We start from the raw sequence: 115,343 nt of genomic DNA on the forward strand, positions 1-115,343 counted from the left end.
AAGTGTTTGAAATGTACGTTTGATTCCACTGTGCAGTACCTCGTTAAGCAGTAATGCAAAAATTACGGGTACGATTATACCACCGATAATCTTAAAGACAGACATGTACAATGTATTCCAGATCGTTCTTACGAAGTTCGGCTGATTAAATATGTGGGTAAAATTATCCCATCCTACCCATGGCGAGTTGAAGCCGAGGCCCGGATTGTACTTCTGAAACGCAATAATAAGTCCGTAGAAAGGGATGTAACAAAAGATGAAGACCAAGACCAGGCTTGGAATCAACATGAGATGGTAAGGACTCTGCTGCTTCCATTTTCTCAACATACATATTCCTCCGTTCCTTGTACGCCAAATGTAATCGCTATCAAATAAAGGGGAGGGATGACCCTCATCCCCCCTTTGTGACAAACGAGATTATTTCTTCCCGTAGGCTTCATTAACTGCCTGAGTTGCGTCATCGCCCCCGGCTGCACGCCAATTCTGGACAATAACATCGAAATAATCGATACTTTCGCTACCCATAATGATCTTGGTGAAACCTTCGGTCAGGATATCATCCAAGGTTGTGCCGTAGCTTGAAAGTACTTCTGGCGTAACACCCCATAAGGCCGTCTTTGTATAATTCTCGCTTTCCAGTACTTTCTTGGCAAGACCATACGCATTCTTTGGAGCCCCTTGTTGCAAATAATCACCAACTGCTCCTGGAGTTGCATTCTCCATGAATTCCACACTGTTGTTATATTTTTGCCACATTCCCGAGGTCGTGAGTCCACTGGTATCCTTGGATTGAAGGGCAGCTGAGACAGCCTCATACTGCTCGTAATCCGAATTCGGATTAAGTACACGGAACGCACCGACAACATGGGCAATATCGTTATCCAGCAAGGCAGATAGCGTTTCTGGAGATTCTTTACCATTACCTTCATCAACAATATAAGCATAGTCGTTCAAAATTTTGATCACTTCTTCAGGGCTCTTAAATCCCTTTTTCATGACGATATAATTGTTGTTGGCGAAGAAAATGGATTGTTTGGCTTCCTTCCCATCGACGGTAGGGATGATATAAGGATAGAAGATGGCGTCCTTACCCAGATTGGATACTGTATCGACACCCGGATTATAACCCCACCATTGGTAATAAGGCTGCATGCCCACTTTACCGGCTACGATATCCGCGTTCATCGCATTAAAGTCTTTGATTGCAAATTCCGGATCAATGATGCCTCGCTTGTACCATTCTGACCACTCGGCCAGCGCATTTTTCATCTCGGGCTGGACGGAGCCGTACACGAGTTGTCCACTGTTATCCTCCATCCACATATCCGGATGTGCATTCCATGCAATCGCGAGCAAGTTCAGATAATCCAGCGATTGATCTACGGCTATACCATAACCGCCGTGCTTTTCCATGAATTTCAGTGCGATATTCTTGATGTCTTCCACAGATTTCGGATCATGGAGCCCCAATTCTTCTTTCCAGTCGTTTCGAATCCAGATGAAGTCTGGTTGTTCAATTAATCCCCAGTGCATCTGCGGTATCCCGTACAGCTTACCGTCTTTCTTACCAGATTCGTAACTATCCGCATCCGCTTCCATGTAACCTTTGAGACGATCGGAAGCGTGTTGATCAAAGACCTCGGTAAGGTCCATGACCATATCGGCTTCGACCAACTGTCTTAGTTGCGATGGATTAACCCGAAAGACGTCAGGAAGATCGTTCGATGCGATAGCCAAATTCAATTTTGTATCATACTCATCGCTGACCCAGTCTGTTTTGACATCGATATTAAACTTCTCTTTGTAGCGCTTAATCCATACATTGTTTGTGATATCATCGCCCTTTGGATACTTGGCAGAAGAGTATTCTGACGTCACGGTGTGGATCGTTGTCGTTCCAGCCTCGTTGGAATCCGGGTCCGTAGTTGAACCTTTCTCGGTACCGCTTCCATTGCTACAGGCTGCGAGTAATAAGGTTGACATGCACACAGACAAGACTAATGCTTTGGTTTTCTTGTTCATTTCTTTTCCCCCTTATCAGTCATAATTCAATAACGCTTTCTTGAAAATATTCTAAACGAGAAAGGGGGAAGGGGATATAAAGGTTATTGACGAGAACCCGTATGTTTTTTTACTTTCGAGTCGTAGTCGAGAAAAGATAAATGAGCTTTGTGCACTTTTTTTACTTTGTACTCCTTCTTTTTTTACTCATGTCTCCAAAAATTGCTTTAGATGACGATCGATAACGAGTGAATCCTCTTCGTTTGCTCCGATTCCAAAGCAGTGTCCCCACTTGGACTCTATAGGTTGATACACCGCGTTTGGCATGTGTTGAACATCATACGCACTGTCTTCTGGTGTGAAGAACAAGTCACTTGACCCTGGCATAACGAGTGCAGGGGAGGTGATTTTGCTTAACGCCTGTTCGAAGTTGCGGTCATCTACGGGATTATCGCTAATGTCTCCATATATTCCTGTACGCAGCATGGTGATTAAGTCGTTAGCGTCAAAGGATAAAAACACCTGATCCCAGTAATCTTCTACATAAGATTTCAAGGTATCGTAACCCTCAGATTGGTACAATTCCTCCAAATAGTATGCCTGCGAAAACCCCCATGGAGCATAAGCTCTTCCCATCGCTGCGAGACCGGCAACCGGAGGGAGCTCATATCTTCCGTTTTTAAAATTCGAATCTGCCTGTAACGCCGCGATCAATGCTTCGAATACCAACTGTGTATGGGGTCTGCTCCTTGCCGTTCCGCCAAAGGGGGCAATACGCTCGACCATCTCAGGATAACTGGTTCCCCATTGATAAACCTGCATGGCTCCCAGAGACCAGCCTACAACGAGTTTAATTTTGGAGATACCGAATTTTTGAGTGATGAGTTGATGTTGGGCACGCACATTGTCATACATGGAGATGAGAGGGAAGTTCTCCTTATCATATGGGGCAGGGGTATTACTTGGAGAAGACGATAATCCGTTACCCAACATATTGGGCACAACGATAAAATACCGACTGGGGTCCAGTGCCTTGTCCGTTCCAATTAACCATTCATTATCTGTGTGAATTCCAGCAAACCATGTTGGGACAACAATAACATTGTCCTTTGCGGCATTTAAGTTTCCATAGGTCTTGTAAGCGATAAAGGCTTGAGGGAGCGGTTGTCCCGATTGAAGTAATGTATCTCCAAGGTTATATGTTTCATAATCGTTCATAGATTGATTCTCCTTATAAAATAGTAATAACTTGATTTCACTCTACAATACGTCTATTATCAATTCAACGAAACGTTATCGAACATATCATTCATTTATTTTGAACTTAGGAGGTGTTTGACTCATGGAAATACGCCAACTAAAAACCTTTTGGACACTTGCATCTACCTGCAGCTTTAATCAAACGGCTGAATTATTGAGCTATGTACCGTCTACCATAACCATGCAAATCAAATCGCTGGAAGAAGAGCTGGGCGTGAAATTGCTGGATCGATTAGGAAAAAAGGTCGTGTTAACGGATGCAGGCCAACAATTTTTGCCGTATGCCACCAAAATCTTAAACGATGTAGAGGAAGCGAAGTGCGTATCTAATCAACACGGGGAATTGGCGGGAACGGTTGTAATCGGAGCAGATGAAGTGCTGTGTGCTTATCTTCTTCCAGCCTTATTCAAACGCTTCCGAGCGGACTATCCTGGTGTGCGGTTATTGTTCCGCCCGTTGTCCGGGCAAGAGCTTAAATCGAGTCTGAGAGAAGGACATGCCGATGTGGTTTTTGTATTGGATGAGCCTGTTGGTTCCAAAGACCTTCATTCAGAGTTTTTAAAGGATGAGACCTTTCAAATGGTGGTTTCTCCCGATCATATGCTAGCATCACGTTCCGCGTTGGTCATTGATGACTTCCACAAACAGCATTTTTTACTGACCGAAAAGAACTGTTCTTATCGCAGTTATTTTGACCAATCCCTACTGAAGAAAGGTGCGGATGCTTTGACAGAACTGGAGTTTCATAGTGTAGAAGCCATTAAACAATGTGCTGTGGCTGGTCTAGGGATCGCGCTGTTGCCTGAAATGGCTTTGAAGAAAGAGTTGAGCGAGGGAGAATTGGTTGCTTTGCCGTGGGATTTATCGGAAATATCCTTTTCGGCACAAATGATTTGGCATCGGGAAAAATGGATTTCTCCGTCCATGACTGCTTTTATGCAGGTCGCAAAGAGTGAGTTGAAATGATTGTTCAGAATTTGTTTAGATGTATATGTTAAAATACTCTTCATGGAGATCGTGAAGATAAATGGAATCAACTTTCAACAACTTGATACAGATATATATGGGGGATTAGTAATGGAGAGAAAGATTAGAAACTCTGCAAAAGCATTGATCATTAAAGATGGGAGAATGCTGGCAATTAAGCAGGATGATAATGATGAAGTGATCTATATCCTGCCTGGTGGGAGCCAGAATGCAGGTGAAACGCTGACCGATGCTGTGAAGCGTGAAGTTGCGGAAGAAATCGGAGTAGACGTAGAACCGTTATCATTGGAATTTGTCATTGAAGGTGTATATGGTGAAGCTCTTCATCGTGTAGATTTTGTTTTTTTATGCGAGTACATAGGTTTAATGGAGCATGACAATTCTATTCTGCCAAGTGACGACGAAGTAGAATATGAATGGCTTGAAATTAAACATATACTCCAACTACCGTTATTTCCTTCAAAATTACGAAAGCAGATTATTAGATTGGTTGATGGAGAAAAAACGGTTATGTATTTGGGGAATGAAGAAGATGAGGACCTGAATGGTTAGATGTGCACACGTCGTAAACAAGCGGCCGTCTTGTATTTATAAAGGAAAGGCTATTTCAAAGGACATGATGGTCCAGTGAAATAGCCTTTTTGCCGTTGAACAAAGTGTACAGGGCGATTCAAAAATGAACATCTATGATAAGGGGTTAAATTAGGCCAAGAGTTATATATCTTGTTGCTTCACGCCTGCTGTCATATTTTTCTGACCCCACATTACCATGGATTCAATTAAAGGAACCAATTCCTTGCCCGATTCTGTGAGCGAATACTCCACTCTCGGTGGCACCTCGTTATATTGCTCCCGATGCACGATGCCGTAATGAATCAAATCCTTCAAACAGTTCGTTAGCATCGTTCCGGTAATGCCAGGCAGTCTTCTTTTTAATTCATTGTAACGTATACAGTCATTTTCACTGAGGATTGCCAGGATCGGAAGATTCCACTTGCCACCAATGACCTGAAATGCATAAGTCGCTGGACATAACTGATCGAAATTAAACTCGTATTTCACTTGATACCCTCCAATAGTATACTTTTTGATACTAAGTCAGAAAAAGAATCGTACTTGTTCAGAAGATTGTAGACATTATAATCAAACTAACACAAGAAAATCAATTCATAAGACAATATAAAGGCGGGATAAACGTGAGTAACGAATCAATGATGTGTGATCTGGAAACAGGCGTATGTGGTGTGAATGAGGAAGAGGCGATGCAAGAAATCAATCTGAATCACGTTGAGAAAAGGATAACTCTTTATTACGCAACAGATCCGATCTGCTCTCACTGCTGGGCGCTTGAGCCTGTGCTTCATCGGTTTGTTGAGGAATACGGTCATTATTTTACGCTGCAAATCAAAATGGGTGGGCTACTGGCTAACTGGAATGGTTTCTCGGATGGCGCTAACGGGATTCAGAAGCCTTCGGACGTTGCATCGCATTGGAAGGAAGTGGGTGAGCATTCACGCATGCCCATCGACGGTTCCTTATGGCACGATAATCCAATACTTTCTTCTTATCCGCCATCTCGCGTATTTAAGGTCATTCAGAGTACGCACCCTGGTAAAGAGCATGACTTTCTAAGACGTGCGCGGGAAGCCGTGTTTGCATTTAATCGAAATATTGGAGAAGATGATGTGCTGACGGATATCGTCGATCAACTGGGTTTGAATGGAAAACAATTGGTTGAAGCGGCTGCACAGCCATCTGCACAAGAGTTATTAGAGGAAGACTTTGAGAGTGTGGCTAGTTTGGGAGTTAGAGGTTTCCCATCAATTATCATTGTGAACGAAGAGAACCAAGGGTTAAAAATTGTCGGAGCGCGTTCTCTTGAAACATATGTGCAAGCACTTCAGCAGGTGCTCGGTGGTGATCTGAAACCCAAACCGATAACCTCGTTGGAACAGAAAATCAATGAGGGGCACCTTCTTTTTTCTAAAGAAATGGAAGTCATGTACAATATTGAAAAGAGTGATATTGAATCATATGTGAAATCTGAATTGGCAGAGCACACATATCGTATGGGTCATATTTTGAATGAGATGTATATTGAGCATATCTGAGACAGGAGCCATGTAAGAATCTTCCTGCTTCGACACACGGATGTGTTATTCGCACAGGCAAGTCGTCCACCCATTGCGTAGACTGAAGTAGATCAAGTCAAGTGAGGTGAATTCCATGGCTAAGACCAATGAAATACACGTCAAGGCAAAACGGCTCAAAGATCGTCCAGTCTGCGTGACTCTTCATAATGGCGAAACGTACGTTGGCTACATCTCTGGTGTCAACCACGCAGGCGTAGTGATTACCGGGGGCGGAAAGCTTACTCAGGCCGCAATCACAGCACCCTCATCTGAAGGCAGTGCTGGCAAAACAAAACCTAAAGCAGGGGCTACGAGAAAAAAAGCATCCTCGAGAAAAGTTAAACGGGCGAACAGCACTCGTAAGTCGCAGGTTCGATCCCGGTCGATGTCTCGTTCAACGTCTCGGCAAGCTCAGGTATCATCTTTCATGCCTATGCTAGGCTCATTGTTAGGTGGCTTTGGCGGTGCAGGCTCGATTGGAGGTATGTTAGGCGGTGGTATGCGTTTGTTTGGCATGATCCAGCGGTTTACACCTGTGGTCAAAATGGGGTATGGCATGATTAAGCAGATTCAGCCATTTATGGGGGCAGTTCAAGGGCTGATGACTCCAGCAAGCCAGGCTGCGGCAGAAGCCGAAGGTGAAGAGGAAGCACAACAAGGATAATACTTGAAATGAAAATCGTGAAATAGAACACAACCTTCGTTGCATCTGGGAAGGAAGGATTGCTAGTGTGTTGGGTGATCTGATCTCTTTCTGATCTGTTCAGTTCCTAATCTTCTCAGCTAGATGCTTCACTGCAAGCTGCTCTCCGTATTTAGGCGGAGGGTGGCTTATTTGCTTATGCTGCATACGAGAAAGAAACGGTGAGAGAAACAAATACACCTAAATACACCCCGTACAAAGAAATTGTACGGGGTGTAAAAAACAATGCTGATCTTGCAGAGTAGAAGCAAACTCTATTCCGCTACTATTAAGCCTGTTTAGTTTTCAGGCGAATCACGTTCCATGACGCTTTGTTCAAGACTGCTTGCACTTTACCCTGGTCAACCGTTGTATGCCCGCCGTTGTGCGGAAGGACATTGCGCGGGTTTTCTTTCGTATTGGTGGCTTTTAAGTCGTTATTCTCCAATACGATATGCTCCACAAATGTGGTTTCTCCGAAGGAACGCAGATCCACATTCAGTTCCAACTGTTCATCCAGATGTCTGTTCACCGCAAAGATTGTGATCGTACCGTTCTCTTCATCATGCACACTGATCGCTTCGAGATAAGGTACATCTGTAAAGTCTTTGGAATCATATTTAGGTGAAGTTGTGATGGATCGCAACACCGTACCACGACCGAAGTTGGATGCGTGCATGAACGGGAAATACGTCGTCTGGAACCAGATCGCTCCGTTATTTTCCGTCATGATTGGTGCGATGGTATTAATAAGCTGTGCAAGGCAAGCCATTTTCACACGATCAGCATGCTTGAGCAGCGTAATCAGATAACAGCCCACTGCAAGTGCATCTTCATGTGTATACACATCTTCAAACTCTGGAGGGGCAATCTGCCACCGTTCTTCCATACGGCTTGTGCCAATGGATTTCCAGACATTCCATTCATCCAGAGACAGCATTAATTTCTTTTTGCTGCGTTTCTTGGCTTGTACAAAATCACAGATCGAAGCCACACTATCAATAAATTGATCCAGATCCAGCGATGTCGCCAGGAAGTCATACGTGTTGTCTTTGTTGTTGTTGTAATACTGATGCAGGGACAAGTAGTCCACATTTTCATAGGTGAGATCCAGCACGGTTGCTTCCCAATCTGCAAATGTACTCATGTCACGGCTGGAACTGCCGCAGGCCACAAGCTCAATTTCCGGGTCTACCCATTTCATCGCTTTAGCGGTCTCATTGGCAATACGGCCATATTCATATGCAGTCATTGCACCAATCTGCCAAGGACCGTCCATTTCGTTGCCGAGGCACCAGGTTTTGAATTTATGCGGGTCCTTGTAACCGTGAGAGATACGCAGATCACTCCAGTATGTGCCAGATGGGTGGTTGCAGTATTCAACCAGGTTTCTGGCCGCATCAATGCCTCGAGTACCCAGATTTACAGCCATCATCACTTCGGTTCCAACCAGTTTGGCCCAATCTGCAAATTCATTTGTTCCTACCGCATTCGTTTCAATCGTCCACCAAGCGAGTTCAAGTCTGCGTTTGCGCTCGGCTACCGGGCCCACACCGTCTTCCCAGTTGTAACCGGATACGAAATTGCCACCTGGGTAACGAACGATGGGTACATTTAGAGCCTTGATCGCTTCAATGGCGTCCTGACGGAAACCTTGAGCATCCGCCGTAGGATGACCTAGATCATAAATACCGCCATATACAGCCCGTCCCAAATGTTCTACAAATGAACCGTATACACGCGGATCAACTTCAGCAATCTGAAAGTCTTTATCAATAAGCATTTTGGATGTAAGCAATGGGAAAACCTCCATAGAATTAATTTTAAGTGTGTAAGAAACTTCATTTCACGATGAGTTCGCATAAAAGCAAAATCAACTCATTGATTTGTTATCTAATGTGTATCATAATGCTATTATATTGAGCAAGTTTATTTTATAGGATTCGCTAAATAACGAATTCTAAATCAATAATATATTGGATTCTATAGAGATAGGGAAGTGAAGTTCATGATGCTTGGCACGGATGCCTCGTCCTTGATCATCTATGAGGCGCTCGCCAGCGAGGCCCGTTTAAATATCGTTCGCTTATTATTGCAAAACAGGGAGATGCATATCAATGCGCTTGCCAAAGAGCTGTATCTGAGCAAAGCCATCGTTAGTACACATGTGAGCAAATTGCAGAAAGCGGGCATCGTAGGCAGCCGCATGAAGCGAGAGAACGGTGGAACGTATAAATACTGCTTTATTCTGCAAGAATTTATGACGATCAATCTCTCCCCTGAACCAGTTGATGCTCCTTACCATGAAGTCTCGATTCCGGTTGGTCAGTATACGGATTACGAAGCTTGGCCCACCTGTGGTATTGCAACAACAACGCAGATGATTGGGCAATATGATACCCCGGCCTGCTTCATGGACCCGGACCGGGTCAATGCGGGTATTCTCTGGTTGGCACGAGGTTTTCTGGAATATAAGATTCCCAATTATCTGAATACAGAACAGCATCTCCAGGAAATTGAAATTTCACTCGAACTCAGTTCGGAAGCACCCCAAGTCAATGAAAACTGGCCTTCCGACATCCGTTTCTCCCTTAATGGAAAACACCTAGGAACATGGACAAGCCCTGGGGACTTTGGGGATCGGAAAGGAAAACATACACCGCTATGGTGGAAATTGGACGTCAACCAGTATGGTGTACTGAAAGTACTGCGCATTAACGGAGAAGGGACGTTTATGGATGGCCAGCGCATCTCGGATGTGCGTATCCATGATCTGCAACTGGATTCTTCCACCTATTGGACGTTTGGAATGAAGCCGGAAGAGGGAGTAGCTGGCCGAGGTGGGCTTACCCTGTTTGGCAAAGGTTTTGGCAACTATGATCAGGATATCCTGATTCGATACTATTATAATGCTCAGGAAAACAAAACTTCGGATGAATAGGATATGCGATTTCATGTTAGTTTATATAGAGGCAATCTCCATATGAACGAAGTGCATAACAATTCCAGAGTAATGGTATTGACAACGATTACATGGCTGGTATAGAATACAGCTAAATAAGGAGTGTCACTGATTCGATCAGGCACCACCACAATCTGGATTTCACAAGTTTGTTTGACTTGTGTTCTGGACCATGGTGGTGCTTTTTGTATATTGGGGGTGAGAACATCATGAGGTTCAAAAAATCGTTAAACAATAACATCGCCCTGGCGGAAGACACGGAAGGTTGCGAAGTCATTGTCATCGGAACGGGTGTTGGCTTCAAAAAAGTGAAAGGGCAACCGATTGAGCAGAGCCAGATCCAGAAAATGTTCCGAATCGGCTCGAATGACAAATATCAGCGAGTCGAGCAATTTCTCAGCGATATCCCTCTGCAAGTCATCGACATTACGGATCAGATTATTGAAGAAGGCAAAACGCTGATTGGAAAAAAGCTGAATGACTCGATCCTGTTAACACTTGCGGACCATATTCATTTTGCGCTGGATCGTTTCAAAAAAGGCGTGGATGTGCAAAATCCTCTTCACTGGGACATTCGCCATCTATATCCTGCCGAATACCGTGCCGGAGAATGGGCAGTTCAAAAAATCAATGAAGTTTTTCTAGTCTCACTGCCATCTGGTGAATCAAGCTCTATTGCCCTTCATTTCGTGAACTCACAATTCGACTCGGGCAGTATGAACCAAACGATTAAAATTACACAGATGATTAATGACATTTTAGGTATCATGACGGAACACTTTAGGATGACACTGAATCAGGAATCTGCTGATTTTTCCAGGTTCATCACCCATCTGAGATACTTCATTGTTCGTCAGTTGAACAGGGAAGTGCTCTCGTTTAAAGATCAGCAATTTCTATATGATGTATTGTCGGAGCGATATCCTGTCAGCTTCCAATGCGCACTCAAAATAAAGGAGGCGATGGAGAAGCAACGCGGATTCGTGATTACTCCCGATGAGATGGTATATCTCATGATACACATCGAGAGAGTGACATCCCGTACCGATATGGATTAATCTCAATACAACCTGTTTGAAGTTATACCATCATCAATATGAATTGAATATGGAGTGTTACTGATTCGATCAGGCACCACCAAATGTTTCCGACTTCGCATCTGCGGCGGGCCGGTATTACATTTGGTTTTTTTTTCGCCAAAAAAGGAGGAAGCATCATGAATCACCGGGAGTTGTCCAAAGAAATTATTCGATTAACGGGCGGACAGGAAAATATTACGCAAGCTTGGCATTGTATCACACGACTTCGCTTCAATGTTCGAGAGCAAAACAAAGTTCAATTGGAACAGATCAAAGCACTCGATGGCGTGCTCGGTGCACAGTTTCAGAACGATCAGTTTCAAGTGGTAATTGGCAACCATGTTGCAGCTGTATATGAACAGATCGAGGATCAGATGAAGCAGAGTGGCATATCAAAGCCTGAAACAGACGCGCCGCGCTCTAAAGGGATTAATGCTGTTTTGGATACAATCTCCGGCATTTTCACTCCGATTCTGCCTGCCATCGTAGGTACCGGGATGTTAAAGGGGATTCTGGCACTGCTCGTTACACTTGGCGCAATACAGGAGAAAAGCGGTGAATATCAAGTTCTGTCTTCAATCGCAAATGCGGCCTTTTATTTCTTGCCTTTTCTTCTGGCTCTATCGTCTGCCCGCAAGTTCAAAGTGAATGAATATATCGCCCTGACGCTTGCAGGTACTTTATTGTACCCAACGATTCTGAATGCGTATCTGGCAAACCAGCTTGAACCGATTCGTTTTCTCTCGCTGCCCGTGTCGATTGTGAATTACACCCAGTCCGTTATTCCCATTATTCTGGGTGTGTGGCTTCTGAGTTATGTACATCGCTGGGTTGATCGTTTTATTCCCGGTCCTGTCAAAGTCATCTTTACCTCGATGATTGTGCTAGTCATCACGGTGCCGATTCTATTAATTGCGATTGGCCCCCTAGGGAATTACATGGGCATCTATCTGGAAATGGGTACTTCCTGGCTCTTTGCCCATTCAGGTCCGTTAACCGGCATTATTCTCGGCGGCCTCATGCCTCTGATTGTTATGACGGGTATGCATTATGCGTTCTTCCCAGGCACATTGCAGAATCTGAGTAAACTCGGATATGACGTGCTTTTACTACCGATCAACCTGATAACCAATATGAGTCAGGCTGGTGCAGTCACGGCTGTTTTCCTCAAGACCAAAGATAAAAAAATGAAATCCATTGCTTTATCCAGTGGCATATCAGCCTTGCTTGGCATTACTGAACCCGCACTGTATGGTGTCACCTTGAAGCTGAAAAAACCGTTTTACGCTTCACTCATTGGTGGGGCAGCAGGGGGTGGCTTTATTACCGCAGTGGGTCTGAAATGCTTCGGTTTTGCTGTACCAGGATTGCTTTCACTTCCGTTATATATTGGCCCGAATGGTGGCATGTCTAATTTCTGGTATGCATTAATCGGAATTGGCATCAGCTTTAGCGTTTCCTTTGTAGTGACTCTGCTGCTCAAGTGGGAAGAGCCAAATACACGCAATTCCGCCATGTCCGACTCAGCACAAACATTAACCGAACAGGAACTGAATACAACTACTGCCTTTTCTCAAGAAACGGTGACACCTGTCACAGTACATTCCATCGAGGAAAAGAAGGGGGAGGTGTTCAGCCCGCTCACTGGTGAATTGGTGCCGCTCGCAGAGCTTCCGGATCAAACGTTTGCTCAGGAAATGACCGGGAAAGGTATTGCAATTCGTCCGCAGGATGGACGTGTTACAGCTCCTTTTGACGGAACCGTCACTTTGGTTGCCAAAAGTAAACATGCGATTATGCTGACATCATCCAGTGGAATCGACATTCTCATTCATGTTGGACTAAACAGTGTGTCGCTCAAAGGGAAATTTTTTGACGTGAAGGTTGTTGCCGGACAAGAAGTGAAGAAGGGTGACTTGCTTCTGGAATTTGATATGGATGGCATTCAGGGTGCGGGTATTGACCTTGTGACACCAGTCATCGTAACCAATACGCCGGATTACCTCGATGTAGTACCTGTTCAGGTGAAGGGGGTGATTCCAATGAATGAATTGCTTCTCCTCACCGTTCGTTAACAGCTTCATAAATACCATATACAACAAAAGGAGAGAAACAACATGACAAAAACAATTAAACACTCATTTCCTGAAGGATTTTTATGGGGCGGAGCTACCGCTGCCAATCAGCTGGAAGGTGCATATGACGCAGACGGCAAAGGACTCTCTACCTCAGACATGGCTCCATTCGTTCCTCATGAGGAACGCAATGGCAAGGATTTCACCTTCGACGTGGATTCTGTTCAATTAGAAGAATATCTGAGCGGTAACACCAACGTATATTTCCCGAAACGGAACGGCGTGGATTTCTACCACCGCTACAAAGAAGACATTGCCTTGTTTGCGGAGATGGGCTTCAAAGTGTTTCGTCTTTCAATCGCCTGGACACGGATCTTCCCGACAGGAGAAGAAGCAGTTCCCAATGAAGCTGGTCTTGCCTTCTATGATAACGTGCTTGACGAACTCTTGAAATACGGCATTGAGCCGCTCGTAACGATCTCTCACTACGAGATGCCCGTAGAGTTAACCCGCAAGTACAACGGCTGGGAAAGCCGCGAGATGATCGATCTGTATCTGAAATTTGCCAATACGCTGTTTGACCGTTACAAAGACAAAGTGAAATACTGGATTACCTTCAATGAAATGAATATGATGCTTACAAGTCTGTATACTGGCGGCGGCATTTTGGAAGATAAAATTAAGGGTACAACGGAGCAAGTAGCCTATCAGGCAACTCATCATCAATTTGTAGCAAGCTCACTGGCTGTCAAAAGTGGTAAAGAGAAGATGCCAAATGCTCAGATTGGCTGCATGATCTGCCGTCTGGAAACGTATGCTGCTTCTAGTAAACCGGAAGATGTGTTGCAGACGATGAAGGAAGATCAGATGAACCTGTTCTACCCAGAGGTACAGGCACGGGGCGAATACCCATCCTATATGCAAAGATATTTTGAGGAAAACGGCATTGAACTGGTTAAAGCTCCTAACGACGATGCCATTATCCGGGATAATACCGTGGACTTTATTGCTTTCAGTTATTACATGACGTATATCGGAAAGTATGACCCGAATGACAACAGCAACTCTGGTGTGCTGGTAAGTCAGATTAAAAACCCTCATCTGAAAGCTACCGAATGGGGATGGCCTATCGATCCGATTGGTCTTCGCGTCGCGCTGAACCGATTGTATGACCGCTACCGGATGCCGCTCTTCATCGTTGAAAACGGGCTGGGTGCTATCGACACACCGGAAGAGGACGGGGCAGTGCATGACCCTTATCGCATCAATTACTTGCGCAGCCACATTGAGCAGATGAAAGAAGCTGTCGCTGACGGCGTTGAATTGATGGGTTTCACTAGCTGGGGGCCTATCGATATCATTAGCTGCTCGACTTCTGAAATGGGCAAACGTTATGGTTTCATTTATGTAGATCAAGACAATGCCGGCAATGGTTCGCTTGAAAGAACTCGCAAGGACTCCTTCCACTGGTACAAACAAGTTATTGAAACGAACGGAGAAACCCTGTAATTATAAAATTCTTACACGCCGCCCATATGGGCGGTCTTTATTTTGCACTAGTCAAATAAGGGATAATTATGTAAAATTGTTTTATTCAAACAAGAGGAGTGAATTCAATGTCTAACAAGGTGATTGTGCTTTAGGTTCACAAAAGGATATTTGCGTTACAGGGATTCCTTTTGTGGACATTGCAGTGCGGGAAATCGTCCCGACAATGTTTACTGAAGGAGATCATTATTAACTTTAACGAGGCTGTTAACATTAGCAATACGCATGTACTTGCATTGGTATCCGAGCTGTTTCATCTGGAGGGTTACAATATTCATCTTATCCCGCCTCATGAGGGTGGACGGAATGTCGTTTACACCTGTGAGCAAGAGGGGTGCGAATCGCTAATTCTCCGAGTATCTTTTTTGCCTGACAGAAAGCGGGAAGATTACATGGCCGAACTTGAGTATGTCCGGTCTTTATTTGAACATGGTGCAAGTGTCTCGAATGTAGTCAACTCGAAAAAAGGTCATCTGCTGGAAGAGATCACTTATGATGAGCATACGTTCTTTATCTGTATGTTTATGAGGGCTAAGGGGAAGTTGTTGGTAGAGAACCATTATCAGTATCGTGAAGGGGTCCCACTTACTGAATATTATTATAATAGCGGCAAAATTCTGGGCAGAATGCATCAGCTATCCAAAAGCTATGCACCCGTTCATAGCAGGCATGATTTTTTGGACAAATATAATGGGGAGTATATCGAGAAGTTGGTCCCTAAATCATTTTCTCTGCTCAGAAGCAAAATGGTGGAACTTCTCCAAGCGGTAAAAGAATTGGGGGCGAGCCAGGAGACATTTGGCATGATCCATTTCGATTATAATGACGGGAATTATTCGATCGATTTTGATACGGGACAAATCACGGTATATGACTTCGACAATTCCTGTTTTGGCTGGTACATGTTTGACCTCGCAAGTTTGTGGATAAACGGAGTCGGTTGGGTTCAATTTGAACCTGAAGCGGACAAACGTAAACAGTTCATGGATGACTATTTCCAAACCGTGCTCGCCGGATACACATCAGAAACCCAGGTTTCTGATGCCATGCTGGAGAAGCTGCCTTTATTTATTCAAGTCAGCCTTCTGGAGAATATTGTGGATCATTTTGAGGTGACGCAGCGCGAAGGGGAGGAGCCGGAAGAGGATGACGAAGAACTGTTGTATCTCATTAAATGTCTGGAAGAGGATATACCGTACAAAGGATTTTTCCATGAGATGTATTCCACTGAAGCTCCTTTTGAGTATGAGGGACGCTGAAGGGACTTGTACGTAAACTAAACCCTGAATAACCAAGGATTCATCAAGTATGGAGGCAGCCGGATTGATCGGTTGCCTCTTTGTTTGTCTGCGGTATGTTATTCAAATTTGGAAGGGGGCACGTTGTAGAATTTTTTGAATGCTTTGGAGAACGTAAAGGGATCGGGATAACCCAGAAATCCGGCAATTTGCTGAATCGTATATTTTTTCTCGTACAGATAGTCTCTGGCCCGATTCATTTTGATCTGATTGATGTACTGTCCGGGTGTAATACCCAAAATTTTCTTGAACAAAGAAATAAAATATTTCTCAGAGACGCCCGCAATGGCCGCAAGCTCGTTAACTCGGATGGCACGATGCAGATTCGCATCCACGTATGGGAATACGTTCTGCAGAACCTCCAGACTTCCTTCGGTTTTCCTCGGTTTTCGGTCTTTCAGAAACTCACCATGATACAGGCCTTGCCCGTGTAATTCAAAAATTTTGGCGATGACGAGAAGCAGGGAGGCTTTCAAGTAAAGTGGACTTCCGGAAGCGCCACTACTCTGCTTAAACCTTCGATAAGACGAGGTGAACAGTGTTGATTCCTCCCGAATCAAGTTACTAGGTACGATGCCAGGGAGTTGAAACTCGGCGAGAATTCGCTTCTGCTCAGCGATGCTGAAATCAAAGTGCATGTATACGAATCGGCACAGCTCTCCAGTCGTGGAAGCAGTGTAGGGCATTTCCGGATAAAAAAACACCACGTCACCCGGCTCTGCCATATGCTCGATTCCATCGATGGTAATCTGGACGGAGCCTGCTGTGATGAACCACAGATCATAATCGGAATGAGACTTGTGCTCCGTCCAAGTGCTGTCGTGCGTTTGTTCTAAATAAGAGCTCATGCGAAGTGTGATATACTCCGAAAGTTCGTCGATTATACTCATATTTACAGTTCCTGCATGCATCTAATCCAAACCATCCCTCTCCACTATATGACATCCTTTATTTTTCACTATCATACTAAAGGATTTATCTCTTGTTAACTATCGTACTATATGACATGTTTTGAAAACTATCACACATTCCGATTCCAGCCCACTCACCTATAATGAACTTATATCGTTACGAGGAGGGGTTATTGATGAATGTTACAAGTACACAGCATCCAAAGGTAGTCGTTATTGGGGCGGGCAGTCTATTTTTCGGTCGACAGTCCATCTGGCAGATGGTCCACTCCCCATATTTGAATCAGGGAACACTGGCTTTGGTGGATACGGACGAGGAACGGCTCTCGAAAATGGTAACACTAGCGGAAATGGTCGCCAAGGAGAACAACGTATCCCTAAAAATTGAGGGTTCAGTGGACCGAAGACAGGTGCTTCCAGGAGCCGACTTCGTTGTGCTCAGCTTTGCGGAGCAATCGGTTAAATATCGGGGCATCGACTGCCAAGTTTCTCTAAAATATGGGATTCGTATGTGTTCCGGCGATACGATTGGCCCGGGCGGAATCTTTCGCGCGATGCGGGAACTGCCGGTTATTATGGAATGCGCCAAAGACATTGAGGAGTTGTGTCCGGATGCTTGGGTGATTAACTATATTAACCCGTCTACCGTTCATGGCATCGCTTTACATCGATATGCACCGAAGCTTAAATCGTTTGCGCTGTGCGATAGTCATCATATGCCACATAAGAAAGCCTATTATGCCGTACGAGCCGGAATCATCGAAAATACAAGTCAGTTCACCGCAGAAATAGACCAGAGCTTCGATTTTCGCATTGCTGGTGTCAATCATTTCACTTGGCTGCTCAAAGCCGAATATGAAGGAAAAAATGTGATGCCCACCATCGCAGAAGCCATGCGCAAGATGGCAGGTGACGAGAACAACGGCGGTGATCGTGGTGCAAAAGCTCTTTTTAACGATGCGATTACCTACGAACTGTATGATATTTTCGGAATCATTCCGACTTGCACGGCACACACGAAGGAATACGTTCGGTATTGGCAGGGGCTTGGCAAAACTGCGGACGCCATTCCCCCATTATCGATCTGGGAGACAGAGGACAGGTACCAGCGACATGATGAGATGTGGCAGCAGGTGGATGACTTTCTTGCGGGGAATATCCCGATTGCCGATTACATGAGTAGCTTCGGACCGGATCATGCCACCGACATCATTGAGAATATGGTGGGGAACTTGGGCAAAAAGTTCTTTATCAATACGCTTAATCAAAACGCGGTAACCAATATGAATACCGATTCGTTCCTGGAACTATTGTGCGATGTAGATATGGATGGGATAAAACCACTCCATGTAGGCGAGATGCTACGTGGGATAAGAGGAATGCAAGAACTTGTACTGGATACGCATGAGCTTACGGTTGAAGCTGTTCTGGAACAGAGCTACGAGAAACTGAGAAGGGCGATGCTCACTGACCCGCTCGTGAGTTCCATCAGTGACGCGGACAAGATCATCCATGAATTGTTGGAACTGGAGCGTAAGATGATTCCGGACGTCTGGTACAAGGACAGACTGCAGTATAGCTAAGAATAGATATTGATAAAAGACCACAAAACAGACAACTTGAAAAGACCTCCCTATATTTATAGAGAAGGTCTTTAGCACACACATATATTTGGTACGCAGTGAAGGAAGCGGTATCTTCGTTACAACAAACCTGCCCATTTCAGACCATGCCAAATCCCGTCCTGCTCCGCACTTGCTGTAACATGAGACGCCAGTTGTTGTAGAGAATGAGGAGCGTTTCCCATCGCAATGCTGCAGCCTGCATAACGGAACATCTCCATGTCATTGAAGTTATCGCCAAAAGCATACACATGTTCAGGGGAAAACCCCGTTCGTTCTGCGAGTCGGGAAACACCTTCGGCTTTGGAGCCTCCGGCGGGCAGAACGTCCATGGACAACGGATGCCAGCGCACAAAGTGGAGCTCACGAAACTTTTCACGGTATACCGTTTCCTCTTCTGAGGAGCAGAATAACATCGTCTGATAGATGAGTCTTTTTGTACAAAAGCTCTTGTTATACCCAGGATGCGTGACACCAAGCGACGTTAGACAGAGGTCTACATGCGGATGATATTCCTGACTGCAGCTCATCTGCGAATGATCAAGATAAACGAGTGGATGTCCCGACAACTCAGCGAATGCAGACAATTGCTCCAAAGCTTCCGAACGGATAGGATTACTGTGAATGAGTTCTCCTTGATGCATCACATATTGTCCATTGAAACTAACATAAGACTCCAGCTCCAGTTCAAGCCGCACTTGTTCCAACATGAACGGAGATCGTCCTGAAGCTAAAGCGACCACATGTCCGGCTTCCTTTAATGCAAGAACAGCTTGCTTTGCGGAAGCGGGAATTCGATTATGGCGGTCCAGCAGTGTACCATCAATGTCAAAGAAAATCAGTTTTGGGGTTTGAATCACAACGTCACACTCCTTCACCGCCGCCGGAGGAAAGACTGAGACTTACTTGTTCATTCAGGGCGAAAGGAAGAGGGGAGATGACTTCCCAACGTTTGGTATCACTGCGAATATCATAGTGAAATTCTTTCCCTTGAAACTGAACATTGGCGATCTCGCCCATTATTCCGGCTTCTGTGGATGGATGTAAATGAAACTCATCGGGCCTAACGGGATACAACCCGTTGGATTTAAAATAGTTTGCAACATGCTTGCCAGGCCAAGCAATATTCGTAACGCCCTCAGGGATGAACATGTCTGTATCCCAATGACCCTTGACCAAATTGGATTTGGACACAAACCTCGCAACAAATTCAGTCTCCGGCCGCAAATAAATCTCCTGGGGCGTGCCAGCCTGTTCAATCCGACCATCCTTCATCACGATAATTCGGTCAGCCATGGCAAGGGCTTCGCCCTGATCATGCGTCACATAAACTACCGCTGATTGGGTATTCCGGTGTACTTGTTGAATCTCACGCCGCATGTCCATACGAAGCATGGCATCCAGACTGCTGAGGGGTTCATCCATCAGCAACAATGACGGTTGGGGGGCAATGGCGCGTGCGATAGCGACGCGTTGTTTTTGTCCTCCGGACAGCTCATGCGGCATACGTTCAGCCAGATGGGACAGTCCCGACATTTTCAGCACTTCCTGAATGCGGTTCTGCTCGTTATTTTTAATATGGGAAGGCGTTGATTTATGCGTTCGGATGGGAAAACGGACATGTTCGGATACATTCATATGCGGCCAAAGTGCGAAGGACTGGAACACCATGCCAATTCTGCGTTTCTCCGGAGGTAGCAATGTCCCTGAACCGGCAACTACCTTGCCGTCCATCAGAACATTACCGCTGCTTGGCTGCTCAAATCCGGCAAGAATGCGCAGCAATGTGGTTTTACCACAGCCTGACGGTCCAAGGATCGCCACGAATTCACCATCCTTAATCGTTAAATCAATGGAATGTAGGGCCTGATAATTACCGAAGGATTTGCTAACCTGTTGAATCTGAATACTCATGACTTCACTCCCTTACGAGTTGCCCAGCGTTGAGCGATGAGCAAAATAACTCCTCCTGCCGCAATAAGTGCAACAATCAGACTGGACAATGTAGTTGAATAGAGGGTATCTCCTGCCTGTTCAAAACTAAATATGGTCACACCAATGGTCTGCGAACCTGATGAATATAACAATGCCGATACCGTAAGCTCGGTCAGGGCAGTCAGGAAGACCAACATGCCTCCAGTCAGAATACCCGGCAGCAATAAGGGAAGCAGCACAGCAGTCCATTTACGCCAGAAACCAGCTCCGGAGATCCGTGCAGCTTCTTCCATGGATGCATCCAGCTGCATGAATGAAGTAACACTTGAACGGATCTGAAGAATAAGGAATCGGCAGATGTAGGCAATAAACAGGATGCTCATGGTGCCATATATGCCAGGGTTCCAACCGGGAACCGGCTCCATCCATACCAGTATCATGGACAATGCGAACACAATGCCGGGAAGGGTATAAGGAACGGCAGTGGCCAGCTCGGCCATTTTATTGAATTGATTAGGCTTACGTACCCGGATATAAGCAAATCCTGAACCAATAATCAGACAGGCCAGCATCGTGACTAGAGAGAGGGCCAGGCTGTTCTGGATCGCCTGCCATACACGCTCATTCTCGAAGAGAATATATCTATAATTGTCCAGAGTCATATTGGCACGAGTCAAACCGAGACCATATGCTCTTTTTAAAGACATCGAGATCATTGATGACAACGGAATAATTGTAATCAATGCGAGACCCGCCCATATGGCGAAGGTTAGCGGCTTCCGCATGCGACCCAATTCATATCTCGGGGTAAGATCAGGTTGCATCGTATCCGAAGCATGGCTTTTACGTAAAAGAATCCATTGCAAGAGACTACCTACTACCGCAGCAGCACCGAGTAGTACAGATAACGATGCACCACGAGCAAATGCCGAAGGCCCGAATCCAATAATTTCTTCATATATAAGTGTACTGAGAACGGAAATATTCACAGGTGTGCCAAGGAAGGCAGGTATTCCGAAATTGTCCAGCGAAGCCAGGAAAACCAGCAATCCGCCAGCCGTTAGACCCGGAAGGGCAAGTGGCAATGTAATACGACGGAAAACTTCGATCCTGCTTGCACCGCCAGCTCTGGCCGCCCACTCCAGATCACGCGGGATTTTGCGGAGTACATCCAAAGTGAACATATACACCAACGGAAAATGATGAATACCCATCACAAACACAATACCGCCCATACTGTACATGCTCCAAGGAGCCAGATCGGGATGAATCCATTGCAGCACATGTGCAAGCCAGCTCTGTGATCCGGTAAAAGAGGACCAGGACAACGTGAGAACATACGAGGGAAGAATAAAACAGAGCATGATCCCCATATGCAGAGCTGATTTGTGTCGTATATTCGTATAGGCGACGACCCAGGCCAGTGCAGTTCCAATCACGAGCGAGAACACCGTTGAACCAGTGACGATATATACGGTATTGCGCAATGTGGACCAGAAACGCTCCTGCTGAAGCAATTCATTATAATGTGATAACGTTAAACCTTGCTCACCCTGAAAGCTGAGAAGAACCAGCTTCAGGATGGGGTATACAAAGAATAATAGAACAGCTATAGCACCCAACAGGGCGATCAATCGATTCCAACGAAACAGGCCGGGGAGGGAAAAAACGGACTTGCGCCTGTTATCTTGTCCCCTAAGAATGATCATGTTTCTCTTCAATTTCTCCATTCAGACAGCTCCAATCCTTACTCGCCAAACACATTAATGAATTGCTGTTTATCTGTTTCACGATCCGCTGCAAGTTTGGCCGCATCGCCAGGCAAAATCTTCATTTCTGATACACCTTTCAATCCTTCAGGTGGGGCAATACCTTCACGAATAGGGGAGTAACCGATCTCGGCAGACAGCTTCTGGCCCTCTTCAGAGAGAATGAAATCTACAAAGGCTTGAGAAGCAGGCACATTGGCAGCTTCTTTCATGATCCCGATCGGTTCAGTAATGATAGGAACACCTTCTTGCGGATAGATCAGTTCAACCGGAGAACCTTTCGCTTTTTCACGCGCAACGAGGTAATCCACAACGACGCCATATGATTTTTCACCGCTGGCAACAGCCTTCATAACCGCACCGTTTCCTTTAATTACGGACATGCCGTTCATCTTCGTCTCCTGAAGGAAATCCCATCCGAATCCATCTGTACGGCTAAACACACCGATGTTGTATGCTGCTGCACCAGAATATAAGGGACTCGGCATAATACTTGCGTCCTTGCTCTCTGGCAGAGTCAGCACTTGCCAGGATGTCGGTTGGGTAGTAACCTTTTGGGTGTTGGTAGCGAGTACCGTCGCCATAACTTTCGTACCGGCGTACATACCATCCGGATCAACAAGATCCGTCGGAATCTCACTTAGTTCTGGCGACTTGTAAGCTTGGAGCAGATCATCCTTTTTCAGATTTTCAAAGGTAACTGCATCGGCCAGCAGGAGTACATCCGCCTGAGTTTTACCGGCTTGGCGCTCTGCCTGAAGTTTGGCAGTGACTTCCTCGGTTCCGGAACGGAAGATGCTGACTTGAACATCTGGATATTTTTCGTTAAATGCCTTTACCAGCTTGCCTGCATCTTCTTCAGGCTGGGAAGTATAGAAGGACAGCTTGCCCGAGACTGTGCTTGAAGCTCCACCTGAACTATCTTGATCTGTGGTGGCTTGTCCCTGTGCAGAACAACCGCTGAATACAATCATGCCTGCCAGAAGGGGCAGTAGTAACGACTTTTTGAATGGAATCACGATAATCTCTCCTTTGGTGTCTAGCTGATAGATTAGAGTAAGAAAGTATGAATAGCCTGCGCAACACCATCTTCAGTGTTACTGCCAGTAACAACATTGGCGATTTCCTTCACATGAGGCTCTGCATTTCCCATGGCGATTCCTAATCCTGCCCATTGCAGCATGTCCAGATCATTATCATAATCCCCGGCTGCAGCTACCTGCGTACGTTCGATATGATGTGCATGACACAATCGCTCCAGTGCTCCACGTTTACTGACTCCGACGGAATTAACATCAAATCGCAAACGTCCGGTCCGTGTACATTGGAACAACCCTGATTCATCAAGGATACGAAAAAGTTTCTCGCGTGAGTCATGGTCTGTACAGATCACGGCTGCTTTGAACAGCGCGCCTGGCATGTGGTTTACAAAGGTTCTGAAATCCTTTCCGACTTCAACGAAGCGAATGAGATCAGCCTCTTTAGTATCAAGTTCATCACGTTCTTCGAAAGAATCCAATTCCGGTCTGTTGACCCTATTGTTGATGGCCCAGTTCCTATTGATATCATTAATCTCTTGAACGTAGAGGACATTGTATCCATAGAAATGGATGTAGGCACCTTCTTGCTGGATGACATCCAACATGAACAGCATATCTTCTGTTTTGAGCGCAACGCCATCAAGCAGTTGTCCAGTCACGGGATCTACCGTTACGGCACCGTTTAAGGCTACCAGCGGGAAATTCATGGAGACTTCCTGCGCGTGTGACCATACGGAAGCGGGAAATCGTCCAGAGGCAATCGTGACATTCACCTCCGCTGAGATTAATTGTTGAATGGAGCTTCGTGTCATAGGTGTTATCAATTTGTCTGGATTGAGCATCGTACCGTCCAGATCAAGGGCTAACAATCTGTACATGAACATATTCCTCCCGGATGGGTTAACTTACACAACATACATACGAAGTGGTTCGGGTATATCCACAGGCCCTTGGAACGAGCGACTGGCTTCATCCCGCATATACTCCAGATCGCCATCTCCGGGAAGATGAACAAGGACAAGCTGCTTGACGTTAGCCTGACCAGCAATCATGCCAGCTTGAAGTGCATTCATATGACCTTGCCCGGTCGTGTGAACACTGCCTTCACAGATCGTAGCCTCACATAGAAAGATGTCTGCATCACGAGCAAGTTCAATCAGGGAATCACAGTAGGAGGTGTCACCGGAATACACCAGCACCTTGCCTTTATATGTGATCTTAACGGCATAACATGTAATGGTATGCTGTACGTGTACGAATTCAATCTCTGCGCCTGCCAGTCGAATCTTGACTGAAGGATCAATCGGGATGACCTCGGTATGTTCACCATATAGACCATTGAGAATCTCCACTGGATTATCCGGAGCATACAGTTTCAGTTTATTCAACATGCGACCATTGCGAATGGCACCCGCTGCAGCATATTGGAGGACTCCCAGATCCGCGATATGATCATGGTGTAAGTGAGACAAAATAACACCGGACAGATCTTCAACGCATGTCTCGGAGGGGAGCTTACTCATAACGCCGCTACCACAGTCCAACAAAATTTGGCCTTCGTCTGTGGTTACAAGGTATCCCGCAGTTGCTCCGCCAGCGGCGGGATATCCTCCCCAGTAACCTAATATCTTCACATTCATCTTGTGCACCTCTGTCTGTCTTGATCTGCGACTCTTTACAAATGTTCCGTACAGTTACAATTGTAAAAAGGGTTTATTACTCACGTGTCAACCGAGTGTCAATCTTTTGTAAAACTGCTTTTGGCAAAGTTATCCTGGCTTGACTCCGCCGCGAATCCCATTTTATAGTGGGAAATGTGTAAGAAGGGAAATTTAAACGTCAAAGGCGGACTTATATGTGAATATAGATGAACGCAAAAATATGATCAGAGTCTGTAAGATGTATTATTATGAGTCCTGGACACAGGAGAAGATTGCCGAGAAGCTTGGTGTATCCAGACCGGTCATCTCCAAGATGCTGCAGCGTGCGAAGGAAGAGGGCATTATTGAGATTGTCATTCATGATGATGATTACGAAACCTCAAAATTGGAGAAAAAACTGGAAGACTTATTTAACCTCAAACAGGTACTGGTTGTTCCAACGAAGGATTTGAATAAAGAGTTGTTGTCGAGTGCAGTAGGCAAGGCAGCCGCCCAATTTGTTCAAAAACTGATCAAAAACGGCGACCGTGTCGGTGTCTCATGGGGCAATACGCTCTATAATATGGTGCGAGAGTTCCCTTTGGAGAAAAAAGAAAATGTCAAAATCATTCCACTGGTTGGTGGAACAGGGAATTCACGAAATGAAATGCACTCTAACCAGATCGCCTATGAGTTATCCAAAAAAATGGGTGTGACCTGCGATACGTTGTATGCCCCCGCAGTCGTTGAGACAGAAGAACTAAGAGAGCAAATTATCGGCATGTCTAATATTTCGGCGGTTCTTAAAGAGGGGGAGAATATCAATCTCGCTCTGGTAGGGATCGGCAACCCGTATTCCATGTCAACGATGGAACGATCCGGATATCTGAATGAGCAAGTGTTAGCTGAATTAGAAGCATTGAATACGGTTGCGGATATTAATTCCGTATTTATCACTCGTGAAGGCACGATCACAGATCATCCCATTAATCATAAAGTGATTGGCCTTGGACTTGAGCAGTTAAAGAAGACAAAGACGGTGGTGGGTATGGCCTTTGGTCTGCATAAAATCGACTGTATTCTGGCTGCTCTGCGGGGGGGATATATTAATATGCTCATTACGGATGAAGCGACAGCTAGTCAAATTTCGAAAATTTGATGTTCGAGGGTCACATTTCTATTTACTAATGAAACAAGTTTAAGCTGAGACTAATTTTATGCTTATGAAGCCAGGAGAACGAAAGGTTCTCCTGAGCACATACAATAAGAACCAAACATTCAGCTTGGCTTTAGTGCTTCACTAGAAGACTGCTTCCCGCCTTTTTTACGAATGAAACTAATGATGAGCAGCAGCAGTGGCAACAGGCCAAATAAGAAAATGGACATATTGCCAAGAAAATCACCCAAAGCTAACGTTTCCTCCAGGTTTTTAGGCAAGTAAGCAATGACATACAAGACCGGCAACATCGCGAATTGTATATTGGTAATATTCTTGAGACGAAACAAATCTCGAATACCGATCGCCGCAAAATAGTGTTTAAAAGCATAGGTTGCAAATATTTGCATCAGCCAAAATACGATGAACAACGATTCATAGCGTTCAAAGAGAAATCCCTCAATTTCAAAACTTCGAACCATGTCAAATGTTGGCCACATCCGCGTTTGAATTCCTGGCAAAGATAAATTCCCCACCACGGTGACAATCGTGACCAAATATATAATCGTACATACAAGTATGCTATATATAGCAGCCTTATTGCTTGCCTTTACATCTGTCATGTAAGCTGTGATGATAAGTAAAACTTCATATCCGGAATAGGAAAGACACGAAGGCTTGAGTCCTTTCAACACAGGCATGAATCCATCGCCTAGGAGCGGTCTGAGATTATTGATTTCAAACATTTTAGTGCTTAAAAGGAAAACCAGTGCGAGCAACACCAGAGTAACGGGCACTACAATTGAAAAGACCCGGATGATGACTTTAAGACCACCCGTTATCATATAAATACCAATCCACAAACTGACCATAATGGTGACCCAAGTAGGCGTGCGCTCAAGAATGTACATACTTGTAATTTCGGCCATGACTCTGACTTCGAATGAACAAAGAACAACAAAATATACGATAATTAATAGTCCCAACAGATAAGAAATCCATTGACCTGTGATCTCAGGTATAAATTCGAATACCGTTTTACCGGGGAATCTGCGACACAAGGTTACAAGAAGCAGGCTGATTGCAGTTACGATCAACCCTGACAGAATGACGGAAATCCATACATCCGGTGTTCCCACTGCTTTACTGATGGTTCGAGGGAGTGTTAAAATGCCAGCTCCAAGTATTGAATTGATAACCACGATAATAACCTCGGAGGTATTGATCTGAGATGTGGATTGCTTCATTGGCCTTCACTCCAAACCGGAGAATATATTTCTAGGTAGTATCGCCCAATGAAGTTGTTTTATGTAAGTTTTGTATATGGAGTTTAGAATAACCCCCAACAGCCTCGTCAACGAGTTGTCGGCCATTTTCAGTCAGTGTAACTAGCGTGACGCGCCCATCTCTGAGCGATTTAGAGCGAGTGACCAGGCCAGATTCTTCTAAGCGCCGAACGGATTTGGCAATCGTTGAATGGTCCAAGCGCATCGTCCGTCCGAGACTCTGCTGCGATTGTCCATCTTGCTCTCCTAATTGCATTAACATAATTTCTTGACCAGTAAATAGTCCAACTTCACGCAACAAGTGCGCAGCTAAACCACGATGTGATCTCGCCATGGAAAAAACTGCAAAGTTAATGGGGAATTGCTGGATGACTTGCATTTCTTTTTCTACATGAGATGTATTAGAGTCTGGTTTGTGTTTTTCTTCAAAGTTGTTCATCACTTTTCACCTTAATTTTATTTCATCGTTGGATAATCAGTATAGCCGCGGCTATCCCCACCATGCAGAACATGAAGATAGGCTAACTTAAGTTTAGCAGTGCGACTTGCTCCAATTTCCTCAGCTACAGCTTTTGCTACCTCGATGGCAGATCTAGCGCGATTCCATCCTCGGATGGCGAGTTCCTTCACTAATGAGTAGACCCATTGAAGCGCGTTGTTCATAATACTCTGCACTATGTGTTCCAGGCGTACCATCATAAAGTGCACGCGATCTAGTCATTGGAGCAAGATCCCAGCGATGTTGCAACTTCAAATTCCCTAAGGTTACTGGTGTCCAAATTGTGTTCATATGATAGATTGCATTCAAGATTCAAGCGGACACTATGCAAGAAGGTAAATCAACTTTTTAATTGACACTCATATAGTCTAATGTTAGGATATATTTACACTAACGTTAGGATAAATAATAATAGGGTAAAGAGGAGATTGAATTTATGAGTGTTCTATCCATTGTTCTGCAAGTCATATTGGGGTTAGGGTTCCTTATGTTTGGGTTTATGAAGTTTGGGTCCAAGCAGATGGTGGAGGGATTTAAGCATTATGGATATCCCGGAGCGTTTCGAGTGTTTACAGGACTGATCGAAGTCATTGCAGCAGGTTTAGTTATTGCAGGTATTTGGAGTGAGAATTTAGCTGCTTGGGGTGGTTTAGTCATCGTTGTAACGATGATCGGTGCCATCCTTACTCACATTAAAATTAAGGATCAATTAAAACAAATGCTCATGCCGATCATTTTATTAATTCTGGGATTAGTTGTATTGTTAATCAATTACGGGTCTTTGTTTGTGTGAGTGGTGAGTTAATCTAAGGAGAGATTATAATGGGAATCCAAATTATTAAACCTAGAGATCAAGCGAGTGGTCAGTTCGATGGCGGTAAAATACAAGAACAAAAACCTATTGGTTTTTCTGGAGAAGGATCCATCATTACTCGTCTAGGTCCCTTATTTTACTGGGCTTGGGCTCACTCTCAGGAACCTGCAGAAATCGGTTTGCATCCACATAAAGGTTTCGAAATCATCACCTATGTCATCAAAGGTAAGGCATATCATCAGGATACACTGGGTACGGAAAGTGTTGTAGAAGAAGGGGGAACCCAACTGATGCAAACAGGCTCTGGTGTGTACCATGGCGAGGCTTTGAAGGAACCTGCTGAAGCCTTTCAGATTTGGTTTGAACCACATCTAAGCCAAGCGGTTAAACGTACACCTATTTATTCACAATACGATTCTAATCAGTTTTCGGTAGTAGATTTAGACGGTGTGAAAATTAAAAAAGTTTTAGGAAACGATTCTCCCATGCAAATCGTGACAGATGCCCAAATGTGGGATGTATTTATTCCACAAGGAAAGGTATACACGCATAACCTTTCCGTGAACCGTACATTGGCTAGTTTAGCTATTAGAGGGGATGGAACTCTTGCTTTAGATACAGTGGAACCCACTCATTTCTCACATAAGGACTTTATTATCACTCAATCCAAGGAAGAAGAGAGAATCATCATAAAAGCTGTAGATCAAGACCTTAGAATTGTACTCATTGAAGTTCCTACAGAAGTTGCGTATCCTTTATACAATAAACCAAGATAACCAATGATGACTTTTCTTGCAGTCATCTAATTAGGAGGTCCGCTACATGTTTCAAGGAGATGAACAAAGTCAGATTGATTTAAGACTTTTCCGTGTGTGGATAAAAGCAAGTAAAACGGTCTTTGATGATGTTACAAAAGATATAGAAAGTTACGGCATTAGTAACGAGAACTTTATGGTTTTGGAACTTCTCTATAATAAGGGACCACACACGGTTCAAAATATAAGTGAAAAATTTTCTATCCCTAGTGGGAGTATCACATATGTAGTAGATAAGCTTGAAAAGAAAGAATTAGTAAAACGGGAACCAAGTCCAACAGACCGCCGATCATCAAATGTAGTCATTACGGATAAAGGTCAAGACTTATTTAAAGAGATCTTCCCTCAACACGTTGAGGTGATTTCTAAGAATCTTTCCTATATTACCAATGAAGAAAAAATACAGTTAACTAATCTTCTCAAGAAAATCGGATTAGGCCCGAGTCATACCAAATCATGAATTGAGCTGAGTCCGATTTATGATGTCTAGGGCTCAATGGAACTCATATGGAAGGACAGACAGAGATGGAACAATATCGTATTCAACAAGAAAAAGGTATGGAGATCGGTCTCTATTCCATAGGAGATCATTTAAGTAATCCTTTGACAGGCCATCGGATCTCTGCACAGCAGCGGATTAACGAATTAATCGAAACTGCCAAGCTGGCTGAAGAAGCAGGGCTTGATATATTCGCAGTAGGGGAGAGTCATCAGCCGTTATTTGCAACCCAGGCACATACCGTGATTCTTGGAGCAATTGCCCAAGCAACCAAAACAATTAAAATTGCCAGTTCGGCAACAGTGCTGAGTACTTCCGACCCGGTCCGTGTATATGAAGATTTTGCAACGCTTGATCTGATATCCAATGGACGTGCAGAAATTGTAGCAGGGCGGGGCTCATGTCTGGGTGCATATGATTTATTAGGTTTTGATGTACGTAATTATGAAGAATTATTCGAAGAGAAATTGGATTTACTGTTGAAAATTAATGAAGAAGAGCGTATTACATGGCAAGGGGAATTTCGGGCACCACTACATCATGCCGAAATCATTCCTCAACCATTACATGGAAAAACGCCGATATGGCGTGCAGTTGGAGGACCTCCGGCAAGTGCGATTAAAGCAGGTTTAGCAGGCGTACCTATGATGCTAACAACACTTGGTGGACCAGCAAAAGCGTTTAAAACGAAGGCTGTTACCTTCGTTTTTTCTGTTTCAATGGACTCTGTCTGGTTACCTGCGCGCATATCCCCCTGATTACCACAATAAATTCAAGGCAGAACTGGTGAATGGTTTTAACATATTGAAAACCACATTTATCCATGTAAAAGAAAATCATTCTTATACATGAACGAGTGGTTTCCTCACTTCGTTATCCATTTACACTAAGCGTGCCCTCTAAGCATTTTTGTGCTGATGGATTCGTATCAACAACCTCTAAATTGATCTTAGTCATGTGTTTATTCATTGCGAGTTGCTCCACCTTACTTACGGCACAGAATATATGAAGGAATAAGAGAGAAAATACAGTCACAATGTTGATAAAAAAGTTGCGAAGCTTTGCTGCTTTGGATATGATTATCTAATGTTCCATCAACGTATTCGATTTTACATTGCTTGAGTTATGCGAAAAGATAACACTTATGTAATCAATGGATGATAAAAGATAGTGAGGTAGAAAAAATGATCGCAAGAACAGAAGAAGACTTTAATGGTTTGAAGGAAATTGGCAAAATCGTTGGCTCTATTCGAGATGAATTGGTACAAAAAACAGTTCCAGGCATAACAACTAAAGAACTGGACGATCTAGCCGGAGCGCTTTTTGAGAAAGCAGGTGCAGTTTCTGCTCCAAAAAGTGAATATAATTTTCCTGGCTTTACTTGCATTAGTGTAAACGACGAAGTAGCACATGGTATTCCGGGAGAGCGGGTTATTCAAGAAGGCGATATCGTGAATATTGATGTGTCTGGCTCCAAAAACAGTTATTTTGCAGATACCGGAATCTCGTTTGTCGTAGGAGAAGGCGAAGAAGTGTTAACGAAAATATGTGACGTTGTTAAACAAGCGTTTGAAGCAGGCCTTAAGAAAGCAAAACCGGGTTCCAAAAAAAGCGGAATCGGAAAAGCCGTATTCCAAACAGCAAGACAGCATGAATTAACGGTTATTAAAAACCTTACAGGACACGGTGTTGGACGTGCGATACACGAAGCACCTGATCACATCTATAATTATAATGATCCATCGGATGATGAATTGTTAAAAGAAGGTATGGTTATCGCATTCGAGCCGTTTATTTCAACTTCAGAAGAAGAAGTCTACCAAAAAGGAGACGGCTGGACCTTTGCTACCAAAAATAGCTATGTAGCTCAAATCGAACATACGATTATCCTTACTAAAAATGGTCCAATCATTGTTACATTATAATGAGCTTAAATTGAAAGTCGCTAAATTAGCGACTTTTTTACTATAGAAGATGTGGGAGGAAATAACTTAAAAAGCAAATGGAGGACATGATACAAACGCAAAGAGAAGTTCTTTGAGATAGATCATGATTAATTTTGTGTACTTGTATTACCTTTATTTGTTATACTCACTGAAGAATAATAAATGTCCCTAATGTTTCCTATTATAGTTTTTAATAATTTATAGATTCAACGTATCAAGTTAATACATAAACAAACTAATATTGTGCAGGCAGTGTCAAGGTATACGACATGAAAGATACAGCTTATACCCCTGACTGTTTCCACTGGGACTTGAAAGGATCGTTATTGTGCTAAAAATAATAAATTTTCTTCTTATCTTGCTGATCATTTGGGTAACACTCCTGTATCCTGTTCGTTCTGCTTGGTTTGAAGGCTTAAAACAGATTCCTGAAGATCTTCATGGTGTTTATTTACTTTTCTTGTTCTTTGGATATCTGATATGTTCATCTGGTATGGGACTTATTGTTGGCAAGATGTTTTTTAAGCGAAAGGAAAAGTAACTTTTCTATCCCTTTTCGGGACAAAGATGAGCGATGCACCAGCAGGTTCAGTGACCTCTCAAACATCCTTGGCCGGCAAATTAACGAGTAGGGAGTTCGACTGTAATCTCATTTCGTTGAAGTTTTCAGGAAATTCCATTCTGGAAATATCTCCATTGTAATTAACCTTTTGTATATATCTTCTTCATCAATAGGCATATTGTTTTCAATCCACCAACTCAATACCCCAATCATCGCTCCAGTATAGGCCTCAATATTAATTTGAATATCCATGGTGTTTTCTTCAGTCAACAGATCCTCTGTCAAATGTTTAAGTATGCCAGCCCTCATTTCTCGTCGCAACAAATTTCTTAAAGAATCTCTCTCTTCAGTCAGAAGCTGGGTGAATAATTTTTTATTCTTACTTGCAGCAGAAAAAATTTCCTTTAGGCTTTCCGCCGGTGAATGCGGAGTCGCAGAAAAGTCCAATTCTTCTTCAGCAATTTGTCCCAGCGCATGTGAAAGTAAGTCGTATTTATCATTAAAATGTGTATAAAACGTAGTTCGATGTACCATAGCCAAGTCACAGATCTGCTTCACAGTTATATTTTCAAAGGACTGGTTTCCCATTAACTCTAATAAAGCATTATAGAGAAATTTGTGGGTTCTTTGAACACGAAGATCCATTTTCGGTTTGATTTCCAAGACATTTCCCTCTTTCTGTATCGTTTCTCGACAGATTGCTCATTTTATCGGTTGATGAAGAATACTATACACCATACTATGTATTATACACAGTGATATTTAATATACATGTGTAGAAATGAGGGACCTGCATGGTAAATCTGAGTGCAATACATCAACTTACAACAACAGAACTTCAACTGCTTCAAAATGCTACGAATTTAGTTCCCTATCTGCAAAAGTTTGCGAGACAAATTGATGAAGAACGACACATCCCGGACGAGGTTATCCAGAAAGTATCGGATGCTGGCTTATTCAAGCTGGGTACCCTTAAAAAGTACGGAGGTTATGAAGTTAGTATCCGTGCAATGGTCGAAATCATTTCTGAAGTGGCAAAAGGAAATGGTTCTGTCGGATGGGTGGTCCAAATCATCAACGGAAATAACTATAATGTATCATTATCTTTACCTGATGAAGTCTTAGATTCTATCTTTAGCCAGGAGGAGGAAACACGGTTTTGCTCTGTTCTGGCTGCCAGAAAGGCCGTTGTACAAAAGGTCGAAGGTGGTTACTGGGTAGAGGAAGGTCTCTGGGGTTTTGGTTCAGGTTCTAAACACGCAACACATGCATTCATAAATTTATTAGACGCCAAGTCTATGCAACAAAACAAAAGTACAGGCATGATGCTGGCTGTGGTTCCAATGAATGAAGTTACAATTGTAGACGATTGGTATACGATGAGTTTAAAAGGCTCAGCAAGCAATAGTCTGGAAATCAAAAATGTTTTTATTCCAGAAAAGTATGTTACAACACAGGACTTGAATCAAGTGAGTGCCTTGCCAGCAGAATTAGGAGGAAGAGACAGATATAAGCCTTTTATTCAGGTTACGACTGCTATAACAACTGGAATAAGTGCGGTCCTTGGACTTGCCAGAGGGGCTATTGAATATTTTGTAGAAAAGGCACCGAATAAAGCGATTACGATGACCACGCACACTTCGCAAGCTGAAGTTGGACATATTCAGTATAAAGTAGGACTTGCAGCTATGAAGGTCGATTCCGCTCATCTTCATATTAGCCGTGCTATTGATCATTTAGAGCAACACGTCCAACATGGAGAACAATTCACGTTGAAGGAATATGCACAAATGCAAACAGACATAACTTATGCATCTATGCTTTGTTGGGAAGCAGTTGATATATTAATGGCAGAAAGTGGAGGGGGCGTCATTGCAGACTCCAATCGTTTGTCTCACATTTTCCGAGATATTAGAGGCGGGGCCAATCATGCACTTACTACAGCATCTACGGGGCTTGAGTTGTACGGAAGGGTTTTGATGGGATTACCTCCACAACATATTATGACATTAAGTGCAGCAGCGCTTTTCAAAACCAACGAGTTGAGTGAGTTTAGCTTATGAGGAAAATAACCATCATTTCAGGTAGTCCAAATCAGAAATCTCGTGTAAACGGTATTGTAAACGATACTAAGCAAAAGTTGGAACAGGGTGGTTGCGAGGTATCTATAATTGAAGTATACTCACTGCCGCCTGAGGACTTAATGCACTCAAACTTTAATAGCAAGCCAATTCAAAGCGCAAATGCCAAAGTTGAAGAAGCCGCAGGCATTATTATTGCAAGCCCGGTTTACAAAACAACGTATACAGGTGTGCTCAAGGCTTATTTAGATTTGTTGCCACAAAAAGGTTTTAAAGATAAAATTATAGCCGCCTATTTTGTCGGGGGAACAATCTCTAACTTACTATCCATTGATTATGCGTTAAAGCCATTGTTAGCATCCATGGGATGTAAAAGTTTTGCGGATAATGTTTTTGCAATAGACAGTCAGATAGAGCGTGTAGAAGATCACGAACAAAACATTTATTTTCATTTGTCTGAAGAGGTATTGCAGCGTATTGATGCTTCTATTTCTGATTTAATATCTTTTTGACTTTGTTGAGAGGCCAGCAACTTTCCTAACCTAAGGGAGCTATCTCAAAAGCTCTTAAAAAGCGTATCGGCAAAAAGAAATAACACTCCTACATTCAAAAAAGGACAAAGCAGAGGTTTATCCTGCGTTGTCCTTTTTGCGTTTTCCGCCATTGCGGCTTTTTTAAGCAGATTATGGGTAAGGCAAAGTTACCCGAACTCCAGGCTTATTTTTGGCAAGCAGTGAAGCAGGATTCTTCGGTATCCCCGGTTGTTTTTGATTTGTCCAAACACACACTCCGGCTCCATCATCCGCCGAACCGAAAGGGTGTATCCTTCCCCACTGCTGATTATGCAGAATATGAAACACAGTCGATCTCCCTTGAATTTACGAAGTATGTTGATTTTCGAATCGATATTGGAGTGGCACTGAAAAAGCTTGAGGACAGTGACCAAGAAATTATTGCATTACGTTTTTTTGTGGACTGCACGTTCTTGAATCTCCAAAATTGTGGGGATGAGAGAGAGTAAAGAAAAGAACAGATTATACATATCTATGGAAAAACTTAAAAAGAACTGAAAGAATAGGGGGGACGTTACGGAATAGAGACTCTAAACAACGTGATCCGTAATCCGCAAGATTATAATGGCATCTTTCATTCGATTTTAAAATATTGTAAATCTATATAGAGACATGATAAGATGGGTATAAGTTCGAATTGAATTGAGTTACCTAAATCAAAATACGGGAGAGTTATTAATTGAACAATAATAAGATCAAAGTTGGTGTCTCTAATAAAGAAGGGCAGTTAGGTTTTGTCTTTTCGAGAGGTGGTCTGCGGGAAGGTTCCGGGAGAAAGAGTATAGGTGTAACTAAAAAAATATCTTTAACTCTAACAGAGGACATGTGGGGAAAAATCGAAAACCATTGCACAGAGCATAAACATTCTCGTTCGGAGGCTATACGTAATATCATTGAGTCCTTCTACACAAAATAATTTTTTTATTCGAGGTAGGTGAGGTCTTTGCTGGTAGAGATAACAAAAGATTCTCTTATGAATGCCATACAATATGTGATAAAGGCAGTAGCAGCAAATAGTTCAATACCTATTCTTCAAGGAATACATATTCAAGCAGGTGCAGATGGCGTTACTTTTAGGGCAAGTAATACAAGTATGACGATACAGTCTTTGATTGCTCAAGATGGTGTTTCTGTGACTGTAAATAGAACAGGGGCTATCGTTATACCATCGCGTTATTTTCACGATATTATTCGTAAATTTAATGATGACAAAGTTATACTTGAGATTAAAGAGTCAATGATTCTTTCGATTGTATCAGGTCATTCTCAATTACGTTTATGCGGAATGGACCCTACAGAATTCCCTTCCTTTGATGATGGAAAGGCATTCCCTTCTACTAAACTGCGCATGAATACTGCCTTATTTCGTTCGACTATTAAACAGCTAGCAATCGTAGCATCAACGTCCGAAACCAGCCCCATATTAACAGGAGTTTCCTTGGAATGCCGTAATGATTGTCTAAACCTAATTGCTACAGACGGAGTGCGGCTTGCATACCGTGCATTGCATTTAGAAGATGCTGCCAATAACAGTATGAACGCTATAATTCCAGCGAAAAATCTCTATGAATTATCGAAAATATTAAACAAAACAGATGACACGACTGAAATTGAAGTGAGTAATAATCGAGTTAAATTCATGACAACTGGAATGAAAGTGGAGTCTGCTCTTATTGAAGGAACGTTTCCATCCATAAAGAATGTAATCCCTAAATCTTATTTGTGTGAAATCGCAGTTGATACAGCATGTTTGTTGAAAGCAGTTGAATGTGTAACTGTAATGGCTAGTGCACAAGTGATTAGACTAGTAGCTAATGCAGACACATTAAAACTATTGTCCAAAACAGCCGATGTTGGAGATATTCAGAATGAAATTCCATTATTAGAGAAGTGTGGGGAAGAATTCGTGATATCACTAAATGGAAAGTTTTTTATCGATATACTTCGCAACATGGATTGCGCGAGCGTCCGAATAAGATACGCCGGAAAAACCAGTCCCATCGTTGTACTTCCAGATGATTCGCTCATGTCTACTTTGTTCTTGATTACTCCAGTGATGACCCGGTGAACCGTATCACAAGTGATGGCGAAAAATTCGTTGTTGGTAAAGTGGGAGAGTGCCGGTGAGCGTGTGATTTAAAGAATTAACAGAGCCTCTATAGTGGGGAGCCTTTACCTAGATGTAGGGCCCTCTGGGAAAGGGATCTAGTTACTAGATCACGAATATTAAATATGACCCAAAATTTGCTTGAGACACTTTGAGCTAAGGAGGAGGCAATCCATGTTTGATATTGAAAGAATAAAAGAGGTAATTCCTCATAGATATCCATTTCTTTTGGTTGATAAAATCTTGGAAATTAATGAGGGCAAGAAAGCTGTCGGAATTAAAAATGTGACAATCAATGAGCCTTATTTCATTGGTCATTTTCCCGTCCATCCGGTAATGCCTGGAGTCGCGATTGTTGAAGCGCTGGCACAGGTCGGTGGTATCGTTATGTCTAAAAGAGGGAGTAATAATCATGAAATAGGTTTATTGACTGCTATTGATAATTGTCGATTCAAACGGCAAGTAAAACCTGGAGACCAACTTCTACTTACATTCGAGGTAACTCGCATCAAGGGACAGATCGTCAAAGGGAAAGGTTTCGCCACAGTAAACAATGAACTGGTTTGTGAATCTGAAATCATGTTTGCATTCAGTTCAATTTAGGATTTAAGTTCACGGGCACGCCTACATTTTTTATCTTGAGGGGGTTAGTATGAATATTAAAATACGAGAAATTATATCAGATGATTATGCTGAAGTGGTTTCTTTATGGAATGATGTACTTGGGATTCCTAATGTTAATGATGCAAACTTTCGAGTAACTATGGAAGAGATGAATAAGGACGGGAATTACAAAACATTTGTCGCATTGATAGATAATGATGTGGTCGGTTTTGTAACTATTGTACAGTCATTATCTGTAGGAGTTCCAATTGGTTATCTACATATTCAAGCTCTTGCTGTTAAAAGGGAACTGCAAAATAGAGGGATAGGTACAAAACTACTAAGACAGACTGAAAATTATGCTAAAGAACGGGGAATATCAAGTATTATTTTATGTAGCGGAATGAAGCGAACCAACGCCCATGCTTTTTATGAGCATAACGGCTATGACAGAGATTCATATTGCTTTGATAAGATGATCGATCTTACTTGAGGTTAAACGCTTATTAACTCACCTCCACAGCGTTCTAAACAAATAAAACAAAAATCGTCACGTCATTCATGAAAGTTTCTTTATATATTAATTGCACTAAAAAGACCCAACTCACTTTTTAAACTGAAGAGTGGAAGTTGGGCTTTTTCGGTACTGCATTGGACATATCATTTATGTAACATATTCAACCGAATTCATTGATGGATCATATTTCTGCGGTACTGGTAGGGTGTAACCCCGTATTCCACTTTGAACAACTGGATAAAATATTGATTTTTTCGGTAACCGACCATCTGCGCTATATCGGCTACACGAAGTGCCGAATCTTGAAGCAGTTGAGATGCTTTCTCCAACCTCTTCCTGGAAATGTAGTTTGACACATTTTCGCCCGTTTCTTGTTTAAACAGTTTGGAAAAATAAACAGGATGGAGATGTGCAACTTTCCCCAGTTCATCCAGGCTAAGGCTATGGGACAGATGGTCTTCGATATACGTTTGCACTTTGTCAACGATGGTTTGAATGGACATCTGTTTGTTGTTTCTGATCCGACTGACCCGATCCATGAGAGTTGAGGATAGTTCATCAGGATACCGTAACTGGTTGAATATCCAATCCACGGTTTCAGAGTCATCCCGATCCTTGTCCGCCAGATATACATATAGAATGGTCTCCATGAGAAAGATTATTTTTTGCTTATGAAGATGGATTTGATCATGTTTTTTAATGATATTTCCGGCGGACTCCCAATCAACGCATGATGGAGAATGGTTGAATATGCCAATGAAGTCTTCTGGGCATACGTCCTCATTATGAAAGAACCTATAGAACATCTGTCGGGTCACGTTTCGATTAGTCAACAAAAATGGAGGAGACACGACCGATTGCTCCAGTTTGATGGTCAGTTCTTCAGCAGCCTCTTCCGGAACAAGACCGAACAGTCGTGTTCCGGAAGCCCACAAGAGACGATCCAATTTGTCTCCGACAGCATGTTTTATAACAATCTCATGTTCCTGTGTAAAATCCTCCAGCATGAAGCAGCAAAAACGGCGTTCCCCTAAAAATTCAGTATAAGCATCATATTGCTTCCTTAATGTCTCGTTATGACCAAGAAGCGAAAGCAGATACCCCAAGCCATTGAAGTTCTCCCACGCGAAAGATTGAGCGGGCCGTGTCTTTGTAATATTATTGATGGCTTTGGACATGGCTTTCTCCACATCATCTTTGTCGACAGGTTTGAGCAGATAGTCCAGCGCACCTAAACGAATTCCTTGTTGCGCATATTCGAACTCGGAATAGCCGGAGAGAATGATCACTTTGGTTGGCAAGCTATGTTGGTGGATATGTTGAAGCAGATCAATACCTGAGACCTCAGGCATTCGTATGTCAGTGATTAGAATATCGATATGGTTTTGGGTCAGCATCTCTCGGGCTTCAATCGAATTGGTCATCGTCTCGATCTGATCAATGCCAAATGTGTTCCAATCGAGTAAGTGCTTCATATATTCAACGACATAATGTCCGTCATCCACAATTAATAATCGCATTAGCTATCTCCTTTCACCTCGGGAATGCTGATGAGCAGCAGGACGGACAAGCCGCCCCAATCATTAGTAGTAAAATGTAACCCGCTAAGTTCGCCGTACGTATTTTTCAGACGTCGATTAACATTCCAAAGCCCTACACCGCTTGTTCCTTCAGGCGGGATATCGCTCTCAAGCCGAGACTCCAGGCTACGGATATCGTCCATTGAAAGACCTTTTCCATCATCGGATACCTTGATCGTTATCGCAGAATCTGTTTGTTGTACATCAATTGACACCCGATGTGCACCTTGTTGTCCTTCAATTCCATGTTGAATCGCATTCTCAACCACTGGCTGGATCATCAGCGGCATGAGGGGAAGGGAGGCCAGTTCTGAAGGCAGGTCAATACTGTACTCCATTTTTTTACTGAGAGCCATAATAATCAGGAAATGTTCCGCAAATTGGAGTTCGCCTTCCAGCGTGACCTCATGCCGGTCCAATTTGGTTAAATAACGATAGTACTCAGCTAAATGTTTACTCATGCGCATAACAGAATCAGGTGAAAACTGGGCCACTGACATGATGAAAAACAAACTGTTGTACAAGAAATGAGGATTAATCTGAGCTTGGAGTTGTTGAAGTTCCGCACTTCGTCTTAGTTCCGTTTCAGTCTTCAATGACATGAACAGATCCTGGATTTCGGTAACCATATGGTTAAAACTTCTGAACAGACTGTAAAACTCTTTCCCGGTATTTTCGGTAATACGTGTGTTGTGATTGCCTTGCTCAACCTGTGAGAACTTTCTCTCGAGCAAACGGATATTACGATAATAGTTCCGGTAAAACGTAAAGATCACAACCAGACCAAGCGTGAAAACGGCTAAGATGCTGGCAAAGAAAACTTTACGATTGCGGTCAATCGGTTGCAGAAAATCATTTGTCTGTGTATATGTAATCAGGTAGGCGTCGATTGATTCAATATATCGGGAAAGAACATAATAGTCGTCCGAATTGGTATGATAATCATATTTGGAAGTTACTTCTGGTTGGGGTGAGAGTATTTTGGTAACCGCTTTCAAAAGGTAGTTATCGACTTCTTTTTCACTCCATAACTGCTGGGGGTTAAAGAGAAAAAAAGCGTTCGAGCTGTCGTTATTCACGGCCTTTTTCAACAGGCTTTTCAAATAATCCGTATTCAGCTTTACACCAACGACGTACTGAGTCGGTTCATTTTCCCCAGATTTTTGGATGTAAGGATAGAGGGCAAAGTAATACAAACTGTTACCGACGATTTGCCATCCCCGTTGATGAACATCCTTGAACGGAAGTCTCGCTTCCGGTGTATTGTTCGTGGATAGAAATGTTTCTTCAGACTTCCAGTAAATACCGATGGATTCAATGGATCGACTGGATAGGAGCGTTTGCCGCAGGCGATCAACGATATCGTTTTTCTTCATTTGGGAATCGTAATTGCTCAGCTCAATAACGTGCCTCTGATAAAACCGGACATCACTGTCTGCCGCATACTGAACCCCGTACATGTTAGCCTCGTATATAATCCCGTCCAGAATGCCTTTCACATAATCAAGCTGGTTTTTGGAAGCGCCAATCAGATTTTCTTCAAGTGTCTTGGAGCTCAATCGGTTCATCACGAAAAACAAACTTAACGTCAGCAGCAGAAAAAAAACAAAAAAATAGATGAATCGCTTCATATACATTTTTCGGATCATATGTGTTTCCTTTCATATCGCTAAACGTAGAAGTTTAAACTCCAGATCGGATTAACTTTAATATAAGCCAAACCTTCGAAAAGCGGAAGGGCAGCATCACCGATAAATGAAAGCGGTTTTAAAATGCTTCAGGGTGGGGTGATGATCTTGAAATTTTGGCATTTTGGAGTGAAAGCGCTTTTGTTAAGCTTAATTGCGAGGATTACTTTCGAAGAGCCAACATAGAGGAGGTATGCAACATTAACGAGACTGTGCCCGTCGGATCTGCAAAAAAAACACAACCAAAGATTCCCCGGCGAACTTCATTCAAAAAGGAACTCAAGAAAAGCTGGCCTTTGTATGTACTGTGTATTCCCGCATTTGTGTTTGTCTGCATCTTTTCTTATGGCCCCATGGTAGGTTTGCTCATGGCATTTCAGGACTACAAACCATGGCTAGGCATCGGAGGTTCCAGGTGGATCGGGTTAGATAATTTCGAACGAATTTTCCAGTACAAAGAAGCCACACAAGCGATCGTTAATACGCTAATTATCGCCGTGTCCAAAATTATCGTTGGTATTATCGTTCCGATCGTCATGGCTATTCTGCTGAGCGAGATTCGAAACATGGGCATTAAGAAAAGTGTACAGACACTGGTGTATCTGCCTCATTTCTTGTCCTGGGTCACGGTCGCGGGGTTAATGATCGACATTCTCGGATTAGACGGAGGAATCAACCACATCTTAACAAGGGTTTTCGGCAACGATCCCATTTACTTCTTGGGTGACCCTGATCTGTTTCGATTCACGGTTGTGATCAGCGATGTGTGGAAGAGCTTTGGCTTCGGCATGATTGTTTATCTGGCGACCATTGCGGGAATTAATCCTTCCTATTACGAAGCGGCTGAGATCGATGGTGCCACACGCCGGCAGCAAATTCGATACGTCACCTTGCCTAGCATGTTGCCCATGATTATCGTCATTTCTACGCTAAGTCTAGGCAATATTCTGGACGCGGGCTTTGATCAAGTCTTCAATCTGTACAACCCGCTTGTCTACAGTACGGGAGATATCATTGACACCTATGTCTACCGTTCATCTTTGTTAAACGGGCAATACGGGTTCGGCACCGCTGTAGGACTGTTCAAATCGGGGATCAGCTTGATCTTGATCGTTGTCTCTTACAGGCTGGCCTACAAATACGCCAATTACAAAATATTCTAACAAGGAGGGAGAGGGATCATGTACCATAAGACGACAGGCTATAGAGTATTCTCCTATTTTAATTACGCGTTCATGATACTGGCTGGTCTGGCGTGTTTTCTTCCACTGCTTCATCTGTTGGCGCAATCGTTAAGCAGTAAAGCAGCCATAAGCGGCAATATGGTGTCATTTTGGCCGGTCGGGTTCAATGTGGATGCCTATATCAAAACGTTCAACAATTCTAATTTCAACGGTGCCATGCTGACATCCATCACTCGAACCGTATTGGGTACGACCATCAGCATGTTTATCCTTACCTGCGCAGGATATGCCCTGTCCAAGGAATTCCGGGGACGCAACGTGCTCATGTGGTTTTTTATCTTTACCATGCTTTTCTCAGGGGGATTGATCCCTTCTTACATTTTGATCACAGCCCTTGGATTAAAGGACACCATATGGGCACTTGTGCTACCGGGAGCTTTTGGTGCTTATAATTTGATTCTTCTCGTTAATTTTTTCAAAACAATTCCAAAAGCTTTGGAAGAAGCAGCATTCATTGATGGAGCTTCCTTTTTCGTAATTCTCAGCAAAATATATTTACCATTATCTCTGCCTGGCATAGCGACCGTATCCTTGTTCATTATGGTGGGGCACTGGAATTCCTGGTTTGACGGAATTTTGTACATGTCGGATGCGAGTAAGTATCCGCTGGCTTCATTCCTACAGACGGTTGTCGTGCAAAGCAATATGCAAAATATGGCGATGAGCCAATCTGAAGTCGCAGCAATGTCGGAGCAAAGTATCAAGGCAGCCCAAATTTTTGTCAGTACGCTGCCGATCATTTTGGTCTATCCTTTTTTACAACGATATTTCGTGAAGGGGATTGTACTAGGAGCCGTCAAAGAATAGAAAAACAAATTGAGCTTGAGTGAAGGGGGAATGTTTCATGAAGAAAAGAACTGATTTATGGAAAATGGTAAGTATGGTTATGCTGTCGGCTATTCTTGTAGCTGGCTGCAGCAAAGGGGAGAGTGCTTCCGAGACCGCACCGGCATCGGTGCTCAAGGATGGGAAATATGATCCGCCGTTTACGATTACCATCGCCAAACAACAGGATGAAAATGCTGGAAAGTACATCAATGGTGAGACGTTGAATGACAATGTCTTGACCCGTTGGGGCGAACAAGAACTGGGTATTAAAATTCAAACCACCCTGCTGGGAGGTGATGCTTCACAATATAATACCAAGCTGCGGCTGGCACTGACGGGTTCAGAGAAACTGCCAGACGTTCTGCCCGTCTATGACACCATGCTGGTCAATGATCTGATCGATTCAGGACAGGTCAAGGAGATTACAGAAGACATCTCAACCTACATGCCTGACCGGTTAAAAGAAATATACAAACAATACCCGACCACCTTCAATCCAGTGGTTAGGGAGGGCAAGGTGTACGGGATGGCAATCGCGCCGAATCTGACGGAAGGCGAAGTCATGTTGATCCGCCAGGACTGGCTGGAACAATTGAATTTGAAAGCGCCAACAACGATTGAGGAGTTTGAGCAAGTCATCGCGGCGTTCACCAATGAGGACCCGGATGGGAACGGCAAAAAAGACACATATGGCTTTACATTTTCGGGTAAAGATTCCTACAATACGGGCTGGGTCAGCGATCCGGTCATGATTTTCAGCGCATACACGGGCAAGCACCTTCCAAGGCAATGGCATAACGACAACGGCAAACTCACCTATGGATCTGTGGCTGATGGCAACAAAGAGGCACTTGCCAAGTTACGCGATTGGTATGCAAAAGGGTTTCTGAACAAAGAATTGGCGACCCAAGGGGCTTGGGACGCACTGTCCGATTTTACGGAGGGGAAAGCTGGTATCATCATTGGTCGTCCTTGGCTTTATGACAGTGTGAAGGACGTAGAGAAAAATGTGGACGGTGCGAAAATTAGTGCTTATTCGACCATTCAAGGCGTGAACGGTGATAAGACCTATCAGTCCGCACAGTTAAACGATGGCGTGTTCATGTTTAACAAGGATTTTCAGAACATGGAAGCCTTCTTCCTGTACTACGATAAAATGTACGATGCGGCGTTCAGCACGGGAGATTTTAAATACGGCTACGCTCAAGGATACGATTACGATATCGTTAACGATGAAGTCACTTTCGATCCAACGAAATTTAATACGCCATTAGAGGCTATGCAAGGCGTTGGAAAAATGGCATTTACCAAAAATACACCGAGTGTTGACGGTCCCGGCAAATCGTACTACGATCTGGCGAACGGTGTCGAACCCGACACAGGCGTCCTCATTCAGAGCGCTTCAAAAGATCAAACGACCCAGGACGGATACCGGATTTCGTATGAAAACAGGGATGTTTTACTGCCCAATGAGTTTAACGGTCCACCAACGCCGACGATGCAAAATGTGTGGGAACAGTTGACCACCATGGAACAAGAGACTTTCACCAAAATAATATATGGCAATGAGCCACTTGAGGCATTTGATACCTTTGTTAAACAGTGGCATGAAAAAGGCGGAGACACCGTTATCGAAGAAGTTAACGAATGGTACAACCAAGCCAGCGAGACGGATGTAATGACACGGATGAATCTGAAATAAAGTCGAGTTTCACCTGGATCAGCCTTCCGGCAACAGGAAGGTTGGTCTTCTAAAAAAAGGAGATGATGAGACATGATCAAAGGTAAGTCGTGGATGGCTATCGCCATTGCATTGATGTTGTTAACCCTTCATTTAACGTCCTCAGCTCAGACCGTTCACGCTGCCGCTGGCGAAGAGACCCATATTGCTGCAACACTGTTTGTGCTGAAGAACGAATCCGAAGTATCCAATGCCAAAATCCATTGGGCACCTGTATCGGGAGCCACGGCATACGAGTTATACAGATCCGAGAACAATGCTCCTTATACGTTATCACAGACCTTAACCGGCACAACGACGGATGATTATGACCTCAACATAGGTAGCACGTACAAATACCAAGTGAAGGCATATGGCGGAACTTCCTTAATTGCCTCCGCTGTCTCACCAGAATATACTCCTTACAGCCTTCCAGAAAACCTCACAACTTTTGATAATACAACGCAATCAACGCTCATGCTCCCGAATGAACTTAAAGTGGGGGATACCTACTACAGATTCAATTTCGTACAAAAACCATCAGGCGGTTTTGGCGAAATGATTCAACAGACATCAACGGATGATATCACCTATGGTAACGACAAAGTGGTCCTTTCCTACACGGATCATCCCGATCTGGCGAATTCTAAGTTTGAGGGGATTAATATCCTGTACCATGCGCCTACAAACAAATTTGTTTTTTGGGCTCACTATGAAAACAGTACAGACTACACACTTGCCAGAGTATCTGTGGCTTCGGCCACGCCTGGAGAAGACTTTACATTTCACAATAGCTTTCGGCCGGAAGGGAATGAGTCCAGAGATATCTCCATTTTCAAAGATGATGATGACTCAGCATATCTGATCTCTACAGCGAATAATAATTCGGACACCATCTTATATAAGTTAACCTCCGATTGGCTGGATGTGGATCATCAAGTTTCTGTTATCTATGAAAATCAACACAGGGAACTGCCCAAGATGATCAAAAAAGATGGCATTTATTATTTGTTCTCTTCTCAAGCGGCAGGTTGGTATCCGAGTATACCCTTGTATTCTTCAGCAACAAGCATAGACGGAGATTGGTCTGAATTACGAACGATTGGCAACACGTCAACCTTCTCGGCGCAGTCGGGTTCTGTCATGCGGGTGAAGCCAAACACGGGTGACAACGTCGTTATGGTTGCTTATCGCTGGATGTTCGGCTGGGCAGGTACGCAAAATGGAACAACAGAGGAACGACTGCTTCCCGTTTGGTTCACAGATGGTTATGCATTTTATGATTATTTTGATCAAGTCCTGTATAACACAAGCGATGATGTCGTCATTCCCGTTCAGAATGGAAAACTGCTGTCACAAGGTAAACCTGCAACAGCGCAAACGGCTACCGGAACGAACCCGGCAAGTTATGCGAATGATGGTAACTATCAAACCGAATGGGTCGGCACAGGCAGTTCCTGGCCACATGGGTGGAAAGTAGACCTTGGCTCCGTTCAGCAATTGAATAATGTGCAAATCTCCTGGTGGATGCAAAAAGGCTCCGAAGGATTTTACAAATACAAAATTGAGACCAGTACGGATAATGTAAACTGGACCGTGGCATTGGATCGATCCAATAACACATCTTACGGTTTCACCTCAGATACTCTATCGAGCACTACTGCCAGATATGTACGAATTAATATGGTAAATGCGACACTTCATAACAACCCCAACAATTGGTACACGCCAAGATTATGGGAGGTGAAGATATTTGGAACAAGTGCAGAATAATCAATTAATCAATGGTACCATCTGGAAGGATCTCAGTGGTCAACGGATCCACGCCCATGGTGGACATATGTTATTCCATGACGACTATTATTACTGGTATGGCGAAGACCGAACAGACGATATATAATTGGGAGAGGACACACATGTGATTCATTTTGAACGATAGAGGCGGCTGATGAGAAAAGACTTTGATCCTACAGAGAATGAAGGTTCAAAGTCTTTCTGCTAGCAAAACGGAATTGCAATTCAAAACGGCAATCGAATGAATTTTATAATTTCAAATCTAACGAATAGCGATCGCGAAGTACTGATAAATGGTGGAGCTCATGTCCAGCCATAACAAATGCAATCGATCGAGCTGAAGCAGCGTTATCACTGACGATCCCTCTACAGAGCCAAGCTTCCGGCGTGAGGCGACGGAGCATAAGAATGGTTGAGCGGCGTGTGACGGCATATTCTTCATTCAAATCAGCCACGGTATACGCATTGAAGGGATGGCTCTGCATAAGCACGTCCTGATCGTAGCCGGGATGATTCGCTTGGTCACCTCTGGCGATGCGAAGCAATCGACTGCTCATGATGCGTTCGTTATCCAAAAGGTGGCCGATGACCTCTTTCACGCTCCATTTACCTTCGGCGTAACGATAATTTGCTTGCTCTTCTGTTAATGAAGAAAGCAAAGTTTGTACAAGGTTGGCTTGCAGCTCTAACCGTTCGATGATGTTCCCTTCAGGAACAAGCTGGATATACCCTTCATAAAAAGCTGCATATTCATCTGTAGTTGGTCTAGCAATCATGTAAATACCTCCTTTGGGATTCAAAGCTCTGGAATATATTGTAGCATATATCTTACTTCCAGCATTGAAATAGGCCCCTCCGCTTTATGAGCGGAAGGGCCGTTTCATGTAATTTAGGCAGTTCTAAGGTTAGATTATTCCATTCAATCCGTAAGTCGTATTCCCTTATTTTGCACAAATTTCTCTAAAACCGCAAAATCCTCCGTCACTTTTTTGAACGGCAATGTTTCCAGCACCTGTTCCCGGTAACTCTTTTTTGCAGCTGCGCTGAGACGGGAGTCAAGTATGCTGAGTATGCCAAGGTCCGTTTCACTGCGGATCAAGCGTCCCGTTCCTTGGCGTAACCGCAGAAGCATATCCGGTACAAACACCTCCATAAACGAATTCTCCGTTACAGATGCCTTATATTCATAAACAGGATCCGAAGGGACAGGGAAGGGCAGACGGAAAATAATGACCTGTGACAGGTCAGAACCCTCGATATTTACGCCTTCCCAGAATACCCCGGTACCCAGGAGTACACCTTTGCTTTTCCTGAATTCGGCGATAACACTGTCCTGGGAAGATCCCTCTTTTTGAACATGGAGCGCCCATGTATATTCATTAGCCCTTGAACTCAACTTCTTATGAATGTACCTCATATCCTCCTTTGCTGAAAAAAGGACGATTGTTCTTCCCTGAGTTAGATTACAGAGTTGAACCACTTCGTTGCAGGCTGCTTCAAGATAGTTTTCGCGCTGGTCATGGTCGTAATAGGGAACTTTGTTCGAAATGTACATCATGGCATGGTTGCTGTAGTCAAAAGGGGAGGATTGGCGCTCCAGGAAATCACCCTTATAACCGAGGGAGTGCGTCATATAAGAATATTGTTCCTCCAGCGTATCCCCGCCTTGGCACAGCGTTGCCGACGTTAGCACTACAGGTACTTTGCCATGAAATAAAGTGTATTTCAGAAATTGGCTTATATCTTTGGGACAGATGCTGATCGTCGCTACTCCCTGAGGATTGCTAGCCCATAGGAGGTAGTTGTTCTTTATTTTAGCCAAGACATGGATGAGGGTAATAAGCCCGTTTATGGCTTCAAAAGCGTCATCGATCTCCCGCTCGTGGCGTGAGGTCATAATGGAAAGGCGTAGACTGAAATCTTTCAAATCGTTCGAGATTTGGTTCAACGGCATTCCTTGGATCTCCGACACTTTGATTCGGTCGTTATCCTGCTTGGCATGGTGGAGCAGATCCACGTTTACCTGTTTGAATATATGTTGGGCACATTTTTTAATATAATTGGATTGTAAAAAAAGCCCCTTATCCCCAGACTGCTTCGTGAGAAGCTGCACAGTGGTATCCAGAATGCGGCAGATTCCCCGATAAGTGAACTCAAGTGTTCTGGCATCCCGAACTTTTGCTTCCAGATTATGCGCTTCATCAATGACGATCAGAGCAGGCTGTTCCGAGATGATGCTCTTGGTTCCTTCTTTTTTCTTCATCAAATCCCGTATGAGCAAGTCCTGGTTCACGATAATAAAATCAATCTCGTGAGCTTTTGCATTTAATTTCGCTCTCATATTGTAAAATAAACATGCATTTTTATGATGACAACGTTCAAATTTGCAATCATTCACGGAAACGTGGGACCATTCGGCATCACTAACTCCAGCTTTAATATCGGCTCTTTCATCAATTTCATAATCTAAAATGCGCTGGGCAAGGGTAGATACGGAGGAGTTGGGATCATCAGGCCTGATGAATTCCGCTGCCCTGTTTCGGCAGGCATACTGACCCATGCCTTTCCCCACGACGGAGCGAACCGTTGAGAATCCCAATCGGCTACCAATGATCCTTAAATCTTTATGTATCTGTTCCGAGAGCTGAATGGAGGATGTCGCTATAATGACTGGTTTCTGAGACATTTGATTCGTGAGCAGGCTCGGGATCAGGTACCCAAAGGACTTGCCAATTCCGACACCAGCTTCAATCATGGCGTTATGTCCATGGATATAAGCATCAGCGATATCGAGAGACATTTCTTGCTGTCCGATCCGCTCTCTAAGGCCAATTCGGGGGAACCGGTCATATATTCGGAAGATGGCGTTAACCAAAGAACGTTCGATTTCCTTGTCCGGTTCCTGCTTATTTATTTTATAGAGTTCATTTAACCAATTCATAACGATCGCCCCTCTTCCGAATGATGATCTTCTTGTACTCACTTTGGAGACGATTTACCTCACAATGCAGTTGTAACGGCATTTTTTAATCTGGATACGCCTTCTTGTAATTGAACATCTGACAAATGAGCAAAGGATAAATAGATACCATACTTCGTACCGTCTGACGTTGAACTGCTGACTTCTGAGTATACCACACCTTGTGATCTAGCCGATGCCCGAAAGGTCTCATAAGTGGACACATTACCTCGCCACCAGCCAAACACGTGCAGACCCGCTTCATTCTCCACCCAATCAAACCATGTAGAGAGTTGCTGGTTCAAAAGTTTGAGTAACAGATGAAATTTGCGACTGTATAGTCGATTCATCCTGCGCAGATGACGCTCATATTGACCGCTTGTCATAAATGCCGCCAATGCCCGTTGTTCGATCAGGTTGACGGGTCTTGGCTCGTAAAATGCCTGTGCTTTTCTAAAGGTATCTGCCAAGGTAGGGGGAAGAACCACATAACCAAGTCGTACCTCTAAAGGCAAGGTTTTCGTGAAGCTGCCCAAGTAGATTACGCGTCCTGCTTTATCAAGTGTTTTCAGCGGTTCAACATGCATTCCGCGATATCGGAATTCACTATCATAATCATCCTCGACAATCATGGCATCATGCCGTTGTGCCCAGTCCAGCAAGGTTTGTCTGCGTTCAAGGCTGAGCATTTCACCAGTAGGAAATTGTCGTGACGGCGTGACAAACAACATTCGTGCTTCCCAGTCTTGGGGCACAACTCCCTGACCATCGAGATTGGCTTCAATCAAACTTGCACCCGCAGCCAATATGGCTTTAGAAATCCCGACATAACAAGGACTTTCTGTCACGACATGATCCCCAGGATCTGCAAGTAATTGAGTGAGTAGAGCTATAGCTTGCATGGAGCCTGCAGTCACTGCAATATGATCCGGATCGACTTGAATCCCCCGCATCCTCCGAAGATAGGCAGCAATGGCTTCTCTCAATCTCGGTTCCCCGGTTGAACTCACCATAGCAGAGGTTGTTTTCAGGTGCTGCTCACGATGCCGTATCTCTGCATACAATCGATTATTCCATTCATCGTAAGGAAACTTGGAGAAATCAGGTTGATATTTGCTAAAGTCGATCACTTCGTCGCTATCCATTCTGGAATCATGTGTATGAGCATTGGTTTGTGCATTTCTTTGAATCGTCTGCTGTTCAAACTGTTGAATACGATTTCCCCAGGCTGATAAGTGATACGTACAAGCTTTCACGGTGGACGCATTATTGTTTAGATCCAACTGATACGCAACAAAGGTTCCTCTTCCATGCTCTGAATGAATGTAACCCTGAGCAGTCAACGTATCATATACCTGATTCACGGTTCCTCTGGAAATGTGATACGTCGCAGCTAACTCTCTAGTCGAGGGTAACTTCTCGCCATGTATAAGATTACCTTCATGAATAGCATCACGAATCGCATGATAGAGAGCCTTCATCTTGGTATATTTTCGGTTCAAATACGAACTATAAGCTACATGAAATTGCATATGCCCTCCAGAAGTTATGATGAAGTGGTACAACAAAAAACGAAAATATTGGATCTTTTTATATGACCATTTTCATTTTATACTAAATCATAGTTTGGAGCGATGCTTTTCTTGAAAACCACCCAAAAGTTAACTAGGAGGAATACAATCATGCAAACAGGTACAGATCGTGTAAAAAGAGGAATGGCTGAGATGCAAAAAGGTGGCGTCATCATGGACGTTATGAATGCAGAGCAAGCTAAAATCGCTGAGGCGGCAGGGGCAACAGCTGTTATGGCTCTTGAACGGGTACCCTCCGATATTCGCGCAGCTGGCGGTGTAGCTCGTATGGCAGATCCAACCATCGTTGAAGAAGTTATGAAAGTTGTGTCTATTCCAGTTATGGCCAAAGCGCGTATCGGTCATTACATAGAAGCCAAAGTGCTTGAATCCCTGGGTGTGGACTATCTCGATGAAAGTGAAGTGCTTACGCCTGCAGACGAAGTATTCCATATTGATAAACATGAGTTTACTGTACCATTTGTATGTGGAGCCAAAGATTTGGGAGAGGCTCTTCGCCGTATTGGTGAGGGTGCATCGATGATTCGTACAAAAGGCGAGCCTGGAACGGGCAACATTGTTGAGGCAGTTCGTCATATGCGTCTAATTAACAGCCAGCTCCGTAAAGTGCAAAACATGTCCAAAGACGAGCTGTACGCTGAAGCAAAAAATCTGGGTGTAGCTTATGAGCTGCTGCGCGAAGTTCATGAAAATGGAAAACTTCCTGTGGTTAACTTTGCAGCAGGCGGTGTAGCTACTCCGGCGGACGCAGCACTAATGATGCACCTGGGAGCAGACGGTGTATTTGTAGGATCAGGTATTTTCAAATCCGATAGCCCTGAGAAATTCGCTCGTGCAATCGTTGAAGCTACAACACATTACACGGATTACAAACTGATTGCCGAAGTATCCAAAAACTTGGGTGCCCCTATGAAAGGGATCGAAATTTCTAAATTAGCTCCAGAAGAGCGCATGTCCAACCGCGGTTGGTAAGATAGCAGCGCATCTAGTTGAATAGGTAGTTTGAACATTTATATAGAAGAGCCGATCAATTGAACTTAATTGATCGGCTTTTTTGTTATTACTGTTTAGCTTGTTGATATCTTCAAAATGCTGTGCCTATAATAAGCGGTATGAAGGAAGGTGCAGACAATTCGCTATCTATATGAGTTTATTCAACATCAGGACGATCTGCCTATGAAACTCTTCGTAAACTCGGTAAAACATATTGATTTCCATTGGCATAAGGAAGTGGAAGTTGTATATGTTCTTCATGGTTCAATCATCATGTATCTGGACCAGCAGCAATATACATTGCATGAAGATGATTTGATTGTGGTTAACAGCATGTCCGTCCACAAGATTGAACGAACCAATCAGGACAATGTGCTATTAACATTGCAATTCGGTTCCGAGTTGATGAAAAATAATGCTTTTATCTCCTGTAACTCTGCCATGAACGTGGAACAAGACGCTCCACACCTGCAAAGTATTAAACAATATCTTGCGCAAATGGTATGGGAGATCAACAAAAAAACGCCGGGTTATCAACATTTCACAATGGGCAGATTACAGATGTTATGCGGCTGCCTGCAGAGGTATTTTTCCAGTGGAACAAATTCCGCATTGGAAGACGGTAGCAGGGATTATGACTATAAAAGACTGAACAGGGTCCTCACATATATTGATTTACACTACAATGAGAAGATTACGCTGCAGGATATGGCGCATTCCGAACATTTAAGTTTGCATTATTTCTCCCACTTCTTCACCGACAAAATCGGGATACCTTTCCAAAAGTATTTGACGCTCATTCGCTTGGAGAAGGCTCAGGCTCAGCTGGCAGCAAACGATAAAAATATTTCAGAGATCGCGCTGGATTGCGGATTTGCCAATGTGAAGCTGTTTAACAAATACTTCAAGGAAAAGTACGGCTGCACGCCCGGTTCCTATCGGGAAGCTTCTCGTACACCGGAACTCCATCAGTTGAATGTGAACCGCAAGCCCAAAACGTATGAGGAATCTTCAAGCGGAGATTATTACGAGATGGAAACGTTGAATGCGATTGGCTCACTGTATCGATATCTGGATGTTAAGGTTGACGCCAATCAGGACATGCTCTCTGTACCGTCTGCACATCTGTCAGACCAAACTTATATTGAAATTCGTGCAGATCAGACGTCGTCTGTCTATGAGAAGCACTGGAATATGACCATGACGGCGGGGAGAGCCATTGAAGGTTTGCGTGAAGATTGGCGGAAGCAGTTCTCCGTGCTGAAGGGAAAAGTACCTTTTCAATATATTCGATTTCACGGCATCTTCAATGACGAGATGATGGTGTACAGCGAGAACGAGCAGGGCACTCCCCTCTATAATTGGTCTTATGTGGACAAGTTGTATGATTTCCTGCTGGATCAGGGCGTTCGGCCATTTGTGGAATTAAGTTTTATGCCGAGCCAGCTGGCGAGATCCAAAGAAACGCTGTTTTGGTGGAGGGGGAATATTAGCCCGCCATCCGACCCTGCCAAGTGGCAGGCGCTTGTTGGCGAATTCGTTCGCCATTGTTTAAATCGTTATGGTGCGGAAGAAGTGAGACGGTGGTATTTCGAAGTATGGAACGAGCCTGACCTGGCTGGTGTTTGTTGGGCAGGAAGCAAGGAAGAATACTTTGCTTTTTACGAATCGACCGTTCATGCCATCAAATCGATTATGCCGGAACTGAAGGTGGGGGGTCCAGCTATGGGTTACGGATCTCTCTGGAATGATACCTGGGCTGAGGAATTTTTGTCCTATTGCCGCAAGGGGGAAGTGGCTCTCGACTTTTTCTCGTTTCACATCTATTCGGAGTATCCCAAGCTAAAAGTTGAAGATGATCGTTTAACGCAGATCATGCCCCCTGCTTTTTATAAAGATAGTATTGAGCTTATGCGGCAAAAAATGAATGCGTCATCGTACGGTCATGTTGAACTTCATGTCACCGAGTGGAACTTTTCGCTGTATGACCGGAACTTGCTTCACGATACCATGTTCATGGCTCCGTTTGTCATTTACCACACCATGAACACGCTTGGTGACGTGAAAGCGATGGCTTTCTGGTCTTTTACCGATGTATTTGAAGAAAGTATCGTTCCCGCTTCTCCTTTCTACGGAGGTTTTGGCCTGATTAACCGCGATGGGCTGAAGAAACCCAGCTATTATGCGTTTGAGCTTATGCAAAAGCTTGGGGATGAGCTGCTGGTCAAGGGAGACGGTTATGTCGGAACCCGAAAAAGGGATGGAAGCATGCAATTTTTGTTCTATCACTATGTGCACGTAGACCGGCTGTTTGCAAGTGGAGATTGGTCGGAATTATCCAGCTCAACCCGCTATGACGTATTTGAGGAAAAAGGCAGCAAAGCTTATGAACTTACCCTGAGCAAGCTCGAGGGACCTTATAAATGCACCAGTTATCGACTGGATCGGGAGCATGGATCGGTATTTGATGAGTGGACCCACATGGGATCGCCCTATGCCTTGACGGAAGAAGAAATCCTCTATTTAAACGGGAGGAGCGGCCCCGTCATGGGGACAGAGATGGTAAGGGATGAATGTTGGCGCAAGGAATTGGTGCTCCCCCCTCATGGCGTGATGCTACTCATTTTGGACAGGCAATATTAAAAAAAGTACTCTTAAGACATCCTTTCAGTATTGAAGGGATGTTTTTTGTTGTTTATTTCTTGTTCAGGCTGGCAAGCTAGAACTATAGCGATGGATTGGGCAAAAAACGATCCATGATGCGGCAAGTTCCAACAAGAAAGCGTTAACAAAAATCGATATACTATGGTTGTGGCAGCAAAGAGGAAGACAGGGGGAGTTTTGGATGAAGCGTTTCATGAAATGGATGACAGATTCGTTTGCGCCAAGATTGGAGGCGTTTACGAATAATATTTGGGTTTCTTCAATTCAAGAAGCCATCATGGTCGCCATTCCGATGATTTTCATCGGTTCGATTATTACATTGATTTCGATTTTGCAGGATTTCATCCCGGGGATGCCGGACCTGACACCTATCACAACATTCAGTTTCGGTTTGCTCGGGTTGTTTATTGCTTTTCTGACGCCCTATGTGGTGATGGAGAAAAAGGAGCGGCACAAAATCAAGCTGCTTGCGGGAATGACAGGGGTATCTCTGTTCGTTATGCTGCTTAACCCGACGGTAAACGAAGACGGTACCATTCAGTTCATCCTTGAACGATTTGGACCCTCGGGGATGATTACAGCACTCCTGGTAGGTGTATTTGTCGCTCTTGTAATGATCATGTGCAACAAATTTTCGTTCTTCAAAAAGGGGTCTTCACTTCCCGAATTCATTATGGACTGGTTCGATTTTCTCGTCCCGATCGCCCTGGTATTAACAACAGGATGGTTGCTTGTATATCAGCTTCATTTTGATATTTTTGGACTGATCGTGAACGTATTTGAGCCGATCAATGCCGTAGGGCAAAGTTTAACCGGATTTTTATTGTTCAATTTCATTGGTGTTGTACTGTATTCTTTCGGCGTAAGCCCGTGGGTCATGACACCGATCTGGTATGCGATCTGGATACCTGCAATCGAAGAAAACGCAGCTCTAGTGGCAGCGGGACAAGATCCCGTCAATATCAACACGTTTGAAACCTTTTTCTCCGGATGGCTGGGTATTGGAGGAATGGGAGCGACCTTGCCGTTAGTTGTTTGGTTCCTGATGGCACGTTCGAAAAAACTGAAATCTGTCGGCAAGGCGACTATTATCCCGTCCTTGTTTAACATTAATGAACCTGTCGTGTACGGAGCACCGATTGCCTTTAATCCATTACTCATGGTGCCGATGTGGATTAACGCACTTATCACGCCGGTGATTGTGTACTTGGCTCTCGACTGGGGTTGGGTACGGATCCCGAGCCAGATCTTCCAGCTATGGTATACACCGATCGGCTTGTCCACCTACATTATGTCCGGATTCAATGGGCTTATCTTGCTGGCGGTCGTCCTGGTGATTGTATTTATTGTCTGGTTTCCGTTTTTCAAACTGTATGATGCACAGGAACTGAAGAAAGAACAGGAACAAAATTGATATTAGAAGGGTGAGTACTGTGGATAAATCAATCAATGAATTGTTGTCGGCATTGACTCTGGCCGAGAAAGCTTCACTCTGCGCAGGATTGAATATGTGGATGACGAAAGGAATCGAGCGGTTAAACATTCCGCCAGTTCATATGTACGATGGGACTAATGGCATTCGTAAAACGAACAGTGACGAAGAAATGGGTATTACAACAGAAAATGTACCCGCAACGTGTTATCCTACAGGCTCAGCCATCGGTTCTTCGTGGAATACGGAATTGTTGCATGAGGTTGGTGTGGCCCTAGGACAGGAATCGAAAACGATGGACGTCGAGCTGCTGCTTGGACCCGGTGTCAATATGAAAAGAACGCCGCTCGGCGGAAGAAACTTCGAATACTATTCGGAAGACCCATACTTGACGGGGGAACTTGGTGCGGCGTTTATAAACGGGATCCAAAGCGAAGGAGTGGGCGCTTCTGTCAAACACTTTGCAGGCAACAACCAGGAGTTCGAGAAAATGGTGACCAGTTCGGAAATCGACGAGCGGACGCTTCGCGAAATTTACCTGAGCGCCTTTGAACGGATTATTAAGAAATCCGACCCATGGACGGTCATGTGTTCCTATAATTTATTGAATGGAACATATACGAGTGAGAACGAACATTTGCTGCATGACATTTTGAGAGAAGAGTGGGGCTATGAAGGTGTAGTTCTATCCGACTGGACGGCTGTCAATGATCGGATACGCGGATTGAAGGCCGGGCTTGATCTGGAGATGCCGGGTCCCGCCCATTACAATGCCAAAGCGATCATTGAAGCGGTTCAGAATGGAAGCCTCTCCGAAGAACAGTTGGATCGAAGCGTGGGCCGCATTTTGAAGCTGGTCGAACGGGTAACGGGTAACAAAGATGCGGGTACTTCTGAAGATGCGGATTACCATGCACTTGCTCGTAAAGCGGCTGCCGAAAGTATTGTTCTTCTGAAAAATGAGAACGCGATTCTTCCCCTGCAGCAGGAATCGGTGGCGTCCATTGCCGTGATTGGACGGTTTGCCAAGAAGCCTAGAATTCAGGGTGCAGGCAGTGCGAAGGTAACGCCTACAAGAGTCGATATTCCATGGAACGAGATAAAGAATCTGGCTGGCGATGCCATGACCATGAATTATGCAGAAGGGTACCCGGAGGATGACTCCATCGATGATGAGCTAATTAAGGAAAGCGTCTCATTAGCCATGAATTCCGATGTTGCTGTACTGTTTGTTGGCCAACCAGAATATGCCGAATCGGAGATGCATGATTTGAATGGGATTGATCTTCCCGAGCATCAAGTGAAATTGATTCTCGCGGTAGCCGCGGTTCAGCCTAAGTGCATTGTCGTGACGAGCAGCGGTTCCGCACTGGCGATGCGTCCATGGGTACAGCATGTACCTGGGGTGATTCATTCTTGGTTGTCCGGTCAAGGCATGGGTAAAGTGATTGCAGATGTATTATTCGGACAGACGAATCCATCGGGCAAGCTGTCTGAGACCTTCCCCGTCAAACTGTCGGACAACCCTTCACATATGCGAATTCGCGGAGAGAACGGCAAGCTGTATTATCGCGAAGGCCTGTTCGTGGGTTATCGATATTATGACCGGAAAGAACTGGCACCTCAATTCCCGTTTGGACACGGATTGTCTTACACATCGTTTTTGTATACGGATCTGGAAGTGGCTCAGACCCATACCGGCGTTACTGTGTCCTTCCAATTGAAAAATACCGGAAAACGCAAGGGGAAAGAAGTTGTTCAATTGTATGTTCACGATGAAGAGTGCACATGGACCCGTCCAGAGAAAGAATTGAAAGCTTTTGCCAAAGTTGAACTGGAGCCGGGTGAAAAACGCAAGGTTACTTTTGAACTGGAAGAGAGAGATTTTTCATACTACAACACCAAGTATAACCGTTGGGTGGCAGAGACCGGGTTTTTCCAAATTTCACTTGGCAGCTCGTCCAAAGATCTCCGAATTACGGAACGTCTGTATTGTGACTTTGGTAAGGAAGAAATCACGTTCCACAAATTCAGTCTGCTCAGTGAGTGGATGAGTGATCCTGCAGCGAAAAAGGAATTGGAGCATTGCCTGAATGAAATGAACGAGCACGTTACGGACAAGGTATATCTTAATGAGGAGTTTGTGGGATTCTGGGCAGATTTCCCGATGATCAAAGTATTCCAAATGTTCGGTCAACAATGGATGAATGAGCGGTCACCTGATGAAATTATTAATGAACTTATCGCCAAGGTTAACCAGGCACGTAATGAATAGTTAAGTAAAAGAGAAACCAAGTTCAATCCCGTACAGAGGAGATGAACTTGGTTTTTCTAACGTTTCGGGATATATCGTTAGGGAACGTAACCTTCGAACCAGGATGCCGTAACAACTGGCATATTCACCGTAACGGATTTCAGCTAATGTTAGTCACCAGATTCCATGAGGGGGGGCTCTTTTAATTCATCGGACGAATGATATTGATTATTGTTCTCATTTACACTCTTCGACATTTACTGTATACTGACAATAGTTATTTTACATATTGGTCAAAAAGACAAGAGAGAATTCAAAAGGGAGAGATTATTTACATGTTGGTATCCGTTAAAAAAGGGATGTTTCTTTGTTTGATTACTGCAATGATTCTGGTGCTCGCAGCGTGTTCAAGCAACAATGGTGGCAGCGAAGATGCAAATGGCAGCTCACTGCAAGCTGCGGAGAGCAGCGTCACGAATGCAGCAACAACTGGGGAAGAAACCGACGCAGACGCTTCAGCACCTGCTGAAACAACTTACCCGGTAACCGTTTCAAATTATACAACAGAGAACGGCACATGGGTGAAGAAGGATCAAACGTTTGACAAGGCACCTGAACGAGTAGTTGCCAATACCCAAGGTGCAGCCGAGCTGATGATTCGCCTTGGTTTGACAGACAAGCTTGTAGGTGTAGCAGCGCTGTTCGGCAATGTACCTGACGATATTGCTGATGAGTTTAAACAAATCCCTGTGCTGGCTGAAGGTTATGTAGGTAAGGAAGTGACAATAGGTGCTTCGCCTGACCTGGTTGTGGGGCGTGGTGGATTGTTTGAGGATGCGGATTGGGGTGTGGGTACAGTAAGCAGCTTGAATGATATGGGGATTAAAACGTACGTACAAAGCACCAGTGTTCCTGATGCATCGTTAGATAGTCTGTATCAGGATATTACTGAATTAGGTGAGATATTCAACGTACAAGCTAATGCAGCGGCATATATTGAGACGCTTAAAGCACGCGAGAATGCCTTGTCGGCCCGAGCTAGCGCTGAAACAATCAACTATGCATCTTTTTCGGACAATGGTGATGGAACGATTGGAATTTACAACGGAAATGGTGATACGTTTATTGAAAGTGCAATGTCATTAATCAATATGCATAATATGCTGATTAATGAAACCGGCACACTTAGTCTGGAGAAGCTAATCGAGATTAATCCGGATGCCATGATTATTTCGAGGTATGCTGGTGGCATTGATCCTGAGCAGACGATTGAAAAGCTGCTTGCCAACAAGCAGGTACAAAACATTAACGCAGTTAAAAACAAAAAAATCTACATTATTGATTTCAACAACTTCTGGGGTTACGGGGATTCCATCTTCACAGGTGTTGAAGGACTCGCCGATGATCTCGGGTTGTAATGGCAGTATGGTTTAGTGACCATTCGTGCCTCCAGATCGTTTCATAGGCCAAGAGCATTGTACCGCTGAAAGTCGCTATTTTAGCGGCTTTTTTTGTTATCAGGAACTAAGTTCCTGTCTCATTTAGAAAATAGGCAAACATCAACTCTTGCATATTTCTTCCGATACGATCTAAGCGTCAGACAATGAACTACTTGACATGTGAATGAATTATCGGTATAGTGTGAATCGATTCACACCTCACATTAAGGAGTAGTCTATGCCAAAAAATTCGTTCTTTCGTTTAGATGAAGCAAGACGCGAGGAAATATCTAATAGCGCTATGCATCTTTTTGTTGATCATCTTTATGAGGATATAACGATGAAGATGGTTTTCGATAGTTTGTCCATGCATCCCGGAACATTTTATCGGTATTTTGAGGACAAAGATGACCTTTATTGTCTGTTAGTACGTAATGTGACCCAGAAAAGAGCTGCGTATTTTAATAACAGTAATGAAGATTCCCTTTACCGGTTTTTCCTTACTGGCTTATTTGGTAACGTTAATGGCATGGTGACCGAGCCACTGAATGAGTTGGAAATCAAACTCACTAAAACATTTTCATATATTCCTGAGGACATTTTGCTTAAAGTATATGTGAATGTGTTAAAGGGCGAGTCATTCCCCTTGATCAAGGACATGTTACGCCGAATGAGGGTTGATGGATATCTCCGACCTGATGTTGACGACGACCTGATTTCTTTTATGTTTGAGTCAATGCAGTTTAATTTAGTCATGTTTTTTAGGGAATTCGATATTAAGGACTCTAAGCTGCAACAAAAAATAAGCAAGTACTTTGCTGACTTTATGGGTCATGGGCTGCTTGAAGATCATAAATATTCTGAAATAGTTGGCGATATCAAGAAAGCCAAGGAGTAGACATAATTCACTGGAGGGAATAAGAAAATGAAAACCTATGACGCATTTCCAGAACCAATTGGCGGCTATACTGTCGGTCGAACCCAGATGGATTTTGAGTACACAGCATCAGATCACTCAAAAAGAGAACTGACCGCTTTTGTGTACTATCCGTCTGACAGTAGCGAAGGTAAGACGACATCAACGTACATGTTTCCTGAAGTCTACGAGATGTTTAAGGAGCAGCCACTTGTCAGTGCGTTGAAGGATGTTTTCTCTATAGATATCAAGACCCAGTGTTACGACGACCTTGCTCTCTCCGGGAAGGAAAAGCGCTATCCAGTGTTATTCTATGTTTGCGGTGGAGGCGGTTCTCCAGAATGGGGTACAGTGCTCTGTACAGACTTGGCAAGCATGGGATATGTTGTGGTAAGCATCGGCCATCAGAATAGCACGATGTATAAGCGTAAAGATGGGCGCCTGTTTAATGTATCAAAGGATTTTTCGGATGTCATTACAGCGTTTGGTGAAGATCCGGAGATGCTGGCGTTGGCTGGTAAGATGGAGATGCGGCCTGACGATGAAACTGCCATTGAGATGTGCCGTAACGTGCTTACACTAACGATACTTGCCAAGTTAACAGAATATAGTGAATTACAGGCAGAAGATGTAAGGTATGTAGCCGATTATCTTTACAAACTGGACTCTGGAGAGCTGAATTCCATCTTTAAGGGCAGATTGTTGCTTGACATCGGCATGGGCATAGTCGGACATTCTTATGGAGGGCCTACGACGGCGATTGTTTGCCGGGATGACGACCGGTTCGCTTGCGGGATTGGCTTGGATAGCGGTGCGTTCGGCCTTCTTGACAGCGATCTTAAGAAACCCTTCTTGCTACTGTTTTGTGAACCTAACTATAATATGAATGCGATAATTGGCGCTAACAATAGCATGGAAACCTATTATTTCTCAGTTGATCGTGTTGCACATTTAGATTACTGCGACATCATGTTTACCAGTGTTAATGAGGAACTCAGAGGCGAACGGGATGCTATGGAGATGCGAAATCTTGTTACAGACTATGCGAAGAACTTTTTTGATCATTACATCCTGCAGAAGGCTGCAAGTGTGGAAAGTCTGGCATACGATGGTGTGGACTTGATCAAGAAGACCAGCAACAAATGACATAACCGAGAGGTTGCTGATTCATGCATGTCAAAGTGCTAGCCGTACAGACACAGAGCCGATAACCCTGTTACGCGGTTATCGGCTCTATTATATTTCAGGCAATGTTTTCAAAATTACAAATTGACATCCTGGTTCCAATAACTGATGCTTATTCGGCCTTAGTCCCGCCAATGTATACTTCGCTTCCAGGCTCCATTAACATGATATGACATTCATTTTCGGCGGAAGGCTTGATCTCGACTCCCTTAGGGACAATATACATCTCGCCCTTAGAAATCTTCACTTGCCCATCATGAAAATCAATAATCATTTCCCCTTCGAGCACAAAAAATAACTTATCGGTCTCCTCATGAACATGCCACTCAAAATCTCCAGCAATTTTAACGATCTTAAATTGATAGTTATTCATTTCACCAATGAGTTTGGGAGACCAAAGATCGTTTAATTTTGAAAATTCCTCATTCAATTTAATAGCTTGATATTGCATAGTAATTCCTCCTGTGTATTAATCCTTTATGTTCAGTATACTGATTTAATTTTTTGTATAACATGGATGCCTATTGAAATCAGGATGGATTATTGATGAACTTATGACGATACTCAGTAGGAGAAATACCACATTGTTTCTTGAACACTCTACTAAAATAAAAGGGGTCAGCAATGCCAATGGTTTCAGCAATCTGTTGTACAGACGCATCACTTGCCAATAGCATTTGTTGCGCTATTTTTATACGATATTTCAATACATATTCCGCTGGCCCCATACCTGCATGTCTTCTAAACACGTAGGAAAGTCGATTTCGATTAACATTATTTTGTTCTGCAAGCGATGCAATAGTCAGACTTTGATCATAGTATTCTTGGATATAAGCAGAGACACGTTCAAATAAAGCATCTGATTCACAACTATTTTGCCTATGATCAACACACAATAAGGTTTCATTCAGTACATCGCGAAACAGCATCTCGGTCTGAAATTTTGAAATACCTCCACGCTGGTTATACACATGCCAAAGACGCATAACTAATTCGATCAGACGAGGGGATTGGCCCGTTGATAATTCAAAATGCTGATGAGAAAAGCTTGATTCTTCCAGGTCTGAACTACATATTCGGTATAAAACGAGGATGTATTCCCAGTCATTTCTATTAGACACGGTTTGGTCCAGTTTCATTTTTGCACCCCCATGTACTACTTTTCCTGGCGAGAAAATATAGGGCGTACCATCAAATTGAAATTGTGTTTCTCCTGTAAGTGGAAACACAAATCCAGGAAAAGAATCGGTATAGTCAGCGTGGGGGACCCCTGGATTTCTAGCATATCGATATATTCCTTCTACTTGAAAAGGAATGTATGCGAAATGCGCTGCTAACTGATTAACATCTATTTTCACATTTCGTACCTCATTTCAATAATGTTTGCCGATCACTCTGAAATAAATCGTTGTACACCTTACTCCAACATTATTGATAACGATTATCACTGTCAATATATAAAATGAAAAAGGATACTTTTGGATAAATACAAACCAGCGTTTGAGGATTTCATAAAGGATAACGCCCCAACTTGCGAATACGGAAGCACTTTTTTACATATGGGCAATGGGATCTATCTTGTGTTAACATGTGCACTAACTAATAATTCAAGCGGGTGCAGATGTGAATATACAGGACGTTATGAAGAATAACCCGTTTCTGTATGCTGGTGCTGAAGGATACTTGGATATCTTGAAGTTAACGATTGAGGCGGGAGCGGACCCGGCGATAACGAATCGATATGGAGGGACAGTACTGCTCGAAGCGATCATTCTTAACGATGGCAATGCTCGGCAGCAGGAGACGATACAATTACTCATTGACCACGGAGCCGACGTAAACATATCGGATCGTGATGGGGTGTCACCGTTCAGTCATGCGAAGAATAAAGGTTTTAAGGAAATTGAAGCAATGTTGGTACGGGCTGGTGCGGAATAGAAATGATTTAGGGTAAATAAAGAAACAAACATGTTGAGATATATGTAAAAATGCTATTCATGAAACGCCTGATTCCTTCTATGCTGAAGGGCAGGCGCTTCATTAAATCAATCTTACGTTTATGAAACTGGCATAGTCTTAGCATGACATGAATAGATACGAGAACGAGGATCTTAAAAATTGAATATCTCTGCTTTAAAGTTTGCTATAGTGTACCACTCTGCTTCCAGATAAAATGGAAATACCAACCATGTAAGCGTTATCTATTTTTGTGGTGCAGGTATTTTTACCTTTATCACCTGCGACTCGGTAGGTCTAACTTGTACATGTTGGAATCATTGATGGAGGTGTATTGATGAAGAGAAAGTCTTGGTATACTTTGGCGGTAACAGGTGTCATCTCTTTGTTTTTTTCAGTAAGCGCTTTCGCTGGTTATGTTTTCTGGGAACCTCTAACCTATTTTAACGCAAGTACGTGGCAAAAAGCGGACGGGTATTCCAATGGGAGCATGTTCAACTGTACGTGGAGGGCTAATAATGTTAATTTCACAAGTGACGGCAAGCTTAAGCTTGGTTTGACCAGCTCTGCACAGAACAAGTTTGATTGCGGAGAGTACCGTTCCACGAATACGTATGGGTACGGCTTGTATGAAGTCAGTATGAAACCTGCCAAAAACACAGGTGTAGTTTCCTCATTTTTCACATACACAGGGCCCGCACATGGCACCCAATGGGATGAGATTGATATCGAATTTTTAGGAAAAGACACAACCAAAGTGCAGTTTAATTATTATACCAATGGTGTTGGTAATCATGAGAAGATTATTAATCTTGGTTTTGATGCATCCCAAGGTTTCCATACGTACGCATTCGATTGGCAGCCGGGACATATCAAATGGTATGTTGATGGTGTATTGAAGCATACGGCAACCAGCAATATTCCTAAAACACCTGGAAAAATTATGATGAACCTGTGGAATGGAACAGGTGTTGATAGCTGGCTCGGTCCTTATAACGGTGCCAATCCACTCTATGCGGAATATGATTGGGTTAAATATACGAGTAATTAAGCAGACTGAAGCAGCCGTTAGCGGCTGCTTTTTTTCTCCATCCAGTCGTTACATTTATTCAATATATGTATTCAATATCCAATATCCTAAATTAATGCAATAAATGTTGCAATATTAGTATGGGCATAAATATCATTCATTCATTATGATTAACCTGTAAGCAACATTACATAGACTGGGGGAACGAAGTTGGACACAAGTAAAAAGAGACGAGTAGGCAGTTTGGTCATGATCGGTGTATTGGCCCTATCTGCAGCCTTGAGTGGGTGTAGCAGCGGAAGCGACAAGAAAGCAGAATCGAGTACACCAGCGACAACGTTGGAGCTCAAAAATGGGAAGTATGATCCACCAGTGTCTATTACGTATTTGCGACCATGGGGTCCAGACGTGAAGTTTAAGCCAGGTGAGGATCAGGACAACAACGTCCATACAAAATGGGCCAAAGAGAAACTCGGAATTGAGTTGAAAAACCAGTGGATATCTCCATCCACCAATAATGCATTCGAGACAAAGCTGCGTCTATCACTTGCTTCCAATGCGGACATGCCGGACATTATTTCGTATCGCGGCGAATTCAATCTGGTGCGTGAATTGATTGAGTCCGGAAAATTTGTCGATGCGGGTGAGTTGTTTGACAAATATGCCAGCGACACATGGAAAGCAGCCGTAAACGAAGATCCTTCCGTATGGTATCCATACATGCAAGATGGTAAAAAGATCGGTATTCCGATTCTGGACTATTCCTATAATGGTGATCCTGTCATGTGGATCCGTGAAGACTGGATGAAGAAATTCAATCTGGAAGCACCTAAAACTATAGATGATCTTGAAGTCATTATGGAAACGTTTACGAATCAAGATCCGGATGGCAATGGGAAGCAGGATACCTACGGACTTACCATTGGCTTCAAGAACTGGCTGAACACATGGATGTCAGAAGCTGGATGGGTATTTGGCGCTTATGGTACAATGCCAAACCAATGGAATCTGACGGCAGATGGAAAACTTGAATACGGTTCCGTTACACCTGGTGCGAAGCAGGCTTTGGCCAAATTACAAAGCTGGATGAGCAAAGGGTATATCCCGGAAGAAGCCGGCGTGTATGACGAGACGAAAGCTGCGGAAGAATTTACTGCTGGAAAAGCAGGTATTGTAGTAGGTCCTCACTGGATGCCATCCTGGCCGCTGGAGGATGTGAAGAAGAACAATCCTGAGGCTGAATACAAAGCCTATCCGATTCCTTCCGGTCCAAACGGTCAAGCAGGAAGACATGGTACGTCGAATGGAAATGGCGTAATTCTGATTAACAAAGACATGAAAAATCCGGAAGCCTTTTTCACCTATCAGAACTATCTCTTTGATCACTATGCAAATCCTAAAGAAGGCGATGAGTTCGAACATGGATTTGCCGAAGGGTACGATTGGGTAATGGTCGATGGGAAACCATCAACTGATGCAAGTCTTACGGGTGGTTATGCTCCAGAGAAGTATACCTTAACGTTTGATGGAGCGCGAATTCCGAATCTAAGCATGACAACACTCGCGAAGCTGGCAAGCGGTGAAGAACCAACTACGCCTTTCGAGAAAAAAATCAAATCAGGTGTACCCGCACCTATGCTTGATGCAGCAAAGATTGTTCTGGATCAAAAAGATATCGTGTTCAATCAGATGTTTACCGGTGCACCTTCAATGACGATGCAGATGAACAATGATATTCTGACGAAGATGGAGAAAGATACATTCTCTCAAATTGTATATGGCAAAACCTCTGTGGATGCGTTCGACTCCTTTGTTGAGAAATGGAAGTCTTCAGGCGGAGATCAGATTACGAAAGAAGTTAACGAGTGGTATGAGTCCGTGAAAAGCGGAAAATAGGATGTTGCAGGGCTGCCTGAATGGATTCATCGCGGCCACATATGCACCCAAAAGGCATTGCAGGAGATGAACTCCGGCAATGCCTTTTGGTATGCAATATAAGAAATGGGTAAACGGGGAGCCTGCTTGGAAGTCAGGTTTGGTCTGCGGTCCCCCTTAAACAGGCAGATTTTCCCGATATTCTTGCGGTGTAAGATCATAAAATTTCTTGAAAACTCGAATGAAATATGCGGTATTGTTGTAACCGACAAGTTCTGCAATCTCAAACACTTTGGCGGTTGATGTTCGCAAATGATAGGCTGCTTTCTCCATTCTTAATCGGTATACGTATGCTGTAAGTGCTTCACCGGTCTCAGCTTTGTATACCTTGGACAGGTACACCGGATGCAGATGAACATGGTCAGCAATTGCAGGCAGTGATACATCACCAGCCAGATGAAGGTCGACGAAACTTTTGACACTGCGCACAATGGTGCTGTGATTGTCTCTAAGCTCTTGTTCAGCATCATCTCGTATGTAATGAAGTGTACGCAAGGACCAGTCCTGTAATTGCTGCGCAGTGGAGTAACTGGGAGCTTGAAAGTAGCGATAGGACTCTGCTGGAATCAAAGAAGAGATTTGTTTGCCATTTTTATGAATGATGTACGCAAACGCGCCCGCAATAGCAAAATACACCTCGAAGGTTGACTCCGCAATATCATGATGTTCATTGGAATGCAGCAGTTCCTCAAAAATGTGCTCGATTTTCTGTTCCACATCCTCAAAGCGACCAGCTTCGAGCAGGCTAATCAACGTTGGCGGCTGATAAAGCGACCTGATCGTATGTAGAGGATTGGCATCCTTTTCATCGGAAGCGGTGACAAACAAACCTTGCACCTGACCCATCCGTTTACGCATGGACATAACCGTTCGTTCATAGAGTTCTCCAATTTCGTGGGGGAACTTGCCCCAGCTGGAGACGGAAATGGAGATTGCACCTTTCAAGTATAACTGAACATTGGTTTGAATCTGGGCAGCATACTGCTCAAGCAGGGTCTGAGGCGTCTCGCTCCTGCTATAACTCATCGTTGTGGAATGCTTCATGCTAACCAGAACAACAAGGTAATCATGAACGTCTCGTGTGTGCCAGATATGAAAATGATTCTGCATCACTTCACTAATGATATTACATATCGCATATTCCATTAGGGCCAGGTCGCCGTGTGCCATATCGGATAGATGTTTCTCCATACGAATAATCAGCATGCCGAGATCCTCTCCTACGGAGTAGGGAAGCTCCAGCAGATCAAGCTTGTCTGCCAGCGTCGTCTGATCATAGACTTTTCCAGTCAGCAACTCATGCAGCATCGTGGATTGAAGCAATGGCAGATGATCCTGAAAGGCGTGTAAGGCTCTTTGATGAGATGCTGCTGTTTCCCACTTTTCTTTAATTCGATGAACAAGACGTTGCACGGATTCGATCAGATCTTCGTCGCTAACAGGTTTCAGCAAGTAATCGAAGCTTTCCTGTGCAATGGCCTGTTTGGCATATTCAAAGTCGGCGTGACCTGATAACAGAATTGTCTGCACATGAGGCCACTTTTCATGAATCGCTGTAATAAGTGCAATGCCTGACATTTCGGGCATACGTATATCCGTAATTACAATGTCAATGTCGTGATTGTCCATAATTTCCAGCGCTACTGCACCGGATAAGGCTTCATGAACTGTACTGATCCCGCAGCTTTCCCACGGAATGGTCTCTGCCAGCGTTTCCACGACGGAACGTTCATCGTCCACTAGTAATATTTGCAGCATGGGTCTTTCACCTACTTGTCTGTATTGTCGTGCCATGTGATGTTAACTTTAATCCCACCCATTGAAGAATGGTCATAGAATAGTCCAGATCCTTCACCGTAGAGAAAAGACAAACGCTGATGGACATTCCATGTACCACATCCCATATTCTCATCCAGCGGTTTAAGAAGATTATCTCTCAGATGATCAAGCTGTTTCTCAGACATGCCAAGCCCGCTGTCCTCCACGATAATCGTGTACACATCATCCTCGCAGTCCGCATAGATTTTAATCTCACCATCTACCGATTTGGGCTCCAGACCATGAATAATAGCGTTCTCAATAATAGGCTGGAGGGTTAGTCTGGGAACTGTTTTATCTAAAATATCATGGGGCACGTCGATTGTAAAATGCATTCGTTCCAGACGAAGTGACTGGATTTCCAAATAATTTTTGACCATCGTCAGCTCTTCACGAAGCGTGGCTTGATCCTTTTCGGATCTGGTTATGTATCGGTAATACTCTCCCAGATTCAGTGCCATGGCTACCACAGCCTTTTCATTTTTCATTCGGGCCATGTTCTTGATATAGAACAGGCAGTTATATAGAAAATGCGGATTAATCTGCGATTGCAACTGTTTGAGCGTGGCTTCCCGACTTCGTAATTTCTCCTCATATACATTCTCGATTAATTCCTGAATTCGTTGAGCCATGATGTTGAAACGTGCAAATAACAGGCTGAACTCATTGCGTGCAGAATGATGAAGCCGAACTGAAAAGTCCCCGGTGGACAAGCGATTCGTCCCTTTCACCAACTGTAAGAGTGGAAGCTGCACACTTCGATAGAGTGTATATAATACAACAACGCTCATCACGATCAGAACAGCAATTGAAGCGTAAAAGAGATTCCGGCTGCTCGTAATCGGTTTCAAAATTTGCTGCATAGGCACATAGTCAACATAATACCAGCCGAGACTCTTGGATTGAATGTAAGAGACGTAATATTCCGTTTTGTTCAACGTTGTACTGAATCCACCGTTGGCCTGCAGTTTTGCTTCTTTCAGGGAAGGCAGGATCGCGTTCAAGGTTTCCTTTCCAGAACTATTGCTGATTAGTCCATAATCGGGATGGAACATAAACGGGTCACCTTTATTATTTAACTTGTTTTGATTAAGGAGTGCAGTTAAGTGATGAACTGGAAAACTGATTTTGGTAATCAATCTGGCTTTGCCAGGTCTCGCCATCGCTGTCGTTGGATCGGTGGTGTACCAAATAAACTGATTGTCGGCATAGGTCCAGGACTGCGAGAGAGGCTCCTTAAATTCATCATCCCTGTACGGAATGTAAGCATAATAATCCGTTGATATCACTTTTTGCATCCGAGGGAAGTAAAGTGTGATGGTCGAATGCCATTTGCTTGCTGCGTTGTACAGATTCATCTTTTCCAGAATGGCGCTTCCAACTTTCACACGTTCATAGGGAATGTCCTTGTAGTCGGGGCGTTGATATTCCTGAATGCTCGAATCTTGTCCAATAGACATCCCATACAATGACAATTGGTAAATGTTGGATTCTACTGAATCAGCAAATGTCGAGAGATGATTCATCGTATTGTTCTGAATCTCGTGTTCGATAACACGGACGCTTTCCCGGTTCGAGTATGTATAGAGAAACAGCACCAGAATAAGCAGCATCACAAACAACAGTGTAATTTTGGTAAAGACATTCAAGCGTGTAAACAAAGTCCAACCTCCTTAATCTTATTAAAATATTGATATCGTTGTTGCAATATTAGGATATAGATCACAAATTTCCATTGCTATAATTTTAATATACAAGTTCACGATGACTTGTAAAATACAAAATTTAGAACATGGGGGATGCAGGAGTGAAGGAACATACGTTAGAAACGCCGCATAAACGGCGCTCCACCAGGGTTAAACAGCGCTGGAATATGCAACGGAACTGGACCTTGCATATGATGCTCATTCCAGCTGTATTGCTGGCACTGGTGTTTCAGTACATACCGATGGGCGGCATTGTAATTGCTTTTCAGGATTTCAAGCCATACTTGGGATTTTCTGAATCCAAATGGGTGGGTTGGGACAATTTTCGATATTTATTCTTATATCCGGACGTAGGTCAGGTGATCTGGAATACGCTGGTCATTGCATTTTTCAAAATCATCGCAGGACTGTTCGCTCCATTCCTGTTTGCCATTTTGCTCAATGAAGTGCGCTTGACGGCATTCAAGAGAGTAAGTCAAACGCTTGTGTATCTACCGCATTTCCTATCATGGGTTATTCTCGGAGGGATTCTGCTCGATATTCTGTCTCCACAGGGCGGCATGGTCAACCAACTTATCGTAGCATTCGGAGGAGATCCGATCTTTTTCCTTGGAGACGGTACATGGTTCCGTATAACGCTGATCGTCAGTGATGTGTGGAAAGAATTTGGTTTTGGTACGATCGTATTTCTGGCTTCTCTCTCAGGTATCAATCCTGCGCTTTACGAAGCGGCTGAAGTGGATGGGGCCAACCGGTTTAAACAGACGCTGCACATTACGATTCCGGCATTGATGCCGATTACAATCGTACTGATGACGCTCTCTATCGGCAATATCCTGAACGCCGGTTTTGATCAGGTGTTCAACCTGTACAATCCACTTGTGTATGACAAAGGCGACATCATTGACACCTTTGTATACAGACTCGGGATTCTGAACGGGAAGATGAGTTTTGCCACAGCAGTAGGGTTGTTCAAATCTGTGGTTGCTACCATTTTGATTGTTATATCTTACAGAATGGCTTACAAACTAGCTAATTATCGAGTTTTCTAGAGAGGAGAAAAGGGCTTGTATTATAAAACTAAAGGGTACCGCATATTCAGCATTGCCAATTATACTTTTCTTGGAATTTTATCAATACTATGCATTTTACCTATTATTCATATATTAGCGGTTTCATTCAGCAGCATGGCGCCAGCATCATCGAACTTGGTCAGCTTCTGGCCCATCGGGTTCACAACGGACGCATACGTGAAAACATTCGGGAATTCGAACTTCATCAACTCCTTGATCGTGTCACTTAAACGGACTGTAATTGCGACGATCATTGGTATGGTCATCATGCTCATAACCGCATTTCCGTTGTCCAAGGAAGATATCAGTTTTAAAGGTCGCTCGTTGTATACATGGTTCTTTGTTTTCACCATTTTGTTCAGCGGCGGTTTGATTCCAAGTTACATTCTGATCCAGAAGCTTGGCCTGATGAATACAATCTGGGCACTTATTCTGCCGGGAGCACTGTCGGTGTGGAACGTTATACTCATGATGAACTTCTTCCGCGGTCTGCCCAAAGAACTTGAAGAAGCAGCCTATTTGGATGGAGCAGGTCATATCAAAACCTTGATTCTGGTCTACGTACCACTGTCTCTTCCAGCTATCGCAACCTTGTCCTTATTTACAATGGTGTATCAGTGGAACTCCTGGTTCGACGGCATGATCTATATGTCTGATATTAAAAATTATCCGCTTGCTTCTCTGTTACAGACCATTATCGTTCAGCAAGATCTCAGCAAAATCAACGTGGATCCTTCCATGTTGGAGAATATCTCGCAGCGAACCGTACGCGCTGCACAGATCTTTATCGGCGCGCTTCCGATCCTGATGGTATACCCGTTTTTACAACGTTTCTTCGTTAAGGGGATCGTTATTGGAGCAGTCAAGGAATAGGCTATGCAAATGCAAGGATAACTGAGCTGAGGGAGGAAGAAGGATGAGAAAAGGACTGGCATGTATGGTGGCATGGAGTTTAATGGCTTCTCTCGTTTATCCAGCAACTGCTGGAGCAGAGAGTGTAAAGGGTCGAGCGGAGGTGGGAAATGTGCAGGCGAAAAGCCTGCACTTCTCTGTTCCCTATACAGACCTGACCGGGCATTGGTCACACTCTGCAGTTACACGGATGCAAGACTTGAATTTATTGAAAGGTTATACGGACGGTACATTCAAGCCCAGTCAGGTCATTAGCCGAGCTGAATTCGTGATGATTTTGGATCGGGCCTTTGGTTTCACTGGTGAGGGGGTGACTGGTTCATATGCGGATATGACTTCAGACGATTGGTACTATGACGTCATGGTACGAGCGAATGGTTCTGGCATCATCGAAGGAACAGACCGTGAACATCTGTCACCGCAACAACCGATTACCCGCCAAGATGCAGCGGTTATGGTGGATCGAGCTTTTCAACTTTCAACGTTTACAAGTGAAGATAGTGAACGATTGAAATTTCAGGATGTAGATGATATTTCCAGCTACGCAAAGAAAGCGCTTACCTATTTAGTAGACGAAAATATTCTTAAAGGCTTCCAAGGCAAATTAAATCCCAAATCCCCGATTACACGTGCAGAGACGGCAGCAATGTTGTCGGCGATGATTGCAGATGTGAAAAGTACTCCTGGTATATATGAGTCCCGGGTGGATGGTAACTTGATTATTAATTCAACGGATGTCACGTTAAAAAATACGATTGTCAATGGAAATCTGCTGCTGGCAGAAGGCATTGGCGAGGGATCTGTTGTTCTTCAGGGCGTAACCGTTACAGGAAGTGTCATCATTAAAGGCGGCGGCAGTCATTCCATCGATATTAGCAACTCCAAGCTGAATCGAGTTGTCGTTGACAAACGTGGGGAACCCGTCAGAGTTGCCATTACGGAAGAAAGTAACATTCAGGAGATGCATGTAATGCAGAGATCCATTCTGGAGATCTATTCAAACAGCCTGATTGATTCCATGAATATTCATGCAGAAGCGAGTCAGACCCGAATGGATACCGAAGGTACGATCCAAAAATTGAGTGTAGATGCCATTGATGTTGTGATCAACGGAGAGAAAGTAAAACAAGGATTGCGCACATCCTTGGTGGGTGAAGCACAAAAACCTGCTTCATCACAGCCTGGTGGTTCAACAAATGTGACAAGCACACCCACACCATCTTCTCCAGACGGGCAATCACCGTCTACACCATCGATCCCAAGCAATCCTGCGGGCGAAAAACCGGTTCCCGCAACAACGATTCCGCATGATCAATGGGAGCTGGTCTGGAATGATGAGTTTAACGGGCCTGCGATTGATGCTTCCAAATGGACCGTGCAGGATACAGGACTGGTCTATAACAATGAATTGCAGTATTACAGCCCGGATAATACTCGCATTACGAAAGATCAGAATCGAAGCGTGTTGCAGATTGAAGCGAAAAAGGGTCCGAAAAATGGTAAGGATTACAGCTCTGGCAAACTGATCTCCATGGGAAAAGGCGACTGGACCTACGGTAAAGTAGTTGTACGTGCGAAGCTTCCTATTGAAAAAGGCATGTGGCCTGCCATATGGATGATGCCAACAGATGAAGCACATTATGGTGGATGGCCTGCCTCTGGAGAAATCGATATTATGGAGCTAATTGGTGGCAAAGAGAGTAATAACAAGGTATATAGCACATTGCATTATGACAGTGTGAAGCCTGACGGCTCCCATGGACACGATCAGGGAAGCCTTACTCTTCCGAAGGGAGAAACTTTTGCTGACGATTATCATGATTTCCAGGTGGAATGGTTGCCGGGCATGATTCGCTTCTATGTGGATGGAAAGCTGCATCATGAAGTGACCAACTGGCAAACGAAGGCCGCGGGCCAACCCGAGTATTATACGTTCCCTGCACCATTTGATCGTCCATTCTATCTGATTCTCAATTTGGCAGTTGGAGGAGACTGGCCGGGCTCACCTGAAAGCAACTTCACTTCCGAAAAGATGAATGTTGATTTTGTGCGTGTATATTCTTACAAAAATCTAAACACATGGCCTGATGTAACAACAAATCCGATAGAGCCTGCACAACAGCGTGAACCACAAGCCGATGGCAATCAAATCTACAATGATCGTTTTTCGGAAGGGTCTGAAGAAAATGGAGTGCCTCTGCAGTGGAAATTCATCACAAATGCTGATGGAGCTGGCAGTGTCAAAGTTATAGAAGATGATCAAAAAGGAAAAGCAGCACAAGTTACGATTGATGCATCGGGTACTGAAAACTACTCCGTTCAACTCACTCAGATGCCCATGCATATCAAGAAAAACAAAAAGTACAAAATACAGTTTGATGCGAAGGCATCTGCTGACCGTACAATCATGTCCAAAGTGAACCAATTCGAAAAAAGCTGGACGAATTATTCGGGCGATAACACCTTTACACTCACGACAGATTGGCAATCTTATGACTATACTTTCAATATGCGGGATGGCTCGGATAACAATGCCAGATTCGAATTTAATCTGGGGCTGGATGATACGACCGTTTGGCTTTCCAATGTCAGGCTGATCGAGGTGGGTGAGGCTGACCCGCTAACTGTCGAACGAAACGCGCTACCTGATGGTAACTTTATTTACAATGGCACATTCGATCAAGGCAAGGAACGTCTGGGATTCTGGTCAAGCAGCATTCAGGACAATGCGGCAGCCAATATTAGTGTAAATAACTTTTCGAAATTCCCGATTATGGAGCGTCAGCTAGTTGTTGATGTTACTCAAACGAATGGTGACCCACAGCAAGTTTCGGTGAACCAACCGGAGCTGAAGCTTGAGGCGAATACAACGTATGGTTTCTCCTTAGATGCCAAGGCAGATACACCGCGAAGCATCGACATTGATGTTGTCAGTAGTAATGGGCATACAGTACAGGTTCATCAAGGACAAAACCTCTCCTTGAACCAAGAAATGAAAACATTTACCGGAGAAATCATCATTGGAGATGGAGCATCAATCGCACAATCCGAGCTAAGACTGTTATTCGGCAGTTCTAAAGGTAAGGTATATGTGGACAATGTCCGTCTGACGAAACGCGGAAAACCTCTGTCAGTGAATGGCTACGCACATGTTCCTGCAACCGAAGCCTGGATGATGCAGGGCTTACAACTGGAGGACTCCGTAGAAGGAGGAAAACATGTCAGTTACATGGATCAGGGAGATCTGCTGCAATATAAAATCGATGTAGCTCACGATGGAGTATATGTTCTGTCTGCCCGAATGGCCAGTGGAAAAAGTGATTCCAAGGTTCAGTTCAGCATTCAGGATGAACAAGGTACAACCGTTGCACAATCAGACCTGAGTCTCGGAGACACGGGTGGATGGCAAGCATATACAACGGTGTATTTTCCAGGGGTCAACTTGACAGCAGGAAAACCCTATTATGTGAATTTTGAAGGGGCAGATTATAATACACGTTGGGTGGATATTTCACAAAACAAAATTCAGAACAGTGAGCTAACAGCTGATCTGAATCATTGGGAGCTAATTCCTAATCATCTGACAGCCTCACATGGCGAGGGCGAAGGATTAACGATTAAATTGCCTGGTACAAGTGAACATTGGTGGGATGCTTTGTTGCAACAAGGTCAGATCAAACTTGATGCAAACAAAACGTACCGACTTACCTTCGAGGCATCTGCTTCAAGTCCTAAATCCATGCAAGCGGTTCTTTCTCAGAATGCAGGGGATTTTGTGAAGTATTTTGAAGAAGAAGTGGAATTAACCGCGGATCAAAAGTCGTATACTTATACCTTCACCATGGGAGATACCTCGGATTCGGCAGCCATGCTTGCATTCGGATTAGGTTATCCGCTATCTACAGACGAACAACACTCGATTAACATCCATAACGTTCAGTTATATGAAGTTAATCCGAATGCAGATCAAGGAGGGCAGCCAGCTCATGTTAACCTTATTCCCAATGGAGACTTCTCCAAAGGTAAGGAAGGCTGGTTTACCCACGCGGATGGTAATGCAGCGGACCTTGAGATGCAAGTTAGCAATCAACAACTTCATGCCAAGATTGGTCATGCAGGGCAGCATCCATGGGATCGTCAGGTTATCAATGAAGGATTTGGCATCCAGAAGGGTTTTAAGTACAAACTTACGTTTAGAGCCAAAGCCGAGAAGTCCAGAAAATTGGGTTTGGGTATTGGATGGGTCGATGCAGCATCGAATTATGAGTGGCATGGTTTCTTTGGGGCACGAGTTGATTTGAATCCAGAAGAACAGGAGTTCACGTTTACATTTGATGCAACAGAAGACAGCTATGCGAATACTCGAATCTCATTTGATCTGGGTAATATTGACGGTGTGCAAGATGGCAACACAACCGTATCATTGTCCGAGGTCAGTTTGATCAATCTGGGTCCTGCCAATTAACTTCTGAATTCTCTAAATGCATGCAGAATAAAGTTGGCCAGGAATGACATCATAAAGAAGTAGTATATATCTCAGTTTCCAGAGGAGGATATCTTTTATGGCTAACCAGAAGAAAAGAAAAGAAGCTGCCTGGAAGTCACGAAAGCAAGAACAGCATCCCCATGGTAAAATCAAATCGCTTAAAGAATTATCCAGCGAATATGAAGAGAAACCTACTACGAATTAAGCAAAAGACTGTCAGTGAACATTGCTGGCAGTCTTTCTTCATATGTTGCAGACATTGAGCAATAAGTACATACTCTGTTCTAAAAACGAATGAAGACAAGCTATAATGTCTGTATAGTTCGTAAATAACTGTGAACAAATCGTTAATTCATTGACATTGCATGTCATTTTAATTAGAATACGAAATGGACTTCAGGTTGAAACAGATATGAGTATCTTTATGTTTAGTTTAGAGCTTAGCTGTTGAATCTTTAAATCCTAACAACGAATATAGGAGCGATAATATTACAATCCTATATGAAGATTAGGATTTTTTGTTTTTAGCTTTGGAGTATAATTTGAAAGTTGGAGGCTGGCTTTACCATGGACAAATGGTTCAAACTTAAAGAACGAGGCACGAGCATTCCCACAGAAATTATCGCAGGGGTTACAACATTCTTCACAATGGTATACATAGTTATCGTAAACCCAGGAATACTCAGCAGCACGGGGATGGACTTTAACGGAGTATTCATAGCAACAGTACTGGCAAGTATTGTGGGAACTCTGATTATGGGGATATGGTCCAATTATCCGATCGTCATTGCACCGGGTATGGGTCTCAATGCATTCTTTGCCTATAGCGTAGTTGCCGGGTATGGCGTGTCATGGCAGGTTGCACTGGGAGCCGTATTTATAGCAGGAATTTTGTTTATTATTTTATCGCTGACTTCATTCCGTTACATGTTGCTGGATGCCATTCCTGCAAGCTTGAAACATGCCATAACCGCAGGGATCGGATTGTTTATTACAACGGTAGGTTTGCAAAACGCCGGAATTATTGCTGATTCAGAATCGAATTTAATTACGATCGGGAACTTGGCTGAGCCAATGGCTTATCTGACCATTATCGGATTGATTATTACCGTTGTGCTGATGGCTTACAATGTAAAAGGTTATCTGTTCATCGGAATGGTGGTTACAGCGATACTTGCCTGGATCATGGGACTATTCCAAATGCCGGAATCCATTGTATCCATGCCTCAAGGCCTCTCGTCAACGGCTCTGCAACTGGATCTGGCAGGCGTATTCTCGAATGGCTTGTACACGATCATATTTACCTTCTTGTTGATCACACTGTTTGATACGACGGGCACGATGCTCGGCGTTGCTGAACAAGCAGGACTACTGAAGGATGGGAAATTCCCGCGTTCGCGCGGTGCACTATTGGCAGATGCAGTAGGAACAACCTCAGGCGCTTTGCTCGGAACAAGCCCAACATCGGCTTATATCGAGTCCAGCACAGGGGTGGCTGCAGGAGGAAGAACGGGACTGACGGCGGTAACGGTAAGTGTGCTTCTTGCTCTGACGTTATTCTTCACACCGATTGTAAGTGTAATATCAAGCATTCCGGCGATCACTTCTCCGGCACTGATCATTGTTGGGTATTTTATGATTAACGTTATCAGCAAAATCAAATGGGATGATCTCGAAGAAGCATTTCCTGCCTTCCTGATTACCATCCTTACTCCATTGACGCATAGTATTGCGACAGGCATTGGGATAGGTTTCATCTTTTATCCGGTACTCAAGCTGCTTCGTGGAAAAGGTAAAGATGTTCATCCGATATTCTACATTTTTGCGGTATTGTTCTTCATCCAGCTTGTGTTCCTGGACCACTAAGAACTGTCTTATTCTACAGAGAACTGCTCTCAACAAGCAGTTCTCTTTTTTTTGTAGTTCATACTCCGTTCATATTGTCGTCACGAAGGGTACATCTTGCACGGTTACACTAGACCTATGTCGCAAGAGCGGCTCTACAGATATAAAGGACAGGAGAAGATGGATGTGGAGAAAACAGTGGAAGTAACAACAACGGGGACTAAGGGCCGTAAAATACGGAACTTATGGTTAAAAATAATAGGTGGTATTGTCGGCGCGCTGGTGCTGTTCATGGGCATCACGTTTGTCGTTCATACGATAAGTAATGGGGCCGAGAAAAAGAAAATCGAATCGTACGGCCAATATGTTAATGTCGATGGGAAGAATATGAATGTGTCCATTCAAGGCAGCGGCGAACAAACCATCGTGCTACTTCCCGGACAAGGAACCCCGTCACCAGTACTTGATTTCAAATTGTTAATCGATGAATTGACGCCTGATTACAAAGTTGTGGCGATTGAGCCTTTCGGTTATGGGTTAAGCGATCAAACCGAAACGGAGAGAACCACCGAGAATATCGTTAGTGAAATTCATGAAGCTGTAGAGCAGCTCGGTATAGACCGTTATATTCTGATGGGGCATTCCATCACGGGACTGTACGCAGCGACTTATGTGAACACGTATCCGGATGAAGTTTCTGCTTTTGTCGGTATTGACAGCAGTGTTCCGAATCAACCTGGCATGGATGTTAATTTACCTTTGAACCTAATGAAATTCCTTCAAAAATCGGGCCTAATGAGAGTCCTTCAAGCAGTGAGCGGTGATTCATATGCATCACTTGCATACGATGAACATACCAAAGAACAGATGAAGTTGATTTCGAATCAAGTCTCAACGAATCCGACATTAGTAGATGAGCTTAAACACCTGGGTTCCAATTTCAAAAATGGAGAAAAACTCACGTATCCTCGTGATCTGCCAGTGCTTCTCTTTGTTCTTTCCAATAACGAGAAAAACCCGCAGTGGATTCCGCTACATGAAGAACAAGCCAAACAATCCGCGCAGGGCAAAATGATCCCAATGGAAGGTTCACATTCCCTGCATCATACGAAATATAAAGAAATTACCGAGGAATTCAAATCTTACATGAAACAAATCCAATAGGATGATTGATTAATAAACTGCGGTACCGAATCTGGTGCCGTGGTTTTTTTGTTATCAGGAGGGGCTAAAATAAAGACTTGACCTTAGGTCAGGCCTAAGGTTTATGCTTGTATTGTGAAAAACAGCAAAGGCGGTGAAAAGGTTGAGTGATGAAATTACGATTAGCGAGCTGGCAAAGCTGATGAAAGTCTCTGTGCATCAAATTCGATACTTCGAAGAAAAAGGGGTGTTGGCCCCTGCTTATATAGCAGAAAACCAATACAGGATGTATGGGGTAGATGAAATTTACCGTCTATCTCATATTTTGTTGCTTCGCAAAATGGGACTGTCTGTTCAAATGATCAAGGAATGTTTGAGTAATCTGACATCCGTTCAAATCACATCATTATTTCGCCAAGCGTTGGCAGACACGGAAGCAGCCATCACTCAGCTTCAGCAAACAAAGCACCTTATCAGCAAGTTGTTGCATGAGAAAAAGCATATCCCACTTGAGGATCAAGTGACTTATTATATTGATACTCGTGAGGAGATTCACTTATCCCTGTGGTTCCATATGGAAGCGCAAGGGTACTTGCAAGCAAGGCAACTGACCCAACTTAAAGAAAACATTCCCAATTTATTTGAAGCCGACATCCATTATGCGTACGATGAGACGGACACCGTAGGAATTTATACACAAAAGGAGGGAGCGAACGATTTAGTTTTGCCTAGAGGAAAATATCTTTCTCGTCATGTATATGTACAAATTGAAGCTGAACTCAAAGAACATATCAACGAATTCTATGCTTATGCAGAACACCAGGGCTATCCGTATCACGGTCCACTTATTATGGTAGAGAAATCTTATTTATCTTTATTCACCCCAGAAAAGCTCCATTATGAGCTCTTGTTACAAATAATTGATTAGGGAGGCACACAGTGACGACTTCTATACAGATAGAACCTGTTCGTCCCCCGTTTCATCAAGCTGTTGCCGAACTCATGGCTTATGGTTTCGGACACAAATTTCAAAAGATCACTTCATTGTCCATAATTGATCTGGCTTACGCATTTGAACAGTTGCTCAATCATCCGCCCATGGAACAAAGTACTCTTCGAGTCATTGCTCGTGAAAATGAGGAGATTGTTGGCACCATGTGCTTTAAATGGAAGGAAGCAGATAACAGAGCAGCAATAACAAGCGTTCGTGCCAATCCTCATTGGTGGAGCCAGTGCAATAGAGTTGGCATGTGGAAACTGCTTCAGTTAATAACTGGTTTACATCTGCTGAAGCATACTCCTACATTAGGCGAATGTTATGTGGAAGATCTGGTTGTACATCCACAGCACCAAGGCAAGGGAATTGGTACGCAGTTGCTTCAATGGGCACAGAAATATATGTTGCAATCCAAATCAATATCATTTCTTAGCTTGCATGTGGCAAGTCAGAATCATCAAGCGATACAGTTATATGAACGCTATCAATTTCGCAAGCAGTATAGCACAAACAGCTTTCTGACCGGCCTGCTCTTAGGCGAAAACCAATGGCATTACATGATTTACAAAGGAGATAGTTATGTTTAATTGGAAAAAACGATACATTTCAGTTATTGTATCAATCTTACTGATGGTTGGTGCAGGACTGTACATAGTCGATCAAAGTGATTTTGACATGGAGGAACAAACCATTGAAATTCAATCTCCACAGGGTAAGTTAACAGGTACGCTCACGTTACCCAGAAACCATTCAGGCAAGCTAGGTCTAGTACTGTTTATTCACGGTGACGGTCCGATAGACTCTACTCATGGTGAGGGATACAAACCGTTGTGGGAGCGACTGGCATCGATCGGGTATGCATCCTTGTCGCTAGATAAACGGGGAATCGGGGGATCGGAGGGAAACTGGCTAGATCAAAGCATGGATGATCGTGTTGTGGAGGCACAGCAAGCTATTGCATGGGCGAAAGAACAATCCATCATTGATGATTCCAAAATAGGCGTATGGGGTGCCAGCCAAGCAGGCTGGGTGATTCCTAAGCTTGCTGGGAAAGAACATCTCGCCTTCAGTATCTTGGTATCACCAGCGATAAACTGGTTGGAACAGGGAGAATACAACACACGCAGCCAAATGGCGAAAGATGGTCATTCCCCCGAGGAGATTCAAAATCAGGTCGATTATGAAAACCAGATTAAAGAGATTTTAAAAAAACATGGCACATATGAAGAGTATACCAAGATTGCTCGAGAGGATGATCTGATCTCCAAAGAACGCTGGAACTTCATAAGAAAAAATTTCGCTTCTGATGCCACGAAGAATTTGCATTATTTCAAAACACCTGTATTACTTCTGCTTGGAGAAGATGATGTGAATGTGGACATTGTTGATACAGAGCAAGCATACCGTAAAGGAATTCAGCCATCTTCCTTGCTTCATGTGAAAATCTTCTCTGACACAGAACATTCGATGTTACCAACCTCTATTGCAGGCTCGGAATGGAAACAATCACTACGATTTCTGTTTGCTCCGAGAAGCATTACAGTGGATGGGTATATGGATGAAATAGAACATATGTTGACCACGTTTTCCTTATAACAGACGGTTTACGATCTCTTCGTATCACCAGATAGATAATTGTCATTTGGAAATGAAAGAGCAGGGTCAGGGAGCGCCCTTATCCTGCCTTTTTGCGTGTTATATATTATCTACTGTACCAAATGTTCCAAATCCGGTTGCAATTTGGTCCGCAAAACATATAGCATCACGGCCCCAACAAGGAACACCACGGCATCCGCAATAACGAGCGACCAGATCACTCCATGAAAGCCGTTCATATGATTAGCGATATACAATACAGGAATCAGCGTAATTCCTTGAATTATGGACATGACAAACGCGGCAGTTCCTTGGGCTGTTGCTTGGAAGATCCCCACAAACAATGAAGTCATTCCTGTAATGAACAAGGATAAAAAGGTCACATGGAGAATGTAGCTACCCATTTCAATTAATTGCGGGTCAGTCGTAAATAAACCAATTAAGTGATCGGAAATCAGATAGACGACAACACCGAACAGGACAGCTAAGCCCAAAATAGCTTTGATCGTGAATCCAATGGTTTGTTTCATGCGTAATTTGTTCGCTGTGAATGAGAAGGCAATCAACGGCACAACTCCCTCGCACAAACCCATCAGAATAAACTCAGGAAATTGCAATAAACGTGATGAGATTCCATACCCCGCAACGGCCTGATCTCCATATTCAACAAGAAAAAGGTTAAGAATAAGCGACATTGCACCCAAGAAGACACTCATAACAAAGACGGGAACTCCAATTTTCAATACATTGCTCAGGATGTCCTTGGTCACCTTGAACCATTTCAGGGAGACGGTTAAGAATTGACTCTTATAACTCATATGGTAAGCGTAAAATGCACTCGCAACCAAGTTGGAGATGACGGTAGCAGATGCAACGCCAATCACGCCCCAATGGAAGACAAAAATGAATAGCGCATCGAGGATAATATTTATAACAACACTGAGAATCATACCGGTCATTGAGGTGATTGCTGAACCTTCTGAGCGCACGATATTCTCCAGCGTGAAGAATAAGATGACGAAGGGTGAACCCACAAGCATAATCGTGACATAGTCTTTCGTAAATCCGAACGACTCCGGTGTTGCGCCCAGCCCATGAACGATTGGTTCGATCAGCGGGAGGCCAACGGTAATCACAATAATTCCGAGAACTAAACTACTGTAAAAGGCGAATGAAGATACATGCTTGAGATCATCCACTTTTTTCTCTCCCAGCAAACGAGAGATGAATGTACCACTACCTATACCAATTAAGGTGCCTAACGCCATAATAACCGCAAATAACGGTAAAGTTAGTGCGAGTGCAGTTAACATTGCCGTATTACCCAGTGTGCCAAGGAAATAGGCATTCAAGATGGAGTAAATAACACTCATTGACGTGCCTAGCATCATTGGGACAGCAAAGTGAGCTACGGCTTTGGCGATCGGTGCTTTTTCAAAGTAATGGAGGTTTTCTGCATCCATGTGGGTCACTACTTTCTTCGTTAATATTGATCTAATCTAACACCGTTAGATTGAACCTTACAGTGTTAGATGTTATCATGAACTTATGAACCTGTAAAGCATAAACTTACACTGTTAGATAAAAGGGCGGATACCGATGAAAAAACAACAGCCTCAGATTTCGGAAGATAAGATTTTGCAAACTTCGTGGGAGCTTTTGGCGGAAGAGGGCATCGAGAAATTCAGCATGAGACGCTTGGCAGACAAGCTGGGGATTCAGGCTCCATCTCTATACTGGTACTTCAAGAGCAAGCAGACACTCTACCAACGGCTGGACAACCAGATATCTAAAATTATTTTGGACGAGTTTCACACTGAAGGAGAATGGAAGGAGCAGATGGAGGGGCTTGCGGTAACGATACGGAGTGTGCTCAGCAGATATCCGTGCTCCACACAACTTATGATGATGACGCTGCCTCACGAGCCGGACATGATCCGCTTTACCAATCGTATGTTGCTCTGCATGGAATCAACGCCACTAGAGCAAGAGCAGAAATTACAGGCAGTTCTTACACTTGTCAATTATGTATTCTATTTCGTACTGGACGATTATCAGCATCAGCGCAATATATCTGCAGTTATTAAGGACCAGGAAGCACTTCAGGGTGAAGAGATGATTCGCCTTCTGGATTCTATGAGCGAGAAGGAAGCTGGTATGTTCAGCAGGATGTATAAGAACGGTATGTTTGAGGTGATGGGAACCGACGGAGCTTTCGAGTTCGGCTTGAAGCTGATTTTGTTGGGGATCGAACAAGTGGTAAAGGAACATGAGAAGTAGAAGTGTGAAGAAATGGAGAAAGTAACGAGGATTACCAGGTGGTGAATGAATATGTAAAATAACTTGAGTCTTGTAAAAAACGTGCTGTCGGACAAATGGAATTAAAGTCAAATCGTTAGAACTTTTATCGAATAGGCAGACAGAAGAAGGACATCCAGCCTTGTTGGAGAAATTGTCGTTTACCAAGACCACAATTTCCAGATAAAGGAGATGTCCCACTCTTATGGTATCCCTCTACCTGCCCATCGTCAAGTTTATTTTGTCTCTCCACTTGCACATGTCGAAGCCGCAGCTCAGCCATCTGTTTACGCTTGTTCAAGGCATCATTCTCTGTGCCGGAAGGAAGAATATCACTCAAATTCAGCATGCGGCCAAGGGGAATCGTCATTTAAGCAGTACGACGAATTTTCTGAATCATTCACCTTGGTGTGTAAATCGGATGCAACGACGGCGTATGGAGAGGATCATGAAGCAGATTTCTGCTAAATCGGGTGATACACGAACTCCTGTATTCCTCATCGTGGACGACACGTGTTGCAAGAAAGACAAATCGACCAAGAAAATGGAGGCACTCAGCTTTCAATATGCTCATGAAGCCGGGAAATCGGTGTGGTGCCATTGCCTGGTCACTACACATGTGGTTGCTGCAGAGGGCTCGTATGCTTGGGATTTTCGGCCGTACTATCCCGAGAAGTACTGCCAATCTCAGCGTCTGCCTTTCCAGAGCAAAAATGATTTGGCGCTAGAGATGGTCGAGGCGTTTCCCATTTCAAAGGATGAACGGGTCTACGTCCTCATGGATAGCTGGTACACCAGCGAAAAGGTGATTAACGCGTGTAACCGTAAAGGATTTCATGTCATTGCCGCCGTCAAAACCAATCGCCGGATTCGCCCGGCAGGAATTAACATGCCTTTAGATGATTTCGCTCAGCAGTACATTCGCAAGTCTGACCTCCACTCCGTTACGGTAGAGGATCAGGGAAGGTACTGGGTCTACCCTTACGAGGGTCCGGTGAGCAGCATCGAAAACGTCAAACTGTTGCTGTCCTGGAAGGACGAATACACCGTTTCGAGCAAGCCGCAGGTTTGTCTCCTGTGTACGGATCTGTCTTTGGATCTCGTTACGATTCAAAGGTATTATCACGTGCGCTGGAATATCGAGACGGGATATCGATACTTTAAGGAACTGCTCGGCTTTGACCAGTACCAATTGCTTTCGTTTCGCGGTATTGAACGCTTTTGGGCGATCCAGTTCTTGACGCAGAATTTCTTGGAGTATCAGCGGCAAGAGTGGATGAAGCATGCGTCGAATCTCACCCTAGGTGATGTGGTACGTCGCATTCGAGAAGAGCATTTCGGGCAAATGATTGTCTTCGTGTATCAACAAGCATTAGAAAAGAAGCCTCTTTTCGACATTCTGAAATTGCTTCGGTTGTCTGCCTAAATCGCTCGATCCCCCAACACACGACAGGTCTGCCTTTTTCAAGACATTCAGGTCAATTTTGCAAGACTCAAGTAAAATAACAAAGAATGATAACAACAATTTGTCTAAAGTAGTGGCTAGTTGTTGTTATCATTTTTGTTGTTGAAGGATCAAGAAAATGATTCTATCGGAATCTGCAGCGCCAGTGACCTTAAACAAGGACCGGCGTTTTCATATTAGTTTTTAGGCATTTTGCTCTCATCCATATACAATAGGTTCCAGCGGTGACCGTCCAGGTCGGCAAATCCTGCCCCATACATCCAGCCGTCTATTTCACCCGGCTTGCCAAAGATGGTTCCTCCAGCTAACTCCACTTTTTCAATAAAAGCATCAACTTCTTCTCTGCTGTCAGCACCAATCGAAAATATCACTTCTGCGCTATGGGAAGTATCTGCGGTTTTGGCACCTGTAAATTTCTCAAACGTTGCATCCGGAAACAGCAGAATCGTTGTTGAGCCTATGACAAGCTGGGCTCTCTCGTTGCCAACATTCTCCCCATGGAATCCAATCTCATTGAAAAAGGTAGTGGATTTCACAACATCTTTCACCGGCAGGTTCATCCAGATTTTTTGTGACATGGCTGTAGCCTCCTAGAGTATATTTTCAACACTCTTACTATACTCTACCTAAATTCAAAATTACATAATTGGGTACGTACGATAATGAAAGAGTTAGAAATAACTGGGATAATGAAGGATAATTTAGAGAAATCTGCATTGTAGTGAAGGGATGATTTTATATTGATAGATCACGATAATCTCGAAGAGTAGTCAATTCAAAATCGAAACCAAAAGAGCAATCTCCAATGAGGTTGCTCTTTTGGTCATGGCTTATTTTGCCTAACGGTGTATACGCAGTTTCTTCCTCCGGCTAAAATGTATTCTCCCCGTTCAATATGAACATGATCGCCTAGAACCGTTTTGAATAAATGTAACTCATTCTTGCATAAACCGGTACATACCGCGGCTGCTTCACAGATGGGACAATGCTTCTCAATGAATAGGAGACTGCCATCATCCTGCTCCTTAACTTCAGCCATATAACCTTCATTGGTACGAATCTCAGCCAATTTCTCCAATCTCTCTCTAACTCCTGATGAATCGCCAAGATGCTGAAGATATTGTTCTTGCATATTTTTATTTCGAACATCCAGCAGCTTGTCCAGCCCTTCATGACCAAAAGCTTCTTTCATCGAATGGATGAGGCTGACGGATAAATCCGAATATCCACTTGGAAAAAAACGATTAGCCGCGGGAGTTAATATCCATAGCTTGGTGGGGCGACCCATGGGACGGGCCTCTTCCACAGTTGTAACCAATCCTTCTCCTTTTAGCGCATTCAGATGTTGACGAATAGCCATTCCGGATAACGAAAACTGGGAGGAGAGTGCGACAACATCCATTCCCCCACGCTCTTTTAACAGATTAATAATTGCTCTCCGGGTACTGGTCGAGACATCCTTTTTAGTTTGATTTCCGCTCATGGTGCACCTCCTTTTGAAACAACTGAATCTACATCACTAACTACATTTTAAACAAAAATGTTGACAAAGTCAAAGCCGAACTGTAGCTTAGACATTATAAACAAAAATGTTTACTAAGTATCCGGATACGATGTATACATACCATTTTTCTTGGAGGTCACATTTCATGTCGTCTAATCATCAAAGTATTTTCAGCCCGCGTTATTTTGCACTATCCATAGGGATTATTTTATCGGTGATGGCCGTTGGATTCGAAGGTCTATCCGTAACCACCATTGCTCCTTCGATTGCTGGAGACTTGAACGGCCTTAGCCTGTTCGGGTGGATATTCAGTACATACCTGCTTGCGCAGATTATCGGAACACTGGTCGTCGGTCGAATCATTGATAAAAGAGGACCTGCAGCACCGTTCACTTTTGCACTTCTGTTGTTTATCGTAGGGCTGATCGCTGCCGCAACCGCAGGCGATATGTATACCATGATAGGATCACGGGCCCTGCAGGGTTTGGGTGCCGGAGCTATGATGACTTGTGTGTATACGGCTATATCCTTAAGTTACCCGGATGAGTTACGTGCCAAAATTCTTGGAGCATTTGGTACTGCCTATGTTCTTCCGTCCATGCTTGGTCCATATGTAGCCGCTCTTATCGCAGATCAGTGGTCCTGGCGCTTTGTTTTCTGGGGGATCTTACCTGTGCTAGTGGTTTCAGCATTGCTTAGTTTACCTGCCTTTAGGAAATTGAAAGTGCAGAAGACGGGAGGGGATAGCGGATCTTCATCCACTTGGATGGCGTTACTCTTAACGTTAGGTACAGGGATTTTCCTGGTAGGTCTAAGTATGCTTCCGAGCATTATGGGATTTGTTTTAGTCATCATTGGCCTAGTATTGATGTTATTTCCGCTACGTAAATTGCTACCGAAGGGAACACTTACGTTGCGTAGAGGAATGCCAGCAATTCTGGCAACACGTGGGTTGTTCTTCGCTGCCTATACCAGCACACAGAATTTCCTGGTATTAGCTCTAATCGACGTGAAAGGAATTACACCTTCACAGGCCGGATTAATTGTCGCGAGTGCTGCATTAAGTTGGTGTATCATTGCGTATCTGCAAGGACGGTGGGATGCGGCAGATCAAGGCCGTGGACGTCATATGAGAATCATTCTTGGGGTATTGCTGCTTGCGATAGGGATTGCCATCGTATTTTGGGTACCTGTTGTGACCGTTACCATCGCAGTTCTTGGTCAGATCATTGCAGGAGTCGGTATTGGATTGGCGCATCCGATTAGCGGTGTTGTCGCATTTTCCCAAACGGGGGAAGAAGGCGTTGGCCAAACCTCGGCCAATCTGCAATTTGCAGATTCTTTTACACCTGGCGTAGTGATCGGCATTGGTGGTTCCATTCTTGTCGTGTGTCAGGCTGGCGGGATGTCACTTCAATCCGGCTTAATTGTAGCCATGGGTTTCCATCTCTTGTTGATCGTCATGAGTATCATTGCCAGCACTCGGATCTCATCACGCGGATGAATAAGAAAGTGGGTGTACAGACCATTGTTCACTGAAGATCCGAATAAAATATTCACAGCTTATCGTATCATTGGAACGAAATGGACGATCCATATATTATGCATTCTTTCTCATGGTCCGAAGAGATTCGGTGAAATATTCGAAAGCATTCCTTCCATTTCCGAAATGATCCTCTCCAGACGTTTAAAGGGTCTTCAACAGGATCATTTGGTCAAAAGAACAATACTGAGACGCCCTACACATATCATTTATGAACTTACGCCAAAAGGAGTTGCTCTTGCTACATTCATACCCTGTCTTATGGACTGGGATACCAGGTTCTCAAAATGATACCGTCAGGGAGGAATGAAGATGATCATCGAGGTCAGTGATAATGCTTCAGAAAAAATCGTCGAAATCTTATTGAGTGCAAATATCCAAAATCCCTTCCTTAGAGTAGGCGTTGATGAAGGGGGATGCAGTGGTTTATCGTATACCCTTATCGTGGATGAGCAGCAGGCAGAAGAAGACATTGTGTTAAATAAAAAGCAATTTAGGATATTGGTTCACACCAATAGTATTCCATATATTGATGGGCTTGAGATTGACTATGAAGAAAGTGGGATGGTAGGCGGATTCACCATGAATAATCCAAATGCAAAAGTGTCGTGTGGATGCGGAGCCAGTTTCAGAATGGCCAATTATCGTGGCGAAGTGAAGAAATGTGATTAATTAAGGAAGGAGTGCAGAGCAATGATCTCATTTGTAGTATCTGATAAAGCGATCAATTCATTTAAGAATGAATGGGAATTGGAAGAGGAGCAATATGTAAGAATTTATGCGAAATATGTCGGAGGAGGCTCCGATGCTTTTACGATTGGCATAAATGCGAGTGCTACACCGATCGATCCCGCATTGGTTCAATCCATTGAAGGCTTTCATTTCTTTGTTGAAAAAACAGATGCCTGGATCTTAGAGGATGGACTTCTCCAAATTGATTGTAATGAAAATGGCATATTTTCAAGCAAAATCTCCTATTGAAAATGTGGATCATAATCTAGAGCACAATCCTACTTTTTAAATATTTAACTTTACAAAGTGGAGGGATCAATGTATATTCAGGAGGTAAAAAGGTTTATTTTACCATAATAACCATCTAATTACGGAGGTGTAGAAGACAAATAACAATCAGATTGGGATATTTGATGCTCAGTACAGGGCGCCTACAATTGGGATTATGCTGGTTCTGGCAACCGTAGCTTTCGAAGGACTGGCTATCACGACGATTGCCGCGAAGATGGCACAAAGTTTAGAGGGCATTCATTTATACGGTTGGATCTTCAGCGCATTTTTGTTATCTCAGCTTATTGGAACTTTGGTTATGGGTCAGCAGATTGACAAGCGCGGTGTTTTTACATCCATGCTGATATCTTTTAGTGTTTTTGTGTTAGGAACTGTGGTCTCCGCTATCTCTTTCGATATGCATATGCTTATTGCAGGAAGAGCCCTTCAAGGTTTTGGAGCGGGGGCCCTGATCACATGCGTTTATACCTGTGTGACATTGCATTATCCAGATGCACTTCGTACTCAAATCCTGGCCGCATTCTCCATGGCATTTGTCCTGCCTACCTTAATCGGACCTTATGCAGCAGGCCTTATTGCTTCCTACAGCTCATGGCGATATGTTTTCTGGATCGTTTTACCCTTAATTGGAATAGCGTTGAGTCTCACATTCCGTTCTTTCCGTAATTTGCAGCTTCAGCAAGATCTGACAGGTCCAGCGCGAGCAACCGACTCGAAGATTATGTATGCGATTCTGCTTGCCGTTGGAACGGGGCTGTTACTCACAGGACTTGGTATGATTACCAATTGGAAAGGCATAGTACTCACTTTTGGTGGATTAGTCGTCATGATCACACCAATGCGTAAATTGCTGCCTGTGGGGACTTTCTCGGTAAAAAAAGGATTGCCCGCTACTTTGGTTTCGAGAGGGCTATATGTTGCTTGTTATTTTACAACGGAAAGTTTTGTGATCTTGGCACTAACCGAAGTGAAGGGGGTATCAGCTGATCTTGCTGGCCTCATTGTAGCAGCAGGTTCTCTGAGCTGGTCCGCCGCAGCGTGGTTGCAAGCCAAGCTTGATGCACGAGATCAAGGTCGTGCCCGAAAGGGCAGAGTCATGACCGGCATTGGGATTATGATCGTTGGAACTGTACTCGTGATCCTGGCTCTTATTTTGACGGACGGCGGGATTATACTCATCCTCCTCTCGCAAATGATTACAGGGTTCGGTGTTGGATTGGCGAACCCTACAACGGCAGCCATTGCTTTACAACATGCCTTGCCCAGAAAAGAGGGAGAAATGTCCGCAAATCTGCAATTTGTGGATTCCTTCTATATGGGAGTAAGCATTGGAGTTGGTGGCGCATTGATTGCCTTGTCTGAAACTTTACAGTGGGGCATATCGACAGGTGTTTTGATCGTGTTAACACTGCAATTACTATGGGTCTTGTTAAGTTTCTTGGCATCACTACGAATTACCAAACTCGTTCATCAAGAACATCATCCATCAGCCAGGTGAAAGACAACATATCTATGTAACGGATGACTACCGCGTCGCTAAATACATCACGAAGAACGGGGGGACTAATTGCATTGGGAGGTAGTTAAGATGGCACGTGTATTAGTAGTCATTACTCCAGCTGAAGGACATGTGAATCCGTCGTTAGGATTAGTTACTCAGTTGATAGACAATGGTGAGGAAGTCGTCTATGTGTGCACGGAGGAGTACCGTTCCCGAATTGAACAAACCGGTGCCCAGATCATTACCTATCCATTTCCACAAGATGCCTTCTCTCATGATCCGGTGTTGAAACCCCAGGAGTACAAGCATTCTTATCACTTCAGTTATATGATGGTAAGCGGTATTATTCGGAGGATCATCCCCAATGTGCTGCAAGTGATAGAGGATCAAAAGTTCGATTATATGATCTTTGATTCCCTGATGGGATGGGGAGGGACTATTCTTGCAGAAAAATTGGGAATTCCTGCGGTGTGTTCGATTGCCTCCTTTGCTTTTGTGGAGCCTCTGGGGTCTAGCTCAGTTCTGAATGAGACGGAGACGAAGGAGCTTTATGAGGCTACGATGAAGATCACAACGGAGTTAGCCGAAGAGTTTCAAGTGAGCATTCCAGCCATCGAAGAAATTCCGGCACATGCAGGTCAGTTAAAGCTCGTGTACACCAGCCGTTATTTTCAGCCGCAGGCAGAAAAGCTGGATGATCGTTTTATTTTCACGGGTCCTTCGATCATAACACGTCAAGATGCTCCGACCTTCTCGTTTGAGCTGCTTCGTGAACGGTACCCGCAAACCGTGTACATTGCTATGGGTACGATTTTAAATAAAAATTTGGATTTCTATCAGCTTTGCTTTGAAGCATTAGGGGATCTACCCGTGAATGTTGTTCTATCTTCAGGAAAATACACGGATATGGCGCCGCTGGCTGATCAAATACCTCCTAATTTTATCGTCAAGCCATACATTGCCCAGTTGGACATGCTGCAGCATACCGATGTTTTTATTACACATGCTGGAATGAACAGTACGAGTGAGGCGTTATATTACAACGTTCCGATGGTGATGATTCCATTAACATCGGATCAGCCTCTTGTCGCCAATCGGGTACAGGAATTGAGCGCGGGTATTACTTTGAATAAACATAACCTCAGTGCAACTGATTTGAGAGAGGCGGTAATACAAGTACTACACAATTCGCTATATAAAAGGCATGCTTATTTGATCGGTGAATCCTTACGCCAGGCTGGCGGGTACAAGCGGGCCGCCGATATAATTATGAGTCACATGGCTCCAGCGAAATGAGGGATCAATCTTTTCCGAACGTGTCTTACAAATAGGAATGCACATAACAATAAGAAAAGAATATTGGGAAGAACATAGTCTCATTCAAAGTCGCTTAAATGCGGCTTTTTTTGAGTATCCGTATCTCTTAAAAAAAGATAAATATCAACAATAACCTATAATATATCAGGTTTTATTCCACAACATAATATAGTAACATTTACAAATAAATACTTTATTTATCATCTGATGCACTTTGAGAGGACGTGATATGTAAACTTCTATTCACTGTTGAAATAGTTGAAATTATTGAATACGCTTTCAATTTTGTGAACATTTGAGGAGGATGAAGATATGAAATTCAAAATGACACTAAAAAAATCAGTCCATGTTTTACTGGCATGTTTAACGGCTCTACCTCTGATGTTAACCCCGACACACGTGTCGGCAGCTAGTGACGCGAACATTAATTTATCTTCCGAAAAACAGCTCATCAAGGGTTTTGGGGGCATTAACCATCCAGCCTGGATCGGTGACTTGACGGCAGCTCAGCGTGAAACCGCCTTTGGTAACGGACAGAATCAGCTGGGCTTTTCCATTCTGAGAATCTATGTCGATGAGAATAGAAACAACTGGTACAGAGAAGTCGCTACTGCGAAAAGAGCGATTGAGCAAGGTGCACTTGTATTCGCTTCACCCTGGAATCCTCCCAGCGACATGGTCGAAACGTTTAATCATAACGGACAGACGAATGCCAAACGCCTGAAATACGATAAGTATGCCGCGTACGCGCAGCATCTGAACGATTTCGTCACTTACATGAAGAACAATGGTGTAGACCTGTATGCCATCTCTGTACAAAATGAACCCGATTATGCCCATGACTGGACCTGGTGGACACCACAGGAGATCCTTCGCTTCATGAAAGAGAATGCTGGCTCCATTCAGAATACAAAGGTTATGGCACCAGAATCGTTCCAATATTTAAAAAACATATCTGACCCGATCCTGAATGATCCTCAGGCACTTGCCAACATGGACATTCTGGGAGCGCATACGTATGGAACCCAGTTCAAAGATTTTGCATATCCTCTCTTTAAGCAAAAAGGGGCCGGCAAAGAACTGTGGATGACCGAAGTGTATTACCCGAACAGTGATAACAACTCAGCGGATCGCTGGCCAGAGGCGCTGGATGTGTCCTATCACATGCACAACGCTATGGTTGAAGGTGATTTCCAGGCATATGTATGGTGGTATATTCGCAGACAGTACGGTCCAATGAGAGAAGATGGTACCATTAGTAAACGTGGATATAACATGGCCCATTTCTCCAAATTTGTACGTCCAGGCTATCTCAGAGTGGATGCAACCAAAAATCCGGATACCAACACGTTTGTTTCGGCCTACAAAGGGGATAACAAAGTGGTCATTGTGGCGATTAATCGCGGCACATCGGCTACAAGCCAAAGATTCGTTCTGCAGAACGGCAACGCTTCTACCGTATCCTCCTGGATCACGGATAGTAGTCGAAACCTGGCAAGTGGAACACCGATTAACGTGTCAGGTGGAGCATTTACGGCACAGCTCCCAGCTCAAAGCGTAACCACGTTTGTAGCCAATGTAACCGGTAGCAGTGGTGGGAATCCAGGAAGTGGAACCACATATGAAGCAGAGAATGGTACCACACTTACCGATGCTGGCATTGAAACAATCTATCCAGGATACACAGGCTCCGGATACGTTAACTTTAACGCTATGACCGGTGCGGCCATTCAATGGAATGCCATCAACAATGCTACAACAGGTACCAAAAACGTAAAGTTTCGTTACGCCCTGGAAAGCGGAACACGTAACCTCGACATATTTGTCAACGGAACCAAAGTGATCAGTAATGAGCCCTTCCCGGCAACTGGAAGCTGGTCAACATGGAGTGAAAAGACCATTCAGGTTCCCATGAACACAGGAACCAATACGATTAAAGTGGTCACAACCGGTACAGAAGGACCAAATGTAGATAACATTACGGTTACTGCAGCACAATAAGTACACTGTTCTATTTAATGAAGCAATATATAACCAAACCTCCGTTTCAGATACGCTAGCCGGTATCTGGAACGGGGGTTCTTCATTTTGACTTGACTTATAGTTAACTCTACCTCTTATACTCAGAATAGAGGTAGAATGAGAACCATTACGTACATGTTCATAACAGGTGAGAAGGGAGAAGGAATGTGCTGATTCCATACAGCAAGATTTTACGATATGACATTATATAAAAGGAATTGGAGATTTATTTAACATGACGAAGAGCACGAATTGGAATGTCTTTGGATTGGCCATACTACTAGGTTTATTTTCTACATTAGGTCCTTTTACGATTGATATGTATTTACCGGCTTTTCCTGAGATTGCAAAAAATATGAATACAACGGCATCACTTGTACAATTTAGTCTTACTGCTTGTTTGTTAGGACTTGGTGTAGGACAACTCGTTATGGGTCCTATGAGCGATGCTTACGGTAGACGTAAACCATTGTTAATTTCCATGATAGCCTATATTATTTGTTCCTTGGCGTGTGCCTTTGCTCCGAATATAGGACTATTGATTTTGTTTCGCTTCACTCAAGGATTTGCAGCATCAGCTGGAATTGTTATTTCTCGTGCGATAGCTAGAGATCTATATAGTGGACATGAACTTACTAAATTCTTCTCTCTGCTATTGCTCGTGGGGAATTTGGGACCTTTGGCAGCACCGATTGCTGGCAGTGGGATTCTTTCATTCACGTCATGGATTGGCGTGTTTGTCTCCCTTTCATTTTTGGGGATTTTCTTATTAGTGATGACAAAGTGGGGATTAAAAGAAACTCACCCAATCGAAAAACGCATGATTCCTGACTTCAAACAGCAGTTGGGTAATTACAGAATACTTCTGCGTGATCGCAAGTTTGTTGGCTACATGCTGGCACAGGGAATCATGACGGCAGGGGTCTTTGCTTATGTAGCAGGAACACCTTTTATTTACCAAAATATATATGGAGTCACACCGACTGTATTTGCCATATTGTTTGCTTCAAACGGAATTAGTTTGATCATCGGTTCTCAAATCGTGGGTCGTTTGGCAAAACGCATACCTGAGCAGAACCTTCTATTATCTGGACTATGGCTTGCTTTAATCGCAAGCGTTGCAGCTTTGGTCGTAACTCTGGCTCATGGCCCACTTTTTGCTTTGGTCATTCCATTGTTCTTCTTTGTTTGCTCGATCGGTATTACCTCAACAGCGGCATTCCCACTTGCCATGGAGAGTCAAGCGAAAATGGCTGGAAGTGCAGCGGCACTCCTTGGGGTCGTTCCATTTCTTCTGGGTGCACTGGTTGCTCCTCTGGTCGGCATCGCAGGTGAGGATACTGCCGTCCCATTAGGACTCACTTTATTAATGACCAGTGTCATCGCGATTGTTACTTATTTTCTGCTTGTTAAAAACATCTCGCAGCATACACCTAATCATGCCCAGTCTAAAGCTGACTTTTAATATAGAAGAAACAGCTCGCCAAGCATTGGCGTGAGACATGAATATGAGTCCATTACAAGTCGCTAAAAATAGCGGCTTTTTTTGGTTTTTCGTACTGAACGCTCAGCCTGAATTCCGATAAGGCGTTGTTAGAAAAATGGAGAGACTAGGGAGGAGGGGCTGCTCACTGCTTCATTTGGTATAAGCTTAATCTCTCTTGTATCGCGTTCAGGACTTCTTCCGGAATCTCCTTAACCTTGATATCTCCACCTAAAAATAGCAACCAATTGGTCATTTCGGTTAATTCTTCTGAATTATGAACATTCATAAATGCCTTTAGGAGGGCTGTAGTTTGGTATGGATTCGTATAGGCAATTGAAAATTTTAAGGGATGGTATTTTTTGAATTGCGCAATCGCCTTTGGGCCAAGTTCCAGAACAAGGTTGAAAACTTCTTCCTGCGCACTTCGTTTTAGTTGTTCTACAATCTTTTTCGTACTCAGCCTTTTTTTCGTCGGGTATGCTTCTACATGGATGAGGTTGTCAACAGATAGAATTCGTCTCTTTTCTTCCTCTAAGTCATAGCCTTCAATAATCCAATGGCCTTTTTGATGATGAAGGTGCAAGAGAACAATGGGATAGGACTTTGTTTTCTTCTCTTCTTGAACAGTGACTAACAAATAACGTTCTATAAGAAGAATTTGGATGAGTTTTTCCAAGGTAGGGTGGGGCAGGTCTGACAGATCAAGCAAGTCTGGATTATGGGGATTGGTCCCTTCAAAAAGCAATATTTGATTCAAATGCACAAGGTCATCTTGCTGATTTTCTGAGATAAGGCCCAATAATTTTTCAGCCAACGATTGACGACTCTTCAGATAAGGGAGTTGTTGATTTCTTGTGGCCATGAACGCAATAAACAGGGCTTTGATTTCATTATCGGTAAAGCGGACAGTGGGCAGAAGAGAGTTGTTCATGACAAAATAACCCCCATCCCGCCCAACTTCAGCGACAAGTGGCATTCCCATGGCTTCAATATCTCTGATATCTCGAATGGCTGTTGAACGAGAAATATTAAATTCTCGCATGATTTCAGAGATGGTAAAGTGTGCACGGTTATTGATATACCGCGTGATGGTATTAATGCGTTCAACTTTCTTCATTGGGCCCCCTAAACAGTATCATATTCTGACATGATTTAAGGTTATTATAAACCTATCAAGTGAAAACACAAATCAATTGAAAATTTAAAGAGGACGGTGTAAACCATGAGTAATTATCATTTCGAAGAAAAAGACAGTTTTATCGTTTTGGGTATTGGAACAGAGCTTAAGAGCGACTACACAGACTATGCTGGCATCAGCAAGGAGAAGGCGGATTTTTGGTCCACTGTGAAAGAGGATGGAAGCCTGGACACATTAAAGTCCCTAGCTACTAATGACTATATTTTTGCTGTGAACGAAGCAGTGAATAACAAGATGATGCATTATGCTGGGGTCATGACAGAAGAATCTCTGCCAGAAGCAACGAGAGTAATCCAATTTCCTAAGGGAGAATACCTTGTTGTGAAAGGCGAAGCAGAGACGGCTGATGCGCTCAGTAATATGCTTACTGGCATTGCCTTTGGTCAAGCCCTCCCCGTAGAAAAGGATTATTCCTATGTTGGCGGTCCGAATACAACGGTTGAAATGGGAGAGAAAAACGGTTTGGTATATGGTGAAATGTGGATTCCTGTTGTTAGGAATTGAAAAGAAGGGGAGATCTGAGGACTTTTGAGTTAAATATGAAGTTGAAAAGCTCTCTTCATGACTGAAGAGAGCTTTCCAATTGCACGACACCATGCTGCTAATTTAAAACACCGCTGCCGACTATGGTAACCTTCACTTCCGGGTGAAAACGAACTTGGGCATATTGTTTATTCCAGTTTAGGTTTTTCCACACGTCCGGGTAATGGGCAATTAAATGTCTGCCAATTCCGAAGGAATCACACCCACTTTGCTGAAGTGTCTTGATAATTTGTTCCGCGTCCTGAGTCATGTCATCGGATAACTTGCGGTTCAGACGTTCAATCGTATCTTTTTCCTGAAGATGATTCATTGCATACTCAACGATTGTTACTGGAAGTTCGATATGGAGATTCACATCAATTTGGCTATCATTTGCCACCTTTACCGCCAGTTTGCGCTTAATTTGTGCGATATTCGCTTCATAAGTGACATAGTTGCGTGGGTTGTTGGAAGGCCCTGGGTGGACCTTTTTGACAAAACGCGCCGCTTTATTCCATTTCCCACTCATAATAATGTATAGAGGAGCCTGTTCGGTATTGAGACTGCCACTGAACCTTTGCCCATGAAACAGAGCGATTCCCCGAGCATCAATTTCCTCTCCATCCTTATAAAGGTAAGGCAGCGTAAAATCCTGTCCCGGATCCAGCATGGGAGGGAGAAGGGTCTCTAACGTCATTTCAGGAAAAATACATAATTCCTCCAGACTCTTAATTTTTTTCGTAATAAACTCACCAATCAATATGCTGCCAACTCTTTTTTGGTGTAACAAATCTCCGGCCTCGCCATCCACAATCGCAATTTTCACATGTGAGGTCGGGTAATCGGGTTCCCGATATAAGACGTCCAGGTATGGGTAGATATCATTTTGTGCGAGTTTGTTGCCGTATAAGATCATCCCATATTTGAAGAAACGGATATCACCAGTCACTTTAGCGCGAATTCTATCCGTACTTTGACGGACGGATCTCCCGGTGCCTGAGTGGACTTCATTACCGCTGCGCCCTTGTTGACTCTCAGAATCATCGACAATTTCAAGCGTCTGTTTAATTTCACCCTCTGAGGTGATGTCAAACGCCGAAGCATTAGCCAGTCTTGCATCTTTTAAACTATCCTGATCCCAGCATCCCGTCATCACCATGAGCAGGATCAGCAGGACAAGGAGTTTTCCTCGTTTACTCATATCATCTTCTCTTTTCGTTTCATTATATAAGATAGAACCAACAGTAGCAGAGGCAGGATCATGAGAAAAAAGTATGCCGATCTGTTAGCTATCGTACTAATCAACTCAAGTTTTTCCTTCTGTTGTGGCAGATAGGCAATTACGCAAGAAGCAAGAACGACATAAGGGACGGCTTTTTTATGGTGTTTTTGTTTGAAGAGATAACTTATACCATAGGATGCCGTATAGTAGTAGCCACAAATGGCCCCAAAAATTGATATTAACCAGATGGGGAGGAACAGGAAATCGGCCCGATCCATTGTCCCGAGTGGGATAGAACGGAGCAAATAAATGACAGGTTCAGGCATTAAGTCAACCTGCTGGGGACTGAAAGCCGCCGAACAAATAAACACGGTAAATGCATACAACAACACAACTACAGCACTTGCAGAAGCAACGGACTTAAGTTTGCCACCGCTGTTACCTTCAACCATGGGAAACACAACGAGAAAAAACTCGAAGCCGAACATAGCCATTAATGTTTCGGTTGATCCACTAATGATATTGGGCCACCCTGCTTCCGTCATAGGTAAAAGATATAACAAATTGATTTCCTTGATTCCGTAACTGATCAATACCATCATGGGCAAAACCAAAAAGGAGATGAGTACAAGCACCCGGGCAATAATTCGCAATTTTTGCCGAACCAAATAAATACTGCTGAATAAAAAGAGGGCTAATATAGCCCACCGTGGCGTATCCTGCAGCATCCAGCGATTAATCACACCGTAGGCATTCACCAGAACAGAAGTGCCCATTAACAGGAAATATCCAACGTAGGCAATGATCAGCAACTTACCAATCCATTTACCCATTATAAGCGTTACAATGTGATATATGGACGAACTCGGGAATCTTCGCATCAAAAGCCAGCACAACAGTATGATAAGTTGAATCAGTATACCTCCAAGGAAAACAGAAATCCACCCCCCACCGTTAGACAGAAGGTGTATCCGATAAGGGAGGGATAAAATATCTACACCGATTTCAAATTTTATAATAAGAAAGAACAATTGTCCCCGTGTGATCGTCGTTTCCTTATTCACGTTTTTTCCAACTCCTAGAGAACTTCTGCTGATTCAGCCGCTGCGGGCGGGCATCATGAGGACGTCCGCGAAGCGCCCAGATGGGAAATCGTATCCATACATCCTTCATGTCAGCTAATCGGAAAGGGGCGACTGGAGCAAAATAAGGCGATCCTAAGTTTTCCAGCTTACAGAGGTGAATGGTTAAAATAACTAGACCAAATGCAATGCCGATATATCCAAAAAGCGCCGCCCCAATCATCATTGGAAAGCGGAGAATACGTACTGCTGAACTCATCTCATGCGAAGGCACCAAAAACGACGAGATAGCAGTTAGTGATACCACAATAATCATCGTATAGGATACAAGCCCAGCTCGAACGATAGCATCACCGATAACCAAACCGCCAACGATGCCGATGGTCTGGCCCACTCGGCTGGGAAGTCGGACCCCGGCTTCTCTTAGTACTTCAAAGATCAGTTCAAGCAACATTGCCTCTACAAGTGCAGGAAAGGGGATGTTCTGCAATGATTTCTTGATGGTGTGTGCCAGCTCGATCGGTAAAATAGCGGAGTGAAAGGAGATCGTAGCAATATAAACAGCAGGTAATGTAAAAGCAATGACAAAACTCATCATGCGAATTAACCGTAAAAAAGAACTGACAATCCAGCGACCATTATAATCATCCGGACTTTGGTAAAAAGCAAAAAATGTAACTGGAGCGATAAGAGCTGAAGGACTTCCTTCGGCAAGTATGGCGACGCGTCCTTCCATCAAGTTGGCAACAACCCGGTCAGGTCTTTCTGTACTGAGCTGCTGGGGAAACAGAGAGAAGGGGTTATCCTCTATAAACTCTTCAATAAAGCCTTGAGCGAGCACCATATCTGAAGATATGGATGTAATTCGCTCTTTTACTTCGTTGACTAACTCCGGATTGGCCAAGTCCTGAAGATATACAACTGCAATTTTGGTATGTGTCTTCTCGCCGACGTTAAAATATCGAACCATTAAGGATGGAGTAATAATTTGTCTACGGATCAGATTCAAATTAACGGAAAGCTGCTCTACGAATCCATTGTGTGGCCCTCGAATAACGCCTTCGTTTTCCGGTTCAGTTGTGCTACGGACATACATTTTCTCGGTAGAAAGAATGTAAAACTCCGGGTACCCGTCGAGTATGTAAAGACATTTCCCTTGAATGAGTGAGTCTATTCCACGTTGCAGATCCGTATCTTTTCCACTTTCTAAAGTGGTGAACGATGGGTAGATTTCCGAATCAGCTTGGCCATTCAGTGCTGTTAAGACATGTGTTTGAATGATCTCCTGATCTACAAGTGAATCGATATAGAGAAGCACACTCTGTACACCATTAAGTAGAAGCTGTTGTTGCTTCAAATCGTCAGTACAGTAGAGGGACTGTTCCACATAAGAAATATTCATTTTTAATTCAGAGAATGCCTGTTTGGTTGGGGTCATTGATCCACCTCTTTATAAAATACGACATGGATTATCTTGTGCAAAATCAAGACTATTATTCAATAGGTGCTACATATTCAAAGAACTTATAACCAAACATTGAAAAAATAGCTGCACTGAAATCCATAATTTACAATTGAATTAGAAACTTTTTCCTAAATCTAGCGTCTAATATTATGACTTTTTGAGGGGTTATAAATTACTAGAGAGTAGAAGGAGCCAAAGACAACGCATGAATATGAAGAAGAAATTATCCATTTTTACCGCTTTAGCCGTTTTTCAAGCATTTGCAGTCGGTTCTGTGAATGCGCAATCAGCACCGCAAAGTGACACCGCGTCAGTAAACACGGCCAATGTAGAATCAGTTGAGGTGTTAAAGCAAGAGCAGCCGATTGCAGAGCGTGAAGTGAAGACGGAGAGCAATAACAAATCTATCAATACTCCGTCCTCTGAAGCCAAGGACACCGAAACCTCGACAGGCACTGAGGCAACACCTAAGAAACCTGCATTGGATGGGGGAGAGACCACTACAAACGAAACGGGTACGAAACCTGTAGTTCAAGAGGAAACCCCTGAGGAGGTGGAAACGCCAGATACGCCTGCTCAAATAGAGCAACCATCCATTGATGGGACGTCTCCTGTAGCAGCAGGTGGGAATCTGACGTTATACATGAATAGCAATAAAATGGAGCAGGATGGAGAAACGTATCTTGCTGGCCAGCCAATGGCTGTAAAAAATGGTGTATCCTATGTTGCAATCCGTGCGCTAGTTGACCGTGTGGGATACGGCGTCAAATACGATAACAAAACCAAAGAAACGATCATCATCAGTGGAGATCAAGAGCTTCGATTCACAACCAACAGCACAGTCTATACCGTAAATGGAGAGACCAGAACGATGAAAGGCCCTGCGTATCAGCAAAAAAATACGTTCATGGTGCCGTTAACTTCCATTACTCAAGCTCTGAACATCACCTATAAAGTGAATCAGTCGGCTAAAACGGTTGTGCTGAATCTAAATACGAAACCTGTTGCAAGCTTTACCATTTCTCAAAAGGAAATCTTTGCGGGTGATCAAGTGGACTACGTGACTTCTTACAGTTCTCCAAATGGAATGGATATCGTTGACGAACGCTGGACAGGTCGCCAGGATTCATTTGATCAAGCAGGTACATATACGATTTCATATCAAGTACAGGATTCCAATGGCCAATGGAGTGATCCCTATTCGATTACCATTGAAGTATTGAGTCCTAATCTTCCTCCTGTAGCCATGTTCGCCACGGATAAAGAACAATATAAAATGGGCGAAAAAATAACATACACAGACCAAAGCACAGATGATGAAAATAATATTGATAAAGCAGTATGGGAGAACAATTCACTTGCGTTCTTTGAACCGGGTCCCAAAACGGTGACTCTTACGGTTACTGACAATCATGGCGCTACGAACACCTACTCCAAAGTCATCACCATAACGAATGAGACATTATATTCATTTACAGACTTCAATTTACTCTTCACGCCAGTAGGACAGAAATTTACCTTTAACGGCGGCGAAGTGACTACGATGGAGAAAGTGCCTTATACGTACATGGATGAGCCAAGTTTACTGATCCGCAGTAACAGTCCGGAAACGGTGAATACGGAAGGCATCGTATATAAAGAATCATCTTCGGGGCAGACCCGTTTCATGATTCACCACGTAAACAATACAGGCAAAAGAGTGAAAATGTATGTAATTGCAACCAATAACAACCCCAATCCGGCAGTATTCGAACAACAGAATATGGGCTTTGCCGGACCTACACCGTACGCTACCGTAGCTGGGAAATTGTCTATTGATAAATGGTTCAAGTCGATTCAGACTGGAGCAGATCAAAAGAAAGAGTACCTTCAACCTGGGGAAAGCAAATTGATTTTGACAGAACTTAATAAAACGCCGATGAAAGAAGGACAAGTCATCTCTCTCTATTCGGACGCTTACAGTGATTATTCCCTAGACTATAACGTTATCCTGGTGGAAGAAAATAAAGATCCGTTCGAGGCTTTGCCATTGCTACCTGTGCTTGATCGTGACGGAGTACACAACCGGGGTACGTACCCGAATGCGACTCGCATCATAAAGTACGATGAGCACGTGGGAACCAAACCGGCCCGTCTGCCACTTGGTGACAATTCAAGCGATCCCAATCTGGTAGGAACAGATCCGATGGCTTACACAGACGCATCCAATGCGGGTAATTTCGGCGTATTGTACAAAATCACGTTGACCAATGTTGCACCGCGTACGCTAATCTCATTTAATCCTCGTGGAGGGAAGTACTCCGGAGTAGCTCTGGTGAACAACCAGTTGGTATCGATTGCTGAAGGTAACGTTGCTGTTAGCAATTCAAGTGAACAAAGCGTTCTTTACCGCACAGGGTTAACTGGAGAGAGCGTAACGATTCTTTTCTCTGCCGCGCCAGGAAGCAATCTGCCAGTCAATCTGCTCTTCACACCGCTCCCATCGGAGAAGTAAATGTAGGTGTCTCTTTACAGCTAGTGCGGAGACGAATATGCTGTCTATGTTATACTCAGCAAAGAAACCATTGCCTCAGTAGGTAACGGTTTCTTTGCTTTTTAAGTTTCTATCAATATGAATCTACACTACATTTAGTGATTGTAAGATATCTTTAATCAGCGCTAAACGCCCTATTAAAGGTCGCTATTTTAGCGGCTTTTTTTATATTTTAGTAGAACAAGTTCTTGTCCCAGTTGCCGGGATTAGCTGTTGGAACGACCCCAGGCACACTTCCTTAAAATCTTATAAGAAATTCTTGATATTTCAGAAATTTATCCGATAGGCGGGTGCTATTATACAAATACAAACAAAGACGAGGTGATGATATGCAAGCAAAATTGGCAGCGGACGCCATTCCCATCTCCAAAAAGCGAAAGACATGGATAAGGACGATACAAAAGTATAAAGTGATGTATGCTCTCTTGTTACCGGCCTTAATTTACTTTGCGGTATTCAAATACATTCCTATGGCGGGAATCATGATTGCTTTTAAAAACTACAACCTGGCTCTGGGACTATGGGATAGCCCATGGGTGGGATTCAAAAATTTTACGGATTTTATGAACGGCGTTTATTTCTGGGACATCATGAAAAATACGATCATCATATCGCTGTATAAGTTATTGTTCGGTTTCTCCGCTCCCATCGTACTTGCTTTACTCCTCAATGAAGTTTATAGCCAATGGTTTAAGAAAATCGTACAGACAATCACTTATTTACCTCATTTTCTATCATGGGTCATTGTGTATGGAATTATGGTAGCATTACTAGCCCCAGGCGATGGTCTCTTTAACATGATTTTGAAGGATTTCGGTGTTGAACCCATCTCGTTTCTAACGGAACCTGCCTGGGGTAGAATGCTGATCATCTTATCTGAAGTATGGAAGGATATTGGATGGGGGGCGATTTTGTACCTTGCCGCCTTGGCAGGAATCGATCCAAGCTTATATGAAGCGGCTCGAATAGATGGCGCTTCCAAATGGAGACAGCTCTGGCATATCACTTTACCCGGCATTCGAGGCGTCATTATTCTGATGCTGATTCTTAAATTAAGCCATATCCTGGATGCAGGTTTTGACCAAATATTCATGTTTGCCAACACTTTTAACCAAGAGAAGATCGATATTATCGACACATGGGTATACCGGGAAGGGTTGGAGCGTCTTAAGATTGGCTTGGCTACTGCTGTAGGATTGTTTAAAGCTGTCATCGGATTTGTTTTAGTATTGGCAGCGAATAAGCTCGCCAAAAAATTCGATGGGCAAATTTGGTGAGGTGGTCTTTAGAATGATCCATTTGACAATCGGGGAAAAAGTCTGGCAAACCGTCGTTTATGTGATTCTTATTATGTTATCCCTGCTGTGCGTGCTGCCGTTTCTATATGTGGTTGCTGTCTCCGTAACGCCAGAATCGGAAGTACTGAGAAGAGGGATTGTGATTATACCGGAATCCTTTACCTTTCTGGCCTATAAAGAAGTATTCATCTCGCATGGGATCTGGCAGGCGTATAAAATTACGTTATTTCGAACGTTTGTAGGCACGGCGTTAAATGTGTTTTTTACCGTAATTGCGGCCTACCCGTTATCCAAAAAATATTTGCCCGGAAGAAGTCCGTTTTTACTCTTCATTGTGTTTACCATGATGTTCAGTGGGGGGTTAATTCCGACATATTTACTAATCCGCTCTCTGGGATTGTTAAACAGTCCTTGGGTATTGATTATTCCAAATCTCATTAGTGCATTTAATCTGGTGATCATCAAAGGTTTTTTTGAACAATTACCTGGTGAAATCGAGGAATCAGCGAGGGTAGACGGTGCCAGTGAGCTTCAAACGTTATGGCGGATCATTTTACCCCTGTCATTACCCGTACTTTCTACCATTTCCCTATTTTACGCAGTCGGGCATTGGAACAGTTATTTTGATGCCATTGTATATATCAATGATTCCAACTACATGCCACTTCAAGTGATTTTGCGCAACATCCTGCTTAACGTTGCAACTCAAAGCGCTGATTCGCTCGCCAATTCCGGGGCTGTCAGTACGTTCGCTGTGCAGATGGCTACAGTTGTTGTAACTACAGTCCCGATATTGATCGTTTATCCATTTTTGCAAAAGCATTTTACCAAAGGTGTACTCCTGGGATCCGTTAAAGGTTAAAAAGTGTTCCAACCTAACTTATTACGGGGAAACCGTGATAATATACAAGCAAAGGAGAGGTCAATATGCAGCGTAAAAAGATTTCATTTGCTATTCTGTCGGCAATTTTAGGGCTTGGAACGCTATTGTCAGGATGTGGGGGAAATGAAGAAATTACATCGACAACTTCGGGTAATTCGCAAGGCCAGTCTGGCCAGTTTGCAAACAAAATGAAAATCTCAATGTTTAACCAAGGTACTTTTAATGCTGCTGCTCCGGTACCTCCACGTGATGAAGATATTCAACGCCAAATGTTGGAAGAAGAGATGAACATCGACTTGGATATGATGATTCCTCAAGCGGGTCAAGCAACAACCAAACTGAATACACTCATTGCAGGCGGGGATATTCCAGACTTGATCTTCTTGAAAAGTCGTGCTGATCTTGCGCAATATTACGATCAAGGTGTTCTTGCGGATTTGACACCGTATATGGACCAATTCCCTGAACTACAGAAACGGTTTGGCACCGACTCGTGGGAGGCGATGTCCTATCAAGGAAAAACGATTGGAGTTCCAGGCTATGATAATGTAAACGGTATCAGTCGAAGCTTCTTCATCCGTAACGATTGGCTGAAAAAGTTGAATATGGAAGTACCAACGACACCTGATGAGTTGTTCGAAGTTATGAAAGCCTTTACAGAGAAAGATCCAGACGGGAATGGTAAAAACGATACGTACGGATTCATCGGCGGTATGAATAAAGAAGGCAATCTGCAAACCTACGGCTTTGATAGCTTGATGTGGATGTTTGGCGTCAATCCTCCTTCGGCCGTTGAGATAAAAGATAATGAACCGGTATTTCTATTTATCGATCCCAAAATGAAAGAGGCGCTTGCTTACATTAATAAAATGATGGCAGCCAAGGTGGTTGACCCGGACTGGGTAACGATGAATTCGCCTGATCTGTTGGACCAAAAGATGTTTAAGGGTAAAGTTGGCTTCATGATCAGAGATGCTCGTAGACTGGAGCCGGATTATCAACAGAAAATGAAAGAAATTAGTGGAGAGGTGCCGGAATGGATCGTCATCCCTCCGATGAAAGGTCCTTACGGGGATCAAATTGTAGAGAGAAAATCATTCCAGGGCAATTCATGGGCCATATCCGCAAAAGCGGACGAGGACAAAATCATTCGGATCTTGTCCATGCTAAATTATCTCTTTACGGATGAAGAAGCCTATCCGAACTTTGCATACGGAATCAAAGGCATCCATTGGGATGTCGTAGACGGCAAGATCAAAAATAAAACCTCTGAGTTATCAAAGGAAATGAAAGAAAAGTACCTGTGGGTCGATCATTATAGAATGCCGCGCCGTGGTGATGATGCGGAGTACTTCAGCTTCCAGAATCCTAAGACAGCGGAAGCTTTCAAGGACAATCAGCAATATGTAGGGCCAACGTTGCCCGGAAATTTATTGACCCCAGACCCCAACGATACCTTGGATGCTGACCGCACTCGTTTCATTAATGAAAGCTTGGTTAAATTTATGACGGGCAAAGAGCTTCTTTCCAACTGGGACAATTTCCTCCAGACGCTGGATACCAAGTTTGACATGCAGAAATATAAGGATACCGCAATCCAGCAATTTAAAGAAGCCGGCCTTATCAAGTAAAAATAAACGAAGAGAGAGTGGCTATTCGTAGCCCCTCTCTTTATTAGCATATGCTATTCTTAGTTTAAAACGGAACTAAAAGGAAGATGATCGATGCGAAGAAGAATCAGCTTGCCTATAAAATTATTTTTTATTGTGTTTGCCTTTGTATTAGGCTGCATCATCTTGATAAGCCAACTGTCTTATCGCTATGTCCAAAAGGAAATAAGAACCAATGACATTTTTTACACCAATCAAATACTAGACAAGGTAGACCAGTATTTCACCGTTAATTTTTCCTCCTTCCAGACGATTCTCTTCTCAGTCGAAACATCAGTGAAAGCCAACATTAACAATACCGAAGTGATTAAAAAGCAATTAAGAGAGCTGTATGAACTCAACAGTATTTATGTCAGTAATATTTATTTGATCAAAAACGATTTATCCATTCTAGGTGGAAGTACACCTACTCGAATATTCGATGAACCTTTATCTGAAAGAGCGCCTTTATTTGATGCAGCTGACAAGAATAGAAGGACTACCTTTGTTAGTGAACCTTACAAATCGAAGTATTCCGGCTGGACCGTTACGATGGTTCGATATCTGAACGGTGCTCCGTTTCCTATGGCCATTGCGGTTGATTTGGATCTAAATGCCATTGAAGAAACCTTGTTCAAGATTAATAAACAGGAACAAATGAATCTGGCTCTGATCACTGCGTCAGGTAAGATCATTGCCGGATTTTCTGAAAATAAAGGACCTCTGAATATTCAAGATCATTCTTTTTCGATCGGAGAGACGTCAGCGGAAGAAATTCTGGATACGACAGAAACAAACCTTCAACTGTATACCAACGATGGTACTCCGGTCTCCCTTTTGAAAAAACCAACAGAGAAATTCAACTGGACCATCATCTCGATCAACGATGAATCACGCTTAAAAGCAGCGTTGTCCAGATTGGAAACCTATTATATCGAGCTTCTCGCTGCAGGTCTTCTTTTAAGTTTGTTCATTTCTTTTTTGGTTGCCAAATATATAAGAAAACCACTTTATACGCTCAAAACAAAAATGAAGCAGGTGGAACAAGGTATCCTCACAACGACAATAACGATTAATCGAAACGATGAGTTTGGTGATCTTTCACGAGCATTCGATCGCATGCTTCAGCAGATTGTTGAACTGATTCGCCGAGCCGAGCTTCATAATGAACTTGAGCGGAAGTTGGAAATCCAAGTGTTACAGTCTCAAATTAACCCACATTTTCTGTATAACACACTTGGTTCGATCAGCAATGTAATACGTCTCGGACAAATAGAGAAAGTAGATGTGGTGATCGGGTCACTCATTTCATTATTGGAGTACGGGATAGACGATGCTTCTGAGAAGGTTTCCCTACGCCAGGAATTACGCAATGTAGCGGACTATATCGAGATCCAGAACATTCGGTATAACCGAAACTTCTACTTGATTGAAAATATCGAAGCAGGACTGATGGATTTTCCAGTTTTCCGAATGCTGTTACAGCCCCTTGTGGAGAATAGTATCTTCCATGGTTACAACGGAGGGGGAATTGAGGGGCCTATTACGATTCATGCGTACAGGGAGGACGGCATCGTCATCATCGAAGTTGTTGATCAAGGTGAGGGAATTCCAGCTGATAAAATAAACCATATTTTAATCTCAGAACCGAGTGAAGAGGAAGTAAAAAGAAAACGAATCGGGCTGAACAATATTCATGGGCGAATAAGACTCCACTACGGAGATCAATTCGGGCTGGATATCATAAGCATACCTAAGGAAATAACCCGTATACGCGCCTTATTCCCGGCAGAATTGCAAAAAGGAGATGCATAATGGGGAGAGACTATACCTGCTTTATTGTTGACGATGAAGACCTGATCATTCAACGATTGGAATTGTTTTTTAATGAGCTTTCTCATAGGGATAGACGATTTGTTCTAGTGGGCAAAGCGAATAATGGCCTGAATGGGATCGAGGAGATCATAAAACTTAAACCGGATATCGTCATATCCGATATTGTAATGCCGCGTATGGATGGCATCTCCATGATTGAGCAGCTCAAGGCGGAGCTCCCCCATACCCAATACATACTTCTGACCGCCTATTCATCCTTCGAATACGCTCAGCGGGCGATTCAAGCGAACGTATTGGAGTACATTGTAAAGGTTCCGCTGAGGGAAGCGGATCTGAATCGAGCGTTGGATAAGGCAGCCGGAATTTTAAATGAGTTTGAGAAAAAAGAAGCAGAATTTCACTCGTTAAACGTATCCGTACTTGAAAATAAATATAGAGTCCGCAAGCAATTTTTTAACGAATTGATCCGAGGTGAAATTCCTTCTCATCGGGCATCGGATTTTGCCAATCGCATGCAGTTTCATTTCTTTCAATCCAACTATTGCTGCTTCATCGTTGAAATGAATACGTATGAAAGTTTCCGAAACGAATACGCGGCCGCAGATCAAAACATCTTGAAGTATGCGATAACAAATATCATCGAAGAAACGGTGATGAATGGTAGCAGTGGGGTAGCTGCGGATCTGTCGGATAATCGTTTTATTGGTTTTCTATCCTGGGAAAATAATCGCAGTGATATGGAAACGGAATATGCTTGCCTATCCTTGGGAGGGCAGATCATCTCTCATTTGCATCAATATTTGAATAAAAGGGTATCTGTCGCTTTTGGAGGTCCACACCGAGGCTGGGAATCGATCAAACAAGCCTACACGGAAGCAAAAAATGTGAGTGAGGATTTCTATTATCATACCGAAAAAGTCGTAAAAACACCGATGCATCGGTTCCAATACCATAATGACAAAAAAGCAGACTTTCAGCAGAAGCTGGCTGATTTTCTTATACGGCTGAAACGAAAGATTTCCAAGGGAGAGCTGGACAATGCACTTGCCGATCTGAACCAATTTGTTACGGACCATAAAATCCACAAGTCCATCATGGCGCCAATGATTAGAGACTTGTACAGAGACATTACCGTGAAATTTAAATCGGGGAACAAGATGGCCACGGAAGTTCCAGACTTCCCCATGGAATTTATGGCTTTTCAGGAGCAGCTCGCTTATATTGGCGACTTCACATTTGAATACCTACATGCGGGCCAACTATTACATCGTGCAGAAATTATGAGTGCTATGCATTATATAGAGACAAACTTGAAACAACGTTTAACGTTGGAGGCAATTGCGGAGGAAGTGAATCTAGCGCCATCGTATTTTAGCAGCTTATTCAAAAAAACAATGAACGAAGGCGTGATCAGCTACATCAACCGTAAAAAAATCCATCTCGCCCTCGAGTTGTTAAACGTTCGGGATTATTCTTTATTGGAATTGTGCGAGGAAGTAGGTATCGTCAATGAAGGGTATTTTTGCAAACTTTTCAAAGAATATACGGGGGATACGCCTAAGCAATATCGGATAAAAATGACACGGTAGGAATCCAAATAAGGATGCAAAAAATGTATGATTTTTTCGCGAAATCCTGTAAAAAAAAAGGTGCCAAAACCATTACCATGATAGGAGTATCTAATCATGGAGGTTATCCAAATGGAGCTTATGAAAGCAGATGTAACCGTCATAGGTGGAGGAATTGCCGGGATATGTGCTGCCATTGCTGCCGCACGCCAGGGGCTGCAGGTTTCACTTATCAATGATCGGCCAGTTCTGGGTGGAAATGCGAGCAGCGAGGTCAGAGTTCACATTAACGGGTCTGCATATCTCGGAAACAGTCCATCCTATTATGCCCGTGAGGGCGGTTTGGTAGAAGAACTCAAGCTGAAGATATTTCATTACAATCCGTTATACAACAAAAAGCTTATGCTTTCACTTTCGGATACGGTCTTGCTCGACATGGTGTATGATGAGCCCAACATTTCTCTATTTCTGAATACATGTGTGCATGAAACGGGCATGGAGAACGGCAGAATCAAATGGGTGGAGGGCCTTCAATTGGCTTCGGAAAGAAAATTTCGTTTTGAAAGCCCTACCTACATCGATTGCTCCGGCGATGGTATTGTTGGATATCAAGCAGGTGCTCACTTCCGATGGGGAAGAGAGGCGAAGCATGAATTCGAGGAGGAGCTCGCTCCAGAAGTGGCGGATCATTACACCATGGGTGATACAATTCTGTTTCAAGCCCGTGACGTAGACTATCCCGTTCCTTACAAAAGGCCTGGCTTTGCGTATGATATTACGAAGCTGGAGTTTTTTGATAGTATCAAAAAAGGATTAAACCATCGGTCTTTTCCAAGGAAAATCAACGGGCTTGGCGGATTGTGGTGGCTGGAATACGGCGGACATATGGATATTATCAAGAATAATGAAGACATCGCATTAGAACTGCGGAAATTGGTATACGGGATATGGGATTATATCAAAAATAGCGGTGAGTTTGATGATGTAGACAACCTCATCCTGGATTATGTATGCCCGATTCCGGGAAAGCGAGAGTCGAGACGGTTTATAGGGGAGCACATGCTGTCTCAGAACGATCTCACAGCAAAGCCTCATTTTGAAGATGCGGTATCCGTCGGAGGCTGGTATATGGATTTGCATGCGAATAAAGGCATCTACGATGAAGGGCCAGCTACCGCGTGGAATTTCGTACCGGGATTGTATAATATCCCATTCCGCAGCTTATTTTCACGCAATATTCCTAATCTCATGTTCGCTGGCCGGAATATTAGTGCTACCCATGTGGCATTCGGGTCTACAAGGGTCATGGCAACCTGTGGTTGTATGGGGCAGGCGGTAGGAACGGCTGCTGCGTTATGCGCAAAATACGAGACAGACCCTGCGACCATCGTCAAAGCCCATATGAGTGTGCTTCAAGCGCAGTTGCTTCGAGATGGGCAAACGATTGTAGGACTTCCAGAGCAGTTGGATCCTTATTACGCTGACGGATTAACGATTCGTGCCTCGTCTCAGAGAAGCTACGATAATCTTCAACCAACCGAAGAGATCTCCCTGGACAAAGCGTTATGTTTGGTCTTGCCGATTCAGACATCCGTGGCTGAAAGCGTGCAGATCAAAATTAAAAATAGATCCAATCAATCGGAAACATTGCAAGTAAAGCTGTATGGCGGGGATCGGAAGGAAAACTATATTCCGACCAGCGAACTGAAAGATTACTGCTTGCTTATCTCAGCGGGTCACGATGACTGGATTACACTGGACCTCAGCTGCAAGAAGCCAGAAGACGACAAAATCTACATCGTATTGGAAGGTACAGCGGGCCTTGCTGTATATGGCAATGAAGAAAATATGACTGGAGCGGTTAGCTTCCTTTATAGACCGGAAGAGCCATCCAGGCTGAAGAAGCTTAATAAGAGCATTTGCTTCAAGGATCTGCTACCATCCCAGGATATGTATAATCCCGCGAATGTCGTCAACGGCTTCTCCAGACCTTATGGTCTGCCAAACGTCTGGATTTCTGAACGTTCAGAAGGACAGGAATGGTTGGAATTTGGTTTTGCAAGCCCCAAGAATCTGGATGAAATCCACCTTGTTTTCAATTCGCAGCTGAATTTGGAGCATTTCGACGATCCGATCGAGCCACTGATCCAGGATTATGATGTGACCTTAACCTTAGAAGATGGAACCAAGAGTGAAATTAAAGTCCGTGGGAATTATCTTTCGTTGAATAAACATCAGGTGCATGCACAAGGTGTAACCCAAATCCGATTTGATTTCTGTGCAACGTATGGTTCGCCTTATTATGAAGTGTTTGCTGTAAAATTTTTTGCTCCTAAAAACGCTAAGTGAGGGCGGGTGAAGTCGTGATGAAGGAATTTTTTCCTCGAAGAGGACTGCCTAATGTCATTCAGAAGTTGGAAAATGGAGAAACCGTGACCATCGTTTATTTTGGCGGAAGTAATACGCGTTCTGAAGGATACAGGGTCATGACGGCGGATTGGCTGCGCAGACAATATCCCAATGCCGATATTCGCTCTGTGAACGCAGGCATTGATGGGACAGGATCGGATCTCGGCTGCGCCCGAGTGGAGACAGATGTACTGCGTCATCAGCCTGATCTCGTGTTTGTTGAATTTGTCGGTAACGATGGCGGAGTTCCCGAATCCAAGGCGCGGATCGAAGGTATTGTGCGACAGATCCGCAAGCGCAGCCGGTTTACCGATATCCTGTTTGTATATACGGTT

General features: G+C 43.6%; 97 protein-coding genes and 3 pseudogenes (2 of these 100 cut by a window edge). 67 read left to right on the forward strand and 33 right to left on the reverse strand.

Annotated elements, in window-relative coordinates:
* The 3 genes from AC1S8V_RS14875 to AC1S8V_RS14885 form a co-directional block, all read right to left on the reverse strand.
* Positions 1-327, reverse strand: partial view of an ABC transporter permease gene (locus AC1S8V_RS14875; protein ID WP_074095111.1) — the beginning only. It extends 564 nt beyond the left edge of the window; the window shows 327 of its 891 coding nt (coding positions 1-327); its start codon is at positions 325-327; its stop codon lies off the left edge, out of view.
* A 90-nt stretch (positions 328-417) separates the two neighbouring features.
* The gene (locus AC1S8V_RS14880; protein WP_482074248.1) at positions 418-2,022 is read right to left on the reverse strand and encodes a type 2 periplasmic-binding domain-containing protein; all 1,605 of its coding nucleotides are present in this window, start codon (positions 2,020-2,022) and stop codon (positions 418-420) included.
* A 186-nt stretch (positions 2,023-2,208) separates the two neighbouring features.
* A complete protein-coding gene (locus AC1S8V_RS14885; RefSeq protein WP_482074249.1) occupies positions 2,209-3,219 on the reverse strand; it encodes an alpha/beta fold hydrolase in 1,011 nt (336 codons plus the stop codon).
* A gap of 124 nt (positions 3,220-3,343) precedes the next feature.
* Between AC1S8V_RS14885 and AC1S8V_RS14890 the strand changes: the two genes are divergently transcribed.
* Together AC1S8V_RS14890 and AC1S8V_RS14895 are read left to right on the forward strand one after the other, a co-directional pair.
* Complete coding sequence (locus AC1S8V_RS14890; protein WP_482074250.1) at positions 3,344-4,228, forward strand: LysR family transcriptional regulator; 885 nt, start codon at positions 3,344-3,346, stop codon at positions 4,226-4,228.
* A gap of 111 nt (positions 4,229-4,339) precedes the next feature.
* Complete coding sequence (locus tag AC1S8V_RS14895; protein ID WP_482074251.1) at positions 4,340-4,801, forward strand: NUDIX domain-containing protein; 462 nt, start codon at positions 4,340-4,342, stop codon at positions 4,799-4,801.
* Between the two features lie 162 nt (positions 4,802-4,963).
* On the opposite strand, the gene AC1S8V_RS14900 is transcribed toward AC1S8V_RS14895, so the two are convergent.
* On the reverse strand, positions 4,964-5,311 hold the full coding sequence (locus AC1S8V_RS14900) for a winged helix-turn-helix transcriptional regulator (protein ID WP_482074252.1): 348 nt from the start codon (positions 5,309-5,311) through the stop codon (positions 4,964-4,966).
* Between the two features lie 134 nt (positions 5,312-5,445).
* Here AC1S8V_RS14900 and AC1S8V_RS14905 point away from each other — a divergent pair, with 134 nt between their 5' ends.
* Together AC1S8V_RS14905 and AC1S8V_RS14910 are read left to right on the forward strand one after the other, a co-directional pair.
* On the forward strand, positions 5,446-6,360 hold the full coding sequence (locus tag AC1S8V_RS14905; RefSeq protein WP_482074253.1) for a DsbA family oxidoreductase: 915 nt from the start codon (positions 5,446-5,448) through the stop codon (positions 6,358-6,360).
* Between the two features lie 115 nt (positions 6,361-6,475).
* On the forward strand, positions 6,476-7,045 hold the full coding sequence (locus AC1S8V_RS14910; protein WP_482074254.1) for a hypothetical protein: 570 nt from the start codon (positions 6,476-6,478) through the stop codon (positions 7,043-7,045).
* A gap of 307 nt (positions 7,046-7,352) precedes the next feature.
* Here AC1S8V_RS14910 and arfA read toward each other — a convergent pair whose 3' ends face one another.
* Entirely contained in the window at positions 7,353-8,846 is a 1,494-nt protein-coding gene (arfA, locus tag AC1S8V_RS14915) for an arabinosylfuranosidase ArfA (protein ID WP_482074485.1), read from the reverse strand.
* Between the two features lie 225 nt (positions 8,847-9,071).
* On the opposite strand from arfA, the gene AC1S8V_RS14920 reads away from it, so the two are divergent.
* From AC1S8V_RS14920 to AC1S8V_RS14940, 5 genes are all read left to right on the forward strand, one after another.
* Entirely contained in the window at positions 9,072-10,004 is a 933-nt protein-coding gene (locus tag AC1S8V_RS14920) for an ArsR/SmtB family transcription factor (protein ID WP_482074255.1), read from the forward strand.
* 230 nt (positions 10,005-10,234) lie between these two features.
* Complete coding sequence (licT, locus tag AC1S8V_RS14925; protein WP_482074256.1) at positions 10,235-11,083, forward strand: BglG family transcription antiterminator LicT; 849 nt, start codon at positions 10,235-10,237, stop codon at positions 11,081-11,083.
* Positions 11,084-11,241: 158 nt separating this feature from the next.
* Positions 11,242-13,179, forward strand: a complete 1,938-nt coding sequence (locus AC1S8V_RS14930) for a beta-glucoside-specific PTS transporter subunit IIABC (RefSeq protein WP_482074257.1) — start codon at positions 11,242-11,244, stop codon at positions 13,177-13,179.
* Between the two features lie 42 nt (positions 13,180-13,221).
* Positions 13,222-14,688 carry a glycoside hydrolase family 1 protein gene (locus AC1S8V_RS14935; protein WP_482074258.1) on the forward strand — a complete coding sequence of 489 codons (1,467 nt, stop codon included), beginning with the start codon at positions 13,222-13,224 and terminating at the stop codon, positions 14,686-14,688.
* 170 nt (positions 14,689-14,858) lie between these two features.
* Positions 14,859-15,986 (forward strand): phosphotransferase enzyme family protein, encoded by a 1,128-nt coding sequence (locus AC1S8V_RS14940; protein WP_482074259.1) that lies wholly within the window; start codon positions 14,859-14,861, stop codon positions 15,984-15,986.
* 98 nt (positions 15,987-16,084) lie between these two features.
* Here AC1S8V_RS14940 and AC1S8V_RS14945 read toward each other — a convergent pair whose 3' ends face one another.
* Positions 16,085-16,936, reverse strand: a complete 852-nt coding sequence (locus AC1S8V_RS14945) for an AraC family transcriptional regulator (protein WP_482074260.1) — start codon at positions 16,934-16,936, stop codon at positions 16,085-16,087.
* Positions 16,937-17,112: 176 nt separating this feature from the next.
* On the opposite strand from AC1S8V_RS14945, the gene AC1S8V_RS14950 reads away from it, so the two are divergent.
* Positions 17,113-18,519 carry a family 4 glycosyl hydrolase gene (locus AC1S8V_RS14950; protein ID WP_482074261.1) on the forward strand — a complete coding sequence of 469 codons (1,407 nt, stop codon included), beginning with the start codon at positions 17,113-17,115 and terminating at the stop codon, positions 18,517-18,519.
* Between the two features lie 119 nt (positions 18,520-18,638).
* Here AC1S8V_RS14950 and AC1S8V_RS14955 read toward each other — a convergent pair whose 3' ends face one another.
* The 6 genes from AC1S8V_RS14955 to AC1S8V_RS14980 are packed head-to-tail and all read right to left on the reverse strand — an operon-like array spanning position 18,639 to position 24,942.
* Positions 18,639-19,415 carry a Cof-type HAD-IIB family hydrolase gene (locus AC1S8V_RS14955; protein ID WP_482074486.1) on the reverse strand — a complete coding sequence of 259 codons (777 nt, stop codon included), beginning with the start codon at positions 19,413-19,415 and terminating at the stop codon, positions 18,639-18,641.
* A 7-nt stretch (positions 19,416-19,422) separates the two neighbouring features.
* Positions 19,423-20,472, reverse strand: a complete 1,050-nt coding sequence (locus tag AC1S8V_RS14960) for an ABC transporter ATP-binding protein (RefSeq protein WP_482074262.1) — start codon at positions 20,470-20,472, stop codon at positions 19,423-19,425.
* Positions 20,469-22,202 (reverse strand): ABC transporter permease, encoded by a 1,734-nt coding sequence (locus tag AC1S8V_RS14965; protein WP_482074263.1) that lies wholly within the window; start codon positions 22,200-22,202, stop codon positions 20,469-20,471. Before AC1S8V_RS14965 ends, AC1S8V_RS14960 begins: the two co-directional genes overlap by 4 nt.
* 38 nt (positions 22,203-22,240) lie before the next feature.
* Positions 22,241-23,281, reverse strand: coding sequence for an ABC transporter substrate-binding protein (locus AC1S8V_RS14970; RefSeq protein ID WP_488656670.1), 1,041 nt, complete (start codon positions 23,279-23,281; stop codon positions 22,241-22,243).
* Between the two features lie 32 nt (positions 23,282-23,313).
* Complete coding sequence (locus AC1S8V_RS14975; protein ID WP_482074264.1) at positions 23,314-24,180, reverse strand: Cof-type HAD-IIB family hydrolase; 867 nt, start codon at positions 24,178-24,180, stop codon at positions 23,314-23,316.
* A gap of 27 nt (positions 24,181-24,207) precedes the next feature.
* Positions 24,208-24,942 carry an MBL fold metallo-hydrolase gene (locus AC1S8V_RS14980; protein WP_482074265.1) on the reverse strand — a complete coding sequence of 245 codons (735 nt, stop codon included), beginning with the start codon at positions 24,940-24,942 and terminating at the stop codon, positions 24,208-24,210.
* Positions 24,943-25,159: 217 nt separating this feature from the next.
* Here AC1S8V_RS14980 and AC1S8V_RS14985 point away from each other — a divergent pair, with 217 nt between their 5' ends.
* On the forward strand, positions 25,160-26,101 hold the full coding sequence (locus tag AC1S8V_RS14985; protein WP_482074266.1) for a sugar-binding transcriptional regulator: 942 nt from the start codon (positions 25,160-25,162) through the stop codon (positions 26,099-26,101).
* A gap of 119 nt (positions 26,102-26,220) precedes the next feature.
* On the opposite strand, the gene AC1S8V_RS14990 is transcribed toward AC1S8V_RS14985, so the two are convergent.
* The 3 genes from AC1S8V_RS14990 to AC1S8V_RS15000 all read right to left on the reverse strand — a co-directional run bounded on the left by AC1S8V_RS14990 (position 26,221) and on the right by AC1S8V_RS15000 (position 28,174).
* On the reverse strand, positions 26,221-27,345 hold the full coding sequence (locus tag AC1S8V_RS14990) for a GerAB/ArcD/ProY family transporter (protein ID WP_482074267.1): 1,125 nt from the start codon (positions 27,343-27,345) through the stop codon (positions 26,221-26,223).
* Between the two features lie 31 nt (positions 27,346-27,376).
* Positions 27,377-27,823, reverse strand: a complete 447-nt coding sequence (locus AC1S8V_RS14995) for a MarR family winged helix-turn-helix transcriptional regulator (protein WP_482074268.1) — start codon at positions 27,821-27,823, stop codon at positions 27,377-27,379.
* A 153-nt stretch (positions 27,824-27,976) separates the two neighbouring features.
* A complete protein-coding gene (locus AC1S8V_RS15000; RefSeq protein WP_482074269.1) occupies positions 27,977-28,174 on the reverse strand; it encodes an oxidoreductase in 198 nt (65 codons plus the stop codon).
* A gap of 145 nt (positions 28,175-28,319) precedes the next feature.
* Between AC1S8V_RS15000 and AC1S8V_RS15005 the strand changes: the two genes are divergently transcribed.
* The 5 genes and pseudogenes from AC1S8V_RS15005 to map all read left to right on the forward strand — a co-directional run bounded on the left by AC1S8V_RS15005 (position 28,320) and on the right by map (position 31,936).
* Entirely contained in the window at positions 28,320-28,676 is a 357-nt protein-coding gene (locus AC1S8V_RS15005) for a DoxX family protein (RefSeq protein WP_482074270.1), read from the forward strand.
* 29 nt (positions 28,677-28,705) lie between these two features.
* A complete protein-coding gene (locus AC1S8V_RS15010; protein ID WP_482074271.1) occupies positions 28,706-29,473 on the forward strand; it encodes a pirin family protein in 768 nt (255 codons plus the stop codon).
* Positions 29,474-29,519: 46 nt separating this feature from the next.
* Positions 29,520-29,972: a MarR family winged helix-turn-helix transcriptional regulator gene (locus AC1S8V_RS15015; protein WP_482074272.1), complete on the forward strand. Its 453-nt coding sequence runs from the start codon at positions 29,520-29,522 to the stop codon at positions 29,970-29,972.
* A 65-nt stretch (positions 29,973-30,037) separates the two neighbouring features.
* A pseudogene (locus AC1S8V_RS15020) lies at positions 30,038-30,697 on the forward strand (LLM class flavin-dependent oxidoreductase); the annotation flags it as partial.
* A gap of 498 nt (positions 30,698-31,195) precedes the next feature.
* The gene (gene map, locus AC1S8V_RS15025) at positions 31,196-31,936 is read left to right on the forward strand and encodes a type I methionyl aminopeptidase (RefSeq protein WP_482074488.1); all 741 of its coding nucleotides are present in this window, start codon (positions 31,196-31,198) and stop codon (positions 31,934-31,936) included.
* Positions 31,937-32,606: 670 nt separating this feature from the next.
* Here the strand turns inward: map and AC1S8V_RS15030 are convergent.
* On the reverse strand, positions 32,607-33,182 hold the full coding sequence (locus AC1S8V_RS15030; RefSeq protein WP_482074273.1) for a TetR/AcrR family transcriptional regulator: 576 nt from the start codon (positions 33,180-33,182) through the stop codon (positions 32,607-32,609).
* Between the two features lie 131 nt (positions 33,183-33,313).
* Between AC1S8V_RS15030 and AC1S8V_RS15035 the strand changes: the two genes are divergently transcribed.
* From AC1S8V_RS15035 to AC1S8V_RS15065, 7 genes are all read left to right on the forward strand, one after another.
* On the forward strand, positions 33,314-34,582 hold the full coding sequence (locus AC1S8V_RS15035; protein WP_482074274.1) for an acyl-CoA dehydrogenase family protein: 1,269 nt from the start codon (positions 33,314-33,316) through the stop codon (positions 34,580-34,582).
* On the forward strand, positions 34,579-35,112 hold the full coding sequence (gene ssuE, locus AC1S8V_RS15040) for an NADPH-dependent FMN reductase (protein ID WP_482074275.1): 534 nt from the start codon (positions 34,579-34,581) through the stop codon (positions 35,110-35,112). The genes AC1S8V_RS15035 and ssuE overlap by 4 nt, the downstream gene beginning before the upstream one ends.
* Positions 35,113-35,285: 173 nt before the next feature.
* Positions 35,286-35,621 carry a hypothetical protein gene (locus AC1S8V_RS15045; RefSeq protein WP_482074628.1) on the forward strand — a complete coding sequence of 112 codons (336 nt, stop codon included), beginning with the start codon at positions 35,286-35,288 and terminating at the stop codon, positions 35,619-35,621.
* A gap of 230 nt (positions 35,622-35,851) precedes the next feature.
* On the forward strand, positions 35,852-36,088 hold the full coding sequence (locus tag AC1S8V_RS15050) for a ribbon-helix-helix domain-containing protein (protein WP_482074276.1): 237 nt from the start codon (positions 35,852-35,854) through the stop codon (positions 36,086-36,088).
* Between the two features lie 27 nt (positions 36,089-36,115).
* Positions 36,116-37,240 (forward strand): DNA polymerase III subunit beta, encoded by a 1,125-nt coding sequence (gene dnaN / locus AC1S8V_RS15055; protein WP_482074277.1) that lies wholly within the window; start codon positions 36,116-36,118, stop codon positions 37,238-37,240.
* A gap of 213 nt (positions 37,241-37,453) precedes the next feature.
* Positions 37,454-37,882 carry a 3-hydroxyacyl-ACP dehydratase FabZ gene (gene fabZ / locus AC1S8V_RS15060; protein WP_482074278.1) on the forward strand — a complete coding sequence of 143 codons (429 nt, stop codon included), beginning with the start codon at positions 37,454-37,456 and terminating at the stop codon, positions 37,880-37,882.
* Between the two features lie 49 nt (positions 37,883-37,931).
* A complete protein-coding gene (locus AC1S8V_RS15065) occupies positions 37,932-38,375 on the forward strand; it encodes a GNAT family N-acetyltransferase (protein WP_482074279.1) in 444 nt (147 codons plus the stop codon).
* A gap of 194 nt (positions 38,376-38,569) precedes the next feature.
* Here AC1S8V_RS15065 and AC1S8V_RS15070 read toward each other — a convergent pair whose 3' ends face one another.
* Positions 38,570-39,919, reverse strand: coding sequence for a response regulator (locus AC1S8V_RS15070; RefSeq protein ID WP_482074280.1), 1,350 nt, complete (start codon positions 39,917-39,919; stop codon positions 38,570-38,572).
* Positions 39,919-41,610 (reverse strand): sensor histidine kinase, encoded by a 1,692-nt coding sequence (locus AC1S8V_RS15075; protein WP_482074281.1) that lies wholly within the window; start codon positions 41,608-41,610, stop codon positions 39,919-39,921. Before AC1S8V_RS15075 ends, AC1S8V_RS15070 begins: the two co-directional genes overlap by 1 nt.
* A gap of 425 nt (positions 41,611-42,035) precedes the next feature.
* On the opposite strand from AC1S8V_RS15075, the gene AC1S8V_RS15080 reads away from it, so the two are divergent.
* From AC1S8V_RS15080 to AC1S8V_RS15100, 5 genes are all read left to right on the forward strand, one after another.
* Positions 42,036-42,830, forward strand: a complete 795-nt coding sequence (locus tag AC1S8V_RS15080; protein WP_482074282.1) for an ABC transporter permease — start codon at positions 42,036-42,038, stop codon at positions 42,828-42,830.
* A gap of 18 nt (positions 42,831-42,848) precedes the next feature.
* On the forward strand, positions 42,849-43,718 hold the full coding sequence (locus AC1S8V_RS15085; protein ID WP_047843039.1) for a carbohydrate ABC transporter permease: 870 nt from the start codon (positions 42,849-42,851) through the stop codon (positions 43,716-43,718).
* A gap of 37 nt (positions 43,719-43,755) precedes the next feature.
* Positions 43,756-45,441: a type 2 periplasmic-binding domain-containing protein gene (locus tag AC1S8V_RS15090; protein ID WP_482074283.1), complete on the forward strand. Its 1,686-nt coding sequence runs from the start codon at positions 43,756-43,758 to the stop codon at positions 45,439-45,441.
* 72 nt (positions 45,442-45,513) lie between these two features.
* Positions 45,514-47,232 carry a discoidin domain-containing protein gene (locus tag AC1S8V_RS15095; RefSeq protein WP_482074284.1) on the forward strand — a complete coding sequence of 573 codons (1,719 nt, stop codon included), beginning with the start codon at positions 45,514-45,516 and terminating at the stop codon, positions 47,230-47,232.
* Positions 47,213-47,359, forward strand: coding sequence for a hypothetical protein (locus tag AC1S8V_RS15100; protein WP_482074285.1), 147 nt, complete (start codon positions 47,213-47,215; stop codon positions 47,357-47,359). The genes AC1S8V_RS15095 and AC1S8V_RS15100 overlap by 20 nt, the downstream gene beginning before the upstream one ends.
* 142 nt (positions 47,360-47,501) lie before the next feature.
* Here AC1S8V_RS15100 and AC1S8V_RS15105 read toward each other — a convergent pair whose 3' ends face one another.
* The 3 genes from AC1S8V_RS15105 to pdxR all read right to left on the reverse strand — a co-directional run bounded on the left by AC1S8V_RS15105 (position 47,502) and on the right by pdxR (position 51,714).
* On the reverse strand, positions 47,502-48,029 hold the full coding sequence (locus tag AC1S8V_RS15105) for a DinB family protein (protein WP_482074286.1): 528 nt from the start codon (positions 48,027-48,029) through the stop codon (positions 47,502-47,504).
* A 143-nt stretch (positions 48,030-48,172) separates the two neighbouring features.
* Positions 48,173-50,194, reverse strand: a complete 2,022-nt coding sequence (locus tag AC1S8V_RS15110) for an ATP-dependent DNA helicase (protein ID WP_482074287.1) — start codon at positions 50,192-50,194, stop codon at positions 48,173-48,175.
* A 59-nt stretch (positions 50,195-50,253) separates the two neighbouring features.
* Positions 50,254-51,714 carry a MocR-like pyridoxine biosynthesis transcription factor PdxR gene (gene pdxR / locus AC1S8V_RS15115; protein ID WP_482074288.1) on the reverse strand — a complete coding sequence of 487 codons (1,461 nt, stop codon included), beginning with the start codon at positions 51,712-51,714 and terminating at the stop codon, positions 50,254-50,256.
* Between the two features lie 180 nt (positions 51,715-51,894).
* Here pdxR and pdxS point away from each other — a divergent pair, with 180 nt between their 5' ends.
* The 8 genes and pseudogenes from pdxS to AC1S8V_RS15155 all read left to right on the forward strand — a co-directional run bounded on the left by pdxS (position 51,895) and on the right by AC1S8V_RS15155 (position 62,648).
* Entirely contained in the window at positions 51,895-52,776 is an 882-nt protein-coding gene (pdxS, locus tag AC1S8V_RS15120) for a pyridoxal 5'-phosphate synthase lyase subunit PdxS (protein WP_036671277.1), read from the forward strand.
* 204 nt (positions 52,777-52,980) lie between these two features.
* On the forward strand, positions 52,981-55,440 hold the full coding sequence (locus AC1S8V_RS15125; protein ID WP_482074289.1) for a GH39 family glycosyl hydrolase: 2,460 nt from the start codon (positions 52,981-52,983) through the stop codon (positions 55,438-55,440).
* A gap of 202 nt (positions 55,441-55,642) precedes the next feature.
* Positions 55,643-56,875, forward strand: a complete 1,233-nt coding sequence (locus AC1S8V_RS15130) for a PTS sugar transporter subunit IIC (protein WP_458460110.1) — start codon at positions 55,643-55,645, stop codon at positions 56,873-56,875.
* Positions 56,876-56,894: 19 nt separating this feature from the next.
* A complete protein-coding gene (locus AC1S8V_RS15135; protein ID WP_482074290.1) occupies positions 56,895-59,168 on the forward strand; it encodes a beta-glucosidase family protein in 2,274 nt (757 codons plus the stop codon).
* Between the two features lie 68 nt (positions 59,169-59,236).
* Positions 59,237-59,326 (forward strand): annotated as a pseudogene (locus AC1S8V_RS15140) (cupin domain-containing protein); the annotation flags it as partial.
* A 156-nt stretch (positions 59,327-59,482) separates the two neighbouring features.
* Complete coding sequence (locus AC1S8V_RS15145) at positions 59,483-60,565, forward strand: ABC transporter substrate-binding protein (RefSeq protein ID WP_482074291.1); 1,083 nt, start codon at positions 59,483-59,485, stop codon at positions 60,563-60,565.
* A gap of 259 nt (positions 60,566-60,824) precedes the next feature.
* Positions 60,825-61,484, forward strand: coding sequence for a TetR/AcrR family transcriptional regulator (locus AC1S8V_RS15150; RefSeq protein WP_482074292.1), 660 nt, complete (start codon positions 60,825-60,827; stop codon positions 61,482-61,484).
* A 27-nt stretch (positions 61,485-61,511) separates the two neighbouring features.
* A complete protein-coding gene (locus AC1S8V_RS15155) occupies positions 61,512-62,648 on the forward strand; it encodes an alpha/beta hydrolase (protein WP_482074293.1) in 1,137 nt (378 codons plus the stop codon).
* Positions 62,649-62,799: 151 nt separating this feature from the next.
* On the opposite strand, the gene AC1S8V_RS15160 is transcribed toward AC1S8V_RS15155, so the two are convergent.
* Positions 62,800-63,138, reverse strand: a complete 339-nt coding sequence (locus tag AC1S8V_RS15160; RefSeq protein ID WP_482074294.1) for a cupin domain-containing protein — start codon at positions 63,136-63,138, stop codon at positions 62,800-62,802.
* 79 nt (positions 63,139-63,217) lie between these two features.
* Positions 63,218-64,045 carry a helix-turn-helix domain-containing protein gene (locus AC1S8V_RS15165; RefSeq protein WP_482074295.1) on the reverse strand — a complete coding sequence of 276 codons (828 nt, stop codon included), beginning with the start codon at positions 64,043-64,045 and terminating at the stop codon, positions 63,218-63,220.
* Positions 64,046-64,289: 244 nt separating this feature from the next.
* On the opposite strand from AC1S8V_RS15165, the pseudogene AC1S8V_RS15170 reads away from it, so the two are divergent.
* The 3 genes and pseudogenes from AC1S8V_RS15170 to AC1S8V_RS15180 all read left to right on the forward strand — a co-directional run.
* A pseudogene (locus AC1S8V_RS15170) lies at positions 64,290-64,625 on the forward strand (ankyrin repeat domain-containing protein); the annotation flags it as partial.
* A 355-nt stretch (positions 64,626-64,980) separates the two neighbouring features.
* On the forward strand, positions 64,981-65,694 hold the full coding sequence (bglS, locus tag AC1S8V_RS15175) for a beta-glucanase (RefSeq protein WP_482074296.1): 714 nt from the start codon (positions 64,981-64,983) through the stop codon (positions 65,692-65,694).
* A gap of 189 nt (positions 65,695-65,883) precedes the next feature.
* A complete protein-coding gene (locus AC1S8V_RS15180) occupies positions 65,884-67,569 on the forward strand; it encodes an extracellular solute-binding protein (RefSeq protein ID WP_482074297.1) in 1,686 nt (561 codons plus the stop codon).
* 156 nt (positions 67,570-67,725) lie between these two features.
* Here AC1S8V_RS15180 and AC1S8V_RS15185 read toward each other — a convergent pair whose 3' ends face one another.
* Positions 67,726-69,366 (reverse strand): response regulator, encoded by a 1,641-nt coding sequence (locus AC1S8V_RS15185; RefSeq protein ID WP_482074298.1) that lies wholly within the window; start codon positions 69,364-69,366, stop codon positions 67,726-67,728.
* A gap of 11 nt (positions 69,367-69,377) precedes the next feature.
* Positions 69,378-71,087 (reverse strand): sensor histidine kinase, encoded by a 1,710-nt coding sequence (locus tag AC1S8V_RS15190; protein WP_482074299.1) that lies wholly within the window; start codon positions 71,085-71,087, stop codon positions 69,378-69,380.
* A gap of 212 nt (positions 71,088-71,299) precedes the next feature.
* Between AC1S8V_RS15190 and AC1S8V_RS15195 the strand changes: the two genes are divergently transcribed.
* From AC1S8V_RS15195 to AC1S8V_RS15235, 9 genes are all read left to right on the forward strand, one after another.
* Positions 71,300-72,184, forward strand: coding sequence for an ABC transporter permease (locus AC1S8V_RS15195; RefSeq protein ID WP_482074489.1), 885 nt, complete (start codon positions 71,300-71,302; stop codon positions 72,182-72,184).
* Positions 72,185-72,199: 15 nt separating this feature from the next.
* Entirely contained in the window at positions 72,200-73,078 is an 879-nt protein-coding gene (locus AC1S8V_RS15200; protein WP_433753856.1) for a carbohydrate ABC transporter permease, read from the forward strand.
* 43 nt (positions 73,079-73,121) lie between these two features.
* Positions 73,122-77,582, forward strand: a complete 4,461-nt coding sequence (locus tag AC1S8V_RS15205) for a carbohydrate binding domain-containing protein (protein ID WP_482074300.1) — start codon at positions 73,122-73,124, stop codon at positions 77,580-77,582.
* A 97-nt stretch (positions 77,583-77,679) separates the two neighbouring features.
* Positions 77,680-77,808 (forward strand): DUF6254 family protein, encoded by a 129-nt coding sequence (locus tag AC1S8V_RS15210; RefSeq protein WP_482074301.1) that lies wholly within the window; start codon positions 77,680-77,682, stop codon positions 77,806-77,808.
* A 362-nt stretch (positions 77,809-78,170) separates the two neighbouring features.
* Positions 78,171-79,469: an NCS2 family permease gene (locus tag AC1S8V_RS15215; protein ID WP_482074302.1), complete on the forward strand. Its 1,299-nt coding sequence runs from the start codon at positions 78,171-78,173 to the stop codon at positions 79,467-79,469.
* Between the two features lie 159 nt (positions 79,470-79,628).
* Positions 79,629-80,612, forward strand: coding sequence for an alpha/beta hydrolase (locus AC1S8V_RS15220; RefSeq protein WP_482074490.1), 984 nt, complete (start codon positions 79,629-79,631; stop codon positions 80,610-80,612).
* Between the two features lie 142 nt (positions 80,613-80,754).
* Entirely contained in the window at positions 80,755-81,519 is a 765-nt protein-coding gene (locus tag AC1S8V_RS15225) for a MerR family transcriptional regulator (protein WP_482074303.1), read from the forward strand.
* 11 nt (positions 81,520-81,530) lie between these two features.
* Positions 81,531-82,175, forward strand: coding sequence for a GNAT family N-acetyltransferase (locus tag AC1S8V_RS15230; RefSeq protein ID WP_482074304.1), 645 nt, complete (start codon positions 81,531-81,533; stop codon positions 82,173-82,175).
* Positions 82,168-83,184, forward strand: a complete 1,017-nt coding sequence (locus tag AC1S8V_RS15235; protein WP_482074305.1) for an alpha/beta hydrolase family protein — start codon at positions 82,168-82,170, stop codon at positions 83,182-83,184. The genes AC1S8V_RS15230 and AC1S8V_RS15235 overlap by 8 nt, the downstream gene beginning before the upstream one ends.
* 110 nt (positions 83,185-83,294) lie before the next feature.
* On the opposite strand, the gene AC1S8V_RS15240 is transcribed toward AC1S8V_RS15235, so the two are convergent.
* The gene (locus AC1S8V_RS15240; protein ID WP_482074306.1) at positions 83,295-84,647 is read right to left on the reverse strand and encodes an MATE family efflux transporter; all 1,353 of its coding nucleotides are present in this window, start codon (positions 84,645-84,647) and stop codon (positions 83,295-83,297) included.
* 136 nt (positions 84,648-84,783) lie between these two features.
* Here AC1S8V_RS15240 and AC1S8V_RS15245 point away from each other — a divergent pair, with 136 nt between their 5' ends.
* Positions 84,784-85,464 carry a TetR/AcrR family transcriptional regulator C-terminal domain-containing protein gene (locus tag AC1S8V_RS15245; protein WP_482074307.1) on the forward strand — a complete coding sequence of 227 codons (681 nt, stop codon included), beginning with the start codon at positions 84,784-84,786 and terminating at the stop codon, positions 85,462-85,464.
* Between the two features lie 124 nt (positions 85,465-85,588).
* On the opposite strand, the gene AC1S8V_RS15250 is transcribed toward AC1S8V_RS15245, so the two are convergent.
* Entirely contained in the window at positions 85,589-85,852 is a 264-nt protein-coding gene (locus tag AC1S8V_RS15250; protein ID WP_482074624.1) for a hypothetical protein, read from the reverse strand.
* On the opposite strand from AC1S8V_RS15250, the gene AC1S8V_RS15255 reads away from it, so the two are divergent.
* Positions 85,742-86,908 carry an IS701 family transposase gene (locus tag AC1S8V_RS15255; RefSeq protein WP_482074491.1) on the forward strand — a complete coding sequence of 389 codons (1,167 nt, stop codon included), beginning with the start codon at positions 85,742-85,744 and terminating at the stop codon, positions 86,906-86,908. The genes AC1S8V_RS15250 and AC1S8V_RS15255 overlap by 111 nt on opposite strands.
* A gap of 215 nt (positions 86,909-87,123) precedes the next feature.
* On the opposite strand, the gene AC1S8V_RS15260 is transcribed toward AC1S8V_RS15255, so the two are convergent.
* Together AC1S8V_RS15260 and AC1S8V_RS15265 are read right to left on the reverse strand one after the other, a co-directional pair.
* Positions 87,124-87,525 (reverse strand): VOC family protein, encoded by a 402-nt coding sequence (locus AC1S8V_RS15260; RefSeq protein ID WP_289389175.1) that lies wholly within the window; start codon positions 87,523-87,525, stop codon positions 87,124-87,126.
* A 245-nt stretch (positions 87,526-87,770) separates the two neighbouring features.
* Positions 87,771-88,430, reverse strand: a complete 660-nt coding sequence (locus AC1S8V_RS15265; RefSeq protein WP_482074308.1) for a helix-turn-helix transcriptional regulator — start codon at positions 88,428-88,430, stop codon at positions 87,771-87,773.
* Positions 88,431-88,596: 166 nt separating this feature from the next.
* Between AC1S8V_RS15265 and AC1S8V_RS15270 the strand changes: the two genes are divergently transcribed.
* The 8 genes from AC1S8V_RS15270 (at position 88,597) to AC1S8V_RS15305 (ending at position 97,322) form a co-directional block, all read left to right on the forward strand.
* Positions 88,597-89,955, forward strand: a complete 1,359-nt coding sequence (locus tag AC1S8V_RS15270) for an MFS transporter (protein WP_482074309.1) — start codon at positions 88,597-88,599, stop codon at positions 89,953-89,955.
* Positions 89,956-89,967: 12 nt separating this feature from the next.
* On the forward strand, positions 89,968-90,285 hold the full coding sequence (locus AC1S8V_RS15275; protein ID WP_482074310.1) for a winged helix-turn-helix transcriptional regulator: 318 nt from the start codon (positions 89,968-89,970) through the stop codon (positions 90,283-90,285).
* A gap of 21 nt (positions 90,286-90,306) precedes the next feature.
* Complete coding sequence (locus AC1S8V_RS15280) at positions 90,307-90,666, forward strand: HesB/IscA family protein (protein ID WP_482074311.1); 360 nt, start codon at positions 90,307-90,309, stop codon at positions 90,664-90,666.
* A 21-nt stretch (positions 90,667-90,687) separates the two neighbouring features.
* Positions 90,688-90,975, forward strand: coding sequence for a HesB/YadR/YfhF family protein (locus tag AC1S8V_RS15285; RefSeq protein WP_482074312.1), 288 nt, complete (start codon positions 90,688-90,690; stop codon positions 90,973-90,975).
* Between the two features lie 196 nt (positions 90,976-91,171).
* Positions 91,172-92,515: an MFS transporter gene (locus AC1S8V_RS15290; protein ID WP_482074313.1), complete on the forward strand. Its 1,344-nt coding sequence runs from the start codon at positions 91,172-91,174 to the stop codon at positions 92,513-92,515.
* 90 nt (positions 92,516-92,605) lie between these two features.
* Positions 92,606-93,814: a macrolide family glycosyltransferase gene (locus AC1S8V_RS15295; RefSeq protein ID WP_482074314.1), complete on the forward strand. Its 1,209-nt coding sequence runs from the start codon at positions 92,606-92,608 to the stop codon at positions 93,812-93,814.
* A gap of 345 nt (positions 93,815-94,159) precedes the next feature.
* Positions 94,160-95,836, forward strand: coding sequence for a glucuronoarabinoxylan endo-1,4-beta-xylanase XynC (gene xynC, locus AC1S8V_RS15300; RefSeq protein WP_482074492.1), 1,677 nt, complete (start codon positions 94,160-94,162; stop codon positions 95,834-95,836).
* A gap of 256 nt (positions 95,837-96,092) precedes the next feature.
* Positions 96,093-97,322, forward strand: a complete 1,230-nt coding sequence (locus tag AC1S8V_RS15305; protein WP_482074315.1) for a multidrug effflux MFS transporter — start codon at positions 96,093-96,095, stop codon at positions 97,320-97,322.
* A 163-nt stretch (positions 97,323-97,485) separates the two neighbouring features.
* On the opposite strand, the gene AC1S8V_RS15310 is transcribed toward AC1S8V_RS15305, so the two are convergent.
* The gene (locus AC1S8V_RS15310; protein ID WP_482074316.1) at positions 97,486-98,460 is read right to left on the reverse strand and encodes a helix-turn-helix transcriptional regulator; all 975 of its coding nucleotides are present in this window, start codon (positions 98,458-98,460) and stop codon (positions 97,486-97,488) included.
* A 105-nt stretch (positions 98,461-98,565) separates the two neighbouring features.
* Between AC1S8V_RS15310 and AC1S8V_RS15315 the strand changes: the two genes are divergently transcribed.
* Positions 98,566-99,045, forward strand: coding sequence for a GyrI-like domain-containing protein (locus AC1S8V_RS15315; RefSeq protein ID WP_482074317.1), 480 nt, complete (start codon positions 98,566-98,568; stop codon positions 99,043-99,045).
* Between the two features lie 97 nt (positions 99,046-99,142).
* Here the strand turns inward: AC1S8V_RS15315 and AC1S8V_RS15320 are convergent, their stop codons facing one another.
* Genes AC1S8V_RS15320 through AC1S8V_RS15330 form a run of 3 tightly spaced genes read right to left on the reverse strand, consistent with a single transcriptional unit; the run spans position 99,143 to position 102,805 of the window.
* Entirely contained in the window at positions 99,143-100,264 is a 1,122-nt protein-coding gene (locus AC1S8V_RS15320; RefSeq protein ID WP_482074318.1) for a Ger(x)C family spore germination protein, read from the reverse strand.
* A complete protein-coding gene (locus AC1S8V_RS15325; RefSeq protein WP_482074319.1) occupies positions 100,261-101,349 on the reverse strand; it encodes a GerAB/ArcD/ProY family transporter in 1,089 nt (362 codons plus the stop codon). Before AC1S8V_RS15325 ends, AC1S8V_RS15320 begins: the two co-directional genes overlap by 4 nt.
* On the reverse strand, positions 101,342-102,805 hold the full coding sequence (locus AC1S8V_RS15330) for a spore germination protein (protein WP_482074320.1): 1,464 nt from the start codon (positions 102,803-102,805) through the stop codon (positions 101,342-101,344). Before AC1S8V_RS15330 ends, AC1S8V_RS15325 begins: the two co-directional genes overlap by 8 nt.
* Before the next feature lie 232 nt (positions 102,806-103,037).
* Between AC1S8V_RS15330 and AC1S8V_RS15335 the strand changes: the two genes are divergently transcribed.
* From AC1S8V_RS15335 to AC1S8V_RS15370, 8 genes are all read left to right on the forward strand, one after another.
* Positions 103,038-105,326, forward strand: a complete 2,289-nt coding sequence (locus tag AC1S8V_RS15335) for a copper amine oxidase N-terminal domain-containing protein (protein ID WP_482074321.1) — start codon at positions 103,038-103,040, stop codon at positions 105,324-105,326.
* 368 nt (positions 105,327-105,694) lie between these two features.
* On the forward strand, positions 105,695-106,642 hold the full coding sequence (locus AC1S8V_RS15340) for an ABC transporter permease (RefSeq protein ID WP_482074322.1): 948 nt from the start codon (positions 105,695-105,697) through the stop codon (positions 106,640-106,642).
* A gap of 13 nt (positions 106,643-106,655) precedes the next feature.
* Entirely contained in the window at positions 106,656-107,525 is an 870-nt protein-coding gene (locus tag AC1S8V_RS15345; protein ID WP_482074323.1) for a carbohydrate ABC transporter permease, read from the forward strand.
* A 65-nt stretch (positions 107,526-107,590) separates the two neighbouring features.
* Positions 107,591-109,177 carry an extracellular solute-binding protein gene (locus tag AC1S8V_RS15350; protein ID WP_482074324.1) on the forward strand — a complete coding sequence of 529 codons (1,587 nt, stop codon included), beginning with the start codon at positions 107,591-107,593 and terminating at the stop codon, positions 109,175-109,177.
* Positions 109,178-109,492: 315 nt separating this feature from the next.
* Positions 109,493-111,010, forward strand: coding sequence for a sensor histidine kinase (locus tag AC1S8V_RS15355; protein WP_482074325.1), 1,518 nt, complete (start codon positions 109,493-109,495; stop codon positions 111,008-111,010).
* Complete coding sequence (locus AC1S8V_RS15360; RefSeq protein ID WP_482074326.1) at positions 111,010-112,620, forward strand: response regulator; 1,611 nt, start codon at positions 111,010-111,012, stop codon at positions 112,618-112,620. The genes AC1S8V_RS15355 and AC1S8V_RS15360 overlap by 1 nt, the downstream gene beginning before the upstream one ends.
* Before the next feature lie 96 nt (positions 112,621-112,716).
* Positions 112,717-114,948, forward strand: coding sequence for an FAD-dependent oxidoreductase (locus AC1S8V_RS15365; RefSeq protein WP_482074327.1), 2,232 nt, complete (start codon positions 112,717-112,719; stop codon positions 114,946-114,948).
* Positions 114,949-114,965: 17 nt separating this feature from the next.
* A protein-coding gene (locus tag AC1S8V_RS15370) for an SGNH/GDSL hydrolase family protein (RefSeq protein ID WP_482074328.1) crosses the window boundary here: on the forward strand, positions 114,966-115,343 show its beginning. Its footprint extends 831 nt past the window's final position; only the first 378 of its 1,209 coding nucleotides appear in the window; it begins with the start codon at positions 114,966-114,968; its stop codon lies off the right edge, out of view.

Source organism: Paenibacillus sp. B46(2026), assembly GCF_056786355.1.

What these genes read in the sequence shown, in the direction of transcription:
- AC1S8V_RS15345 (WP_482074323.1), top strand. Translation starts at nt 106,656, where the DNA reads ATGATCCATTTGACAATCGGGGAAAAAGTCTGGCAAACCGTCGTTTAT.
- ssuE (WP_482074275.1), top strand. Translation starts at nt 34,579, where the DNA reads ATGAGGAAAATAACCATCATTTCAGGTAGTCCAAATCAGAAATCTCGT.
- AC1S8V_RS15005 (WP_482074270.1), top strand. Translation starts at nt 28,320, where the DNA reads ATGAGTGTTCTATCCATTGTTCTGCAAGTCATATTGGGGTTAGGGTTC.
- AC1S8V_RS15205 (WP_482074300.1), top strand. Translation starts at nt 73,122, where the DNA reads ATGAGAAAAGGACTGGCATGTATGGTGGCATGGAGTTTAATGGCTTCT.
- AC1S8V_RS15330 (WP_482074320.1), bottom strand. Translation starts at nt 102,805, where the DNA reads ATGACCCCAACCAAACAGGCATTCTCTGAATTAAAAATGAATATTTCT.
- AC1S8V_RS15090 (WP_482074283.1), top strand. Translation starts at nt 43,756, where the DNA reads ATGAAGAAAAGAACTGATTTATGGAAAATGGTAAGTATGGTTATGCTG.
- arfA (WP_482074485.1), bottom strand. Translation starts at nt 8,846, where the DNA reads ATGCTTATTGATAAAGACTTTCAGATTGCTGAAGTTGATCCGCGTGTA.
- AC1S8V_RS15085 (WP_047843039.1), top strand. Translation starts at nt 42,849, where the DNA reads ATGTACCATAAGACGACAGGCTATAGAGTATTCTCCTATTTTAATTAC.
- AC1S8V_RS15015 (WP_482074272.1), top strand. Translation starts at nt 29,520, where the DNA reads ATGTTTCAAGGAGATGAACAAAGTCAGATTGATTTAAGACTTTTCCGT.
- AC1S8V_RS15125 (WP_482074289.1), top strand. Translation starts at nt 52,981, where the DNA reads ATGAAACTCTTCGTAAACTCGGTAAAACATATTGATTTCCATTGGCAT.
- AC1S8V_RS15235 (WP_482074305.1), top strand. Translation starts at nt 82,168, where the DNA reads ATGTTTAATTGGAAAAAACGATACATTTCAGTTATTGTATCAATCTTA.
- map (WP_482074488.1), top strand. Translation starts at nt 31,196, where the DNA reads ATGATCGCAAGAACAGAAGAAGACTTTAATGGTTTGAAGGAAATTGGC.
- AC1S8V_RS15215 (WP_482074302.1), top strand. Translation starts at nt 78,171, where the DNA reads ATGGACAAATGGTTCAAACTTAAAGAACGAGGCACGAGCATTCCCACA.
- AC1S8V_RS15305 (WP_482074315.1), top strand. Translation starts at nt 96,093, where the DNA reads ATGACGAAGAGCACGAATTGGAATGTCTTTGGATTGGCCATACTACTA.
- bglS (WP_482074296.1), top strand. Translation starts at nt 64,981, where the DNA reads ATGAAGAGAAAGTCTTGGTATACTTTGGCGGTAACAGGTGTCATCTCT.
- AC1S8V_RS15315 (WP_482074317.1), top strand. Translation starts at nt 98,566, where the DNA reads ATGAGTAATTATCATTTCGAAGAAAAAGACAGTTTTATCGTTTTGGGT.
- AC1S8V_RS15365 (WP_482074327.1), top strand. Translation starts at nt 112,717, where the DNA reads ATGGAGGTTATCCAAATGGAGCTTATGAAAGCAGATGTAACCGTCATA.
- AC1S8V_RS15255 (WP_482074491.1), top strand. Translation starts at nt 85,742, where the DNA reads ATGTCGAAGCCGCAGCTCAGCCATCTGTTTACGCTTGTTCAAGGCATC.
- AC1S8V_RS15285 (WP_482074312.1), top strand. Translation starts at nt 90,688, where the DNA reads ATGATCTCATTTGTAGTATCTGATAAAGCGATCAATTCATTTAAGAAT.
- AC1S8V_RS15065 (WP_482074279.1), top strand. Translation starts at nt 37,932, where the DNA reads ATGAATATTAAAATACGAGAAATTATATCAGATGATTATGCTGAAGTG.
- AC1S8V_RS15145 (WP_482074291.1), top strand. Translation starts at nt 59,483, where the DNA reads ATGTTGGTATCCGTTAAAAAAGGGATGTTTCTTTGTTTGATTACTGCA.
- AC1S8V_RS14975 (WP_482074264.1), bottom strand. Translation starts at nt 24,180, where the DNA reads ATGTACAGATTGTTAGCCCTTGATCTGGACGGTACGATGCTCAATCCA.
- AC1S8V_RS15340 (WP_482074322.1), top strand. Translation starts at nt 105,695, where the DNA reads ATGCAAGCAAAATTGGCAGCGGACGCCATTCCCATCTCCAAAAAGCGA.
- licT (WP_482074256.1), top strand. Translation starts at nt 10,235, where the DNA reads ATGAGGTTCAAAAAATCGTTAAACAATAACATCGCCCTGGCGGAAGAC.
- AC1S8V_RS15310 (WP_482074316.1), bottom strand. Translation starts at nt 98,460, where the DNA reads ATGAAGAAAGTTGAACGCATTAATACCATCACGCGGTATATCAATAAC.
- xynC (WP_482074492.1), top strand. Translation starts at nt 94,160, where the DNA reads ATGACACTAAAAAAATCAGTCCATGTTTTACTGGCATGTTTAACGGCT.
- AC1S8V_RS15000 (WP_482074269.1), bottom strand. Translation starts at nt 28,174, where the DNA reads ATGAACACAATTTGGACACCAGTAACCTTAGGGAATTTGAAGTTGCAA.
- AC1S8V_RS15220 (WP_482074490.1), top strand. Translation starts at nt 79,629, where the DNA reads ATGGATGTGGAGAAAACAGTGGAAGTAACAACAACGGGGACTAAGGGC.
- AC1S8V_RS15070 (WP_482074280.1), bottom strand. Translation starts at nt 39,919, where the DNA reads ATGCGATTATTAATTGTGGATGACGGACATTATGTCGTTGAATATATG.
- AC1S8V_RS15240 (WP_482074306.1), bottom strand. Translation starts at nt 84,647, where the DNA reads ATGGATGCAGAAAACCTCCATTACTTTGAAAAAGCACCGATCGCCAAA.
- AC1S8V_RS15105 (WP_482074286.1), bottom strand. Translation starts at nt 48,029, where the DNA reads ATGATTGCTAGACCAACTACAGATGAATATGCAGCTTTTTATGAAGGG.
- AC1S8V_RS14890 (WP_482074250.1), top strand. Translation starts at nt 3,344, where the DNA reads ATGGAAATACGCCAACTAAAAACCTTTTGGACACTTGCATCTACCTGC.
- AC1S8V_RS15195 (WP_482074489.1), top strand. Translation starts at nt 71,300, where the DNA reads ATGCAACGGAACTGGACCTTGCATATGATGCTCATTCCAGCTGTATTG.
- AC1S8V_RS15010 (WP_482074271.1), top strand. Translation starts at nt 28,706, where the DNA reads ATGGGAATCCAAATTATTAAACCTAGAGATCAAGCGAGTGGTCAGTTC.
- AC1S8V_RS15080 (WP_482074282.1), top strand. Translation starts at nt 42,036, where the DNA reads ATGGCATTTCAGGACTACAAACCATGGCTAGGCATCGGAGGTTCCAGG.
- AC1S8V_RS15360 (WP_482074326.1), top strand. Translation starts at nt 111,010, where the DNA reads ATGGGGAGAGACTATACCTGCTTTATTGTTGACGATGAAGACCTGATC.
- AC1S8V_RS15110 (WP_482074287.1), bottom strand. Translation starts at nt 50,194, where the DNA reads ATGAATTGGTTAAATGAACTCTATAAAATAAATAAGCAGGAACCGGAC.
- AC1S8V_RS15270 (WP_482074309.1), top strand. Translation starts at nt 88,597, where the DNA reads ATGTCGTCTAATCATCAAAGTATTTTCAGCCCGCGTTATTTTGCACTA.
- AC1S8V_RS15280 (WP_482074311.1), top strand. Translation starts at nt 90,307, where the DNA reads ATGATCATCGAGGTCAGTGATAATGCTTCAGAAAAAATCGTCGAAATC.
- AC1S8V_RS15095 (WP_482074284.1), top strand. Translation starts at nt 45,514, where the DNA reads ATGATCAAAGGTAAGTCGTGGATGGCTATCGCCATTGCATTGATGTTG.
- AC1S8V_RS14990 (WP_482074267.1), bottom strand. Translation starts at nt 27,345, where the DNA reads ATGAAGCAATCCACATCTCAGATCAATACCTCCGAGGTTATTATCGTG.
- AC1S8V_RS14880 (WP_482074248.1), bottom strand. Translation starts at nt 2,022, where the DNA reads ATGAACAAGAAAACCAAAGCATTAGTCTTGTCTGTGTGCATGTCAACC.
- AC1S8V_RS15075 (WP_482074281.1), bottom strand. Translation starts at nt 41,610, where the DNA reads ATGAAGCGATTCATCTATTTTTTTGTTTTTTTTCTGCTGCTGACGTTA.
- AC1S8V_RS15185 (WP_482074298.1), bottom strand. Translation starts at nt 69,366, where the DNA reads ATGCTGCAAATATTACTAGTGGACGATGAACGTTCCGTCGTGGAAACG.
- AC1S8V_RS15150 (WP_482074292.1), top strand. Translation starts at nt 60,825, where the DNA reads ATGCCAAAAAATTCGTTCTTTCGTTTAGATGAAGCAAGACGCGAGGAA.
- AC1S8V_RS15250 (WP_482074624.1), bottom strand. Translation starts at nt 85,852, where the DNA reads ATGACGATTCCCCTTGGCCGCATGCTGAATTTGAGTGATATTCTTCCT.
- AC1S8V_RS14885 (WP_482074249.1), bottom strand. Translation starts at nt 3,219, where the DNA reads ATGAACGATTATGAAACATATAACCTTGGAGATACATTACTTCAATCG.
- AC1S8V_RS14995 (WP_482074268.1), bottom strand. Translation starts at nt 27,823, where the DNA reads ATGAACAACTTTGAAGAAAAACACAAACCAGACTCTAATACATCTCAT.
- AC1S8V_RS15260 (WP_289389175.1), bottom strand. Translation starts at nt 87,525, where the DNA reads ATGTCACAAAAAATCTGGATGAACCTGCCGGTGAAAGATGTTGTGAAA.
- AC1S8V_RS15245 (WP_482074307.1), top strand. Translation starts at nt 84,784, where the DNA reads ATGAAAAAACAACAGCCTCAGATTTCGGAAGATAAGATTTTGCAAACT.
- AC1S8V_RS14935 (WP_482074258.1), top strand. Translation starts at nt 13,222, where the DNA reads ATGACAAAAACAATTAAACACTCATTTCCTGAAGGATTTTTATGGGGC.
- pdxS (WP_036671277.1), top strand. Translation starts at nt 51,895, where the DNA reads ATGCAAACAGGTACAGATCGTGTAAAAAGAGGAATGGCTGAGATGCAA.
- AC1S8V_RS15160 (WP_482074294.1), bottom strand. Translation starts at nt 63,138, where the DNA reads ATGCAATATCAAGCTATTAAATTGAATGAGGAATTTTCAAAATTAAAC.
- AC1S8V_RS15290 (WP_482074313.1), top strand. Translation starts at nt 91,172, where the DNA reads ATGCTGGTTCTGGCAACCGTAGCTTTCGAAGGACTGGCTATCACGACG.
- fabZ (WP_482074278.1), top strand. Translation starts at nt 37,454, where the DNA reads ATGTTTGATATTGAAAGAATAAAAGAGGTAATTCCTCATAGATATCCA.
- AC1S8V_RS14920 (WP_482074255.1), top strand. Translation starts at nt 9,072, where the DNA reads ATGATGCTTGGCACGGATGCCTCGTCCTTGATCATCTATGAGGCGCTC.
- AC1S8V_RS15350 (WP_482074324.1), top strand. Translation starts at nt 107,591, where the DNA reads ATGCAGCGTAAAAAGATTTCATTTGCTATTCTGTCGGCAATTTTAGGG.
- AC1S8V_RS15295 (WP_482074314.1), top strand. Translation starts at nt 92,606, where the DNA reads ATGGCACGTGTATTAGTAGTCATTACTCCAGCTGAAGGACATGTGAAT.
- AC1S8V_RS14945 (WP_482074260.1), bottom strand. Translation starts at nt 16,936, where the DNA reads ATGCATGCAGGAACTGTAAATATGAGTATAATCGACGAACTTTCGGAG.
- AC1S8V_RS15265 (WP_482074308.1), bottom strand. Translation starts at nt 88,430, where the DNA reads ATGAGCGGAAATCAAACTAAAAAGGATGTCTCGACCAGTACCCGGAGA.
- AC1S8V_RS14895 (WP_482074251.1), top strand. Translation starts at nt 4,340, where the DNA reads ATGGAGAGAAAGATTAGAAACTCTGCAAAAGCATTGATCATTAAAGAT.
- AC1S8V_RS14965 (WP_482074263.1), bottom strand. Translation starts at nt 22,202, where the DNA reads ATGATCATTCTTAGGGGACAAGATAACAGGCGCAAGTCCGTTTTTTCC.
- AC1S8V_RS15035 (WP_482074274.1), top strand. Translation starts at nt 33,314, where the DNA reads ATGGTAAATCTGAGTGCAATACATCAACTTACAACAACAGAACTTCAA.
- AC1S8V_RS14910 (WP_482074254.1), top strand. Translation starts at nt 6,476, where the DNA reads ATGGCTAAGACCAATGAAATACACGTCAAGGCAAAACGGCTCAAAGAT.
- AC1S8V_RS14930 (WP_482074257.1), top strand. Translation starts at nt 11,242, where the DNA reads ATGAATCACCGGGAGTTGTCCAAAGAAATTATTCGATTAACGGGCGGA.
- AC1S8V_RS15210 (WP_482074301.1), top strand. Translation starts at nt 77,680, where the DNA reads ATGGCTAACCAGAAGAAAAGAAAAGAAGCTGCCTGGAAGTCACGAAAG.
- AC1S8V_RS14960 (WP_482074262.1), bottom strand. Translation starts at nt 20,472, where the DNA reads ATGAGTATTCAGATTCAACAGGTTAGCAAATCCTTCGGTAATTATCAG.
- AC1S8V_RS14950 (WP_482074261.1), top strand. Translation starts at nt 17,113, where the DNA reads ATGAATGTTACAAGTACACAGCATCCAAAGGTAGTCGTTATTGGGGCG.
- AC1S8V_RS15045 (WP_482074628.1), top strand. Translation starts at nt 35,286, where the DNA reads ATGGGTAAGGCAAAGTTACCCGAACTCCAGGCTTATTTTTGGCAAGCA.
- AC1S8V_RS14980 (WP_482074265.1), bottom strand. Translation starts at nt 24,942, where the DNA reads ATGAATGTGAAGATATTAGGTTACTGGGGAGGATATCCCGCCGCTGGC.
- AC1S8V_RS15320 (WP_482074318.1), bottom strand. Translation starts at nt 100,264, where the DNA reads ATGAGTAAACGAGGAAAACTCCTTGTCCTGCTGATCCTGCTCATGGTG.
- AC1S8V_RS15130 (WP_458460110.1), top strand. Translation starts at nt 55,643, where the DNA reads ATGAAGCGTTTCATGAAATGGATGACAGATTCGTTTGCGCCAAGATTG.
- AC1S8V_RS15335 (WP_482074321.1), top strand. Translation starts at nt 103,038, where the DNA reads ATGAATATGAAGAAGAAATTATCCATTTTTACCGCTTTAGCCGTTTTT.
- AC1S8V_RS15155 (WP_482074293.1), top strand. Translation starts at nt 61,512, where the DNA reads ATGAAAACCTATGACGCATTTCCAGAACCAATTGGCGGCTATACTGTC.